The organism is Pseudomonas sp. BAY1663 (genome assembly GCF_000582595.1).
GTDB lineage: Bacteria > Pseudomonadota > Gammaproteobacteria > Pseudomonadales > Pseudomonadaceae > Stutzerimonas > Stutzerimonas stutzeri_AF.
The window spans coordinates 1-109,280 of the sequence record NZ_AZSV01000005.1; the positions used below are offsets into that span (position 1 = coordinate 1).

General features: G+C 64.0%; 82 protein-coding genes, 1 tRNA gene and 14 pseudogenes. 47 read left to right on the forward strand and 50 right to left on the reverse strand.

The window, feature by feature from the left end; all coding sequences use genetic code 11:
• Positions 1–1,195, reverse strand: a 1,195-nt coding sequence (gene tyrS / locus BAY1663_RS02655) for a tyrosine--tRNA ligase (RefSeq protein WP_037037779.1), incomplete at its 3' end; no start/stop codon positions are given.
• Between the two features lie 170 nt (positions 1,196–1,365).
• On the opposite strand from tyrS, the gene BAY1663_RS02660 reads away from it, so the two are divergent.
• Together BAY1663_RS02660 and BAY1663_RS02665 are read left to right on the forward strand one after the other, a co-directional pair.
• Entirely contained in the window at positions 1,366–2,778 is a 1,413-nt protein-coding gene (locus tag BAY1663_RS02660) for a peptidoglycan DD-metalloendopeptidase family protein (protein WP_128576050.1), read from the forward strand.
• A gap of 2 nt (positions 2,779–2,780) precedes the next feature.
• A complete protein-coding gene (locus tag BAY1663_RS02665; RefSeq protein ID WP_037037780.1) occupies positions 2,781–3,872 on the forward strand; it encodes an anhydro-N-acetylmuramic acid kinase in 1,092 nt (363 codons plus the stop codon).
• A gap of 50 nt (positions 3,873–3,922) precedes the next feature.
• On the opposite strand, the gene erpA is transcribed toward BAY1663_RS02665, so the two are convergent.
• Together erpA and argC are read right to left on the reverse strand one after the other, a co-directional pair.
• A complete protein-coding gene (gene erpA, locus BAY1663_RS02670) occupies positions 3,923–4,273 on the reverse strand; it encodes an iron-sulfur cluster insertion protein ErpA (protein WP_037037781.1) in 351 nt (116 codons plus the stop codon).
• Positions 4,274–4,417: 144 nt separating this feature from the next.
• Complete coding sequence (argC, locus tag BAY1663_RS02675) at positions 4,418–5,452, reverse strand: N-acetyl-gamma-glutamyl-phosphate reductase (RefSeq protein ID WP_037037782.1); 1,035 nt, start codon at positions 5,450–5,452, stop codon at positions 4,418–4,420.
• A 129-nt stretch (positions 5,453–5,581) separates the two neighbouring features.
• Here argC and hemJ point away from each other — a divergent pair, with 129 nt between their 5' ends.
• Both hemJ and BAY1663_RS02685 read left to right on the forward strand, forming a co-directional pair.
• Positions 5,582–6,010, forward strand: coding sequence for a protoporphyrinogen oxidase HemJ (hemJ, locus tag BAY1663_RS02680; RefSeq protein WP_037037784.1), 429 nt, complete (start codon positions 5,582–5,584; stop codon positions 6,008–6,010).
• Between the two features lie 139 nt (positions 6,011–6,149).
• The gene (locus BAY1663_RS02685; protein ID WP_037037785.1) at positions 6,150–7,106 is read left to right on the forward strand and encodes a DUF805 domain-containing protein; all 957 of its coding nucleotides are present in this window, start codon (positions 6,150–6,152) and stop codon (positions 7,104–7,106) included.
• Positions 7,107–7,124: 18 nt separating this feature from the next.
• On the opposite strand, the pseudogene BAY1663_RS02690 reads toward BAY1663_RS02685, so the two are convergent.
• Positions 7,125–8,602: pseudogene (locus tag BAY1663_RS02690) on the reverse strand (AAA family ATPase).
• Positions 8,603–8,673: 71 nt separating this feature from the next.
• On the opposite strand from BAY1663_RS02690, the gene BAY1663_RS02695 reads away from it, so the two are divergent.
• Together BAY1663_RS02695 and coq7 are read left to right on the forward strand one after the other, a co-directional pair.
• The gene (locus tag BAY1663_RS02695) at positions 8,674–9,015 is read left to right on the forward strand and encodes a histidine triad nucleotide-binding protein (protein ID WP_037037787.1); all 342 of its coding nucleotides are present in this window, start codon (positions 8,674–8,676) and stop codon (positions 9,013–9,015) included.
• A gap of 51 nt (positions 9,016–9,066) precedes the next feature.
• Complete coding sequence (gene coq7, locus BAY1663_RS02700; RefSeq protein ID WP_037037789.1) at positions 9,067–9,714, forward strand: 2-polyprenyl-3-methyl-6-methoxy-1,4-benzoquinone monooxygenase; 648 nt, start codon at positions 9,067–9,069, stop codon at positions 9,712–9,714.
• A 57-nt stretch (positions 9,715–9,771) separates the two neighbouring features.
• Here the strand turns inward: coq7 and speD are convergent, their stop codons facing one another.
• Entirely contained in the window at positions 9,772–10,572 is an 801-nt protein-coding gene (gene speD / locus BAY1663_RS02705; protein WP_037037890.1) for an adenosylmethionine decarboxylase, read from the reverse strand.
• A 245-nt stretch (positions 10,573–10,817) separates the two neighbouring features.
• Positions 10,818–11,240 carry an OsmC family protein gene (locus BAY1663_RS02710; protein WP_037037791.1) on the reverse strand — a complete coding sequence of 141 codons (423 nt, stop codon included), beginning with the start codon at positions 11,238–11,240 and terminating at the stop codon, positions 10,818–10,820.
• 221 nt (positions 11,241–11,461) lie between these two features.
• Here BAY1663_RS02710 and crp point away from each other — a divergent pair, with 221 nt between their 5' ends.
• Complete coding sequence (gene crp / locus BAY1663_RS02715) at positions 11,462–12,106, forward strand: cAMP-activated global transcriptional regulator CRP (protein ID WP_037037793.1); 645 nt, start codon at positions 11,462–11,464, stop codon at positions 12,104–12,106.
• Between the two features lie 46 nt (positions 12,107–12,152).
• Here the strand turns inward: crp and trpC are convergent, their stop codons facing one another.
• The 6 genes from trpC to rpe all read right to left on the reverse strand — a co-directional run bounded on the left by trpC (position 12,153) and on the right by rpe (position 17,665).
• A complete protein-coding gene (gene trpC / locus BAY1663_RS02720) occupies positions 12,153–12,989 on the reverse strand; it encodes an indole-3-glycerol phosphate synthase TrpC (protein WP_037037795.1) in 837 nt (278 codons plus the stop codon).
• A complete protein-coding gene (gene trpD, locus BAY1663_RS02725; RefSeq protein WP_037037797.1) occupies positions 12,986–14,032 on the reverse strand; it encodes an anthranilate phosphoribosyltransferase in 1,047 nt (348 codons plus the stop codon). Before trpD ends, trpC begins: the two co-directional genes overlap by 4 nt.
• Positions 14,032–14,625: an aminodeoxychorismate/anthranilate synthase component II gene (locus BAY1663_RS02730; RefSeq protein ID WP_037037799.1), complete on the reverse strand. Its 594-nt coding sequence runs from the start codon at positions 14,623–14,625 to the stop codon at positions 14,032–14,034. The genes trpD and BAY1663_RS02730 overlap by 1 nt, the downstream gene beginning before the upstream one ends.
• Positions 14,626–14,627: 2 nt before the next feature.
• Positions 14,628–16,112: an anthranilate synthase component I gene (trpE, locus tag BAY1663_RS02735; protein WP_037037801.1), complete on the reverse strand. Its 1,485-nt coding sequence runs from the start codon at positions 16,110–16,112 to the stop codon at positions 14,628–14,630.
• Between the two features lie 180 nt (positions 16,113–16,292).
• Positions 16,293–16,994 (reverse strand): phosphoglycolate phosphatase, encoded by a 702-nt coding sequence (locus BAY1663_RS02740; RefSeq protein WP_037037803.1) that lies wholly within the window; start codon positions 16,992–16,994, stop codon positions 16,293–16,295.
• Positions 16,991–17,665, reverse strand: coding sequence for a ribulose-phosphate 3-epimerase (gene rpe / locus BAY1663_RS02745; RefSeq protein ID WP_037037805.1), 675 nt, complete (start codon positions 17,663–17,665; stop codon positions 16,991–16,993). Before rpe ends, BAY1663_RS02740 begins: the two co-directional genes overlap by 4 nt.
• Positions 17,666–17,789: 124 nt before the next feature.
• On the opposite strand from rpe, the gene BAY1663_RS02750 reads away from it, so the two are divergent.
• Positions 17,790–18,791 (forward strand): alpha/beta hydrolase family protein, encoded by a 1,002-nt coding sequence (locus BAY1663_RS02750; RefSeq protein ID WP_037037807.1) that lies wholly within the window; start codon positions 17,790–17,792, stop codon positions 18,789–18,791.
• Positions 18,792–18,799: 8 nt separating this feature from the next.
• Here the strand turns inward: BAY1663_RS02750 and BAY1663_RS02755 are convergent, their stop codons facing one another.
• From BAY1663_RS02755 to BAY1663_RS02765, 3 genes and pseudogenes are all read right to left on the reverse strand, one after another.
• Complete coding sequence (locus BAY1663_RS02755) at positions 18,800–19,567, reverse strand: DnaJ domain-containing protein (RefSeq protein WP_037037808.1); 768 nt, start codon at positions 19,565–19,567, stop codon at positions 18,800–18,802.
• A pseudogene (murU, locus tag BAY1663_RS02760) lies at positions 19,568–20,238 on the reverse strand (N-acetylmuramate alpha-1-phosphate uridylyltransferase MurU).
• Positions 20,235–21,253: pseudogene (locus BAY1663_RS02765) on the reverse strand (aminoglycoside phosphotransferase family protein). The pseudogenes murU and BAY1663_RS02765 overlap by 4 nt, the downstream one beginning before the upstream one ends.
• 127 nt (positions 21,254–21,380) lie before the next feature.
• Here BAY1663_RS02765 and BAY1663_RS02770 point away from each other — a divergent pair.
• The 11 genes and pseudogenes from BAY1663_RS02770 to BAY1663_RS02820 all read left to right on the forward strand — a co-directional run bounded on the left by BAY1663_RS02770 (position 21,381) and on the right by BAY1663_RS02820 (position 35,473).
• Positions 21,381–24,157 (forward strand): annotated as a pseudogene (locus BAY1663_RS02770) (LPS-assembly protein LptD).
• The gene (locus BAY1663_RS02775) at positions 24,138–25,445 is read left to right on the forward strand and encodes a peptidylprolyl isomerase (RefSeq protein WP_037037891.1); all 1,308 of its coding nucleotides are present in this window, start codon (positions 24,138–24,140) and stop codon (positions 25,443–25,445) included. Before BAY1663_RS02770 ends, BAY1663_RS02775 begins: the two are co-directional and overlap by 20 nt.
• A 181-nt stretch (positions 25,446–25,626) precedes the next feature.
• On the forward strand, positions 25,627–26,616 hold the full coding sequence (gene pdxA, locus BAY1663_RS02780) for a 4-hydroxythreonine-4-phosphate dehydrogenase PdxA (protein ID WP_037037810.1): 990 nt from the start codon (positions 25,627–25,629) through the stop codon (positions 26,614–26,616).
• 133 nt (positions 26,617–26,749) lie between these two features.
• Positions 26,750–27,544 (forward strand): 16S rRNA (adenine(1518)-N(6)/adenine(1519)-N(6))-dimethyltransferase RsmA, encoded by a 795-nt coding sequence (gene rsmA, locus BAY1663_RS02785; protein WP_037037811.1) that lies wholly within the window; start codon positions 26,750–26,752, stop codon positions 27,542–27,544.
• 37 nt (positions 27,545–27,581) lie between these two features.
• Positions 27,582–27,964: pseudogene (gene apaG, locus BAY1663_RS02790) on the forward strand (Co2+/Mg2+ efflux protein ApaG).
• Positions 27,961–28,788, forward strand: coding sequence for a symmetrical bis(5'-nucleosyl)-tetraphosphatase (locus BAY1663_RS02795; protein ID WP_037037813.1), 828 nt, complete (start codon positions 27,961–27,963; stop codon positions 28,786–28,788). Before apaG ends, BAY1663_RS02795 begins: the two are co-directional and overlap by 4 nt.
• On the forward strand, positions 28,785–29,114 hold the full coding sequence (glpE, locus tag BAY1663_RS02800) for a thiosulfate sulfurtransferase GlpE (protein WP_037037815.1): 330 nt from the start codon (positions 28,785–28,787) through the stop codon (positions 29,112–29,114). Before BAY1663_RS02795 ends, glpE begins: the two co-directional genes overlap by 4 nt.
• A 270-nt stretch (positions 29,115–29,384) precedes the next feature.
• Positions 29,385–31,307, forward strand: coding sequence for a PrkA family serine protein kinase (locus BAY1663_RS02805; RefSeq protein WP_037037817.1), 1,923 nt, complete (start codon positions 29,385–29,387; stop codon positions 31,305–31,307).
• A gap of 82 nt (positions 31,308–31,389) precedes the next feature.
• Complete coding sequence (locus BAY1663_RS02810; protein WP_037037819.1) at positions 31,390–32,661, forward strand: YeaH/YhbH family protein; 1,272 nt, start codon at positions 31,390–31,392, stop codon at positions 32,659–32,661.
• Positions 32,662–32,668: 7 nt separating this feature from the next.
• Positions 32,669–34,216, forward strand: coding sequence for a SpoVR family protein (locus tag BAY1663_RS02815; RefSeq protein ID WP_037037821.1), 1,548 nt, complete (start codon positions 32,669–32,671; stop codon positions 34,214–34,216).
• Between the two features lie 81 nt (positions 34,217–34,297).
• Positions 34,298–35,473 (forward strand): multifunctional CCA addition/repair protein, encoded by a 1,176-nt coding sequence (locus BAY1663_RS02820; protein WP_037037822.1) that lies wholly within the window; start codon positions 34,298–34,300, stop codon positions 35,471–35,473.
• Positions 35,474–35,481: 8 nt separating this feature from the next.
• Here BAY1663_RS02820 and folK read toward each other — a convergent pair whose 3' ends face one another.
• Both folK and folB read right to left on the reverse strand, forming a co-directional pair.
• Positions 35,482–36,024 (reverse strand): 2-amino-4-hydroxy-6-hydroxymethyldihydropteridine diphosphokinase, encoded by a 543-nt coding sequence (gene folK, locus BAY1663_RS02825; protein WP_037037824.1) that lies wholly within the window; start codon positions 36,022–36,024, stop codon positions 35,482–35,484.
• Positions 36,015–36,368: a dihydroneopterin aldolase gene (gene folB / locus BAY1663_RS02830; protein ID WP_037037826.1), complete on the reverse strand. Its 354-nt coding sequence runs from the start codon at positions 36,366–36,368 to the stop codon at positions 36,015–36,017. Before folB ends, folK begins: the two co-directional genes overlap by 10 nt.
• Before the next feature lie 75 nt (positions 36,369–36,443).
• On the opposite strand from folB, the gene plsY reads away from it, so the two are divergent.
• On the forward strand, positions 36,444–37,013 hold the full coding sequence (gene plsY, locus BAY1663_RS02835) for a glycerol-3-phosphate 1-O-acyltransferase PlsY (protein ID WP_037037893.1): 570 nt from the start codon (positions 36,444–36,446) through the stop codon (positions 37,011–37,013).
• A 28-nt stretch (positions 37,014–37,041) separates the two neighbouring features.
• Here plsY and tsaD read toward each other — a convergent pair whose 3' ends face one another.
• Entirely contained in the window at positions 37,042–38,067 is a 1,026-nt protein-coding gene (tsaD, locus tag BAY1663_RS02840; RefSeq protein ID WP_037037828.1) for a tRNA (adenosine(37)-N6)-threonylcarbamoyltransferase complex transferase subunit TsaD, read from the reverse strand.
• Between the two features lie 194 nt (positions 38,068–38,261).
• On the opposite strand from tsaD, the gene rpsU reads away from it, so the two are divergent.
• The 16 genes and pseudogenes from rpsU to BAY1663_RS02915 all read left to right on the forward strand — a co-directional run bounded on the left by rpsU (position 38,262) and on the right by BAY1663_RS02915 (position 56,756).
• Complete coding sequence (gene rpsU, locus BAY1663_RS02845) at positions 38,262–38,477, forward strand: 30S ribosomal protein S21 (protein WP_003290642.1); 216 nt, start codon at positions 38,262–38,264, stop codon at positions 38,475–38,477.
• A 137-nt stretch (positions 38,478–38,614) separates the two neighbouring features.
• On the forward strand, positions 38,615–40,558 hold the full coding sequence (dnaG, locus tag BAY1663_RS02850; protein ID WP_037037830.1) for a DNA primase: 1,944 nt from the start codon (positions 38,615–38,617) through the stop codon (positions 40,556–40,558).
• A gap of 67 nt (positions 40,559–40,625) precedes the next feature.
• A complete protein-coding gene (gene rpoD, locus BAY1663_RS02855; RefSeq protein WP_037037832.1) occupies positions 40,626–42,479 on the forward strand; it encodes an RNA polymerase sigma factor RpoD in 1,854 nt (617 codons plus the stop codon).
• A gap of 234 nt (positions 42,480–42,713) precedes the next feature.
• A complete protein-coding gene (locus tag BAY1663_RS02860) occupies positions 42,714–43,241 on the forward strand; it encodes a Crp/Fnr family transcriptional regulator (RefSeq protein WP_256206514.1) in 528 nt (175 codons plus the stop codon).
• Positions 43,242–43,319: 78 nt separating this feature from the next.
• Positions 43,320–43,616 carry a N(2)-fixation sustaining protein CowN gene (gene cowN, locus BAY1663_RS02865; RefSeq protein ID WP_037037834.1) on the forward strand — a complete coding sequence of 99 codons (297 nt, stop codon included), beginning with the start codon at positions 43,320–43,322 and terminating at the stop codon, positions 43,614–43,616.
• Between the two features lie 57 nt (positions 43,617–43,673).
• Positions 43,674–43,750 (forward strand) — tRNA-Ile (locus BAY1663_RS02870).
• Between the two features lie 303 nt (positions 43,751–44,053).
• Positions 44,054–45,192 (forward strand): annotated as a pseudogene (locus BAY1663_RS02875) (Fic family protein).
• 103 nt (positions 45,193–45,295) lie between these two features.
• Positions 45,296–46,065 (forward strand): annotated as a pseudogene (locus BAY1663_RS02880) (NERD domain-containing protein).
• Positions 46,066–46,166: 101 nt separating this feature from the next.
• Complete coding sequence (locus BAY1663_RS02885) at positions 46,167–46,967, forward strand: hypothetical protein (RefSeq protein ID WP_037037836.1); 801 nt, start codon at positions 46,167–46,169, stop codon at positions 46,965–46,967.
• Positions 46,968–46,999: 32 nt separating this feature from the next.
• Positions 47,000–49,981 (forward strand): hypothetical protein, encoded by a 2,982-nt coding sequence (locus tag BAY1663_RS02890; RefSeq protein ID WP_037037837.1) that lies wholly within the window; start codon positions 47,000–47,002, stop codon positions 49,979–49,981.
• Positions 49,978–51,498 carry a hypothetical protein gene (locus BAY1663_RS02895; protein ID WP_218186646.1) on the forward strand — a complete coding sequence of 507 codons (1,521 nt, stop codon included), beginning with the start codon at positions 49,978–49,980 and terminating at the stop codon, positions 51,496–51,498. The genes BAY1663_RS02890 and BAY1663_RS02895 overlap by 4 nt, the downstream gene beginning before the upstream one ends.
• On the forward strand, positions 51,495–52,142 hold the full coding sequence (locus BAY1663_RS24720; protein WP_218186647.1) for a hypothetical protein: 648 nt from the start codon (positions 51,495–51,497) through the stop codon (positions 52,140–52,142). The genes BAY1663_RS02895 and BAY1663_RS24720 overlap by 4 nt, the downstream gene beginning before the upstream one ends.
• Before the next feature lie 524 nt (positions 52,143–52,666).
• A pseudogene (locus tag BAY1663_RS02900) lies at positions 52,667–54,456 on the forward strand (SLC13 family permease).
• Between the two features lie 91 nt (positions 54,457–54,547).
• Positions 54,548–55,825 carry a bifunctional O-acetylhomoserine aminocarboxypropyltransferase/cysteine synthase gene (locus BAY1663_RS02905; RefSeq protein ID WP_037037895.1) on the forward strand — a complete coding sequence of 426 codons (1,278 nt, stop codon included), beginning with the start codon at positions 54,548–54,550 and terminating at the stop codon, positions 55,823–55,825.
• 133 nt (positions 55,826–55,958) lie between these two features.
• Entirely contained in the window at positions 55,959–56,393 is a 435-nt protein-coding gene (trxC, locus tag BAY1663_RS02910) for a thioredoxin TrxC (RefSeq protein ID WP_037037838.1), read from the forward strand.
• 81 nt (positions 56,394–56,474) lie between these two features.
• Positions 56,475–56,756, forward strand: coding sequence for a hypothetical protein (locus tag BAY1663_RS02915; protein ID WP_037037839.1), 282 nt, complete (start codon positions 56,475–56,477; stop codon positions 56,754–56,756).
• 6 nt (positions 56,757–56,762) lie between these two features.
• On the opposite strand, the gene BAY1663_RS02920 is transcribed toward BAY1663_RS02915, so the two are convergent.
• Both BAY1663_RS02920 and BAY1663_RS02925 read right to left on the reverse strand, forming a co-directional pair.
• Complete coding sequence (locus tag BAY1663_RS02920; RefSeq protein ID WP_037037840.1) at positions 56,763–58,616, reverse strand: DUF4105 domain-containing protein; 1,854 nt, start codon at positions 58,614–58,616, stop codon at positions 56,763–56,765.
• 66 nt (positions 58,617–58,682) lie between these two features.
• Entirely contained in the window at positions 58,683–59,171 is a 489-nt protein-coding gene (locus BAY1663_RS02925; protein WP_037037841.1) for a DUF3015 domain-containing protein, read from the reverse strand.
• 269 nt (positions 59,172–59,440) lie between these two features.
• Between BAY1663_RS02925 and BAY1663_RS02930 the strand changes: the two genes are divergently transcribed.
• The gene (locus tag BAY1663_RS02930; RefSeq protein ID WP_037037842.1) at positions 59,441–59,866 is read left to right on the forward strand and encodes a hypothetical protein; all 426 of its coding nucleotides are present in this window, start codon (positions 59,441–59,443) and stop codon (positions 59,864–59,866) included.
• Between the two features lie 69 nt (positions 59,867–59,935).
• Here the strand turns inward: BAY1663_RS02930 and BAY1663_RS02935 are convergent, their stop codons facing one another.
• Positions 59,936–60,835, reverse strand: a complete 900-nt coding sequence (locus BAY1663_RS02935) for a LysR family transcriptional regulator (protein ID WP_037037843.1) — start codon at positions 60,833–60,835, stop codon at positions 59,936–59,938.
• A 183-nt stretch (positions 60,836–61,018) separates the two neighbouring features.
• Between BAY1663_RS02935 and BAY1663_RS02940 the strand changes: the two are divergent.
• A pseudogene (locus BAY1663_RS02940) lies at positions 61,019–62,280 on the forward strand (MFS transporter).
• A 189-nt stretch (positions 62,281–62,469) separates the two neighbouring features.
• Here the strand turns inward: BAY1663_RS02940 and hemE are convergent.
• The 11 genes and pseudogenes from hemE to BAY1663_RS02995 all read right to left on the reverse strand — a co-directional run bounded on the left by hemE (position 62,470) and on the right by BAY1663_RS02995 (position 77,936).
• Entirely contained in the window at positions 62,470–63,534 is a 1,065-nt protein-coding gene (gene hemE, locus BAY1663_RS02945) for a uroporphyrinogen decarboxylase (RefSeq protein WP_037037844.1), read from the reverse strand.
• Positions 63,535–63,652: 118 nt separating this feature from the next.
• Positions 63,653–65,074 carry an FAD-dependent oxidoreductase gene (locus BAY1663_RS02950; RefSeq protein ID WP_037037845.1) on the reverse strand — a complete coding sequence of 474 codons (1,422 nt, stop codon included), beginning with the start codon at positions 65,072–65,074 and terminating at the stop codon, positions 63,653–63,655.
• Between the two features lie 111 nt (positions 65,075–65,185).
• Positions 65,186–69,630: pseudogene (gltB, locus tag BAY1663_RS02955) on the reverse strand (glutamate synthase large subunit).
• A gap of 175 nt (positions 69,631–69,805) precedes the next feature.
• On the reverse strand, positions 69,806–71,326 hold the full coding sequence (locus BAY1663_RS02960) for an AAA family ATPase (RefSeq protein WP_037037846.1): 1,521 nt from the start codon (positions 71,324–71,326) through the stop codon (positions 69,806–69,808).
• Positions 71,323–72,438, reverse strand: coding sequence for a 3-dehydroquinate synthase (gene aroB / locus BAY1663_RS02965; protein ID WP_037037847.1), 1,116 nt, complete (start codon positions 72,436–72,438; stop codon positions 71,323–71,325). The genes BAY1663_RS02960 and aroB overlap by 4 nt, the downstream gene beginning before the upstream one ends.
• Before the next feature lie 23 nt (positions 72,439–72,461).
• Complete coding sequence (gene aroK, locus BAY1663_RS02970; protein WP_037037848.1) at positions 72,462–73,007, reverse strand: shikimate kinase AroK; 546 nt, start codon at positions 73,005–73,007, stop codon at positions 72,462–72,464.
• A gap of 10 nt (positions 73,008–73,017) precedes the next feature.
• Positions 73,018–75,102: a type IV pilus secretin PilQ gene (pilQ, locus tag BAY1663_RS02975; RefSeq protein WP_037037849.1), complete on the reverse strand. Its 2,085-nt coding sequence runs from the start codon at positions 75,100–75,102 to the stop codon at positions 73,018–73,020.
• Positions 75,103–75,155: 53 nt separating this feature from the next.
• On the reverse strand, positions 75,156–75,683 hold the full coding sequence (pilP, locus tag BAY1663_RS02980; RefSeq protein ID WP_037037850.1) for a type 4a pilus biogenesis lipoprotein PilP: 528 nt from the start codon (positions 75,681–75,683) through the stop codon (positions 75,156–75,158).
• Positions 75,680–76,303: a type 4a pilus biogenesis protein PilO gene (gene pilO, locus BAY1663_RS02985; protein WP_037037851.1), complete on the reverse strand. Its 624-nt coding sequence runs from the start codon at positions 76,301–76,303 to the stop codon at positions 75,680–75,682. Before pilO ends, pilP begins: the two co-directional genes overlap by 4 nt.
• Positions 76,300–76,872 (reverse strand): type 4a pilus biogenesis protein PilN, encoded by a 573-nt coding sequence (gene pilN, locus BAY1663_RS02990; protein ID WP_037037853.1) that lies wholly within the window; start codon positions 76,870–76,872, stop codon positions 76,300–76,302. The genes pilO and pilN overlap by 4 nt, the downstream gene beginning before the upstream one ends.
• Positions 76,872–77,936: a pilus assembly protein PilM gene (locus tag BAY1663_RS02995; RefSeq protein WP_037037855.1), complete on the reverse strand. Its 1,065-nt coding sequence runs from the start codon at positions 77,934–77,936 to the stop codon at positions 76,872–76,874. The genes pilN and BAY1663_RS02995 overlap by 1 nt, the downstream gene beginning before the upstream one ends.
• A gap of 180 nt (positions 77,937–78,116) precedes the next feature.
• Here BAY1663_RS02995 and BAY1663_RS03000 point away from each other — a divergent pair, with 180 nt between their 5' ends.
• Positions 78,117–80,555, forward strand: a complete 2,439-nt coding sequence (locus tag BAY1663_RS03000) for a penicillin-binding protein 1A (protein WP_037037857.1) — start codon at positions 78,117–78,119, stop codon at positions 80,553–80,555.
• A gap of 64 nt (positions 80,556–80,619) precedes the next feature.
• On the opposite strand, the gene BAY1663_RS03005 is transcribed toward BAY1663_RS03000, so the two are convergent.
• The 3 genes from BAY1663_RS03005 to rpmE all read right to left on the reverse strand — a co-directional run bounded on the left by BAY1663_RS03005 (position 80,620) and on the right by rpmE (position 83,081).
• Positions 80,620–81,888 (reverse strand): malic enzyme-like NAD(P)-binding protein, encoded by a 1,269-nt coding sequence (locus BAY1663_RS03005; protein WP_037037858.1) that lies wholly within the window; start codon positions 81,886–81,888, stop codon positions 80,620–80,622.
• Positions 81,889–82,050: 162 nt separating this feature from the next.
• Positions 82,051–82,830, reverse strand: a complete 780-nt coding sequence (locus tag BAY1663_RS03010; RefSeq protein ID WP_256206516.1) for a thermonuclease family protein — start codon at positions 82,828–82,830, stop codon at positions 82,051–82,053.
• A 38-nt stretch (positions 82,831–82,868) separates the two neighbouring features.
• Positions 82,869–83,081 (reverse strand): 50S ribosomal protein L31, encoded by a 213-nt coding sequence (rpmE, locus tag BAY1663_RS03015; RefSeq protein WP_003301052.1) that lies wholly within the window; start codon positions 83,079–83,081, stop codon positions 82,869–82,871.
• A 209-nt stretch (positions 83,082–83,290) separates the two neighbouring features.
• On the opposite strand from rpmE, the gene BAY1663_RS03020 reads away from it, so the two are divergent.
• The 3 genes from BAY1663_RS03020 to BAY1663_RS03030 all read left to right on the forward strand — a co-directional run bounded on the left by BAY1663_RS03020 (position 83,291) and on the right by BAY1663_RS03030 (position 88,029).
• Positions 83,291–85,513 (forward strand): primosomal protein N', encoded by a 2,223-nt coding sequence (locus tag BAY1663_RS03020; RefSeq protein WP_037037862.1) that lies wholly within the window; start codon positions 83,291–83,293, stop codon positions 85,511–85,513.
• A 110-nt stretch (positions 85,514–85,623) separates the two neighbouring features.
• Positions 85,624–87,363, forward strand: a complete 1,740-nt coding sequence (argS, locus tag BAY1663_RS03025; protein ID WP_037037864.1) for an arginine--tRNA ligase — start codon at positions 85,624–85,626, stop codon at positions 87,361–87,363.
• Positions 87,364–88,029, forward strand: coding sequence for an SPOR domain-containing protein (locus BAY1663_RS03030; RefSeq protein WP_037037865.1), 666 nt, complete (start codon positions 87,364–87,366; stop codon positions 88,027–88,029). It abuts the gene before it with no gap.
• 215 nt (positions 88,030–88,244) lie between these two features.
• Here the strand turns inward: BAY1663_RS03030 and BAY1663_RS03035 are convergent, their stop codons facing one another.
• The 4 genes and pseudogenes from BAY1663_RS03035 to trxA form a co-directional block, all read right to left on the reverse strand.
• On the reverse strand, positions 88,245–89,216 hold the full coding sequence (locus BAY1663_RS03035; protein ID WP_037037867.1) for a CDP-6-deoxy-delta-3,4-glucoseen reductase: 972 nt from the start codon (positions 89,214–89,216) through the stop codon (positions 88,245–88,247).
• A gap of 73 nt (positions 89,217–89,289) precedes the next feature.
• A pseudogene (ubiD, locus tag BAY1663_RS03040) lies at positions 89,290–90,755 on the reverse strand (4-hydroxy-3-polyprenylbenzoate decarboxylase).
• 123 nt (positions 90,756–90,878) lie between these two features.
• Positions 90,879–92,138 (reverse strand): transcription termination factor Rho, encoded by a 1,260-nt coding sequence (gene rho / locus BAY1663_RS03045; RefSeq protein ID WP_011911776.1) that lies wholly within the window; start codon positions 92,136–92,138, stop codon positions 90,879–90,881.
• Between the two features lie 239 nt (positions 92,139–92,377).
• The gene (gene trxA, locus BAY1663_RS03050; RefSeq protein WP_003301063.1) at positions 92,378–92,704 is read right to left on the reverse strand and encodes a thioredoxin TrxA; all 327 of its coding nucleotides are present in this window, start codon (positions 92,702–92,704) and stop codon (positions 92,378–92,380) included.
• Between the two features lie 361 nt (positions 92,705–93,065).
• On the opposite strand from trxA, the pseudogene ppx reads away from it, so the two are divergent.
• Positions 93,066–94,567 (forward strand): annotated as a pseudogene (gene ppx, locus BAY1663_RS03055) (exopolyphosphatase).
• A gap of 7 nt (positions 94,568–94,574) precedes the next feature.
• Here ppx and BAY1663_RS22915 read toward each other — a convergent pair.
• The 4 genes and pseudogenes from BAY1663_RS22915 to BAY1663_RS03070 all read right to left on the reverse strand — a co-directional run bounded on the left by BAY1663_RS22915 (position 94,575) and on the right by BAY1663_RS03070 (position 97,988).
• Positions 94,575–94,973: an alpha/beta hydrolase gene (locus BAY1663_RS22915; RefSeq protein WP_051497058.1), complete on the reverse strand. Its 399-nt coding sequence runs from the start codon at positions 94,971–94,973 to the stop codon at positions 94,575–94,577.
• Between the two features lie 56 nt (positions 94,974–95,029).
• A pseudogene (locus BAY1663_RS25780) lies at positions 95,030–95,608 on the reverse strand (alpha/beta hydrolase); the annotation flags it as partial.
• Complete coding sequence (locus BAY1663_RS03065; protein WP_037037869.1) at positions 95,493–95,795, reverse strand: DUF2218 domain-containing protein; 303 nt, start codon at positions 95,793–95,795, stop codon at positions 95,493–95,495. The gene BAY1663_RS03065 and the pseudogene BAY1663_RS25780, both read right to left, overlap by 116 nt.
• A 12-nt stretch (positions 95,796–95,807) precedes the next feature.
• Entirely contained in the window at positions 95,808–97,988 is a 2,181-nt protein-coding gene (locus tag BAY1663_RS03070) for a TonB-dependent siderophore receptor (protein ID WP_037037871.1), read from the reverse strand.
• 158 nt (positions 97,989–98,146) lie between these two features.
• Between BAY1663_RS03070 and BAY1663_RS03075 the strand changes: the two genes are divergently transcribed.
• Positions 98,147–99,115, forward strand: a complete 969-nt coding sequence (locus BAY1663_RS03075) for an AraC family transcriptional regulator (RefSeq protein WP_037037872.1) — start codon at positions 98,147–98,149, stop codon at positions 99,113–99,115.
• Positions 99,116–99,121: 6 nt separating this feature from the next.
• Here BAY1663_RS03075 and ppk1 read toward each other — a convergent pair whose 3' ends face one another.
• Together ppk1 and hemB are read right to left on the reverse strand one after the other, a co-directional pair.
• Positions 99,122–101,335 carry a polyphosphate kinase 1 gene (gene ppk1, locus BAY1663_RS03080; protein ID WP_037037873.1) on the reverse strand — a complete coding sequence of 738 codons (2,214 nt, stop codon included), beginning with the start codon at positions 101,333–101,335 and terminating at the stop codon, positions 99,122–99,124.
• Between the two features lie 19 nt (positions 101,336–101,354).
• Positions 101,355–102,367 (reverse strand): annotated as a pseudogene (gene hemB / locus BAY1663_RS03085) (porphobilinogen synthase).
• A 314-nt stretch (positions 102,368–102,681) separates the two neighbouring features.
• On the opposite strand from hemB, the gene elbB reads away from it, so the two are divergent.
• Together elbB and BAY1663_RS03095 are read left to right on the forward strand one after the other, a co-directional pair.
• Positions 102,682–103,341: an isoprenoid biosynthesis glyoxalase ElbB gene (elbB, locus tag BAY1663_RS03090; RefSeq protein WP_037037875.1), complete on the forward strand. Its 660-nt coding sequence runs from the start codon at positions 102,682–102,684 to the stop codon at positions 103,339–103,341.
• 279 nt (positions 103,342–103,620) lie between these two features.
• Positions 103,621–104,088, forward strand: coding sequence for a thioesterase family protein (locus BAY1663_RS03095; protein ID WP_037037876.1), 468 nt, complete (start codon positions 103,621–103,623; stop codon positions 104,086–104,088).
• Positions 104,089–104,177: 89 nt separating this feature from the next.
• Here the strand turns inward: BAY1663_RS03095 and BAY1663_RS03100 are convergent, their stop codons facing one another.
• Genes BAY1663_RS03100 through BAY1663_RS03120 form a run of 5 tightly spaced genes read right to left on the reverse strand, consistent with a single transcriptional unit; the run spans position 104,178 to position 108,595 of the window.
• Positions 104,178–104,636, reverse strand: coding sequence for a YaiI/YqxD family protein (locus tag BAY1663_RS03100; protein WP_037037877.1), 459 nt, complete (start codon positions 104,634–104,636; stop codon positions 104,178–104,180).
• Positions 104,637–104,650: 14 nt separating this feature from the next.
• Entirely contained in the window at positions 104,651–105,283 is a 633-nt protein-coding gene (locus BAY1663_RS03105) for a LysE family transporter (protein WP_037037879.1), read from the reverse strand.
• A gap of 55 nt (positions 105,284–105,338) precedes the next feature.
• Positions 105,339–106,097 carry a TerC family protein gene (locus BAY1663_RS03110; RefSeq protein WP_037037880.1) on the reverse strand — a complete coding sequence of 253 codons (759 nt, stop codon included), beginning with the start codon at positions 106,095–106,097 and terminating at the stop codon, positions 105,339–105,341.
• Between the two features lie 6 nt (positions 106,098–106,103).
• On the reverse strand, positions 106,104–106,688 hold the full coding sequence (locus BAY1663_RS03115) for a mechanosensitive ion channel family protein (protein WP_037037884.1): 585 nt from the start codon (positions 106,686–106,688) through the stop codon (positions 106,104–106,106).
• Complete coding sequence (locus BAY1663_RS03120; protein ID WP_037037885.1) at positions 106,685–108,595, reverse strand: ATP-binding cassette domain-containing protein; 1,911 nt, start codon at positions 108,593–108,595, stop codon at positions 106,685–106,687. The genes BAY1663_RS03115 and BAY1663_RS03120 overlap by 4 nt, the downstream gene beginning before the upstream one ends.
• A gap of 68 nt (positions 108,596–108,663) precedes the next feature.
• Here BAY1663_RS03120 and BAY1663_RS03125 point away from each other — a divergent pair, with 68 nt between their 5' ends.
• On the forward strand, positions 108,664–109,140 hold the full coding sequence (locus tag BAY1663_RS03125) for a TIGR02444 family protein (protein WP_037037886.1): 477 nt from the start codon (positions 108,664–108,666) through the stop codon (positions 109,138–109,140).
• Positions 109,141–109,280 lie beyond the last annotated feature (140 nt).

Genomic DNA, 109,280 nt, shown 5'->3' on the forward strand with positions numbered 1-109,280 from the left:
CCAACTTCAGGGAAATACGCGCGAATGCCTTCTTGCCCGCTTGACAGACATGACTCACCCCGCAGCGGAATACAAAGCCGCGATCGACGACCTGACCATCCACCCGCACACTCCCAGCCCCCAGCAGGTCGCGTGCCATGGCGGCATTTTTAACGAGCCCCGCCTTATTAAGGACGGATGCGATTGGCATGTCCTGATCGGACACCAGTTCGACTTCCGGCAAATCTTCCGGCAGCTCGCCATCCTTCATTCGATTACCAGCCGAGCGATGCGCAGCTGCCGCCGCCTCCTCGCCATGGAAGCGCGCAACGATTTCTTCAGCCAGCTTGATCTTGATATCACGCGGATTCGCACCATGTGCGACGTCAACACGAAATGCATTGATCTCCTCGACGGAGCGGAAGCTGAGCAGCTCGAAGTAGCGCCACATCAGCGCATCGGGTATCGACACCAGCTTGCTATACATGACACCAGGCGCCTCCTGGATGCCGACGTAGTTGCCGAGGGACTTGGACATCTTCTTGACACCATCAAGGCCTTCAAGAAGCGGCATCGTAATCACGCACTGAGATTCCTGCCCGTACGCTCGCTGCAGCTCACGCCCCATCAGCAGGTTGAACTTCTGATCGGTGCCACCAAGCTCGATATCGGCCTTGAGCGCCACCGAGTCATATCCTTGGACCAGCGGATAAAGGAACTCGTGAATGGCGATCGGCTGGTTACTGGAGTAGCGCTTGCTGAAATCATCGCGCTCGAGCATGCGCGCAACGGTGTATTGCGAGGCGAGCCGGATGAAGTCGGCCGGCGTGAGCTTGTCCATCCAGGTCGAATTGAACGCCACCTCGGTCTTTGCCGGATCGAGAATCTTGAACACCTGGGCCTTGTAGGTCTCGGCATTCTCGAGTACCTGGTCACGCGTCAGGGGAGGCCTGGTAGCACTTTTGCCACTTGGATCACCAATCATCCCCGTGAAATCCCCTATAAGGAAGATCACCTGATGCCCCAGATCCTGAAGCTGGCGCATCTTGTTGATGAGCACGGTATGGCCCAAATGAAGGTCGGGAGCGGTAGGATCGAACCCCGCCTTGACACGCAAAGACTGGCCCCGCTTCAGCTTGGCGATCAATTCGGACTCGACGAGCACTTCATCAGCGCCCCGCTTGATCACCGACAACTGCTCTTCAACCGACTTCATGGCAAGTCCCGTACCGAAAATATTAAGGGCGACAACATTACAAGATCGCCGGCCATTTACAAACCACATGCCTGCAACCGGCCGGCAGATGAGCCATTTCGAGGGTTGCCTCCGCTAGGGTTTGCTTATATTTTAGACAGTTATTTCCGTGCCAAAACGCCAGAAGCCTAATGATGCACTCCAAATCAAAAGCTCCGAACTACCCCAAAAGCCATCTTCTGGCTGCCAGTGGTGTAGCCGCGCTGCTGAGCCTGGCTCTCCTCGTATTTCCCTCACGCGAAGTCGAAGCTAAGAAGACCTTTATCGACCTGAAGCTCGAGTCGGCATCGGAACAGATCTTCAGCGCACCCGATAGCAATTCGAGCGCCTCCGAGGATTCCCCTTTCGCACGCACCGGCGCGACCGGGAGCAACGCCGAGACCAACGATCAACGCACTCCGGAAGAAGCCATTGCCGAGGCGAAGGAAGCCGAGATCGATGCTCTATCGAAGACCGTCGTGGTAGCCAATGGAGATACGCTATCGACGGTATTTGCAAAGGTGGGCCTCCCGTCGTCGGAAGTCCATGCAGTGCTGGCAAGCAGCAAGGATGCCAAGCAATTCTCTCACCTGAAGATCGGCCAGACCCTGGAGTTCCAGCTTACCGACCAAGGAGAACTGGCCAGCCTGCGCAGTAAACTCAACAGCCTGGAAAGCCTGCAGCTCGAGAAGACCACAGACGGCTACGCATTCAAGAAGGAACAGATCAAGCCGGAGACCACCCCTGTCTATGCTCATGGCGAAATCGACAGCAGCCTGTTCCTCGCCGCGAAGCGCGCCGGCCTCAGCCATAACCTGACGATGGACCTGGCCAACGTCTTCGGTTACGACATCGACTTCGCGCTGGACATTCGCAGAGGCGACAGCTTCGAAGTCATTTATGAAGAGAAGACCGTCGAAGGCCGGCGCGTCGGAACCGGCAACATTCTCGCAGCGCGATTCACCAATCGCGGCAAGACGTATTCCGCCGTTCGCTACACCAACAAGGATGGCGCCACCAGCTATTACAATGCCGACGGTACCAGCATGCGCAAGGCGTTCATCCGGACGCCGGTAGACTTCGCCAGGATCAGCTCACGCTTTTCCAACGGACGCAAGCATCCGATCCTGAACAAGATCCGCGCGCACAAAGGCGTCGACTATGCAGCCCCCCGCGGAACGCCGATCAAGAGTGCTGGCGATGGCAAGGTCCTGCTCGCGGGCCGCAAGGGCGGCTACGGCAATACCGTGATCATCCAGCATGGTCAGCGCTACCGCACCCTCTATGCACACATGCAGGGTTTTGCGAAAGGTGTACGCAATGGTTCTGCAGTAAAGCAGGGCCAGATCATCGGTTATATCGGCACTACCGGGCTATCCACCGGGCCACACCTGCACTACGAATTCCAGGTCGACGGTGTGCATGTCGATCCCCTGGGACTCAAGCTCCCTATGGCTGACCCGATTGCCAAGAACGAGAAGCAGCGCTTTCTTCAGCTGAGCCAGCCCTTGATGGCGCGCATGGATGAAGAAAAAGCCACCATGCTTGCACTCAGCCAGCAGTAAACATGGCGCTCTATCTGGGAGTGATGTCGGGCACCAGCCTGGATGGCCTGGACATCGCGCTCATCGAGCAAGGCCCCTGCACCCGATTGCTGGCGACACTGTTCCAGCCGATGCCTGCCCAGCTTCGTCACGAGCTGCTGGCGCTATGCTCCTCGGGAAACGATGAACTCGCTCGTGCAGCCATCACCGAGCAGCGCTGGGCCGAACTGGCCGCCGACAGTATTCAGCGGCTGCTCAGTGAACAGCAGCTATCACCTCAAGCGGTGCGGGCCATTGGCAGTCACGGACAGACCGTGCGACACGAGCCACACCGGGGATTCACCATCCAGATCGGCAATCCGGCGCTATTGGCAGAACTGACCGGCATTACCGTCATCAGCGATTTTCGCCGCCGCGATGTAGCCGCCGGAGGCCAAGGCGCGCCATTGGTGCCCGCCTTTCACGAATCCGCATTTGGCTGCCATCAACAGGTTCGTGCGGTCCTTAATATTGGCGGATTCAGCAACCTCAGCCTTCTATCGCCCAGTACGCCCTCGCGTGGCTTTGACTGCGGCCCCGGTAACGTGCTCATGGACGCCTGGATCCAGCGCGAAAAGAATCTCCCGTTTGACCGGAACGGAGAATGGGCGGCAAGCGGCACGATCGACCAGGACTTACTGGCGGCGCTGCTCGGCGAAGACTTCTTCGCTACACGCGGACCAAAGAGCACGGGGCGCGAGCTATTCAACCTGCCATGGCTCGACGCTCATCTGGCCCGTCACAGCGGGTTGCGCCCGGAGGATGTGCAAGCGACATTGCTGGAGTTGACGGCCAAAACCATCAGCAACGCACTCCTCGAAGCTCAACCGCAGACCCAGGCACTGCTGGTGTGTGGCGGCGGCGCGCATAACAGCGCATTGATGCGACGCCTGCAGGCCTTGCTCCCGTCCTGCGAAGTCAGCAGCACCGACCGCCACGGCGTTCCTCCGGACTGGGTGGAGGCAATGGCTTTCGCCTGGCTCGCCCATTGTTGCCTCGAAGGCATTCCAGCCAATCGCCCTGCCGTTACCGGCGCTCGCGGCAGCCGAATCCTCGGGGCCATCTACCCTGCCTGACCTCTAAAAAAAACGCCGTGCAAGGCACGGCGCATGCGAATTGACGGGCGTTAGATGGAAAACGACTGTCCGCAACCGCAGGTCGTTGTCGCATTCGGATTCTTGATGACGAAACGAGAACCCTCCAGGCCCTCCTGGTAATCAACCTCGGCACCCGCCAGGTACTGGTAGCTCATGGGATCGACGACCAGGCTCACCCCCTCTCGCTCGATGACCGTATCGTCGTCCGCCACATCCTCATCGAAGGTGAAGCCGTACTGGAACCCCGAGCAACCGCCACCCGTGACGAAGACGCGCAGCTTCAAACGCGGGTTGCCTTCCTCATCGACCAGATTCTTCACCTTGCTCGCAGCCCCCTGACTGAACTGGATGGCGGTGGGCGTGAAGGATTCGACACTCATTGGGTTCTCCTGGCGTGAAACGCCCTACTGCTTTGACGATGCATTATCGGCTTTCCTGACAAAACTGGTCAACTATTCACCATAAGGGCTCGACCACTTCAGCAAAGCAGTGGTCGTCCCGGCCTGCAAACACAAGCGCCCCCCTCAGGGCAGCAGCGCCACGTTGCCAAGCCCCAGCCGCTCGTCCAGCCCCAGCAGGATATTCATATTCTGGATGGCCTGGCCGGACGCGCCTTTCACCAGATTGTCGATCACCGAGAGCACGACGACCAGTTCCCCGCCTTGAGGGCGGTGCACCGCAATACGGCAGACGTTGGCCCCCCGCACGCTGCGCGTCTCCGGATGGCTTCCAGCGGGCATCACGTCGACGAAAGGCTCGTTGGCATAGCGCTGCTCGTACAGGCGCTGCAAATCGACGGAAGTATCGGTAACCGTGGCGTACAGGGTGGCATGGATACCACGGATCATCGGCGTCAGGTGCGGGACGAAGGTCAGCCCCACCTCACCCTTGGCGGCACGCCGCAGTCCCTGGCTGATTTCCGGCAGGTGCCGATGCCCCTTCACCGCATAAGCCATCATGCTTTCGCCGGCCTCGGTGAACAGCGAGCCAAGCTTGGCCGCCCGCCCGGCGCCGCTGACACCCGATTTGCAGTCGGCGATCAGCCGCGAAGCATCGGCCAGACCGCTTTCCAGCAATGGCAGAAACCCCAGCTGGGTCGCCGTGGGGTAGCAACCGGGAACGGCGATCAGCCGAGCCTTGCGGATTTGTTCGCGATTGACTTCAGGCAACCCGTAGACCGCCTCCGGAAGCAGTTCGGGAGCACCGTGCGCCTGCCCATACCACTTCGCCCACTCCTCGGCATCCTGCAGGCGAAAATCGGCAGACAGGTCGATCACCCGCGTGCTGGCAGCCAGCAGTTCGCCGGCCAGCGCATGGGCGACGCCATGCGGGGTGGCGAAGAAGACCACGTCGCAGCCGCCCAGCGTGGCCACGTCAGGCACGCTGAAGGCGAGATCGTCATAGTGACCGCGCAGGTTCGGGTACATGTCGGTGACCTTCACCCCGTTCTCGGAACGCGAGGTGATCACCGCCACTTCGGCCTGGGGATGCTGGGCCAGCAGACGCAGCAATTCGACCCCGGTGTAGCCCGTGCCGCCGACGATACCGACCTTGACCATGACCTGCCCTCAACTGAACCCGTAAAGACGCCGATGATAAAGCCGCTTTGATCGTGGGCCAACCGCCAGGATGACCTGCGCCTCGACTGCCACTACTATCGACGCATTTGCCGACCAAGGATTCAATCGATGCTCTACCTCTGGCTCAAAGCGCTGCACATCATTGCCGTCGTCTGCTGGTTCGCCGGCCTGTTCTATCTGCCACGCCTGTTCGTCTATCACGCGATGAGCGAGGACCAGCCCAGCCGGGAGCGCTTCAAGATCATGGAACGCAAGCTTTATCGCGGCATCATGCTGCCGTCGATGATCGCCACGCTGGTGTTCGGCATCTGGATGATCCTGGTCAACCCTGGCCTGTTCAGCACCGGCGGCTGGCTGCATGCCAAGCTGGCCCTCGTCCTCCTGCTGATCGGCTATCACCACATGTGCGGTGCCCAGCTCAAACGCTTCGCCCGCGACGACAATACCCGCAGTCATGTGTTCTACCGCTGGTTCAACGAGATTCCGGTTCTTTTCCTGCTGGCGATCGTGATCCTCGTGGTGGTCAAACCGTTCTGAGAATCGGATCAACGCCGTTTTTTCCCGCGGGTCGACAAGGAAATCGTTACCCGCTTCGAAGGCCCGGCTGGCACTTCTTGTTTCGACCGGCCAGGCCCTCTACTCTTTGCCTTCCGACTCCTTGTGACATGGATGCCGCATGCAAGAAGCTCACTACAAGATCGTCTTCGATGGCGAACTGCTCCCCGGGATGCCGCTGGAAACCGTGAAGGCCAATCTGGCGAACCTGTTCAAGACCGACGCCGGCAAGATCGAGCGCTTATTCGGCGGCCAGGCGGCGGTCCTCAAGAGCAAACTCAACAGCGCTGAAGCCGACCGCTACCTCGGCGCTCTGCAGCGCGCCGGCGCCAAGGCATACAAGGAAGCCGAACACCCCGGCGTACCACTCAGCCTGGTGCAAACCGAAGAAGAGCAGGCTGCACAGCCGGCCGTATCGGCCATGGCACGCATGACATGCCCCAAGTGCGGCCATCTCCAGGACAAGTCCAGCGAGTGCCAGGCCTGCGGCATCATCATCGAGAAATACCTGGCGCGCCAGGCGCTGTCGGCCAACGCCCCGGCGACAAGCAAAGCCTTCAGCACACCGGCCTCACCCTATGCACCGCCGTCGGCATCTATCGGCGAAGCGCTACCCACCTATGGCGAACTCCGGCCTCTTTCCGTCACCGGTCGTATCGGCCGGCTGCGCTATCTGGGCTGGTCATTGGTAGTCATGGCCGCGGCGATGGGCCTGTTCGGCATTGCCGCGATCGTCATGGCGATATCCAGCACTGCCGGCCTGATCTGCATGGGCCTGATCGGCGTCGGCCTGCTGGTGGTCAGCGTGCAGATCGGCGTGCAGCGCCTGCATGACTTCGGCTGGTCCGGCTGGCTGATCCTGCTGAATCTGGTACCAGTCGTAGGCAGCCTCTTTCCGCTCGTCATGCTGCTGATGCCCGGCAATCGGCAAGTCAATCGCTACGGCTCACCGCCGCCACCCAACAGCCGATCGGTGAAGATCCTCGCAGCCCTCTGGCTGGTCGCGGTCCTCGGCGGCCTGGTAGCGGCATTGACCGTACCGGAACTGGTTCACCTACGCCAAGGCGCAGGCTTCTAGCCGTCCGGCCGGGCTATCCTAACCGGCCGGCACCGTGCGCCCATGGGCCCACTGCCGGAGCGCGGCCAGGCCCTCAGCCATCACCACGGAGAGCGGCGAGGTCGCCCGAATGCTCTCGAGCAGCATCGCCTGGTCGACCTGCCGCTGCCGGGCCTGCCCGGCGTAGACGGCACTCACCACCACCTGCTCGATCTCGGCGCCGGAGAAGCCTTCGCTGGCCTCGGCCAGCACCGCCAGCCCGAAATCCTCGGCCCGCAATTCTCGGCGCGCGAGATGGATGCGGAAGATTTCCGCCCGGGTTTCCAGGTCCGGCAGGTCGACGAAGAACAGCTCATCGAAACGCCCCTTGCGCAGCAGCTCCGGCGGCAGACGCTCGATCGCATTGGCGGTGGCGACCAGAAACACCGGCGCGGCACGTTCGGCCATCCAGGTCAGCAGCGTGCCCAGGACTCGCTGACTGACCCCGCCATCCATGTCGCCGGTCGCCAGGCCCTTTTCGATCTCGTCCATCCACAGCACGCACGGCGCCATCTGCTCGGCCAGTTTCAGCGCATCGCGCAGATTGCGCTCGGTCTCGCCGAAGTACTTGTTGTACAGGCAGGCGAAATCCAGCCGTAGCAGCGGCAGCCCCCACAGGCCCGCCACAGCCTTGGCCGCCAGGCTCTTGCCCCCACCCTGCACCCCGACCAGCATCACCCCCCGCGGCAGATCATCACCCTGCCCGCTCAGAAAGGCACCCTGGCGCTCGGCCAGCCAGCGCTTGAATTGCGCCAGCCCACCCACCTCGGCGAAGCGTGCCGTTTCGTACTCGAAACCAAGCACGCCATCGAGATCCAGCAACTGGAACTTGCTGCGGTTGAGCTCGGGAAGGTCTTCCTGGGTAATGGCTCCATCGTCGCAGATCACGTTACGCGCCAAGGCGCGTGCCTCGCATGACTCAGCCCGCGAAGATTCTTCACCACCTGCTGCAGGGTTCGATTGTCGGTACGCACCCGCGCGCCGCGATTGCGCTCGCTCCAGCGGGTCGCCTCGTCACGGACGATGGCGAGCAGTTCCTCCTCGGCTGGCAACGACAGGCTGAATCGCGCCGCATGCCGCTGCACTTCCGCAGGCAGCTTGAGCGCATGGGAGACCAGCACCACGGTCGGCGCCGACGGCGCTCCGCTCATGGCGATCTCCTTGAGCAGCCGGACCAACCGAGGCTCATCGAGAAACGGGTGCAAATCGCAGAAGACATAGAGATTAGCCCCCGGGTCGTGCTTGACCAGCTTGAGCGCGATTTCCGGGGTGCAGCTTTGCTCGCCGCCCTGCAGTTCGCCGCCGAAGGCCAGATGGCGCAGCCCCTCGGTCACGGACCATACGTAGAAGCCGAGCCCCTGCCTGACCGCAAGCCCGGTCAGCGTCTCCAGCACTCGCTGCTCGTCCCACGACTCGACCAGCACCAGCCTCACCCGGGACTCCAAGACCAGGCCCAGATCATGTATATCGTTCTTCACGCCACCTCCCTGTACAGGCTCACCCTGACGCCCTGTTACACTGTCTGACCGATCTCTCCCGGAGAACCGCCATGGACTGTCTGTTTTGCAAGATCGTGGCCGGGGACATTCCCGCGCGCAAGCTTTACGAAGACGACCAGATTATCGCCTTCCACGATATCGCCGCTCAGGCCCCCGTACACTTTCTGGTGATTCCGAAGAAGCACATCGCCACGCTGCACGACCTGAGCGAGGACGACGACAAGATACTGGCCGGGCACCTTCTTTTCACTGCCCAGCGCCTGGCCGAAGAGCAAGGCTGCCAGGACGGCTTCCGGGTGGTGATGAACTGCAACGACCTCGGCGGCCAGACGGTCTACCACATTCACATGCACGTACTCGGTCAACGCCAGATGCATTGGCCGCCAGGCTGATGGCGAGCCCGTTGACGCGACTCGCCAGCTCCCGACCTGCCCGGAGGACATATGCCCAGCCAACGCCATTACTCCCCAGCCGACCGCCTGCTGATGCAGGCCGATGCCGCGCTACGAACCCTGCTTCCGTTCAGCGGGCAGCCGGCCCGGCCGTCACCCGCCGTCCTGAAAAACGAGGCCGAGCTCAACGACAGCGAAACCCGCCATGTCGCCGGCCTGATGCGCATCAACCATACCGGCGAGGTCTGTGCCCAGGCGCTGTACCAGGGCCAGGCCCTCACCGCCCGGCTGCCGCAGGTGCGCCAGGCCATGGAGCAGGCCGCCGACGAGGAGGTCGATCACCTGGCCTGGTGCGAGCAGCGGATCCGCCAACTGGGTAGCCACACCAGCGTGCTCAACCCCCTGTTCTACGGGCTATCGTTCGGCATAGGTGCTTCCGCAGGCCTGATCAGCGACCGCATCAGCCTGGGCTTCGTCGCCGCGACCGAAGATCAGGTCTGCAAGCATCTGGACGACCATCTGGGCCAGCTGCCGGCGAACGACGAGAAATCCCGTGCGATCCTGCAGCAAATGCGCGAGGACGAAGCACAGCATGCCACCAGCGCACTGGAGGCTGGCGGCCTGCGCTTCCCGGCGCCGGTCAAGTTCGGCATGAGCCTGGTTTCCAAGGTGATGACCAAGGCCACCTACCGGATCTGAGGCGAGCAGCACCCAAGGAAAAAGGGCGCCGAAGTGCCCTTTTTCCTTTACGGCGCGTTACGCCTGCCCGGGCATGTTGCGGGCGTAGAAGATTTCCAGCATCTCGTGGCGCAGGCGGTCTTCGACCTGCTTGCGCTGCTCCGCTGAAAGATTGCGGGTCGCGTCGCCGAACAGGTAGTTCTCCAGCGCGAAGTGCTTGAGCAGCATCTTGGTGTGGAACAGATTCTCCTGATACACATTCACGTCGGTCATCTGATAAGCCGAACGGGTGTCTTCGGAAAGGTAGTTCTGGATCGAGTTGATCGCATGATCGATGAAGTGCTTCTTGCCCTCGACATCGCGCGTGAAGCCACGCACGCGGTAATCCACGGTGACGATATCCGAATCGAACTGATGGATCAGATAGTTGAGTGCCTTCAACGGTGAAATCACGCCGCAGGTCGACACATCGATGTCCACGCGAAAGGTGGCGATACCCTCCACCGGGTGGATTTCCGGATAGGTATGGACCGTGATATGGCTCTTGTCGAGGTGCGCCAGGATGGTCTCCGGCAGCGGCCCCGGAGATTCCTCGATCTGGCTGTCGGTCGGCGTCACCGGCTGCTCGGAGATCAGGATCGTCACGCTGGCGCCTTGCGGCTCGTAATCCTGGCGGGCAATGTTCAGAATGTTGGCACCAATGATGTCGACAACATCGGTCAGAATCTGGGTAAGCCGCTCGGCGTCGTACTCTTCATCGATGTACTGCACGTAGGCCTGTTGATCTTCAGGCGTCTCGGCATAGCAGATGTCATAAATGTTGAAGCTCAAGGTCTTGGTCAGGTTGTTGAACCCGTGGAGCTTGAGTTTGCTTTTCACCATTGGGAAGCACTCCCTTGTTGCGGCACTACCGCGTGATGAGCATGCCCGTCAGATGCCGAGGCACCTGCGTAGGACGGAAAACACCTCTTCGCACCGGCGATTTATGGTTTTTGCGGATTGAATGAAACGACCCGAGCAAATCGGGGCGCGCATTATGCAGAACGTGTGGCGTCGATACCCGCGTTCGCCACCTCTTATGGACGTAAACGCGGACACACGAAGCAGAAGAGCGGGAACGCGAGTCAGCCGAGCTCGACGATCTCGTACGCATGCGTGATTTCGACCCCGGCCCGGCCCAGCATGATCGAAGCCGAGCAGTACTTCTCCGCCGACAGTTCTACCGCACGCTTGACCTGGGCCTCCTTCAGGCCGCGGCCTTTTACCACGAAGCGCAGGTGAATCCGGGTGAACACCTTGGGATCTTCGCTGGCGCGCTCCGCCTCAACGAAAGCCTCACAGCTTTCCACCGCCTGGCGGGACTTCTTCAGGATGCTCACCACATCGAAATTGCTGCAGCCGCCGAGCCCCAGGAGCAGCATTTCCATCGGCCGCACGCCGAGGTTGCGCCCACCATTTTCAGGTGGCCCATCCATCACCACCGCATGACCGCTGCCCGACTCGCCGACGAACATGGCGCCGTCGACCCATTGAATGCGCGCTTTCATCGCCAACTCCATAAAAACGGGGCCGATAGCTTAACATGCGCGCCTGGATAGCCGACGACAGCACACGCGACTAAAGGTGCCCTTGACCATCTCGTTTCCATTGTCGCAACGTGTTGCCGGTCTACCTACGTCTGTTAAGCTGACGCCAGCTAAATGACAGCGACATAAGCGACATATAAGAAGAATCAGCCTTAATTGAGTACTTATCCGGGACCCACAGCATGGTAGCTATCACACTTACGCCCAAGATAAAGAACATCGACAAGTTGCTCGCGCATTGCCATAGGCGCCGCTACACCGCCAAAAGCACGATCATCTATGCCGGCGACCGTTGCGAGTCCTTGTTCTTCATCGTCAAAGGCTCGGTCACCATTCTCATCGAGGACGATGACGGGCGCGAAATGATCATCGCCTACCTCAACGCGGGCGACTTCTTCGGGGAGATGGGACTTTTCGAAAAGGAAGGCGCCGAAAAGGAACGCAGCGCCTGGGTGCGCGCCAAGACCGAATGCGAAGTCGCGGAGCTGAGCTACGCGAAGTTCCGCGAACTGACCCAACAGGACCCTGACATCCTCTATGCCCTCGGCAGCCAGATGGCCGAGCGCCTGCGCAACACCACGCGCAAGGTCGGCGACCTGGCCTTCCTCGATGTCACCGGCCGCGTCGCCCGCACGTTGCTGGACCTGTGCAAGCAGCCGGATGCCATGACCCATCCCGATGGCATGCAGATCAAGATCACCCGCCAGGAGATCGGCCGCATCGTCGGCTGCTCCCGCGAGATGGTCGGCCGCGTGCTCAAGAGCCTGGAGTCCCAGGGCCTGGTCTACGTCAAGGGCAAGACCATGGTGGTGTTCGGCACACGCTGAACGCCCCGACTACCGCTGCCTGCAGGCGCAGGCAGCGGCGGCCCCGTCACTCCGGATCGGCCGCCACGGTGCGGCTGCGCGCGCGCTCGGGGAAGAACAGCCGCTGCAACTCCACCCCTGGCTGCTCGGCACGCATGAAGGCTTCACCGACCAGGAATGCGTAGACCTGGTTGATCTCCATCAGCTCGACATCGGCACGATTGAGGATGCCGCTCTCGGTTATCACCAGGCGGTCCTGCGGAATTCGCGGCAGCAGGTCCAGAGTGGTTTCCAGGCTGACCTCGAAGGTATGCAGGTTGCGATTGTTGATGCCCACCAGCGGCGTATCCAGGCTCAGCGCCCGCTCCAGCTCGTCACCGTCGTGAACCTCGACCAGCACGTCCAGCCCCTGCTCCTTGGCCACAGCGGCGAGTTCGTGCATACGCGCATCGTCCAGCGCGGCGACGATCAGCAGGATGCAGTCGGCGCCCAACGCCCGCGCCTCGACCACCTGGTAGGGGTCGATCATGAAATCCTTGCGGATCACCGGCAACGAGCAGGCCGCCCGGGCCTGCTGCAGGTAGGCGTCGGCGCCCTGGAAGAAGTCGATATCGGTCAGCACCGACAGGCAGGTGGCGCCGCCGGCCTCGTAGCTGGCAGCGATCTCGGCCGGATGGAAGGGATCGCGGATCACACCCTTGCTCGGCGAAGCCTTCTTCACCTCGGCGATCACCGCCGCCTCCTTGCTGCGCACGCGCTGCTCGAGCGCTTTGGCAAAGCCGCGCAGCGGGTCGGCGACGGCCGCGCGCTGCTCCAGCTCCGCCAGGCCGACATGGCTGCGGCGCTCGGCTACTTCCTCGCGCTTGCGCGCGATGATCTTCTCCAACACGGTCGGCACGCTCATTGCTGGCTCTCCTGCTTGAACACGGCGGTGAATGACACCAGCTCTTCCAGCTTGTCCCGGGCGAGGCCGGTACACAGGGCGTCATGCGCCATTTCGACCCCTTGCTTGAGGCTCACCGCCACGTCGGCGGCATACAGTGCGGCGCCGGCATTGAGCACGATCATCTCGGCGGCCTTCTGGCCATTCTCGGTCTGCCGCCGCCCCAGCGCATCGCGGATCAGCGCCAGCGAGCCCTGCGCATCCTCCACGTTGAGCCCGATCAGGCTCTGGCTCTTGATGCCGAAGTCCTCCGGCTGAATGCTGTATTCGCGGATTTCGCCGTCTTTCAATTCCGCCACGAACGTCGGCGCCGCCAGGCTGATCTCGTCCAGCCCATCCTGCGCGTGCACCACCAGCACATGCTTGCTGCCCAGCCGCGCCAGCACTTCGGCCATCGGCCGGCACAGCGCCTTGCTGAACACGCCGAGCACCTGATGCTTGACCCCGGCCGGGTTGGCCATCGGCCCGAGAATGTTGAACAGGGTACGCAGGCCCAGCTCGCGCCGTGGCCCGGCGGCGAACTTCATTGCGCCATGATGAGCCGGCGCGAACATGAAGCCGACCCCGACGGTATCGACGCTGCGCGCCACCTGCGGCGGCGTCAGCGCCAGATAGACTCCGGCCGCCTCGAGCAGGTCGGCGCTACCGCTCTTGCCGGAAACCGCCCGGTTGCCGTGCTTGGCCACCTTGCCGCCGGCCGCCGCCACCACGAACGACGCGGCGGTGGAAACATTGAAGATGTTCATCCCGTCGCCGCCGGTCCCGCAGGTGTCGACCAGCTTGTCGGTGTCGAACGGCACCGGCTCGGCCAGCTCGCGCATCACCTGCACGGCACCGACAATCTCGTCGATGGTCTCGCTCTTCATGCGCATGCCCATGAGGAAGGCGCCGACCTGGGCGTCGGTGCACTGCCCGGTCATGATCTGGCGCATGACCGCCTGCATCTCTTCGGTCGTCAGGTCCAGCTGGGCGACGATGCGGTTGAGGGCCTCCTTGATATCCATCAGCGCACACCTCCGGTCTGCTTCAGAAAATTGGCGAACAGCTCGTGGCCCTGCTCGGTGAGGATCGATTCGGGGTGGAACTGCACGCCCTCGACATTCAGCGTCTTGTGCCGCAGGCCCATGATCTCGTCGACCGAGCCATCTTCCAGACGGGTCCAGGCGGTGATCTCCAGGCAGTCGGGCAGGGTTTCGCGCTTGACCACCAGCGAGTGGTAGCGGGTGACGGTGAGTGGATTGTTCAGCCCGGCGAACACACCCTGATCGTGGTGGAACACGGGACTGGTCTTGCCGTGCATCACCTGGCGCGCGCGCACCACATCGCCGCCGAAGGCCTGGCCGATGCTCTGGTGGCCCAGGCAGACGCCGAGGATCGGCAGCTTGCCGGCGAAATGGCGGATCAGCTCCAGCGACACGCCCGCCTCGTTCGGCGTGCAGGGGCCCGGCGACACCACGATGCGCTCCGGCTGCAGCGCCTCGATCTCGGCCACGCTGAGCTCGTCGTTACGCACCACCTTGACGTCCGCGCCCAACTCGCCGAGGTACTGCACCACGTTGTAGGTGAAGGAATCGTAGTTATCCAGCATCAGCAGCATGATCAGTTCTCCTGCTCGTCGCGCTCGGCGAGGGCCACCGCGCGAAACATGGCGCGGCGTTTGTTCAGCGTTTCTTCCCATTCGAGCGCCGGCTGCGAGTCGGCGACGATGCCGGCGCCGGCCTGCACGTGCAGCTCGCCGTCCTTGATCACCGCGGTGCGGATGGCAATGGCGGTGTCCATGTTGCCGTTCCAGGCCAGGTAACCCACGGCGCCGCCGTAGACGCCGCGCTTGACCGGCTCCAGCTCGTCGATGATCTCCATGGCGCGGATCTTCGGTGCGCCGGACAGGGTGCCCGCCGGCAGGATCGCACGCAGCGCATCCATGGCCGACAGCGGCGCCTTCAACTGGCCGGTGACGTTGGAGACGATATGCATGACGTTCGAATAGCGCTCGATGACCATCTTCTCGGTGACCTTGACCGAGCCGGTCTCGGCCACGCGGCCGACGTCGTTGCGCCCCAGGTCGATCAGCATCAGGTGTTCGGCCAGTTCCTTGGTGTCCGACAGCAGGTCCTGCTCCAGCGCCAGGTCGGCCTCTTCGCTGGCGCCACGCGGGCGAGTGCCGGCGATCGGCCGTACGGTGACCAGGCCGTCCTCGACCCGCACCAGCACCTCCGGCGACGAGCCCACTACGTGGAAATCGCCGAAATTGAAGAAGTACATGTAGGGCGTCGGGTTGAAGCAGCGCAGCGCCCGGTAGAGGTCGATGGGTGCCGCGCGGAACGGGATGGACATGCGCTGCGAGATAACCACCTGCATGCAGTCGCCGGCGAGGATGTAGTCCTTGATACGGCGCACCGCCTGCTCGAAATCCGCATGGCTGAAACTGGAACGGAAGGCCGGCTCGGCCCCCGGCCCGGCCTCGAAATCCAGCCCCAGGCGCGGCGTGATGGATTGCCGCAGGCGCTGGCGCAGCTGACGCAGGTAGGCCTGGCCTTCTTCGTAGGCATTCTCCGCCGCGGGATCGACCAGCACGATGCAATGCAGCTTGCCGGCCAGGTTGTCGAACACCACCAGCGCATCGGAGACCATCAGCAGGATGTCCGGCGTGCCCAGCGGATCGGGATTGGGGCAGTGGGCCAGCTTGCGCTCGACGTAGCGCACGCTGTCGTAGCCGAAATAGCCCACCAACCCGCCGTTGAAGCGCGGCAGCCCGGCCACCGGGGCGACGCGGTAGCGCTGCTTGAAGGCCTCGACGAAAGCCAGCGGATCGTCGGCTTCGCAGCGTTCCGTCTCGACGCCATCCACCGTGACGCGCACCTGGTGGTCATGCACCCGCAGCACGGTGCGGCACGGCAGGCCGATGATCGAGTAGCGCCCCCACTTCTCGCCGCCCTGCACGGACTCCAGCAGATAGGTGTTGGGCGCATCGGCCAGCTTCAGGTAGAGCGACAGCGGCGTATCGAAATCGGCCAGCGTTTCGAACGACAGCGGGATGCGGTTATGGCCTTCAGCGGCCAGGCGCAGGAATTCTTCGCGGGTCATGTCAGCCTCGTGGTCTGAGGAGGGGACGAACAAAAAAGGGCAAACGTACCGGCGGCGCCGGCAGGAAAAAGTCAGGCGCGCCAGCGCCAGCGGGCCAGGGCCTTGATGACTTTCATCCATTGTTTGCGGGTAATCACCACGAGCTGATCTCTTCGGCGGGGCAAAAAGAGTCCGGTCACACTAGCGCAGCCCCGAATCCGAAGCAACCAGCAGACGCAGGTCATCCAGCACCAGTTCCGGCGCCTCCTCGGCGATCGGCCGGCCGTGGTTGTAGCCATAGCTGACCGCGACACAACGCACCCCGGCCGCGTGCGCGGCCTGCACGTCGTTGCGCGAGTCGCCGATGAACAACGACGCGGCCGCGCTGGCCCCGGCCTTGTCCATCACCCAGAACAGCGCCGCCGGATCGGGCTTCTGCTGGGGCAGCGTATCGCCCCCGACCAGCCAGCCAAAATAGCCACCCAGGTCCTTTTCCACGAGCAGCGGGGCGACGAACTGCGCCGGCTTGTTGGTAATCACCGCCAGGCCCACCTGCCGCGCAGCGAGCCAGTCCAGGCATTCGCGCACGCCCGGATAGACGCGGGTGAGGGCATGGCCGCCGGCGTAGGCCTGCATGAACAGCGCCAACGCCAACTCGGTCTCGCCCTCGTCGACGCCGGCGTGCTCGTACTGCCCGGCCAAGGCGCGGCGTACCAGGACCCGCGAGCCGTTGCCGACCCAGTCGCGCACGCGCTCGATCCCGGCCGGCGCGCGCCCCAGTTGCAGCAGCATGCTGTCCACGGCGGCGGCCAGGTCCGGCACGGAATCCATCAGCGTGCCGTCCAGGTCGAACATCACCAGGCGCGGCAGAGCGCCCTCGAACAGCCGCTCCAGCGCCGTCATGGACGTACCCGGGCCAGCTCGCTGCGCATGCTGTCGATCACCGTCTTGTAGTCGGGCTGGCCGAAGATCGCCGAGCCAGCGACGAAGGTATCGGCGCCAGCCGCGGCGATCTCGCCGATGTTCCCGGCGTTCACCCCACCGTCGATCTCCAGGCGGATGTCGCGACCGCTGGCGTCGATCAGCGCGCGCGCCTCGCGCAGCTTGGCGAGGGTGCCGGGAATGAATTTCTGCCCGCCGAAGCCCGGGTTGACGCTCATCAGCAGCACCATGTCGACCTTGTCCATGACGTACTTCAGAACGTCCAGCGGCGTCGCCGGGTTGAACACCAGGCCGGCCTTGGCGCCGCCGTCGCGGATCAGCTGCAGCGAGCGATCGATGTGCTCGGAGGCCTCGGGATGGAAGGTGATGTAGCTGGCGCCGGCCTCGAGAAAGTCGCCGATGATGCGGTCCACCGGCTTGACCATCAGGTGCACGTCGATCGGCGCGCCGATGCCGTACTTGCGCAGTGCCGCGCAGACCATCGGGCCGATGGTCAGGTTGGGCACGTAGTGGTTGTCCATCACGTCGAAGTGGACGATATCCGCGCCGGCGGCGAGGACCTTGTCGACCTCTTCGCCCAGGCGGGCGAAGTCGGCGGAGAGGATGGACGGGGCGATGGCGAACGGCTGCATGACGCACCTCTGGCGGCGTAAAACACGAGCCGGCTAGTGTAACCGAGCCCGGCCCGGGGCGGGGCGACGTCTGGCCAGATACGCCGGCGGCGGCTAGGCTGGCGATCTGCCAAGGAGTCCATCGATGACGTTGAAGATGCTGGTTGGCGCGCTGGCGCTGCTCGTGCCACTCGGCACCTGGGCCGAAGAGAACGCAACGCCGACCGAGCCCGAGACACCACCCGCCGCGCCCGTTGCCCTGCGTCCGGCACTGGCCGAGCGCAGCACCCTGGAAGCCGAAGAGCTGGCGCGCCTGCTGCCACAACAGGCGGTGCGGCTGCAGGCCGGCGACGAACGTTTCGTCGCGCTCCACCTGCCCGCCAACGACGGCCAGCCCAAGGGCCTGGTGATCCTGCTGCCTGACACCGGCGAGAATGCCGACTGGCCGAGCGCCATCGGCCCGCTGCGCCGGCGCCTGCCGGATGCCGGCTGGCACACCCTCAGCCTGAGCCTGCCGGATGCCGACGAGCCGCTGTTCAGTCGCACGAGCGCAGCCGAAGCGGCGCCCGAATCCGCGCCACCAGCGGATAGCGAAGCAGACGACGCAACGAAAAATCGCCCGGACGACCCGCCGAGCGAAGCCGGCTATCTGCCGGCCGAAACAGCGCCCCCGCTCGACGAAGAAAGCGAGCCGGCTGCCGAGCCCGAACCGGCAACAGCCGCACCCAGCCAGGCCGAGCGGATCCGTGCACGTATCGACAGCGCGCTGGCCTTCGCCCGCCAGCAGAACGCCGCGACCATCGTCCTGCTGGGGCACGGCAGCGGCGCCTACTGGGCGGCCCGCTATCTTCAGCAGCAGGCGCCGGCGGATGTCCGGCACCTGCTGCTGGTGCAGGTTCGCACGCCGGCGGATCAGGAGCCCTCGCTGGAGCGCTTGCTCGGCGAACTCCGACTGGCCACCGGCGACTTCTATTTCGAGGATCGCGACGCCACTCGCGCAGCCGCCCGAGAACGGCTCAACACGAGCCGCCGGCTACGTCATCCGGACTACAGCCAGGTCGCCCTGCAAGTGTTGCCGGCTGACCGCGCCAGCGAACAGGAACAGCTCTACCGGCGCATCCGCGGCTGGCTGACGAGACATCCCTGAGCAATCGCTCAGCGAAAGCCTCTGCGCTCGCGAATCAACGCATAGGCGCTGTGCAGTTCGCGGGTGCGCTCGGTGGCCTCGCGGACCTGGGCCGCGCTCGCTCCCGCGCCCGCCTGCTTATCCGGATGGTGCTTGCTCAGCAGGCGCCGGTAGGCGCGCTTGATCAGTTGCGGGTCGGTGTCCCGGCGAACGCCCAGCAGTTGCAGCGCCTGCTCGTAGGCGCCGCCCCGGCCGGCTGGCGCCTCCTGCCGGCGAGTCGCGCCCAGGTCGAGCGCGGCTACCTCTGCCGCTTCCCAGCCCATCCACTTGCCCCAGAGCAGCACCAGCTCATGCTCGCGCGAGCCCATGCGTCCTTCGGCACGTGCCATGCTCCAGCAGGCCTGGAGGATGCGCCGACTTTCCTCCCGGCGCCCGCGCAGCCGCTGCAGCGGTGCACGCAGCCCGTCGCCACTGGCCTTGCCGCGGTTGAACGCCTCGATGGCCGCGCGTTGCGCCGGCCCGTCGAAGCCCTGCCGCTGCATCTCGGCCCGCGCCGCCTGGATGTGCACCGGGCTGACCCGGCCACCGCTCTTGGCCAGTCGCCCCAGCAGGAAGAACAACAACTCGCTGCCCTGCAGCGCAGGCTTGCCCGCCAGGCGTTCGCGCAGGCTGGCCCAGGAATCGAGTCCCAACCGGCGATCCAGCACCTGCCCCAGCAATCCGCCGAGCAAGGCGCCGGGAATGCTCGCCAGGAGCCAGCCGATCAGGACACCCAACAGCGTGATGGGCCAGAACATTCAGCGTCGCGCCTCCAGAATCCGCTCGACCTCGGCCAGGCGCTCGTGGGTACCGACATCCACCCAGGTTCCCGCGTAGTGCTCGCCACTCACCCGCCCCGCCACCATCGCGCTACGCAACAGCGGCGCCAGCTTGAACGCGCCGGCCGGGCAACCGAGGAAAAGCTCGGGATGCAGCACCGCCATGCCGCTATAGGTCAGGCCCTCCCCGCCCCCGTCGATCTGCGTGACGGCGCCGCCGACGAGATGGAAATCCCCCTCCGGGTTGTGCTGGGGGTTGTCGACCAGCACCAGGTGCGCCAACCCCGCCAGCGGGCGGCATAGCCGCGCGAAGTCGTAGTCGGTCCAGATGTCGCCGTTCACCACCAGGAAAGGCTCGCCGCCGAGCAGCCCCAGCGCCTGCTGGATACCGCCGCCGGTTTCCAGCGGCTCGCCCTCGGCCGAATAGCGAATGCGTACGCCGAAGCGCCCGCCGTCGCCGAGGTAGTCCTCGATCTGCTGCCCGAGCCAGGCATGATTGATCACCAGCTCCTCGAACCCCGCCGCGGCCAGGCTCGGACGTGATACTCGATCAGCGGCACGCCGCCGGCGCGCACCAGCGGCTTGGGCGTATGCAGGGTCAACGGCCGCAACCGCTCGCCCCGGCCCGCGGCGAGGATCATGGCCTTCATGGGCGCGGCTCCCGCGGCAGTTCATCCAGCAGATGCTGCAGCTCGACCAGCTCCGGACGCCGCGCCAGCACCGCGCGGATATAGGCGAAGAAGCGCGGCACATCGGCCAGATAGCGCGGCTTGCCGTCGCGATGGCAGATCCGCGCGAAGATGCCGATCACCTTCAGGTGCCGCTGCAGGCCCATCAGGTCGCTGGCCCGCAGGAACTCCTCGAGCGATTCCGGCAACGGTACGCCAGCGGCTCGCGCCTTGTGCCAGTAGCCCTCCAGCCAGCCCCGCACCTGCTCTTCCGGCCAGGAGAGGAAGGCATCCTTGAACAGCGAGGTGATGTCGTAGCTGACCGGCCCGAGCACCGCATCCTGGAAATCCAGCACGCCGGGATTGGGCTCGCTGAGCATCAGGTTGCGCGGCATGTAGTCGCGATGCACCAGCACCTGCGGCTGCGCCAGCGCCGAATCGATCAGCAACCGGCAGACACGCTCCCAGGCCGCCTGCTGCGCCTCGCTGAACTCGCAGCCGAGATGGCGCTGCACGTACCACTCGGGAAACAGCTGCAGCTCGCGGCGCAGCAGCGCCTCGTCATAGACGGGCATGGCCTGGGTAAGCGGCTGCGTCTGGAACTTCAGCAGCGCCTCGATGGCATCGCCGAACAGCCGCTCGGCATTGTCCCGGTCGATCACCTCGAGGTAGGTCTGCCGGCCCAGATCGGTCAGCAGCAGGAAGCCGCGCTCCAGATCGGCGGCCAGCACCTGCGGCACATGCACCCCGGCGGCAGCAGCATCTGCGCGACCTTGACGAAGGGCCGGCAGTCTTCCTGCGGCAGCGGCGCATCCATGACGATCAGGCTGCGTGCACCGCCTTGCCAGCGGAAGTAACGACGAAAACTGGCATCGCTGCTGGCAGCGGTCAGTTGCGCAGCCGGCACTTCACCCCAGCCGCAACGGGCGAAAATCTCGGGCAGTAGTTGTTCCAGCCAGGCGCTGACGTCCAGCAGGCGTTGATCTTGATGCGGCATCCAGGGTCTCCACGGCGCTAGCCGATAGGCGGGTCATGCTTTATTATCCTGCATCTTTCTCAGCCCATCGAGAGGCGTGCGGCCCAGCCGGACGATGGCTCGCCGCAAGCACGGACCAAAGAACAAGATGGCAGTCAAATACCCCGCGTTTCGTAGAAAATTCCCCCTACTGGTTACTGGCGGTCTGCTTGCATTGCAACCGGTAGCCGTGCCTTTTGTCGTTGCGGCCGAACAGTTCGCCTGCCAGCCCGACGCGTCGGGCAGCTGGAACTGCGCATCCAATGCCGCCAGGCCCGACCTGCCGCCGCGCCCGGTACACAGCGGCAGCGCCGTCAGCACGCCAAGCGCAGCCACGCCCGCGACCGCCAAGGCCGATGCGCCGACCGCCACCACCCGCCTGGTTACCGAGAGCAAGGGCCGCGCCCTGGCCTCGCGCAGCGCCGATTACAGCCATCTCGATTGGGTCCCGCGCGACCAGCTGACGCCCGCCCAGCTCGCCGAAACCGGCCCCTACTGCGCCGGCACCTACGTCGAGCCGGATCGTCCCGGCAAATTCGACGATACCCCGATGAGCGAAGCGCCGACCTATGTCTCGGCCAAGGCCACGCGCTACGAGCAGGAACAGGAAATCGCCACCCTGCTGGCGACGTGGTCCTGCGCCAGGGCAGCATCCAGGCCGAGGCCGACGAAGGCAATCTGTACCAGCTGGAGAATCGCGGCGAGCTGAGCGGCAACGTGCGCTTTCGCGATCGCAACGCACTGATGGTCGGCGACCGCGCGGAAATCTTCCTCGACAGTGGCGAGGCCAAGGTCGAGAACGTCGAGTACGTGGTGCACTCCGGCAAGGTTCGCGGCAGCGCGCAATATGCCAAGCGCGAAGAGACCGCGATCATCCGCCTCAAGGACGGTACCTACACCAGCTGCGAGCCGGGCGAGAACAGCTGGCACCTGAAGGGCAACAACGTCACGCTGAACCCCGCCACCGGCTTCGGTTCGGCCACCAACGTCACGCTGCGGGTCAAGGATATTCCGGTGTTCTACACGCCCTATATCCACTTCCCCATCGACGACCGGCGCCAGTCGGGCTTTCTCGCGCCGAGCATCGGCTCGTCGAGCGACAACGGCGTCTCGCTGCAGACGCCCTACTACTTCAACCTGGCACCGAACTTCGACGCCATCCTGTACCCGCACCTGATGACCGACCGCGGGCTGCTGATGGAAGGCCAGTTCCGCTACCTCACGCGCAGCAGCGAAGGCCAGTTCGGCGCGGCCTACCTGGACGACAGCAACGACGACCGCAAACTGCAGTCCGAGTACGAGGACCAGCGCTGGATGTACAGCTGGCAGAACCGTACCGGTCTGGATTCGCGCTGGCTCGCCGAGGTGGACTACACCGATATCAGCGATCCCTACTACTTCCAGGATCTGGATACCAACCTCAACATCAACCAGCCCGATCATCTCGATCAGCGCGGCACGCTCACGTACCGCGGCAACACCTACACCGCGCGCCTGAACATGCATGCCTACGAGCGCGCCACAGTGGCCGACATCACGCCTTACGAGCGCCTGCCCCAGCTGACCCTGGACGGGCGCCTGCCTTTCCAGCCGGGCGGCCTGAACTTCGCTTACAAGACCGAGTTCGTCAGCTTCCAGCGCAGCCTGCGCAGCGGCAACTTCATCAATGAGGATGGGGGCGAAGAAACTTGGTACGACGAGAACCTAAGAGGTCTTAACCGCGCGGAAGGCGAACGCCTTCACTTAGAGCCCGGAGTTAGCTTACCCCTGAACTGGTCGTGGGGCTTCATCAAGCCTTCGCTGAAATACGCATATACCAAGTACGACGTGACGCTCGACAACAAGGGTAAGTTTGGTGTTGGCGGCGTTGGAGCGAACTTTAACGACACACCCGACCGCAGCGTGCCGATCCTGAGTGTCGACAGCGGCCTGTACTTCGACCGCGACACCCAATGGTTCGGCAAGGACTATCGCCAGACCCTCGAGCCGCGCCTGTTCTATCTCTATGTGCCGGAGGAGGACCAGGACGACATCCCGGTCTTCGACACCGGCGAAAGCAGCTTCAGCTACTCCTCGCTGTGGCGCGAAAACCGCTTCTCCGGCAAGGACCGCATCGGCGACGCCAACCAGATCTCCCTCGGCGTGACCAACCGCTGGGTCGAGGCCAACGGTTTCGAGCGCCAGCGCTTCAGCATCGGCCAGGCGTTTTACTTCGAAGATCGGAAGGTGCAGCTGCGCGGCATCGACTACCGCACCCGCTCCAGCGCAACCTCGTCGGTTTCGCCCTATGCGCTGGAGTACATGTACCGCTACAACCGCGACTGGCGCTTCACCTCGACCTTCAACTGGGACCCGGACAGCCACAGCACCCGCTCCGGCAGCGCCATGTGGCACTACCAGCCGGCCGACAACCCGGGCAAGATCGTCAACGTCGGCTATCGCTACCGCAACGACACCATGCGGTTCGACCAGGCGACCGGCGAGTGGACCTACGGCGGGGACTACGGCAACTGCGAAACCGACCCGGCCAACTGCATCAAGGACTACTACAAGATCAACCAGCACGACTTCTCCGTCATCTGGCCGATCGTCCCGCAATGGAGCGTCATCGCCCGCTGGCAGCATGACTACAGCCGCAGCCGTACCCTGGAAGCCTTCGGCGGTTTCGAGTACGACAGCTGCTGCTGGAAACTGCGCCTGATCAACCGCTACTGGATCGACTACGACGAGACCAGTCTCAACCCCGACCGCAATGATGAGCCGGATCGCGGCATCTTCCTGCAGATCGTCCTCAAGGGACTCGGCGGCGTAGTCGGCAATGCGACCGAAACTTTCCTCGACGAAGGCATCCAAGGTTACCGTGAACGTGAAGATCAAGCTTTCTGAAGTACTCCGCCCGCTCGCGCTCGGCGCCCTGCTGCTGGGCGGTGCGGCCCTCGCGCCCGCGGCCCTTGCCCAGGTCCAGCCGCTGGACCGCGTGGTGGCCATCGTCGACAACGACGTCATCATGCAGAGCCAGCTGGAACAGCGGATACGCGAAGTGCAGCAGACCATCGACAAGCGCGGCGCCGACGCACCGCCGATGGACGTGCTGCAGCAGCAGGTGCTGGAGCGCCTGATCACCGAGAACCTGCAGTTGCAGATCGGTGAGCGCTCCGGCATTCGCATTTCCGACGAAGAGCTCAACCAGGCCATGGGCACCATCGCCCAGCGCAACAACATGACCCCGGAGCAGTTTCGCGACGCCCTGACCCGCGACGGCCTGAGCCTGGAAACCGCCCGCGAGCAGATCCGCCGCGAGATGATCATCAGCCGCGTGCGCCAGCGCCGGATCGCCGAACGCGTCCAGGTCTCCAACCAGGAGGTGCAGAACTTCCTCGCCTCCGACCTCGGCAAGCTGCAGCTGTCCGAGGAATACCACCTGGCCAACATCCTCATCGCCGTGCCGGAAGCCGCCGACTCGGCGACCATCCAGGCCGCCGAACGCACCGCCATGGACACCTACCAGCAACTGCAGCAGGGCGCCGACTTCGCCCGCCTCGCGGTCTCCCGTTCGGCCAGCGAGAATGCCCTGGAGGGCGGCGACATGGGCTGGCGCAAGGCTGCCCAGCTGCCACCGCCTTTCGACAGCCAGGTCCGCGAACTGACTGTCGGCGAAGTGACCCAGCCGGTACGCACGCCACCGGGCTTCATCCTGCTCAAGCTGCTGGACAAGCGCGGCGGCGAAACCCAGGTGCGCGACGAAGTGCATGTCCGCCATATCCTGATCAAGCCGAGCGCCATTCGCAGCGACGACGAAGCCCGCCTGCTGGTGCAGCGCCTGCACGACCGCATCGGCGCCGGCGAAGACTTCGCCCAGCTGGCGAAAAGCTTTTCCGAGGACCCGGGCTCGGCCCTCAATGGCGGCGACCTGAACTGGATCGATCCCGCCTCGCTGGTGCCCGAATTCCGCGAGGTCATGGCCAATACCGCCAGCGGCGAGCTGTCCCAGGCATTCAAGTCGCCCTACGGCTGGCATATCCTCGAAGTCCTCGGTCGCCGCGCCACCGATGCCAGCGAGGAGTTCCGCGAGCAACAGGCCCTGACCCTGCTGCGCAACCGCAAGTACGACGAAGAACTGCAGGCCTGGCTGCGTCAGATCCGCGACGAAGCCTATGTGGAAATAAAGCTTTAAGCTGGAGAAAAGCGTAGGGTGGATGTCGCTTTTTACATCCACCGCAACTCCGCTCGGTGGATCGATGAAGCGCGATCCACCCTACGAAGCTGCACGCCAGGATGCGGGGTGATGGCCGAAGGGTCGCCACCCCGTTTTCATTTCCGGCGGGCAACCACCGCCCCATGTCGAGAGCACGCCGATGACTCTTTCCCGCCCCTTCGTTCTCACCCCTGGCGAACCGGCCGGCATCGGCCCGGATCTCTGTCTGCTGCTGGCGCGCCAGGCACAACCGCAAGCCCTGGTGGCCATTGCCAGTCGTGCCCTGCTGGCGCAGCGTGCCGAGCAACTGGGGCTGACCATCGAACTGCGCGATGCCGGGCCGCAGAACTGGCCAAGCGAACCGGCGCCGGCCAACTGCCTGTACGTCTGGGACACCCCGCTCGCCGCGCCGGTGACGGCAGGCCAGCTCGACCCGCGCAACGCCCGCTATGTGCTGGAGACGTTGACCCGCGCCGGGCGCGGCTGCCTGGACGGCAGCTTCGCCGGCATGATCACCGCCCCGGTGCACAAGGGCGTGATCAACGAAGCCGGCATTCCCTTCTCCGGGCACACCGAATTCCTCGCCGAGCTGACCCACACCGAGCAGGTGGTGATGATGCTGGCCACGCATGGCCTGCGCGTGGCGCTGGTCACCACCCACCTGCCGCTCAAGGACGTCGCTGCCGCGATCACCGCCGAGCGCCTGCAGCGGGTCACGCGTATCCTGCACGCCGATCTCGTCGGCAAGTTCGGCATCGCGCAGCCGCGCATCCTGGTCTGCGGCCTGAATCCCCACGCGGGCGAAGGCGGCCACCTGGGGCGCGAAGAAATCGAGATCATCGAGCCGGCACTCGAGCAACTGCGTGGCGAAGGGATGAATCTGATCGGCCCGCTGCCGGCCGACACGCTGTTCACGCCGAAGCATCTCGAACGCTGCGACGCCGTTCTGGCGATGTACCACGACCAGGGCCTGCCGGTGCTCAAGTACAAGGGCTTCGGCGCCGCGGTCAATGTCACCCTCGGCCTGCCGATCGTACGCACCTCGGTGGACCACGGCACCGCGCTGGACCTGGCCGGGACCGGCCGCGTCGACATCGGCAGCCTGCAGGTCGCCCTGGAAACGGCCTATCAGATGTCAGGCGCCGCTTAGGAAGCCGGTCCGCCCCGGCATCCGTTTCGCAATGGGTGCCGGCCCGGCGACTCAGCTGGTAAGCTTCGCACCTTTCATTTTTCGCTTTACGCTCTTGCTTGACGCTTGCGGCTTGAAGCTTGGAGCTGCCTTCATGTCCGACTATCAACACCGTGCGCGCAAGCGCTTCGGCCAGAACTTCCTGCACGACGCCGGGGTGATCCACCGCATCCTGCGGGCGATTCATGCCAAGGAAGGTGAGCGTCTGGTCGAGATCGGCCCTGGCCAGGGCGCACTCACCGAGGGGCTGCTCGACAGCGGCGCGCACCTGGACGTGGTCGAACTCGATCTGGATCTGATCCCGATCCTGCAAAGCAAATTCGCCGAGCGGGCCAATTTCGCCCTGCACCAGGGCGATGCGCTGAAGTTCGACTTCGCTCGCCTCAGCGACCAGCCGGCCAGCCTGCGCATCGTCGGCAACCTGCCCTACAACATCTCCACGCCGCTGATCTTCCACCTGCTCGACCATGCGCGGCTGATCCGCGACATGCACTTCATGCTGCAGAAGGAAGTGGTCGAACGCCTGGCCGCTCAGCCAGGCGGCGGCGACTGGGGCCGGCTGTCTATCATGGTGCAGTACCACTGCCGCGTGGAGCATCTGTTCAACGTCGGTCCGGGCGCCTTCAACCCGGCGCCCAAGGTCGATTCGGCCATCGTCCGGCTGGTGCCCCACGAGACACTGCCGCATCCGGCGCGTGATCACCGCCAGCTGGAACGCGTCGTGCGCGAGGCCTTCAACCAGCGTCGCAAGACCTTGCGCAATACCCTCAAGGGGTTGCTCGACGCGCAGGCCATCGAGGCCGCCGAGGTGGATGGCAGCCTGCGCCCCGAGCAGCTGGACCTGGCGGCCTTCGTCCGCCTTTCCGATCAACTGACCGAGCGCAGCTAGGGCCACGGTCCCGGGCTGCACTCCAGCGAGCCGGCTAATGTCCGAAGATCAACGCTATCGCATCGATGTCAGCGTCACGCCCCGCTACCTGGCCGCACAGTCGGAGCCGGAACAAAACCGCTACGCCTTTGCCTACACGGTAACCATCGAAAACACTGGCGAGATTGCGGCGCAGCTGCTTTCGCGGCACTGGATCATCACCGATGGCGATGGCCAGGTGCAGGAAGTGCGCGGCGCCGGGGTCATCGGCGAACAGCCGCTGATCGCCCCGGGCGAACACCATGTCTATACCAGCGGCACCCTGTTGCGACCTGCGTCGGCAGCATGCAGGGCAGCTATCAGATGCTGGCGGAGGATGGGCACCGCTTCGACGCCGTCATCGCGCCGTTCCGCCTGGCCGTACCCGGAGCACTGCATTGACCACTTATGCCGTCGGCGACCTGCAGGGTTGCCTGGAACCCCTGAAATGCCTGTTGCAGCGGGTCGATTTCAGCCCGTCGCGCGACTGCCTGTGGCTGGCCGGCGATCTGGTCAACCGTGGCCCGCAATCGCTGGAGGCCCTGCGCTTCGTCCGCGACCTCGAAGGGGCCGCCATCACCGTGCTCGGCAACCACGACCTGCATCTACTGGCCGTGGCGCATGACATCGAGCGCCTGCGCAAATCCGATACCCTCAAGCCGATTCTCGCCGCGCCCGACCGCAACGACCTGATCGACTGGCTGCGCCGCCAGAAGCTCATCCACTACGACGCCGAGCGGCATACCGTGCTGGTGCATGCGGGCATCCCGCCGCAATGGACGCTGGAGAAGGCGCTCCGGCGCGCGGCCGAAGTCGAACAGGCCTTGCAGGACGACGCCCTGCTGCTGCCGTTCCTCGACGGCATGTACGGCAACCAGCCGGCCAAGTGGAGCAAGGAGCTGCACGGCGTGCCGCGCCTGCGCCTGATCACCAACTATTTCACCCGCATGCGCTTCTGCAAGGCCGACGGCACCCTCGACCTGGAAGCCAAGGAAGGCGTCGACAGCGCACCGTCCGGCTACGCGCCCTGGTTCAGCCATCCGGGCCGCAAGACCCGCAACGTCAAGCTGATCTTCGGCCACTGGGCCGCCCTCGAAGGCCGCTGCGACGAGCCGAACGTCTTCGCCCTGGATACCGGCTGCGTCTGGGGCAATGCCATGACGCTGATGAACCTCGACAGCGGCGAGCTGCATCGCTGCAACTGCGACCACGGGAAACCGCTATGACCGACTTCAAACGCATCGCCCCCGAACAGGCCCTGGCCATGCGCGAAGCCGGCGCGGTGGTCGTCGACATCCGCGACCCGCACAGCTATGCCAACGGGCATATTGCCGGTTCCGTGCACCTGGACAACCATTCGCTGCCGGACTTCATCGCCGCCGCCGACCTCGACCAGCCGCTGATCGTGACCTGCTACCACGGCCATTCCAGCCAGAGCGCCGCAGCCTACCTGGCCAACCAGGGTTTTTCCGAGGTCTACAGCCTCGACGGCGGTTTCGAGCTCTGGCGCCACGCCTACCCCGCGCATGTCGAGCGCGACGAGCAAGCGTAAAAAAATATTTCCCGCCGGTGCCGCGCCAGCCGCGGCCTGAGCCCTGCCGCCAGCCGAACGGCAGGGCCTAAATGCATTCGCTCTTCTTGACCACGCCGAATCCGAACTATCCTTGAGTTCAGGCCATCCAATGAATGAAAGCCGGGAAACGGCTACCGGAATTCAGGGTTTCGACCATTAGGTGTTCGGGGGAACTCCACTGGCCGCCACTTCGGCCGGGCTCCAGGATGCCTGATGACACGCCATTCGTGCATCGACCGAGGTGAAGTCATGAGCATTTTCAGCCACTTCCAGCAACGATTCGAAGCGACCCGCCAGGAAGAGTATTCGCTCCAGGAATACCTCGATCTGTGCAAGCAGGACCCGGGAACCTATGCCAGCGCCGCCGAGCGGCTGCTGACGGCCATCGGCGAGCCCGAACTGGTGGACACCTCCACCGACCCGCGGCTGTCGCGCATCTTCTCCAACAAGGTGATCCGCCGTTACCCGGCCTTCGCCGACTTCCATGGCATGGAGGAATGCATCGACCAGATCGTGTCCTACTTCCGCCATGCCGCCCAGGGCCTGGAGGAGAAGAAACAGATCCTCTACCTGCTCGGCCCGGTCGGTGGCGGCAAGTCCTCGCTGGCGGAAAAGCTCAAGCAATTGATGGAGCACGTGCCGTTCTACGCCATCAAGGGCTCGCCGGTCTTCGAGTCGCCGCTCGGCCTGTTCAACCCCGCCGAGGACGCGCAGATCCTCGAAGAGGACTACGGCATCCCGCGGCGCTACCTCAACAGCATCATGTCGCCCTGGGCGACCAAGCGCCTGCAGGAATTCGGCGGCGACATCAGCCAGTTCCGCGTGGTCAAGCTCTACCCCTCGATCCTCAACCAGATCGCCGTGGCCAAGACCGAGCCGGGCGACGAGAACAACCAGGACATCTCCTCGCTGGTGGGCAAGGTGGATATCCGCAAGCTGGAGGAATTCCCGCAGAACGATCCCGACGCCTACAGCTACTCCGGCGCCCTGTGCCGGGCCAACCAGGGCCTGATGGAATTCGTCGAGATGTTCAAGGCGCCGATCAAGGTGCTGCACCCGCTGCTGACCGCCACCCAGGAGGGCAACTACAACAGCACCGAGGGCCTCGGCGCGATCCCCTACAGCGGCATCCTGCTGGCCCACTCCAACGAATCGGAATGGCACAGCTTCCGCAACAACAAGAACAACGAGGCCTTCATCGACCGCATCTACATCGTCAAGGTGCCCTACTGCCTGCGGGTCAGCGACGAAATCAAGATCTACGACAAGCTGTTGACCAACAGCTCGTTGTCCCAGGCGCATTGCGCACCGGATACGCTGAAGATGCTGGCCCAGTTCTCGGTACTGTCGCGGCTCAAGGAGCCGGAGAACTCCAACATCTACTCGAAGATGCGTGTCTATGACGGCGAGAACCTGAAGGACACCGACCCCAAGGCCAAGTCGATCCAGGAATACCGCGACGCGGCCGGGGTCGACGAGGGCATGAACGGGCTTTCCACCCGCTTCGCCTTCAAGATCCTCTCCAAGGTCTTCAACTTCGACCCCCACGAGATCGCCGCCAACCCGGTGCACCTGCTCTACGTGCTGGAGCAGCAGATCGAGCAGGAACAGTTCCCCGCCGAGGTGCGCGAGCGCTACCTGCGCTTCATCAAGGAATACCTGGCGCCGCGCTACGTCGAGTTCATCGGCAAGGAAATCCAGACCGCCTACCTCGAGTCCTACAGCGAGTACGGGCAGAACATCTTCGACCGCTACGTGCTGTACGCCGACTTCTGGATCCAGGACCAGGAATACCGCGACCCGGAAACCGGCGAGATCCTCAACCGCGTGGCGCTCAACGAGGAGCTGGAGAAGATCGAGAAGCCGGCCGGCATCAGCAACCCGAAGGATTTCCGCAACGAGATCGTCAACTTCGTGCTGCGCGCCCGCGCCAACAACAACGGCAAGAACCCGTCGTGGCTGTCCTACGAGAAGCTGCGCGTGGTCATCGAGAAGAAGATGTTCTCCAACACCGAGGACCTGCTGCCGGTCATCAGCTTCAACGCCAAGGCCAGCAAGGAAGACCAGAAGAAGCACAACGATTTTGTCGTGCGCATGGTAGAGCGCGGCTATACCGAGAAGCAGGTTCGCCTGCTCTCCGAGTGGTATCTGCGGGTGCGTAAATCGCAGTAAGCGGCTGGAAGCCTGAAGCCGGGAACGGAACGCTCCGCTTCCGGCTTCGGGTCTATGCTTTTCAGCCTAGCCCGGAGGGCCTATGAGCTACGTGATCGACCGTCGCCTGAATGGCAAGAACAAAAGCACGGTGAACCGCCAGCGCTTCCTGCAGCGCTACCGTGGGCACATCAAGAAAGCGGTGGAGGAAGCCGTTGGCCGTCGTTCCATCACCGATATGGAACATGGCGAACAGATCAGCATCCCCGGCCGCGACATCGACGAGCCGGTGCTGCACCACGGCCGCGGCGGACGCCAGACCATCGTCCACCCCGGCAACAAGGAATTCATCGCCGGCGAGCGCATCCCGCGGCCGCAGGGTGGCGGCGGCGGCCAGGGCGCCGGCCAGGCCAGCAACAGCGGCGAAGGCATGGACGACTTCGTGTTCCAGATCACCCAGGAGGAATTTCTCGACTTCATGTTCGAGGACCTGGAACTGCCCAACCTGGTCAAGCGCCACCTCACCGGCGCCGATACCTTCAAGACGGTGCGCGCCGGCATCGCCAACGAAGGCAACCCGTCGCGGATCAACATCGTGCGCACCCTGCGCTCGGCGCATGCCCGACGCATCGCGCTGTCCGGCAGCAGCCGTTCGCGGCTGCGCGAATTGAAGCTAGAACTGGAACGGTTGCGCCTGGAGGAGCCGCACAACTTCGGCGACATCAAGGCGGCGGAGGAGGAAATCGAACGGCTCAAGGCGCGCATCAACCGCGTGCCGTTCCTCGACACCTTCGACCTCAAGTACAACCTGCTGGTCAAGCAGCCCAACCCCAGCTCCAAGGCGGTGATGTTCTGCCTGATGGACGTCTCCGGCTCGATGACCCAGGCGACCAAGGACATCGCCAAGCGCTTCTTCATCCTGCTCTATCTGTTCCTCAAGCGGAACTACGACAAGATCGACGTGGTGTTCATCCGCCACCACACCAGCGCCAAGGAAGTCGACGAGGAGGAATTCTTCTACTCGCGGGAAACCGGCGGCACCATCGTCTCCAGCGCGCTGAAGATGATGCAGGAGATCATGGCCGAGCGTTATCCGGCCAACGAGTGGAACATCTACGCCGCGCAGGCCTCCGACGGCGACAACTGGAACGACGATTCGCCGCTGTGCCGCGACATCCTGATCAACCAGATCATGCCCTTCGTGCAGTATTTCACCTACGTCGAAATCACCCCACGCGAGCACCAGGCGCTCTGGTACGAGTACAACCAGGTGGCCGAAACCTTCGCCGAGGCGTTCGCCCAACAGCAACTGGTGAGCGCGGCGGACATCTACCCGGTGTTCCGCGAACTCTTCCAGCGGCGGATGACCAGTTGAGGTGCGCATGAAACGACAGCCCATTTCCACCGGCTCGGAATGGACCTTCGACCTGATCCGCGCCTACGACCGCGAAATCGGCCGGATCGCCGAACGCTACGCGCTGGACACCTACCCCAACCAGATCGAGGTGATCACCGCCGAACAGATGATGGATGCCTACGCCTCGGTGGGCATGCCGCTGGGCTACCACCACTGGTCCTATGGCAAGCAGTTCCTGCACACCGAGAAGCACTACAAGCGCGGCCAGATGGGCCTGGCCTACGAGATCGTGATCAATTCCGACCCGTGCATCGCCTACCTCATGGAAGAGAACACCATGACCATGCAGGCGCTGGTGATCGCCCACGCCAGCTACGGCCACAACAGCTTCTTCAAGGGCAACTACCTGTTCCGCACCTGGACCGACGCCAGCTCGATCATCGACTACCTGGTGTTCGCCAAGCAGTACATCACCCAGTGCGAGGAGCGCCACGGCATCGAAGCGGTGGAAGACCTGCTCGATTCCTGCCATGCGCTGATGAACTATGGCGTCGACCGCTACAAGCGGCCCTACCCCATTTCCGCGGAAGAAGAACGGCGGCGGCAGAAGGATCGCGAGGAGCACCTGCAAAAGCAGATCAACGATCTCTGGCGGACCATTCCCAAGGCCGGCGACAAGGGCGACGAGCGCGAACGCGACCAGCGCTTCCCGGCCGAGCCGCAGGAGAACATCCTCTACTTCATCGAGAAGCACGCACCGCTGTTGGAACCCTGGCAGCGCGAAGTGGTGCGCATCGTGCGCAAGATCGCGCAGTACTTCTACCCGCAGCGCCAGACCCAGGTCATGAACGAAGGCTGGGCGACCTTCTGGCACTACACATTGCTCAACGACCTCTACGACGAAGGGTTGGTGACCGACGGCTTCATGATGGAATTCCTCCAGTCGCACACCAGCGTGATCTACCAGCCGGGCTTCGACAGCCCCTACTACAGCGGCATCAACCCCTACACCCTAGGCTTCGCCATGTACCAGGACATCCGCCGCATCTGCGAACACCCCACCGAGGAGGACAAGCGCTGGTTCCCGGACATCGCCGGCAGCGACTGGCTGACCACGGTCAAGTTCGCCATGGCCAACTTCAAGGACGAGAGCTTCATCCTGCAATTCCTCTCGCCCAAGGTGATCCGCGACCTCAAGCTGTTCAGCATCCTCGACGACGACCGCAAGGACGAACTGCTGGTGCCGGCGATCCACGACGAAGGCGGCTACCACACCATCCGCGAGTTGCTGGCCGCGCAATACAACCTCGGCAACCGCGAACCCAACGTGCAGGTGTGGAACGTCGATCGCCGCGGCGACCGCTCGCTGACCCTGCGTCACCAGCAACACGACCGCAAACCGCTGGGCAGCTCCACCGACGAAGTGCTCAAGCACCTGCACCGGCTGTGGGGCTTCGATGTGCATTTGCAGTCGATGCAGGACGACAAACTGGTCGACAGCCACCACATGCCGCCGCGCAGCAACGGCGAGGCGGAAACCGAAAGCCGCTTCCCGGGCATGAACTTCGCCTGAGGAGCGCGCCCGGCGCCACTCGCGGCAAGGGATGGCCCGGGCGCGCTTATCCTTTATCCTCCGCGCCAACGGAGGTGAACAATGCAGATCTACAAAGTCGGCGGCGCAGTGCGCGATCGCCTGTTGGGCCGCGCGGTGAGCGAGGTGGACTGGGTGGTGGTCGGCGCCAGCGCCGAGGAGATGCAGGCCAGGGGCTTCCGCCCGGTCGGTGCCGATTTCCCGGTATTCCTGCATCCGCAGACCGGCGAGGAATACGCGCTGGCACGCACCGAACGCAAGAGCGGCCGCGGCTACGGCGGCTTCACCTTCTACGCCAGCCCCGACGTCACCCTCGAGGACGACCTGATCCGTCGCGATCTCACCATCAACGCCATGGCCGAGGACGAAGCCGGGCACCTTGTCGACCCTTACGGCGGCCAGCGCGACCTCCAGGCGCGCCTGCTGCGGCATGTCTCCCCCGCCTTCGCCGAGGACCCGTTGCGCGTGCTGCGCGTCGCCCGCTTCGCCGCGCGCTATGCCGGGCTCGGCTTCAGCGTCGCCGAGGAAACCCGCGCGCTGATGCGCCAGCTGGCCCGCTCCGGCGAGCTGTCGGCGTTGACGCCGGAGCGCAGCTGGAAGGAAATCTCCCGTGCACTGATGGAGCCGCGCCCGGACGTGTTCGTCCAGGTGCTGCACGATTGCGGCGCCCTGGCCGAGCTGTGGCCGGAAGTGGAGGCCGTGATCGAACACGACCGCGGCGCACACCTGTTCGGCGTGCTGCGCCAGTGCGCGACACACGGGCAACCGCTGCCCGTACGCTGGGCCTGCCTGCTGCAGGGCTGCGCCGCGACGCCCCAGGAGCCCAGCCATGAGGCGAACGACGTGCGCCTGATCGATGCCGTGAACCGGCGCTGCAAGACGCCGCGTGACTGCCAGGAGCTGGCCCTGCTGGTCGGGCAATACCAGGATCATGCCGCCCATGCCGGCGACCTGCCGGCCGAAGCGCTCTTCGACCTGCTGCAGCATTTCGACATCTACCGCCGCCCCGAGCGCTTCGAGCAGTTTCTCGCCGCCTGCGAGATGGACGCCCGCGCGCACCCGGATTTCGAGCGGCGCGGCTTTCCCCAGGCCGACTACCTGCGCGGCGCGGCCACAACGGCCCGTTCGGTGGCGGTCAAGCCGTTGCTGGAACAGGGCTACCAGGGCGCCGAGTTGGGCGAGGCGCTCAAGCGCGAGCGTCTCGAACGGCTTGAGGACTACCGGCAGCAGAGCGCCTGAGCAGGCGCTCAGCCCTGCAGCGGCGGATGCTCGCGCAGCAGCTCCGGCGGGGTCAGCTCGATGCCACGCCACTGGAACGGCACCGGCCAGAGCTGCTGATCGATGGACGAGCGTGCCCACAGCTCGGCGAAGCGCTCATCGAGCGCGGGATGGCGGGTGCTGGGCGCCAGCAGGGCAAGCGGCCAGAGCACGAAGGCGTTCTTCAGGATTTCCGCGCGCGGCAACAGCAAGCCATGGAAGTTGCCGACCAGGTCATCGTAGAGCAGCACGTCGATGTCCAGCGGCAGCCCCTTGCGCTCCGGCGCATAGCGACCATTGTCCGCCTCGATGAATTTCAGCCGGCGGTCCAGCTCGGTCAGCGGCAACTCGGTGTTGCCGGCCACCACCAGGTTGTAGAAATTGTCGCCCTTGTAGCCCACCGCCAGGCTTTCGAAGACCGGCGAGCAACGCATGTCCTGCAGCAGCTCGGCCAAGGCGTCGAGGCCGGCATGCAGGTGGCTTTCGCGCTGGGCATTGCTGCCCAGGCCGAGCAGCACGGGGGTCAGCGACATCCGCGTTCGATCTCCACGCCCAGCGCGCGTGCGCGCGGATTGACCCCGGGCTTGGTCACCCGCAGGCGCAACCAGACGATGCCGAACTCGCTCATCAGCGTTGCCGCCAGGCGTTCGGCGAAGGTCTCCACCAGCTCGAAGCGGGCCTCGCCGGCGAAGCGCTCGATCGCCGCGGCGACCTCGGCATAATCCAGCGCCTTGCCCAGCTCGTCATGCTCGGCGGCCGGGCGAATATCCCAGCCCAGCGCCAGGTCCAGCTGCAGGCACTGACGAATGCCCCGCTCCCAGTCATAGGCGCCGATCACCGTATCCACTTCCAGACCTTCGATGAAGACTGTATCCACGCAACTTTCTCCTACGGCACGACAAGCTCGAGGCGCGCCGTTAGACTCAGGAGCTCCCTGCCCCGGATGGATTCCATGTTCTGGCTGCTGACACTGCTCGCCTACCTTATCGGTTCGCTGTCATTCGCCATTCTGCTCAGCCGCCGGGCCGGAATGCCGGACCCGCGCGTTGGCGGTTCCGGCAACCCCGGCGCCACCAACATGCTGCGCCTGGCCGGCAAGCGCCTGGCGATCTGGACACTGTTCGGCGACCTGTGCAAGGGCCTGCTGCCCGTGCTGCTGGCCGCCTGGCTGGGCCTGACCGTCCAGCAACAGGCCTGGATCGGCCTGGCGGCGGTGTGCGGCCATCTCTACCCCCTGTACTTCCGTTTTCGTGGCGGCAAGGGTGTCGCCACTGCCGCCGGCGCCCTGCTCGCCCTCTACCCTCCGGCCGCACTGCTGGCCATCGTCGCCTGGCTGCTGGTGTTTCGCTTGAGCCGCACCAGTTCGCTCGCCGCGCTCATCGCCCTGCCCCTCTGCCTGCCGCTGCTGGCCTGGCAACAACCGGCGGCCCTGCTGCCGATGAGCGTGCTGGCCGTGCTGATCGTCTGGCGCCACCGCAGCAATCTGCGCGACCTGTTCGCAGGGCGGGAAAGGCACTTCTGAGCGGCAAGCCGCAGGCCGGGGCAAGGGGTCATACTGCCGCAAGCGTCTCCATCGACCAGCGTGGTTGCACCGAAATCGACGGGCCGTCCTGTTGACCGGCGAGCAGGCGCTGGCAGCCAGCGTAGGCGATCATCGCACCGTTGTCGGTACAGAAGCGCGGCCGCGCATAGAACACCCGCCCCTTCAGCTCGCCGAGCATCTTCTCCAGCGACTGGCGCAGCGCCTGGTTGGCACTGACCCCGCCGGCGATGACCAGCGATTTCAGCCCGGTCTGCTTCAAGGCACGGCGGCACTTGATGGTCAGCGTCTCGACCACCGCCTGCTGGAAGGCCAGGGCGATGTCGCAACGGGTCTGTTCGGATTCGTCGCCCGCGGCGCGGCATTGCTGCCAGGTATTGAGGGTGAAGGTCTTGAGCCCGCTGAAGCTGAAATCCAGCCCGGGGCGATCGGTCATCGGCCGCGGGAAGACGAAGCGCCCAGGCGTGCCCTGATCGGCCAGGCGGGCGATCTCCGGCCCGCCGGGGTAACGCAATCCCATCAGCTTGGCGGTCTTGTCGAACGCCTCGCCAGCGGCGTCGTCCACCGACTCGCCAAGCAGTTCGTAGCGACCGATGCCGTCGACCCGCACCAGTTGCGTATGCCCGCCGGACACCAGCAGCGCGACGAAGGGAAACGCCGGCGGCTGTTCCTCAAGCATCGGCGCCAGCAGATGGCCTTCCATATGATGCACGCCCACCGCCGGCACGCCCCAGGCCAGCGCCAGCGCCTGAGCACAGGACGCGCCGACCAGCAGCGCGCCGACCAGCCCGGGGCCGGCGGTGTAGGCCACGGCGTCGATCTGCGCGGCCTCGCGCCCAGCCTCGCCGAGCACCTGGCGAATCAACGGCAGCATGCGCTTGACATGATCCCGGGAAGCCAGCTCGGGCACCACGCCGCCGTAGACGCGATGCAGATCGATCTGGCTGAACAGCGCATCGGCCAACAGCCCCTGCTCGCTGTCATAAAGCGCGACGCCGGTCTCGTCGCAGGATGTTTCCAGCCCCAGCACCAGCATGGGTTCCAAACCTTCAGGCGAAAGAAGCCGTGCATATTAATCGGCGGGCCATCCGACCGACCAGCGCTTTTCGATAAGGGGCTTTGCATTCCATGGTTGGAGCGGGTAACATCCGCAACCCTTAAAACCAGCGTGCTTGCGAGTCATTTGCCGAAGCGCGTTGCCACCGGTAATCAAGTGAAGGTAAGTCCTGGATGCCCGCTGTCAAAGTTAAAGAGAATGAACCCTTCGACGTAGCACTGCGTCGCTTCAAGCGCTCCTGCGAAAAAGCCGGCGTTCTGGCCGAAGTCCGTTCGCGCGAGTTCTACGAGAAGCCGACCGCCGAGCGCAAGCGCAAAGCCGCTGCCGCCGTCAAGCGTCACGCCAAGAAAGTGCAGCGCGAGCAGCGCCGCAGCGTCCGCCTGTACTGATCCGGTACGGCTGACACCGCATCAAGCCCGGCTCAGGCCGGGCTTTGCATTGCACCAGACTCCGCTTCGCCAACCGGCGAATGGCCGGAGTTTTTTCGTTTCCGGCCTGATCACTGCGAGCGTATCCTGATACCCCTATGGCCGGACTGATCCCGCAATCGTTCATCGATGACCTGCTCAACCGCTCCGACATCGTCGAAGTGGTCGGCTCGCGCATCCAGCTGAAGAAGACCGGCAAGAACTACAGCGCGCTCTGCCCCTTCCACAAGGAGAAGACCCCCTCCTTCAGCGTCAGCCCGGACAAGCAGTTCTACTACTGCTTCGGCTGTGGCGCCGGCGGCAATGCGCTCGGCTTCGTCATGGACCACGACAACCTGGACTTCCCCCAGGCGGTCGAGGAACTGGCCAAGCGCGCCGGCATGGAGGTGCCGCACGAGGACAGCGGGCGCCGGCACAAGCCGCGCCAGCCGGTCGACTCGCCCCTCTACCCGCTACTGGCCGCTGCCGCCGACTACTACCGCCAGGCGCTGAAGAGCCACCCGACCCGCAAGGCAGCGGTGGAATACCTCAAGGGCCGCGGCCTGTCCGGGGTGATCGCCCGCGACTTCGGCCTGGGCTTCGCCCCGCCCGGCTGGGACAACCTGATGAAGCACCTGGGCGGCGACCCGCTGCAGCACAAGGCGCTGATCGACGCCGGCCTGCTGATCGAGAACGCCGAGACCGGCAAGCGCTACGACCGCTTCCGCGACCGCGTGATGTTCCCGATCCGCGACAGCCGTGGCCGCGTGATCGCCTTCGGCGGCCGGGTGCTGGGCGACGACAAGCCCAAGTACCTGAACTCGCCGGAAACCCCGGTATTCCACAAGGGCCAGGAGCTCTACGGGCTCTACGAAGCGCGCCAGGCCAACCGCGATCTGGACGAGATCATGGTGGTCGAGGGCTACATGGACGTCATCGCCCTGGCCCAGCAGGGCCTGCGCAATGCCGTCGCCACGCTCGGTACCGCCACCAGCGAGGAGCACCTCAAGCGCCTGTTCCGCATCGTGCCCAGCGTGCTGTTCTGCTTCGACGGCGATGCCGCCGGGCGCAAGGCCGCCTGGCGCGCCCTGGAAGCCACCCTGCCCAACCTGCAGGACGGCCGCCGCGCACGCTTCCTGTTCCTGCCCGACGGCGAAGACCCGGACACCCTGGTCCGCGCCGAGGGCACCGATGCATTCCGCGCGCGCATCCAGCAGCAGTCGCAACCGCTGGCCGACTATTTCTTCCAGCAACTGAGCGAAGAGGCCGATCCGCGCTCGCTGGAAGGCAAGGCCCACCTGGCTACGCTGGCGGCACCGCTCATCGAGAAGATCCCCGGCACCAACCTGCGCGCACTGATGCGCCAGCGCCTGACCGAGCTGACCGGGCTCAATGGCGAGGCACTGCAACAGATGACGGCCGCACCGGCTCCGCCATCCGCCGGCAGCGCCCCCCACTACGACGACAGCATCTACTACGATGCCAGCCCGGCGTACGACGAAGCCGCCTATTTCGAGCCGCAGGAGCCGCTCCAGCAGCCGCGCGGCGGCAAGAAGGAATGGAAGAAGGACTGGAAAAAATCCGGACAGCGTCCAGACTTCAAGCCAAGGGCGCCACGCACGCCCGCCACGGTCGAGCCACCGGCACTGTCCACCCTGCGCACGCTCCTGCACCACCCCGAACTGGCGCAGAAGGTCGAGGATGTGAGTCATTTCGCCGCAGAGGACGACACCTACGCCCAACTGCTGGTCGCCCTGCTCGGCGCCCTGCAGAAAAACCCCAAGCTGCGCAGCCTGCAACTGATCGCTCGCTGGCACGGCACCGACCAGGGGCGCCTGCTATGCGCCCTGGCCGAGAAGGAATGGCTGATTTCGGCCGACAACCTTGAACAACAGTTTTTCGACACCATTAACACTCTTGCCGCCCGACAACGCGAACGCAGCCTCGAAGGCCTGCTGCGCAAGGCGCGCCAGGGTGAGCTCAGCGCAGAGGAAAAAGACCAGCTGCGCAACCTACTGAGTCGCAACGCGACACCCGCTGCATCGACCTCAACTGGCGCGTGAGGTCCTAGCTCGGCTATAATGCTCAGCTTGTTTTCAGCCCGCCAGAACCTTCAGTGGATAGGGTTATATGTCCGGAAAAGCGCAACAGCAGTCCCGCCTCAAAGAGTTGATCCAGCGTGGCCGTGAGCAGGGTTACCTGACTTACGCAGAGGTCAACGACCACCTGCCGGAGGATATTTCCGATCCGGAACAGGTGGAAGACATCATTCGCATGATCAACGACATGGGCATCAACGTATTCGAGACCGCTCCGGATGCCGATGCCCTGTTGTTGGCCGAAGCCGATACCGACGAAGCCGCCGCCGAAGAGGCCGCAGCGGCCCTCGCCGCGGTCGAGACCGACATCGGCCGCACCACCGACCCCGTGCGCATGTACATGCGCGAAATGGGTACCGTCGAACTGCTGACCCGCGAAGGCGAGATCGAGATCGCCAAGCGCATCGAGGAAGGCATTCGCGAAGTGATGAGCGCCATCGCCCACTTCCCCGGTACCGTCGACAGCATCCTCGCCGACTACGAGCGCGTCACCAGCGAAGGCGGCCGTCTGTCCGATATCCTCAGCGGCTACATCGATCCCGACGACGACGGCGCCGCCGCGCCTCAGGAAGTCGAGCCGCAGACGCCGCAGACCACCAGCAAGCCGGTGGACGACGACAAGGACGACGAGGACGAAGACGACTCCGACAGCGAAGAGGAAGAAGGCGATGGCGGCCCGGACCCGGAAGTCGCCCGCGTGCGCTTCGGTGCCGTCGCCGAGCAACTGGAGAAGGCCAACAAGGCGCTGAAGAAGCACGGCCGCGCCAGCCAGCAGGCCACCGAGGAGCTCGAAGCCCTGGCCACGCTGTTCATGCCGATCAAGCTCGTACCCAAGCAGTACGACGCCCTGGTCGAGCGCGTGCGCAGCGCCCTGAACCAGATTCGCGCCCAGGAACGCGCCATCATGCAATTGTGCGTGCGCGATGCGCGCATGCCGCGTGCCGACTTCCTGCGCCAGTTCCCCAACAACGAAACCAACCTCGGCTGGGCCGATGAGCTGGCCAACGGCAAGAGCAAGTACGCCGAAGCCATCGGCAATCGCAAGGAAGACATCCAGCGCTGCCAGCAGAAGCTGGTCGAGCTGGAGCAGGAATGCGCGCTGGCGATCGCCGACATCAAGGACATCAACCGCCGCATGTCCATCGGCGAGGCCAAGGCCCGCCGGGCGAAGAAGGAGATGGTCGAGGCCAACCTGCGCCTGGTGATCTCCATCGCCAAGAAGTACACCAACCGCGGCCTGCAGTTCCTCGACCTGATCCAGGAAGGCAACATCGGCCTGATGAAGGCGGTGGACAAGTTCGAATACCGCCGCGGCTACAAGTTCTCGACCTATGCCACCTGGTGGATTCGCCAGGCGATCACCCGCTCGATCGCCGACCAGGCACGCACCATCCGCATCCCGGTGCACATGATCGAGACGATCAACAAGCTCAACCGCATCTCCCGCCAGATGTTGCAAGAGATGGGCCGCGAGCCCACGCCGGAAGAGCTGGGCGAGCGCATGGAGATGCCCGAGGACAAGATCCGCAAGGTATTGAAGATCGCCAAGGAACCGATCTCCATGGAAACCCCGATCGGCGACGACGAGGACTCGCACCTGGGCGACTTCATCGAGGACTCCGCCATGCAATCGCCGATCGACGTGGCGACCGTGGAAAGCCTCAAGGAAGCCACCCGCGAAGTGCTCTCCGGCCTCACCGCCCGGGAAGCCAAGGTCCTGCGCATGCGCTTCGGCATCGACATGAACACCGACCATACCCTCGAGGAAGTCGGCAAGCAGTTCGACGTCACCCGCGAGCGCATCCGCCAGATCGAAGCCAAGGCACTGCGCAAGCTGCGCCACCCGACGCGAAGCGAGCACCTGCGCTCCTTCCTCGACGAGTGAAAACAAAGCCCCGGTCCCGCCGGGGCTTTTGCTATCTGCCGGCTGCCACCAACCTGCGCCATCCCGCCAACCGCGCTATCCTCCGCTCTCGCCCACGACGGACCGAACGGCCATGCACGGATCCGACAGCTCACACCGCCAGGCTCTGGAACAAGCCGCCCTGCGCCAGGCTTCCGCCAGCGCAACCTGGTCGAAGGCGAGCTGCTCGGCAGTCCAGGCGCCCCACGCGACAGCGTGTTCATCGTGCGCAACGGACGCATTCGCGTGTACCTCGCCTCCGAAGACAAGGAATACACTCTCACCTTTCTCGAGGCCGGCGACATCTACAGCACCCACAGCGGTGCCTATCTCCAGGCACTCAAACCGAGCGAGGTACTGATTGGCGAAACGGCCCAGTTGAGCCGCATGCTGGCACTTCCCGGCGCCGCAGCGACCATCATCCGCGTACTGGGCCAGACCCTGGCCAACTCCATGCAACTGATCGAAGACCTCGCCTTCCGCGACGTCGAAGGCCGCCTGGCGCGCTTCCTCGACGGCATGCTCGCACGCAGGGGGCGCTCGCACGAAAGCGGCGTACAGCGCCTGGAACTGAACCTGAGCACCGAAGACATTGCCCACCTGCTCGGCACAACCCGGCAAACCGTCTCCTCGCTGATCAGCCGCCTGGCCCGCCAGGGCATTCTCACTCGCGTCGCCCCTGGCATTCTCGACATTCACCGCCCCGACCTGCTGAAACAGCGCAGCCAGGTGTCGCCTGGCTGACAGACGCATGCGCAGGCATCTTCTAGGATCAGCGCCTCCCCAAACCGAAGTCGTCCCAACCAGACACGGAGGCGCACCATGCCCAGCGTCGTAACCTACCGCAGCGTCGCCGGCGACCAGCCACTGCCCTACATCGAATGCGACCGCAGCATCCGCACCCTCTACTCGCGCATTCAGTACTACATCGGCCAGGATGGCGGCAATTGCCACCTGTGCGGTTATTTGCGCGACAAGATCGGCAACCGCAATGGCTTCGAGCCCGATGCCCGGCTCATCCTCCACGCACAGATCAACGTCATTCACGAACTCTTCGAGCGCAACGGCGACCGTGAGATCGTTACCCTGTTGCAGCAGGTGGAAGACGACTGCTGCTGAGCCCAGCAATCAGTTGGCTCCCCCGGACCCGGCCGGTATAATCCGCCGGCCTTCTGGGGGCCTATAGCTCAGTTGGTTAGAGCAGAGGACTCATAATCCTTTGGTCCACGGTTCGAGTCCGTGTGGGCCCACCATCTTCAAAGCCGCGCATTGCGCGGCTTTGCGCTTTCTACGGCAATGACATCCACCCAGCCCTTTGGGGCCGCAGGTACAGTGCTGTTACACCAGCCTCCTTGGGTTTTCTCGGATGATCGCAATCGTCAACCTAAAAAGCCGTAGTGCGCCGGCAGCGTTATTGCCACAAGATCAAAGGACAACTGACGGCGCTCTTCCCAGAAAAACACTTCAGGATTAGACAGTGAGCCGAATAGGCGCCACTATCAGCTCAAACAATGAGCCGAATAGACTCGCTAATCGGCTCACAGATGAGCAAGCCCATGAATATCCCTTTCTGGATCTGGCAACAGCCCAATTGGCCGCACTTCAACTGGCAAACCGAACCACTTGCCACGCTGCTGCGCGCTTGCAACCAGACTCAGGGACGCTTGCTCGGCATGCTCGGCGCCGTCGGTCGCGACAGAGAAGTGCAGAGCAGCCTGGATGCCATGCTGCAGAACATCGTCACCTCATCAGCCATCGAGGGCGAGCAGCTGAATGTCAGCTCGGTGCGCTCATCCTGGCGCGGCGCTTGGGGGTAAGCGAGGAAGGCAGTACTACGGCACGCTCCGAAGGCCTAGCGGAATTGCTGCTAGACACCACCCACGAACATCAGCAGCCGCTAGACCTGCAGAGACTGTACAAGTGGCATGGCTGGTTGTTCCCCGGCGACGACAGCCTGCTGTCCCGCCCGCTACGCATCGGCACGCTGCGCGGCGAAGAGCCCATGCAGGTAGTTTCCGGCCGGCTCGACCGCCCTACCGTGCATTTCGAAGTCCCTCCCCGCGCCGGGCTGGAGGCGCAACTGGACGACTTCCTCGCCTGGTTCGAGAGCAGCCGCAGCGATGCCAGCCTCGACCCGTTTCTACGGGCCGGCATTGCGCACTTCTGGTTCGTCACCCTGCACCCCTTCGATGACGGCAACGGTCGCCTTACCCGCGCCATCACCGACCTGGCACTGGCTCAGGGCGAACAGCAGGCCATCCGCTTTTACGCCATGTCAGCCAGCATCCTCGACGACCGCGCCGGTTACTACCGCATCCTGGAGGCCAGCCAGAGGGGTACGCTGGATATCACCGCCTGGCTGCAATGGTTCCTCGCAACGCTGCTCAAGAGCCTGGAGCAAGCCCTTGCTCGTATCGACCGCGTGCTGGTCAAGGCGTGCTTCTGGCAGGCGCACCGCAGCCAAGCCTTATCTGCCGAGCAGATCAAAGTGCTTAACCGCCTGCTCGATGGCGGCGAGAAAGGTTTCGAGAACGGCATCAGCGCCGCCCAATACCAGGCCGTGGCCAAGGTCTCGAAAGCCACCGCCACGCGCCATCTGAGCGACCTTGTTGAGAAGCGCTGTCTTGCCCGGCTACCCGGCGGCGGGCGCAGCACGCGTTACCAAATACAGCACTCGGCAAACGCACAAGGCTGAGCCCGCAGCGACAGAGCAGCGCACCGGACTCGTCGCAATGCTGTAGTGCCATTACGCCAGGTTTCGGTACTATCCGGTTAATTCTGGATTACTAGGACAGGAAATGGACTTCACCCCCATCATCGCGCAGGTCTGGGGCACGCTGGCTGGTTTATCCCACTGATGCTGCTGATCGGCCTGCTCAAATCGCCTTGGGCCAAGGGTCATATCGGCGAACTCCTGGTGCAGTTGTTTGCCCATTGGCAGCTGGACAAGCAGACCTACCGCCGCCTGCACAACGTCACGCTGGACACCCCAGACGGCACCACGCAGATCGACCACGTATTCCTCTCGCCCTACGGTATCTTCGTACTGGAAACGAAGAACATGAGCGGCTGGATCTTCGGCAGCGAGAAGCAGGCGCAGTGGACGCAGAAGTTTCCCAAACGAACCTTCAAATTCCAGAACCCGCTGCGGCAGAACTACAAGCACCTAAAAGCCCTGGAAGCCACCCTTGGCGTGAACCCCGAGCACCTGCACTCGGTCATCACCTTTGTCGGCGGCAGCACCTTCAAAACCGAGGTGCCGGCCAACGTCACCCAGGGCATTGGTTTTATCCGCTATATCAAGTCATTCCAGCAGCCGGTATTCAGCGAAGCTGAAGTCGACACCATGCTGCACGCCCTGCAAACCGGTCGCCGCGCGCCGACCCTCGCCACTCACCGCGAGCATGTGCAAAACCTTAAGCGACGTAGTGATCCGACAGCCGAGCGGCAATGCCCGAAATGCGGAAGCGCGCTGATGATCCGTACTGTGAAAACAGGGGCTAAGGCTGGGCAGCAATTTTGGGGATGCTCGGCTTTCCCCAAGTGCCGAATCATGCAGAGCCTTTAACAACCACCCATTGATACGCAGGACGCTCATCTTCGTCACACTCTCAGCTTTGCTAGCTGAGCAAGGCCACTAAGCTCGATTCAACGTAGGGATGGAGTTGTATGAAGGGCTCGAAACACGGCGCCTCACGCGCGGGGTCGCATGCCGGGCGTGGCTTTCGGTACCAGGATGCCGCCGGCGTCTGGCTGGCAACTCAGTGCTGGAGTGAGGAGCTGCCTTACGGCGAGGTAGTCCCGGAAGGGCTGGACGACTACGAGCTTCGCGGAGCGACGCGCTCTGCCCTTGTTCAGGTGAAATCACGCCGCGACCACCTCGGACCGTTCTCAGCCAGCGAGGCAGCAAACTTCGTGCGTGAGCTTTGGTATCGAAGCGAGGGCGCATCCTCGCCCCTTACCAGTGATTTGATCTTGCTTGTAGAACAGCCGATCGCAGGTGGCCCCACCACCGATCACAGGTTGGCCGATAACCCGAGCCTGGCCAAGGCCATGGCTAGCGATCCACGCTGGAGCTCACTCGCACCTCGTACTCTTGTGTGGATTACCCCAGCGCCCTTTGAAGTCGCACTGAAGTCCATCAGTCGAATTACGTCCTGCACTCCCTTGGCTGCACAGGTCCATTACGCTGAGCTACTCAGCCGCATCGGTAACTTGGCCGATGCCAATGGTTTAATCACAGATAACCGCTATGCAGGCCTGGCCGTATCTGACGTGGAGGCTTGCGTGCGCAGGATCGAGCCGATCCTTGACCTAAGCGGCATGGAGGCAGCATTACGCGACGGACTCTGCGAGGCTCTCGATTTCCTGACACCCACAGATGACCCCAGCTTTTATCAAGCGTCAATACACGCCCGGGGCATCTTGCAGCCGGCCTGGTCGCCGAACGACCCGAGACGCGCAGCATAGTCCTCGACGCTCTGGAAGCCAGTGGCGCCACGTTGATCGTGGGCCAATCGGGTAGCGGCAAATCGGCGCTGATGTGGGAAGTGGCTCGTGCGATTCGGCATACCGTGCGCTGGTTCGAAATCAAGCGCGGCGATGCGGCCGACGCACACCTGTTCATGCGTCTCGCTCAGGCATTAAGAGCATCCCCTACCGCACCGCTCGGTTTCATCCTGGACGATGTTGGGCGCGGAGGCAGCAGTCTGTGGGATAGTTTGAGCAAGGAGGTCGGCGGCGGTAGCGGAATTCTATTGCTCGGCTCGATTAGAGAAGAAGATGTGTTCATGTTGACCGCGCGGGCGCGCGCCAAAGAGGTTCGTCCTCCCGTTGAAGAGGCGGTCGCGGAACGGATTTGGCACCGGCTGCTTGAGCAGGGCCGGACCTCTTGGGTGGGTTGGCGCGAACCCTGGGAGCGAAGCGGCGGGCTCCTGCTCGAATTCACACATATCTTGACGCGTGGCGAACGGATCGAGACGGTTCTCAGTGAGCAAGTGGATCGACGGCTGCGCGAATCTCGCGATGCCGAGCTGGCCATACTTCGCGTCACTTCGCTCGCCAGCATGGCGGGAGCCACAATTGATGCTGAACGGCTGTCCACGGCGCTGGATATCGCACCTGGTGATCTGAGTCGAGGTCTACGCCGCCTGATTGATGAGCATCTCGTTTCGGCGAAAGAAGATGGGCGCATCGAAGGCCTGCATCAGCTGCGTTCGGCAATGCTCTTCGACCTTTGTCATGCTTACCCACCATCGGCGCCATCACGAACTGTGATCGAGGCGGTTCATTCCGTGCATAGCGATAGCTTGGAAGCCTTGGGCGCCCACGTACTGGTGAATCACCCCGGCGCGACAAGCGCTTTCGTCGCGGCCCTCGCCTCACGACTGGAGCGCGAGCATGATCCCGTCGCGCTGGTCACAGCCCTTTCCGGTATGGGCCAGGCTCACATCGAGGCAACACTACGGGCTTGGGTAGCAGAAGTTCTGTCGGCCGGGCTGGAACCGTCTCAAATCACCCTAGCCGCTAGGTTCGCAGTCGCGAACATAGATGTTTCCTCGATGCCACTACCGGATCGTCTGAGGAACGCCATAGGGGTATTACGCCCCCGCTCAGCTGCGGACCCACGAACGGATCTACTGTCCGCCCTTTCTCGAACTTCCTTGCATCAGATGGTGACCACCACCGATATACACCGCCTTCGAGCACTCATAGGAGCACTGGTCGGCATGGAGCTGCCGGAGTCCTTGCGATCGGCACTGCTGGCGGTGAAGCCCGATTTCGAAGCAGTCGATCTTAGCGACGTTGCTGATCTGCTGGGCGCGATCCATCTGATAGATCCACGCATCGCATCAAGCTGGGTGGAGGCACCGGTGCGCAATCGTTTACTGGAGCGCGTCCCATGCGAGATTCCCTGGGCAGGGCCGGTTACAGTCGAAGCAGCACCCGAAGGGCGTCTTCTACGCAGCGTCATTTACTACGTTGCCCCCTCCGTTCAGGCTCGACTCAACGATGAAGTGGCACCACTCTGCGCCACGCTGCTTGGGCTTGACCCCAGTGCAATGGTAGCGGCCGTCGACGCACTGGCGGCCGACGGCCGTCCATCCGGATTACCGGATGCCAGCAAACGTATCCCTCGGGAGAATATCGCGCCCACCGCATTGCCCGCGTGGAACCAACGCTGGATCGCCGCGGCAGCAAGATTGGTTGGCAATGAGAGCTACACCGACTATCTGCATCGCTCGTATGGAATGCTGGAACGCTTGCTACCCGTACTAGAGCGCATAGTGGATACCACTCTGCGCGGTAAGCCGCCTCAAGCGAAGATACTTGAGCGCTTCGGCAATATTCACGACGCCTCTCGCCAACTGACTCCGCCACGAGACGCCGCTCCCAATGGCAGTGCCCCGGCAGAGCACAGTACACCGCTGCAAAATCTACTTTTCCATTGCTCTGCCGATTTGATTCGACGCTTCATTAAGTTGCCGGATAACTACGGTGCATTCGTCCTATGGACCGGCGATTTGCTCAAAAACGTGCAAGAGGCGCGCGAGGAGCCTTGGGAACTTTTAGGTAGATCGCCTGCAAAGTCGTTGGATCGTTTGGAGAGCCTGATCGCTTCGTTGCGGCTGCTGGCCATTGAAACCGGTACGCAGGGCGCCAAGCTGACGCAATGGATTTCCATCGCCCGTAGCGCCTTACCGGACGACGCTTTGCGTAGTGTCAAGATGGCCGTTGAGCGCAAGCTGCAGGCAAGCTCAATGAGCTACCTGCAGGGTGTTGAAGCAGAGCTTAGACGACAAGCTATCGAGCTTGAATTGCATACTCGTCCAGATTGGGAAACTCCCTTGCCCTGGCCGAATAGAGACTTCCTGGCAATCGCGGATATTTCATCACCCTGCGATTGGCCGGCATGGGTTGAAGCACATGCCGCCCAGGTTCAGTCGACCATTGGCGAAGGCCGCCAGGTCTGGTTTGTCCCACGTATCGATCACCTCGCACTATCGTGTCTGACGATAAAAGGACGGTACTCACTATTTGCATCGCCGTACTCTGGGGACGACTGGCTAGATACTCTCCAGCAGCCGCGATTGAACGATATTCTGACCCGAGAGGCGCAACGAAGCATTGAGCTGATTACAGAGCTTGACGGCATGCGCCGCTTCAGACTGGGAGAAAAGGATAGATCCCCTGCTGAGCAAGCGGTACGGCAAGACCATGAACGACAGCTCGCAGTGGCTCTCAAGGCATTCGAGGCGCAGGCCGAGGGAACGTCAGTGCAGATGCAGTTGCGGAAATTCAGCGAGGACGTGGCAGCCGGCAATGTCGCCCTGGCGGAGGGCCTAGCAGCACTGCTGCGTAACAGACTGACTTCCGATTGGGCGGCACTGCTCACACTTCAGAACGCTTTGTTGGAACAGGATCTTGCTGCTGTTGGATGTGGGCAAGGTGCAAACAATCCGCACGGAGGGAATCGAACATGAAAACAGTGAGCATCGACCTGGAAAACTGCTACGGCATCAAGAAGCTGCAAGCTGAATTCGATTTTTCTAAAGCAAAGGCCTGTGCCGTCTATGCGCCGAACGGATCTATGAAGTCCTCACTCGCGCAGACCTTCCAAGATGTCGCAGACGGTGTTGCCTCCAAGGATCGCATCTTCCCGGCGCGCGCGTGCAGGCGCGAAATCAAGGACGAGGCCGGTGCGGATCTACCCAAGGAAGGTGTACTCGTCGTTCGTCCATATGACGAGGTTCTGGGGCACTCACCGAAGACTTCAACGCTGCTGGTCAACCCTGCGCTACGCCAAGAATACGAAGCCCTCCATGCCGATATCGACGCGGCAAAGGAGACCTTGCTGAAAGCTCTCAAAGAGCAGTCTGGCTCCAAGAGGGACATCGAAAAGGAGTTTTCGTCCACCTTCACAGCACGTGACGACCAGTTCTATGTTGCGCTGAATCGTATCAAGGACGAGATTGCTGCGCTGCCCGACGCCCCGCTCGCGACAGTCGCCTACGATGTCGTGTTCGACGATAAGGTGCTTGCTCTACTCGCCACGGATGAAGCGAAAGCTGCCATTCAGGACTACATCAAGAAGTACAACGAACTGTTGGCCGCATCGACCTACTTCAAGAAAGGCACATTCAACTACTACAACGCAGCGACGGTCGCAAAGCAGTTGGCCGACAACGGCTTCTTTGAGGCGAAGCACTCCGTCACCCTGAATGCCGACGCCAAGCTAGAGATTACCAGCCAGAAGGAACTCGAAGAACTGATCGCCAAAGAGAAGGATGCGATCTCTAATGACGAGGAGCTGAAAAGGAAGTTCGCGAAACTCGACAAGCTCATCCAGAAGAACGTCACGGTCCGCGACTTCGAAGCCTACCTGCTGAATCATGAAGAGTTGCTGGTACGGCTAGGCAACGTACCAGCTTTCAAGGAGGACGTTTGGAAATCCTACCTAAAGGTGCGCTTCGAGCCATTTCAGGATCTGCTGAACAAATACCAAGCAGCCCAGACCAGACGCAAAGAGATCGAAGAGCAGGCAGCGAAAGAGCGCACGCAGTGGGAAGAAGTTGTCGATATCTTCAACGACCGCTTCTTCGTTCCCTTCAAGCTGGAAGCAGTTAACCGGCTGTCCGTAATCCTCGGTCAGGAGCCGATGCTAAGCCTCGGCTTTACGTTTGAAGATGGGACAGATAAGGCCGCTGTTGACCGCAGCTCACTTATGCAGGCCCTCAGCACGGGGGAAAAAAAGGCCTTCTACGTGCTGAACATCCTCTTTGAAATCGAAGTGCGGAAGAAGGCAAAACAGGAAACGCTCATCATCGTCGATGACATTGCGGACTCGTTCGACTACAAAAACAAGTACGCCATTATTCAGTACCTGATGGACATTGCCGAAGACCCCCACTTCAAGCAGATCATCCTCACCCACAACTTCGACTTCTACCGGACTATTCAGAGCCGGTTTGTCCGGTACTCGGACTGCTTCATGCGTTGAAAACTGCCGCAGGCTTGGTGCTTGAGCAAGCCGCTGGAATTCAGAACGTATTTGTCAAAGACTGGAAGCCAAATTTCGCTGCCGAGCCGAAGAAAAAGATTGCCTGTATCCCCTTCATGCGCAATCTCATCGAATACACCAAGGATGCGGCCGACCCCGATTTCGTCAAACTGACGTCGCTGCTGCACTGGAAGGCCGACTCCGATCAGATAACGATTTCTGACCTGGATGGGATCTTCAACAGACTGTTCGGACAAAATGTTGCTTCGGCCGACGGTGCCAAAACTGTGATGGCGCTCATCGAGCATGAGGCCAGTGGGTGCCTAAAGGCTGACGATGGTATCAATTTCGAGAACAAGATCGTGCTTGCCATGTCGATCCGGCTCACCGCCGAGCGCTTCATGGTCAAGCGCATCAACGACCCGGCCTTCGTCGCGGGAATTGACTCGAACCAAACGCCAAAACTACTGAAAAAATTCCGGGAACTGTTCAGTACAGAGCTGAAGACACTCAAAATCCTTCAACGTGTGGCACTAATGACCCCCGAGAATATTCACCTGAACTCCTTCATGTATGAGCCCATCCTAGACATGTCCGATGGACATCTGCGGAAACTGTATGGCGAGGTGATCATGCTCGCCTGATGTCGCACCAATAGCTGGTCTTTCAGCCTGGGGCGATACCGAGCGTTTAGAACCTGACCGTTTCACGGTACAAAAAAACAGTACACTGGCGGTACAGTGCCCAGCTTTTACAGATTTCGCTCAATTACGCTTAACCCGCTCTACGACGCTACTTTCAGCTAACTGTACCTATGCTAAGCTGCCCACGATTTAACTAGGCTTACAGCGTTTCTAGGCAACTCATAATCCTTTGGTCCACGGTTCGAGTCCGTGTGGGCCCACCACCTTCAAAGCCGCGCATTGCGCGGCTTTTCCGTATCATCTCCAAGCCCCGCGCCACGCTCTGCGATCGAGCCAACGGCGAAGCTCGTAGCTCATGGATGACGGCTATCGGCCGCAGCATCATCCGAAAAAAGACCAAATAACTAAATCGAATATAAAAAGCAGTATTGGTTTCTGGACTCTCTAAGTCCGGCCCACTATCGTGCGCGCGAGGTCGCCGTGCGGCCTGATGTTTATTGGCCATCGTCACGTTAAGGACCTCCATGCTCCCGGATTCGCTGCCGCTGCTGTTCGTCTGCGCCTTGCTGATCTGGGTGCTGGTGTCTTTCGTGCGCGAGAGCTGGAGCCCGGACATCGTGGTCGCGATCGCCGTGGCGGTACTGCTGGCCACCCAGTTGCTGACGCCGGGCGAAGTGCTGGGAGTGCTGTCCAACTCCGCTCCCGTGACCATCGCCTGCATGTTCATTATCTCCGCCGCCCTGGAGCGCACCGGCTGTATCGATGCGCTGGGCAACTGGCTGGGCGACCTGGTGGGGACCAGTCCGACCCGCGTACTGGGCGGCCTGACGATCACCGCCCTGGTGATTTCCGCCTGCCTGAACAACACCCCGGTGGTGGCGATCCTCACGCCGGTGGCGATATCGCTGGCCAAGCGCGCCGGCACCACGCCGTCGAAGCTGTTGATCCCGCTGTCCTACGCCACCATCCTTGGCGGCACGCTGACGATGATCGGCACGTCGACCAACATCCTGGTCGATGGCGTCGCGCGCAAGGCCGGGCTCGCGCCATTCGGCATGTTCGAGATCACCGCGGCGGCATCGATTCTCGCCGCGGCCGGCATGCTCTATCTGCTGACGATCGGCAAGCACCTGCTTCCCGAGCGCGACACGCTGTCCAAGCTGCTCGGCCCGCGCCTGGACCGTACCTTCATGAGCGAGTTGCGGGTCGCGCCCAACTCGCCGGTACTCGGCAAGACCATCGGCGAGGCCAACCTCAACGGCGGCAGTGGCCTTCAGGTGCTGCAGGTCAGCCGTGAGAATCAGTATTTCAGCCGCCCCGAACACGACTTCATCCTCAATGCCGGCGACCTGCTGCTGATCCATGGCCAAGTCAAGGATGTGGTGGAGTTGCGCGAAAGCGGCCACCTGACGTTCAACCGCAGCGATGCCTTCGAGACCATCAGCAGCGAGGACGTGAGCCTCGCCGAGGCCATCGTCGGCCGCGGCTCGCGCTACAGCCACCGGCCGATGCGCGATCTCGACCTGACCGCCCGTTACGGCATCAACGTACTCGCCGTGCACCGCCAGGATGAAAACATCCAGGGCAATTTCGACGACTTCCAGTTGCAGTTCGGCGACGTGATGCTGGTCGAAGGCACCCCGGCACAGATCAAGCGCTTCGCCGACAACGGCGAGCTGATCAGCCTCAACGCGGTGCAGGAGCGCGCCTTCCGCCGGGACAAGGCGCCCATCGCGATCCTCGCCACCCTGGCCGTCATGCTGCTGGCCGCCTTCGGCGTGATGCCGATCGAGGGCCTAGCGATCATCGGTGCCGCCGCGGTGCTGGCGACCCGTTGCCTGGATGTCGAGGACGCCTACAAGGCGGTGGACTGGAAGATCCTCAGCCTGATCTTCGGCATGCTGGCGATCAGCATCGCCATGGACAAGGTCGGCCTGGTCCAGCTGATCGTGCAGAACGTGACCACGCTGACGCCTGGGCCGGGCCGCTGTTCATGCTCTCGTTCATCTATCTGCTCACCTCGCTGCTCACCGAGATGCTGTCGAACAACGCGGTGGCAGTGCTCATCACCCCGATCGCCATCGGCCTGGCGCAGCACCTGGGTGTCGACCCGCGCCCCTTCGTCGTCGCCGTCATGTTCGCCGCCAGCGCCAGCTTCGCCACACCGATCGGCTACCAGACCAACACCTTCGTCTACAACGCCGGCGGCTATCGCTTCACCGATTTCCTCAGGGTCGGAATACCGCTGAACCTGTTGCTGTGGCTGGTCGCCACGCTGGTCATCCCGCGGTTCTGGCCGCTCACCCCGCTATGAGCACAGGGCTTGCGCTGGGTCATTGAAGATTTGCGCGTTCCCTTTCATGCTCCGCAGCTTTCGGCCCATCGAACAAGAACAGGAACATGCCATGAAACTGGAAACCCTCGCCATCCACGCCGGCTACAGCCCGGACCCGACCACCAAGGCCGTGGCGGTGCCGATCTACCAGACCACCTCCTATGCCTTCGACGACACCCAGCACGGTGCCGACCTGTTCGACCTGAAGGTGCCGGGCAACATCTATACGCGCATCATGAACCCCACCACCGACGTGCTCGAACAGCGCGTCGCGGCGCTGGAAGGCGGCGTGGCGGCCCTGGCGGTGGCCTCCGGCATGGCGGCGATCACCTATGCCATCCAGACCATCGCCGAGGTCGGCGACAACATCGTCTCGGTGGCCAAGCTCTATGGCGGTACCTACAACCTGTTCGCCCATACCCTGCCGCGCCAGGGCATCGAAGTGCGCTTCGCCGCCCATGACGACATCGCCGCACTGGAAGCGCTGATCGACGACAGGACCAAAGCGGTGTTCTGCGAATCCATCGGCAACCCGGCCGGCAACGTCATCGACCTGCAGGCTCTGGCCGACGCCGCTCACCGCAATGGCGTGCCGCTGATCGTCGACAACACCGTCGCCACCCCGGTGCTGTGCCGCCCGTTCGAGCATGGCGCCGACATCGTCGTGCATTCGCTGACCAAATACATGGGCGGCCACGGCACCAGCATCGGCGGCATCGTGGTCGACTCCGGCCAATTCCCCTGGGCGCAGCACAAGGAGCGCTTCGCCCTGCTCAACACGCCGGACGTGTCCTACCACGGCGTCACCTACACCGAAGCCTTCGGCCCGGCCGCCTTCATCGGCCGCTGCCGCGTGGTGCCGCTGCGCAACATGGGCGCGGCGCTCTCGCCGTTCAACGCCTTCCTGATCCTGCAGGGCCTGGAAACCCTGGCGCTGCGCATGGAGCGCCACTGCGAGAACGCGCTGAAAGTCGCCGACTACCTGCAAAGTCACCCACAGGTGGCCTGGGTCAAGTACGCCGGCCTGCCGGAGCACCCCGAGCACGCCCTGGCGCAGCGCTACATGGGCGGCAAGCCGGCGGCGATCCTCTGCTTCGGCATCGAAGGCGGCATGGAAGCCGGCGCCCGCTTCATCGATGCGCTCAAGCTGATCGTGCGCCTGGTCAACATCGGCGACGCCAAGTCGCTGGCCTGCCATCCGGCGAGCACCACCCACCGCCAGCTGAATGCCGAGGAACTGGCCAAGGCCGGCGTGTCCCAGGACCTGATCCGCCTGTCCATCGGCATCGAGCATATCGACGACATCCTCGCCGACCTCGCCCAGGCGCTGGACGCGGCCAAGCGCTGATCGGCCCCGGGGCCTGTCCGCGCTTCGGCGCGGGCAGACCTGCGAACGCGCGCGCATCACGAGGCGCCGCATAGCCTTGATATCTCGATCGGCGGCCCCATACCGGAGGAAATATCCTCTCGGAAAGCCTCACATGAGCGACTCGCTGATCATTCCTTGCGCGCATTGCGCCGGGCTCAATCGCATCCCCGCCGACCGGCTGCATGACACTCCGCGCTGCGGCCGCTGCCAGGCCGAAGTGCTGCCGCACCAGCCGTTCGAGCTGCGGCAGGGCCAGTTCGCCAACCAGATCAAGGGCGACCTGCCGCTGCTGGTGGACGTCTGGGCCAGCTGGTGCGGCCCCTGCCGCAGCTTCGCACCGACCTTCGCCCAGGCAGCCACGCAGCTGCAGGGCCGCTGCCGCCTGGCCAAGCTGGACAGCGAAGCCAACCCGCAGCTCGCGACCCAGCTCGGCATCCGCTCGATTCCCAGCCTGATCCTGTTCCGCGACGGCCGCGAAATCGCCCGCCAGAGCGGCGCCATGCCGTTGCCGCAGCTGCTGGCCTGGCTCGGCCAGCAAGGCATCTGACCGCGGGTCCGGGCGATCGGAACGATCGATGCCCTGGCCAAGTCCACAGAACATGACCGCAACCTGCCAGGAGCCCGCCTCATGTTCGGCAAGACGACTCACAAGTTCGAGGTGAACTACATCTACCAGAACGATCCACGTGCCGAGATCATCGAGTCGCAAGACGATTCCCTCTCGACCGCAGCCGCCGCCGCGCAGCTGATCCGGCTGCACCATGCCGACATGGAAAACAACCTGCTGATGCCCGAAGCGGATGCCCGTGAGGAAGAGTTGCTCCAGCAGGCGGCTATCCTCGGCATCAGCGATATTCGCGTGACGCGGTTGATACACGAACATGAGCCGGCCCATCGACCAGCCGGCTAGCGCGCCTCAGTAGTAATACCAGCGCAGTTGCAACTGGAACTCCGTTTCCGGCTCGGCCCGATGGCTGAAGCTGCGTCCCAGGCTCAGACGCAGGCCGGTGTCGCCACGCAGTTCGAATTGCTGGGCCAGGTCGAGGCGACGACGTACTTCGCCGTTATGGAAATAGTCCCCCCGCGCCTCCAGCAGCAGGTTGCCCGCCGCATTCCGCCACAGCAGGCCGCCATCGAAACCCGCCGCCGGACTGACGGCCGCGCTGAAGCCGGGGTTCACTTCCAGGCGCGCAGTTGCCAGGGCGAAGCCGAGCAGATCCTCGCCGAGCTGCCAGGTGAACCCGCCGCCACCATCGAAATGGCCGACCAGGCGGTCGTCCCCATCCCCCCACGGCACGCGCTCCAGCCCCGCCGCGATCTGCCAGGACCAGGGCCGCAACAGCGGCGTGACCGGCGTCAGCGAACGGATTCCAGCCAGATCCAGCCGCTGCAGTTTCCAGCGATTGCCTTCGTACTGGCGCAGCCGCAGCTGGGCGATTTCGATCTGCGCCCCCAGCGGAAAGCCCTCGAGATTGTCGAGCAAGTCGTGATAGGCCATGCGCAGCCCGTACTCGGCGAAGGCATGTTCGCCACGGCCACCAAGCCCGAACTGCAAGGTGCGCGACTCATGGCCGTGCTCCGGCAGGATCGGCCGCGCAACGTCCAGGCGCGGGGGTGGGTTGCGATTGATCGCCTGCAGCAAACGATAACTGTGCGCCGCATTGGCAGGGTCACGCTCCTCGCCGGTGACCCGGTAGCGGACCAGACGGTAGGCGCCGTCCTGGATCAGCGCACGGCGTTCGTCCGGCAATGCCAGGTAATCATGCTGCCCGAGCACCTGTGGATCACCGGCCAGTTGGCTAACCCAGTCCAGCTCCTCGCTGTCGAGCGGCGCGGTACGGGTCAGCAGTTCGCGCTCGCGCGATGGCCGATAGTCGATGCCTTCGACGAGCCCGGCATCGATCACAACCCGCACGGTATCGGCCGGAATCGCGGTCAATGGAAATTGCTCGGTCAGTTCGAGCCCGGGCCGAGCGACCTCCAGCAGTTCGAGCAGGCGGTAGGAGCAATTCTCGTCGAAGAAGAAATAGTCGAAGCGGATCTGCTTGAGCTCCCAGACATGCTCGAGCATGCGCCCCGTTTCCTCCGCGGTCAGGTTCAGCCGGTATTCCCAGAGATCGCGATTCTCCAGGCGGCTGTATTCGCCGATCTTCTCGCGGTACGGCAGCAGCGAGAAAAGCCCCGGATAGCCTCCCATCAGGCCTTTCCAGGCATAGAGAATGCTGTTGTCCGCCCCCTCGATGAAGGCACCGAAGTTGAGGGCTGAGCTCAGCAGTGGGCTGCCCTGGGAACCGATATCAGCCTGGTCGATGCGCAGCAGCGTGTGGCCGAACATCGACGACGGGCTGTTGAGGTAGGCCGCGGGAAAGACCATTACGGTACCGTGCGGGGCGACCTCGGCGTACCAGGCTCTGAACTCGGGACATTCGACCGCTGGCAGATCGGTCAGCTCCAGCTGTTCGCGCAGCCAGCGCGTGCGCGCCGGATAGACGCATTGGGCGTGGCGATCGCCCTGGCTCGCCGGGGCGTAGAGCGCAGCGAGGGTGGCCGCAAGCTCGGCGGCCGGGTCATGTTCCCCGCCGTCGGCGAGGAAGAAGTCATCGTCATCGACATAGCTGCGCCAGCCGCCCAGCTTGCCGCGCTCGTAGTGGCCGAGCGAATGCCAGTAGGCGTCGTCGGCCAACCGCCGCGGGGCGGAAACAGGGGAAGGGGCAGCCAGCACCATGGCGCTCGCGCTGCACAGCGCCAGCAGTAGCAGGGGTCGAAGCATATTCGGCCAATGGCAAGCAGATACGAAAGTGCCCGCCGGAGCGGGCACGATGGAAGGGGCGGAAACTCAGGCCTGCTCGGCGTACTGGGCCAGACGGGCGTCCTGCTTGAGCACTGCCAGGGTGGCGGCATGAACCTGCTCGGCAGTCACGTCGGCGGAACTGAAGATCTCGCTGAAGTGCGCCTGGGTGACGCTTGCGAAATGCGCACGATCCTCGGGCTTGATACCCAGCACGACGGCATAGGTGGTCAGCGCCTCGCCCTCGCCCATGGCCATGTCCTCGGACAGTTCGGTCATGATGCTGCCGAGCACCAGCATCGACTTGCCGTTGTACTGCAGCGCCCCGTCGGTCGAACAACCGTTGGTTCCGGAAGTCATGCCGAAGGTGGCGTTACCCGACGTGCCATTGGTGAGCGAAGCCACCAGATGGGATGGCAGGCCGCGCTGGCCTTCGAACAACATGTTGCCCCAACCGCAACCCGGGCCACCCGGCGCGGTGGCGAAGGCGCTGGCGGAAGCGGTGAAGAGCAGGGACGCTAGCAGAATCCGTTTCATAATCGTTCTCTTGTGCAGGGGGAAATAGCCGGCGTCCTCGCCGGCTGCGCTGTAGCTTTGGCAGAGCGCCAAGCGGTGTCAAGGTGAAAAGCCCGGCACTGCTGAATGGTTCAAGCTAAAGCGGCTGGACCAGTTTGTCGGCAACTCATCCGGTGGGCAAGACACGATCAGTAAACCTGCGCATGGTCATGTCATATTGACATTACTCATGGTAGTTTCCGCGCCAGCGCGCCATGGAGCGCGCACGTTGCCAATAACAAGGAGCTGTCGTGAAACTTACCCCCATCATTCTTACCGGTGCGATTCTCGCTTCCACCGGCTGCGCGAGCGGTCTGAACTCCTATCAGAAATCCGAACTGCGCCACTATGAAGCCGCCGGCCTGGTGGTCGAGGAAAAGAACCCTGCCCTGGGTACCGCACTTGGCCTGTTGCCAGGCGGTGGCTCGTTCTACGGCCGCGAATATGGTTTCGGGGTAGTCAACCTGCTGTTCTGGCCGCTGTCCATTCTCTGGGACCCGGTCAGCGGGCACAGCGCAGCGGAAACCATCAACTATCACGCCACCAAGCACCACGTCAGCACGCTGGAAAACCGCGAGATGGAAAAGTTGGAAGATCAACTGGCCCAGAACCAGATCGATCTGACCGAGTTCACCCTGCAGAAACGCAAGATCGAAGCGAAGTACCGCTTCAACTGAGCTCCACCTCCGTGCCGGGCAGTCTCGGCACGGCGCCTGCGGTTCAACATCGAGCCGCTCTTCGGGGCATCAGCTGCCGGAAAGCGCCGCCCGGGTAACCAGGTCGATGAATGCCTGGGCCAGCGGTGACTGCTCCTGGCGTCGCTTGACCAGCCACACGGCGGTAGTGGCGTCCTTGTCCAGCAGGGTACGAAACGCCACGCCGTCGATGCGGATGCGCCGAAACGACGCCGGCAACACCGAAACCCCCAGCCCCGCGGCAACCAATCCGATGATGGTCAGCGCCTCGTTCGCCTCCTGGGCGATCCGTGGGCTGAAGCCCGCCTGTCGCGCCAGATCGAGCAGTTGATCGTAGAGCCCGGTGCCGTAGCTGCGCGGAAAGAACACGAACGGCTCGGCAGCCAGCTCCGCCAGTGCCAGCCCCTCCTCGCCAGTCTGAGCCAGCGGATGCGCGGCGTGCATCAGCGCCACCAGCGGCTCGCTGAACAATTCCACCGTCTGCAACCCGGATGGCAGGGCGAACGGGCGGATCATGCCGACCTGCAGCGTCTCGTCCTGCACCGCCTCGACCACCTCTTTGCTGGTCATTTCCTGCAGGGCGAGATGCACCGCCGGGAAGGCCTGGCGGAACGCCAGGATCGCCCGCGGCAGGATCGAGGTGAAAGGCGCCGATGAGGTGAAACCGACCTGCAGCTCGCCGATCTCGCCCTGCTCGGCGCGGCGCACCACGTCCACCGATTTGTCCACCTGCGCCAGCGTCCGCCGGGTTTCCTCGAGGAAGATCCGCCCGGCATCGGTCAGCGAGACCCGACGGTTGGTCCGGTCGAACAGGCGCACGCCAAGTTCCTGTTCCAGCGCCTGGATCTGCTGGCTCAGTGGCGGCTGGGAAATACGCAGCAGCTCCGCCGCTCGACCGAAGTGCAGCTCTTCGGCCACGGCCACGAAATAACGCAGGTGTCGCAGCTCCATGAGCGCCTCATTGATTCGTAATACCTATTGATTCTGTCGAATAATATATTGGATACATTAAATCAAGCTTCCTATCATTTCTCTCCATAAGCCAGATCAGCTCCCTCGCGCCAACGCTCGAAACAGCGAATGCCCGTGACGGGTAACTTTTGGCCGGAAAAACGAACAGAGAGATCCAGCCTGATGAACAGCCTCCAGCGCGCAGCCGGCGAGCCGGCGCAAGCCGAAGAGGAACCTGCCCCTGTCCATACGGAAAAGGGCACGCCCCGCTTCACCCGTACCGCCCTGGCCCTGTTCGCCGGCGGCTTCGCCACCTTCGCCCTGCTCTATTGCGTGCAACCGATGATGCCGATGCTGTCGCAGGCCTTCGCTATCAATGCGGCGCAGAGCAGCCTGGTCCTGTCGTTATCGACCATCACCCTGGCGGTCGGCCTGCTGGTCACCGGGCCGATCTCCGACGCCATCGGCCGCAAGCCGGTGATGCTCGCCTCGTTGCTGGCCGCCGCGCTGTTCACCCTGGGCAGCGCCCTGATGCCCAGCTGGCACGGCGTGCTGCTGATGCGCGCACTGGTTGGCCTGGCCCTGAGCGGTTTGGCCGCGGTCGCCATGACCTACCTCAGCGAGGAGATCCATCCGCAGCACCTCGGGCTGGCGATGGGGCTGTACATCGGCGGCAATGCCATCGGCGGAATGAGCGGGCGGCTGCTCAGCGGGGTGCTGGTCGACTATCTGTCCTGGCACAGCGTGCTCGCCGTGATGGGCGGGCTGGCGCTGCTGGCCGCGCTGCTGTTCTGGCGCCTACTGCCGGAATCGCGACATTTCCGACCGCGCCCGTTGCGTCCTCGGGGGCTGCTACAGGGCTATACCCTGCACTTTCGCGATGCCGGCCTGCCCTGGCTGTTTCTCCAGGGCTTCCTGCTGATGGGCAGCTTCGTCACCCTGTACAACTACATCGGCTATCGGCTGATCGCCGCCCCCTTCCAGCTCAGCCAGACCCTGGTCGGGCTGCTGGCGGTGGTCTACCTGTCGGGAATCTACAGCTCGGCGCAGGTCGGCGCCCTGGCCGACCGGTTCGGCCGGCGCAGGGTGTTCTGGATGGTGATCGCGCTGATGCTCGCGGGAATCAGCCTGACCCTGTTCGAGCGGCTGCCGATGGTGTTGCTGGGCATGCTGCTGTTCACCTTCGGCTTCTTCGGCGCTCACTCGGTCGCCAGCAGCTGGATCGGCCGCCGCGCCACCCAGGCCCGTGGCCAGGCATCGTCACTCTACCTGTTCGGCTATTACCTGGCTCCAGCATCGCCGGTACCCTGGGCGGGGTGTTCTGGCACGCCGCCGGCTGGGACGGCGTCGGGTTGTTCATCGCTTCGCTGCTGCTGGCATCGCTCGCCGTGGCCCTGCATCTGGCGCGGCTACCGGCCTTGCCCGAAGCGCGCGCCGCGCACTGACCCGGAAACGAAACGCTCCGCAAAAGCGGGTAATGCCGTTCAGATAAGCACAGAGATTTCTTCGTAGGAGCGCGCCATGCGCGCGAATCGCGGGCATGGCCCGCTCCTACGAGATCCTGCACCCAGCTTGTCGCTTAAGTGAACAGCATTACGCAAAAGCGGGGCGTTTTTCGTGCAGGCGGGAGCGAATCAGGCGTGGTACTGCGCCGACAGCTCGTGCACCGCCTCGATGAAGGCGCCGGCATGCGCCGGGTCGACTTCCGGGGTGATGCCGTGGCCCAGGTTGAACACGTGACCGTTGCCATGGCCATAGCTGGCGAGAATCCGCGCCACCTCGGCACGAATGGCCTCGGGCTTGGCATAGAGCACGCTCGGGTCCATGTTGCCCTGCAGCGCGACCTTGTCGCCGACGCGCCGGCGCGCTTCGCCGATGTCGCAGGTCCAATCCAGCCCCAGCGCTTCGGCGCCGGACGCGGCCATGGACTCCAGCCACAGCCCGCCGCCCTTGGTGAACAGGATGACCGGCACGCGACGGCCGTCATGCTCGCGAATCAGGCCGTCGACGATCTTCTGCATGTAGGCCAGGGAAAACTCCTGGTACGCCGCGGCGGACAGGCTGCCGCCCCAGGAATCGAAGATCTGCACGGCCTGGGCGCCGGCGCGGATCTGGCCGTTGAGGTAGCTGGTGACCGACCGGGCCAGCTTGTCCAGCAGCGCATGCATGGCCTGCGGGTTCTCGTAGAGCATGGCCTTGGACTTGCGGAAATCCTTGGAAGAGCCGCCCTCGACCATGTAGGTCGCCAGGGTCCAGGGGCTGCCGGAGAAGCCGATCAGCGGCACGCGGCCATTGAGTTCGCGGCGGATGGTACGCACGGCGTCCATCACGTAGCCCAGGTCCTTTTCCGGGTCCGGGATCGGCAGGGCCTCGATGTCGGCGGCGCTGGCGACGACCTTCTTGAAACGCGGGCCTTCGCCGGTCTCGAAGTACAGCCCCAGGCCCATGGCATCCGGCACGGTGAGGATGTCGGAGAACAGGATCGCCGCGTCCAGCGGGTAGCGATCCAGCGGCTGCAGGGTCACCTCGCAGGCCAGCTCCGGATTCATGCACAGGCTCATGAAGTCACCGGCCTTGGCGCGGCTGGCGCGGTATTCCGGCAGGTAGCGGCCGGCCTGGCGCATCATCCACACCGGGGTGACGTCGACGGGTTGCTTGAGCAGGGCACGAAGGAAGCGGTCGTTCTTCAAGGCGGTCATGGCAGGGTTCCAGCAAAAAAGTGCCGTGCATTGTCGCAAAGCGGAAAACAAAAGGCACGGCGGGTACCGTGCCTTTTATCCAGGGTTTGATTCAGGTCAGGCAGCCCGGAAACCGCGATCAGACGCCGAGGAAGTCCATGATCCCTTCGGCCGCCTGGCGCCCTTCGTAGATCGCCGTCACCACCAGATCGGAACCGCGCACCATGTCGCCGCCGGCGAAGATCTTCGGGTTGCTGGTCTGGTGCTTGAACGAGTGCCCCACCCCGGGCGCGACCACGCGGCCCTGGTTGTCGACCTGGATGCCCTGGGCCTCGAACCACGGCGCCGGGCTCGGGCGGAAACCGAAGGCGATGACCACCGCATCGGCCGGCAGCACCTGCTCGGAGCCCGGGATCGGCTCGGGGCTGCGGCGGCCGCGAGCGTCCGGCGCGCCGAGACGGGTCTCGACCACCTTGACGCCTTCCACCTTGCCTTCGCCGACGATGGCGATGGGCTGGCGGTTGAAGAGGAACTTCACGCCCTCTTCCTTGGCGTTCTTCACCTCGCGGCGCGAACCCGGCATGTTCGCCGCGTCGCGGCGATAGGCGCAGGTCACGCTCTTGGCGCCCTGGCGGATGGAGGTACGGTTGCAGTCCATCGCGGTGTCGCCGCCGCCGAGCACCACCACCTTCTTGCCCTTCATGTCGATGAAGTCCTCGGCGGACTTCTCGAAGCCGAGGTTGCGGTTGACGTTGGCGATGAGGAAATCCAGCGCGTCGTGCACGCCGGGGAGGTCCTCGCCGGGAAAGCCGCCCTTCATGTAGGTGTAGGTGCCCATGCCCATGAACACCGCATCGTAATCGGCCAGCAACTGCTCGATGGTGACGTCCTTGCCCACCTCGGTATTGAGGCGAAACTCGATGCCCATGCCGCTGAAGATCTCGCGACGACGGCTGAGTACGGTCTTCTCCAGCTTGAACTCGGGGATACCGAAGGTCAGCAGACCGCCGATTTCCGGGTTACGGTCGAACACCACCGGGGTCACGCCGTTGCGTACCAGCACGTCGGCGCAACCCAGGCCCGCCGGGCCGGCACCGATGATGGCGACCTTCTTGCCGGTCGACTTGACCTTGGACATGTCCGGGCGCCAGCCCATGGCGAAGGCGGTATCGGCGATGTACTTCTCCACCGAGCCGATGGTCACCGCGCCGAAGCCGTCGTTGAGGGTACAGGCGCCTTCACACAGGCGATCCTGTGGGCAGACGCGGCCACAGACTTCCGGCAGAGTGTTGGTCTGGTGCGCCAGCTCGGCCGCAGCGAGGATGTTGCCCTCGGAGACCAGCTTGAGCCAGTTGGGGATGTAGTTGTGGACCGGGCACTTCCACTCGCAATAGGGGTTGCCGCAACCCAGGCAGCGATGCGCCTGCTCGCAGGCCTGCTGCGGCTTGAAGGGTTCGTAGATCTCGACGAACTCCTTCTTGCGCTGGCGCAGCAGCTTCTTCTTCGGATCCTTGCGCCCGACCTCGATGAACTGGAAGTCGTTATTCAGACGTTCAGTCATTTCAAAACCTCTTGACGGCAGCAGCAGGCCATAGGCCGCAACTGCAAGACTCTTCACGGCTGCCGCAGGCCTCTCGCTCGTCGCGCGAGGCTTGCGGCTTGCGGCTGCTTGTTATTGGGGGTTCGCGCGCGTGCTCGACAGCAGCGACGCCAGGTTGGCCGCCTTGGGCTTGACCAGCCAGAAACGACGCAGGTAGTCGTCGAGATTCTCCAGCAGCTCGATGCCCCAGGCGCTTGCGGTCTCGGCGACGTACTCGCGCAATACCTCCTGCAGATGGCTGCGATGGGCCTCCATCGTTTCACCCGTGATGCGGTGCAAATTGACCAGCTCGTTGTTCACCCGATCGATGAAGCTGTTGTCCATGTCCAGCACGTAGGCGAAACCGCCAGTCATGCCGGAGCCGAAGTTGTGCCCGGTCTTGCCCAGCACGCAGACGAAGCCACCGGTCATGTATTCGCAGCAATGGTCGCCCGTGCCTTCCACGACCGCATGGGCACCGGAGTTGCGCACCGCGAAGCGCTCGCCCGCGGTACCGGCGGCGAACAGCTTGCCGCCGGTGGCACCATACAGGCAGGTGTTGCCGATGATAGCCGAGTCCTGCGAACGGTAGGCGCTGCCCTGCGGAGGAGTGATCACCAGCTTGCCGCCGGTCATGCCCTTGCCGACGTAGTCGTTGGCATCGCCTTCGAGGTAGAGGTTGAGGCCGCCGGCGTTCCAGACGCCGAAGCTCTGGCCGGCGGTGCCCTTGAAGCGGAAGGTAATCGGCGCAGCGACCATGCCCTGGTTGCCGTGCTGGCGGGCGATCTCACCGGACACACGAGCACCGATGGAGCGGTCGCAGTTGCAGATTTCCAGCGCGAACTCGCCACCGCTCTTGGTCCCGATGGCGCCCTTGGCCAGCTTGACCATTTCCTCGGCCAGCAGACCCTGGTCGAACGGCGGGTTCTTCTCGACCTCGCAGAACTGCGGCTTGTCGGCCGGGATGTCGTTGCCGCCGAGCAGCGGGCTCAGGTCCAGGTTGCCCTGCTTGGCGGTCTCGCCCGGCAGGATCTCGAGCAGGTCGGTGCGCCCGATCAGTTCGCCCAGGCTGCGCACGCCCAGCCTGGCCAGCCACTCGCGGGTTTCCTCGGCGACGAACTGGAAGAAGTTCACCACCATGTCGACGGTGCCGATGAAGTGGTCCTTGCGCAGTTGCTCGTTCTGGGTCGCGACACCGGTGGCGCAGTTGTTCAGGTGGCAGATACGCAGGTATTTGCAGCCCAGCGCGATCATCGGCGCGGTACCGAAGCCGAAGCTCTCGGCACCGAGGATCGCCGCCTTGATCACGTCCAGGCCGGTCTTCAGGCCGCCGTCGGTCTGCACCCGGACCTTGCCGCGCAGGTCGTTGCCGCGCAGGGTCTGGTGGGTTTCGGCCAGGCCGAGTTCCCAGGGCGAGCCGGCGTAGCGGATCGAGGTCAGCGGCGAAGCGCCGGTGCCGCCATCGTAGCCGGAAATGGTGATCAGGTCGGCATAGGCCTTGGCGACGCCGGCGGCGATGGTGCCAACGCCCGGCTCGGCTACCAGCTTGACCGACACCAGCGCCTGCGGGTTGACCTGCTTGAGGTCGAAGATCAGCTGCGCCAGGTCCTCGATGGAATAGATGTCGTGGTGCGGCGGCGGCGAAATCAGCGTGACGCCCGGCACCGCGTAGCGCAGCCGCGCGATCAGGCCGTTGACCTTGCCGCCGGGCAGCTGGCCACCCTCGCCGGGCTTGGCGCCTTGCGCCACCTTGATCTGCAGCACTTCGGCGTTGACCAGGTATTCCGGGGTGACACCGAAGCGACCGGTGGCGACCTGCTTGATCTTCGAGCTGCGCTCGGTGCCGTAACGGGCCGGATCTTCGCCGCCCTCACCGGAGTTCGAGCGGGCGCCGATGCGGTTCATCGCCGCGGCGATGGCCTCGTGGGCCTCGGGCGACAGCGCACCGAGCGAAATGCCGGCCGAGTCGAAGCGCTTGAGGATCGCTTCCAGCGGCTCGACCTCTTCCAGCGCCAGTGGCTGCTCGGCCACCTTCACCTTGAGCAGGTCGCGCAGCATCGCCACCGGGCGCTGGTCGACCAGCGCGGTGTATTCCTTGAAGCGGCCGTAGTCGCCGCTCTGCACCGCCATCTGCAGCGCACTGACCACGTCGGGGTTGTAGGCGTGGTATTCGCCGCCGTAGACGAACTTCAACAGGCCGCCCTGCTGGATCGGCTTGCGATTGCTCCAGGCCTCGGCGGCGAGCGCCTTCTGCTCGGCCTCGAGATCGCTGAAACGGGCGCCTGGATGCGGCTGGCGACGCCGCGGAAGCTCAGCTCGACCACGTCCGCGGACAGGCCGATGGCCTCGAACAGCTGGGCACCACGGTAGGAAGCGATGGTGGAGATGCCCATTTTGGAGATGATCTTCATCAGCCCCTTGGAGATGCCCTTGCGGTAGTGCTTGAACACCTCGTAGAGATCGCCCAACACTTCGCCGGTGCGGATCAGGTCGCCCAGCACCTCGTAGGCGAGGAACGGGTAGACCGCAGTCGCGCCGAAGCCGATCAGCACCGCGAAGTGGTGCGGGTCGCGGGCGGTGGCGGTTTCCACCAGGATGTTGCAGCTGCAGCGCAGGCCGGTCTCGACCAGGCGGTGGTGCACGGCACCGACCGCCAGCGAGGCATGCACCGGCAGCTTGCCCGGCGCGATGTGGCGGTCGCTGAGCACCAGCAGCACCTTGCCGCCACGCACGGCTTCCTCGGCCTGGTCGGCGATGTTGCGGATCGCCGCCTCGAGGCCGAGGCTCTCGTCGTAGTTGAGGTCGATGACCAGCCGTTCGAAGCCCGGGCGGTCCAGTTCCATGATGCTGCGCCACTTCGCCGGGGAGATCACCGGCGTGGTCAGGATCGCGCGGTTGGCATGCTCGGGCGTTTCCTCGAAGACGTTACGCTCGGCTCCCAGGCAGGTTTCCAGCGACATCACGATGGCTTCGCGCAGCGGGTCGATCGGCGGGTTGGTGACCTGCGCGAACTGCTGGCGGAAGTAGTCGTAAGGCGAACGCACGCGCCGCGACAGCACGGCCATCGGCGTGTCGTCGCCCATCGAACCGACCGCTTCCTGGCCTTGCTCGGCCAGCGGACGCAGGACCTGGTCACGCTCCTCGAAGGTGACCTGGAACATCTTCATGTACTGCTTGAGCTGGTCGGCGTCATAGAAGGCCGAACCATGATCGTTGTCGTCCAGGGTCGACTGGATGCGCAGGGCATTCTGGCGCAGCCACTTCTTGTAGGGCTGCTGCGACTTCAGGTGATTGTCGATGTCATCGGTGTGCAGCACCTTGCCGGTGTGGGTATCCACGGCGAGGATCTGCCCCGGACCGACGCGGCCCTTGGCCAGGACGTCCTCGGCTGGTAGTCCCAGACGCCGACTTCGGAGGCAGGGTGATGTAGCCGTTCTTGGTGGTCACCCAGCGCGCCGGACGCAGGCCGTTACGGTCGAGCAGGCAGACGGCGTGGCGACCGTCGGTCAGCACCACGCCGGCCGGGCCATCCCAGGGCTCCATGTGCATGGAGTTGAATTCGTAGAACGCGCGCAGGTCCGGGTCCATGGTCTCGACGTTCTGCCAGGCCGGCGGAATGATCATGCGCAGACCACGGAACAGATCCATGCCGCCGGTGACCAACAGTTCGAGCATGTTGTCCATGCTCGAGGAGTCCGAACCGGTACGGTTGATCAGCGGCGACAGGCTCTCGAGATCCGGCAGCAGTTCGTTGGCGAACTTCAGGCGGCGCGCCTGGGCCCAGTTGCGGTTGCCGGTAATGGTATTGATTTCGCCGTTGTGCGCGAGAAAGCGGAACGGCTGAGCCAGCCGCCACTGCGGCATGGTGTTGGTGGAGAAGCGCTGGTGGAATACGCAGATCGCCGTGGCGAGGCGCTCGTCGCCGAGGTCCGGGTAGAACTGCGCCAGGTCGGCGGGCATCATCAGGCCTTTGTAGATGATGTCCTTGTCCGACAGGCTGCAGACATAGAAGCCCTTGTCGTCGGCCAGGGCGACTTCCGCCCGGCGCCGGGCGAAGAACAGCTTGATGCCGAAGTCGCGCTCGCTGATCCCGTCAGCGCAGACATAGACCTGCTCGATGCGCGGCAGGCGCTCCAGGGCCAGTTGCCCGAGCACGCTGGTATCGACGGGAACTTCGCGCCAGCCCACCAGCGTCAGCCCCTGAGCGGCGATTTCCTCGTTCAGGCGGGCCCGCGCGGTCTCGGCCATGGCGGCGTCCTGGCTGAGGAAGATCATGCCGACCGCATAGAGCGCCGGCAGCTCGGCATTGAAATGCTCGAGAGCTTGGCACGCAGGAAGGCATCGGGTTTCTGCATCAGCAGGCCGCAGCCATCACCGGTCTTACCGTCCGCATTGATGCCGCCGCGGTGGGTCATGCAGGTCAGGGACTGAATGGCAGTCTTTAGCAGGTGATGGCTAGCTTCGCCCTGCATGTGGGCAATCAGACCGAAGCCGCAGTTATCCTTGAACTCTTCAGGACGAAACAGACCTGCTCTCATAGGCACTCCACCAGCTAAAATGCGTTGTAAATCAACCCCTTATTGACGGCGCACAGAATCGCCCCGTCATTCACGTGGGCAAAAGGGGGAGCAGTTTACAAAGCCAGATGGAACGGCACAATTTATTTTTGCAAGCCCCAAAACGGTGCATTACGCACTTTTTTGGGGCGTTTTTCTAGCGCGACTGACCAGCTTCCTGTTGCACGCTGGCGAAACTCCGCACCCAGGGCTTGCCCGCCTGCAGCGCGGCGGGCAGTGTCTTGACTGCCGCCACAGCCGCCGCACGGTTGGCGAAATTCCCGTAAGTCACGACATACAGCGGCTTACCCTGGTGCTGCTTGACGAAATAATGATAGTTGCCGCCATGCTGCTGGATGAATGCCTGGGCATTCTTCTCGGCTCGTGTACCGAGAATCTGTACCAGGTAATGGGTTCCAGGCTGACTGGCATACCAGTTGTCCGCCCCCCTCGGAGCCTCCGCCACAGGAGCAGGCGCAGGCTTAGCGGCAATTTGCCGCACCGGTTCAGCGGGCGCAGGAGCAGGCGTCGGCTTGGGTGCCGGCTCGATTCGCTCTGTCGGCACGGGGAGCGGAACTGCCTCTTCGCCCCGCTCCTCCGCCCCGGACGGCGCCGACTCGCTCTGCTCCTCGCCTCCCGCAGCGGCTGCAAGCGGTTCGCGGATGACCGGCTGGGCATCCCCGGCCAACGGCAGAGAGAGAGGGCGCTCCCGCCCATCGAACTCGATCGCCGCCTCGCGCTCCTCGACCGCACCTTCCGAGGCAACCGGCTCCCCCCCCTTCAACGGCAGGCGCGTCACCTCCGCTGGAGCGGTGCGCTCATCCTCCCCGCCGCGCAGCAAGAGAAACGCCAGACCGACGATGCAGACCACACCCAGCACCGCCAATAGATGCTTCTTGGGCAACGGCAGTGCCATGCCCTTCGCCTTTCCTCGTCCTCTGGCACTCTGCATCGCAGCCAGCAGTTCTTCCCGGGCCGCCTGGTTGATCGCTCCCGGCCAGCCCCCCGATTGCTCATGGATGCGCACGATCTGCTCTTCGCTCAAGCACTCGATACCGCCCCCGGCCCCTTCGAGCCGCAGCGCCAGGTACTCGCGGGTTTCATCTTCGTCATAAGGTTGCAGCGCGATCGCATGGTAGCGCTCATCCCCCTCGCTCAGTGCCTCCAGGCGCCCGACCAGGGCCGGTTCGCCGAACAGGAACACATGGGGTCGCGCCTCGGGGCTTCCGGCGGCCAGGCGCAGCAAGGTTTCCACCGCAGCACCGGTCAGACGCTCGGCATCGTCCACCAGCAGGTAGACCTCCTGCCCGGTCAAGGCCAGCTGGATCACCTGCGCCATCACTGCATCGAAATCGGCACTCTGGCTGTTCAATGCCTGAGCGATCTGCGCAAGCAACACGCTGGCATCGGTCGTCGCCTGCGGCGTAATGACCACGCTTTGAACGGACTGCTTGTTGCTACTGGCCACCAGCGCTTGGCGCAGGAGCGTCTTGCCACTGCCTTCGGGCCCCGTCACGGCCAGCAGCAACTGGCTGTAGCGCGCCAGGTGATGCAGCTGCCCGAGCACCGGTTTGCGCTGCGCAGGAAAGAACTTGAAGCCCGGAACACGAGCAGCGAAGGGATCATGGCTGAAGCCGTAGTGGTTCAGAAACGCATCGTCCGCGGACAAACTGGTCATGGAATCTTCTTACGCCCCAAGTGTTCCGTCAGCGCGCCGTAATCGACGCTCAATGTGGCCTCCAGCACGTCACGGGGGAAATCACCGGTAACCACCGCTTCCCCCATCTGCTTGAGCAGGACCAGGCGCAGCTGGCCATCCATCACCTTCTTGTCGACGGCCATGTGCTCGAGGAAATCCTGCGGCCGCATCTCGACTGGTGGCACCACCGGCAGCCCGGCTCTGCGCAACAAGCGTATCGCCCGATCCCGGTCGTCCGGCCGAATCCAGCCCAGTTGACATGACATCTGCAAGGCCATCACGGTTCCCGCCGCCACGGCCTCGCCGTGCAGCCAGACGCCATATCCCATATGGGTTTCTATCGCATGGCCAAAGGTATGGCCGAGATTGAGAATGGCGCGTACGCCCCCTTCCCGTTCGTCGGCATTGACCACCGCAGCCTTGGCCGCGCAGGAACGATGAATGGCTTCGGTCAAGGTATCCGAATCGAGGGCACGCAACCGGTCGATATTCGTCTCGAGCCAGCCAAGGAAGGGCTCATCGCAAATCAGCCCATACTTGATCACTTCGGCAAGACCGGCCGACAACTCACGAGACGGCAATGTCGCCAGGGTCGTGGTGTCGATCACCACCGCCCGGGGCTGATAGAAGGCACCGATCATGTTCTTGCCCAGCGGGTGATTGATGCCGGTCTTGCCACCCACCGACGAGTCGACCTGGGATAGCAGCGTGGTCGGCACCTGAATGAAGTCCACCCCTCGCTGGTAGCTGGCCGCCGCATAACCCGCCATGTCACCGATCACGCCGCCGCCGAGCGCAATTATCGTCGTGCGGCGGTCATGCCGAGCGCCCAGTAGCGCGTCGAAAATGAGCTGCAGGGTCTGCCAGTTCTTGTGAGCCTCGCCATCGGGAAGGATCACTGGCGTGACGGCATAGCCGGAGAGGGCCCGCGTCAAACGGTCGAGATAAAGCGGCGCTACCGTCTCGTTGGTGACGATGGCGACCTGCCGGCCACGGATCTGCGCGGCGAATAGCTCGCTGCGGTCGATCAACCGCTCGCCGATATGAATGGGATAGCTACGCTCGTCGAGATCGACCTGAAGAGTCTGCATGAGGCCCCCATGAACAAAGGGAGCTAGGATAGCGCAGATTCATCCAGGCTTTCACGAGGTGGCAACGACGCGAGGCGATCGAGAATCTCCATGACCACCAGCCGCGGCGGGCGTTCGTCGGTTTCGATGATGATGTCCGCGATCGAGCGGTACAGCGGATCACGAATGGCCATGAGCCCCGCCAGGACCTGCCCTGGATCAGCCGCCTGCAACAGCGGCCGATTGCGATCCCGGGAGGTACGCTCGAGCTGCTGCTCGACCGATGTGCACAAGTAGACGATACGGCCACCGGCACGCAGCGCCTGGCGATTGTCCTCACGCAACACCGCACCGCCACCGGTTGCCAGCACCACACCATCGAGCCGGCAGAGATCGGCGATTACGGTATGTTCACGCTCGCGGAAGCCTGCCTCGCCCTCGACATCGAAGATCAGCGGAATGCTGGCGCCGGTGCGCTGCTCGATCTCCTTATCGGAATCCTTGAACGGCAACCGTAGCTCTTTGGCGAGCAAACGCCCGATGGTGCTTTTTCCAGCTCCCATCGGGCCCACGAGGATGAAATTGTGCATCAAGAACGAATCAGCGACTGGCCTGTATTGTCTGATTATTCATGATCCGCGGAGTGATGAACACCAGCAGTTCGGATTTCCGATCCTGCACCAAGTCACGGCGGAACAGCCGCCCCAGGAAAGGAAGATCGCCAAGGAACGGAACCTTGTCTACCGACTTGCTTTGCGTATTGGAGAAGACACCGCCGATAACGATCGTTTCGCCATCGGTGACCAACACCTTAGCATTGACCTCGTTCTTGCGAATAGCCGGCACCCCTGTGGTCGCAGCCTGAGAAAAATCAGGCTCATCCTTGGTCACCTTGACTTCCATGATGATACGGTTATCTGGAGTGATCTGCGGAGTGACTTCCAGCGAGAGTGCAGCTTCCTTGAACGAAGTGCTGGTAGCGCCGCTGGAGCTGGCCTCTTGATAAGGAACCTCAGCACCCTTCAGGATCTTCGCGGTCTCCTTATCCGAAGTAACCACCTTGGGCTGCGATACCACCTCCCCATTACCGGTTTTTTCCATTGCCGATAGTTGAAGATCAAGAATCGCATTATCGGTCACGAACCCCAAACCTATACCTGATGTGGAGCCAACCGCGCCCATATCGACGAAGGGTGTATTCATGGGCCAAGTAATCTGCTGCCCACCACCTTCGGCATCTTCGACATCAAGGTTGCCGTTCTTGCCCCAAGCACTCCATTTATCACCAGCGCCAAAGTTGCCACCCCAGCGGACACCCAGGCTCTTATCATAGTCGACGTTAGCCTCGACGATCCGCGCCTCGATCATTACCTGGCGGACCGGGATATCCAATTGCGCCACGATCCGACGCAACTCATCAAGCCGCTCCTGTGTCTGGTAGGCAATGATATTGTTGGTACGATCATCGACAGCTATCGAACCACGCTCTTCCGCAACCCCCCCTTTGTCTGTTACCGACTGAAATAGGCGAGCAATATCGGCGGCTTTCGCATAATTGACCTGAACAACTTCACGACGCAGCGGCGCGAGTTCGGCGATCTGACGCTGCGACTCTAGTTCCTGACGCTCCCGGGCAGCAATTTCATCCGCTGGCGCAACCAGCAATACATTACCAACCTGACGCTTGTCCAACCCCTTGGTCTTGAGCACCAGATCCAGCGCCTGGTCCCATGGCACGTTCTGCAGGCGCAGAGTGATATTGCCGCTCACCGTATCACTGGCCACCAGGTTCAGATCGGTGAAGTCGGCTATCAGTTGGAGAACGGAGCGAACGTCGATGTCCTGGAAGTTCAGCGACAGCTTTTCGCCGGAATAGGCAAAACGATCCGCTTTCTGCTTCTCGGCTTCAGCCTCGGTGAGCGGCTTGATACTGATGGTCAGTTTGTTATCGGCCTGGTAGGCCAGATAGTCATAGCGGCCGGTAGGCTCGATGGCGATGCTCGCCCCGCCAGACTGGGCGGTCGAATCGACGAATTTCACCGGCGTAGCGAAATCCTGGACATCGAGGCGCACGCGCAGCGATTCCGGCAACTGCGTCTTGGCGAAAGCGACGAGGATTTTTCCACCCTGCTCTTCGATGGTGGAACTCACCGACGGGTCGGAAAGCGTGATGATCACATTGCCCGCCCCATCGTCACCACGGCGAAAATCGATATTGTCGATTGCCTTGCCGGTTATCGCCTTGACTGGTGACGGGGTGGTGACGGGTACACTGGATGCCATAGGCGCCGCTGCATTGCTGCCAGCGCTTTCACCCAGCACCACGAACAAATTATTGCCCTCAGCACGCGTCGAGTAGGGAACGAGCGAAGAGAGATTGACGATCATTCGAGTACGCCCCTGCGCCTCGACCAACGTCACGCTACGTGCATTACCCACACCCAACTCGCGGTTCTTGGCGCCCAGCTTGTTGGATACCCCGGGCAAGTCCAAAGCAATACGCGCCGGCTGATCCAGCGTATAACCCCGCGGCGTGGCCACCGGTTCGTCGAATGCCAGCTTAAGCTCGACACGATCACCTGGCAGCGAGGCCACATTCAGTGCATTCAGGTTGGCGGCCAGCAGTGCAGGCGATACGAATGCCGCCAGCAAGGACAAGCCGAAGCGAGAGAGGGTGCTGTTCATAAATTGCTTCCGTTGTGCAGACCGGTATAGGTTTTCCATGCTTTAGCCCCGCGCTAGGTGCGCTCTTTCAAGGTCAGACTGCGCGGGCGCTCGAGCCACCCACCCTCTCCATCAGGCACGATCTCCAGGACGTCTATGCCAGCATCGCTGATCCCCACGATGCGCCCATGATTACGTCCTAGATAATCGCCAATCTTGACACGGTGAACCCCCTCACCGCCCTTAATCAAAGCGTATCGTCCTGCCTCGTTGGCCAACGTACCGACCATGACGAAGTTCTCGATATTGAAACCTTCAAGGAACTGCTTGACTCGCGTTTCATCAGGGTGAATGTCTTTGGACCCTTTCTGTCGCTGCGCCAGATCAAGCTTCACCGGCGGCTGAAACGGATGACGCAAAGCGGCCGCACTATAGGTAAACGCTTCGTAAGGAATGAATGCGGGTAACGGCTCAATGGTACCTTTTGGCTTGGCTCTAACTTCATCCAAATATTGTTGTAGATCGCTGAAGTCAGAGCCACTACCGCAGCCTTCTAGCAGCATCAAGCTCAAACCTAACGCAATAAGTTGGCCGCATTTCATTTTTGTAGCCCCTTGTCGTTATAACGATAAGTCTTGGCCACGATGCCCATTTTCAACTTGGATGAGGCATCATCCTTACTCGTTTTAATCTCGAAATCATGCAACGTAACTATTCGAGGAAGACTGGCCACTCCGCTTACGAAAGTGGCCAAATCGTGATACGCACCAACAACTTTTATCTGAATGGGTAGTTCGATGTAGAACTGCTGTACCACCTCGGGCTGCAGCTTGATTTCTTCGAACTCGAGCCCGCTTCCCAGCCCGGTCCGGGTTATATCTTCCAGCAACCCCGGAACCTCGGTATCGCTGGGCAGTTGCCGCAGCAGCGCGCCGAAGGAAGATTCCATTTCAACCATTTGTTCCTTGTACGCTTCCAGATTTGCAGCCTGGAATGCCTTGGTCGAGAACTGCTGCTTCAGCGTGACTTCCTGCGCACGCTGCTGCTCGAGCTGCACCTGCATATCCTGCAGATGGAGGTAGTACCCAAGCGCCAGCACGGCTACCAGCAACAGCACGCCGGCGATGAACTTGACCGGCGCAGGCCAGGACCCCAGGTTGTTCAGGTCCAGGTCCGCAAAATCGATCTTGCGAAGACTTTCCAAAGAGTCAGCCAGGCTCATGGCTTGCTTCCTTCCGTTGGGACGGTCGGCTGCGTCTGCTGCACCGTCAGCTGGAACACGTTTTCCTGATCGACCGCACCTGCTGTAACCGCCTTGACCTCATTCAGGTTGGGGGCTTCCAGCCAGTCCGACCCATCGAGATTGCGCATCAGGTTGGAGACGCGGTTGTTCGACTCGGCCGCCCCCACGATCGCGATATTCTTTCCGGTCATTTTCAGCGAAGTGAAATAAACACCGTCCGGAAGGGTTCGCACCAACTGGTCGAAAACGCGCGCGATGATTGGCCGATTGCCCTGCAGGTCCTGGATGATCTTCATTCGCTCCAGCAGTTGCTGCCTACGCTCTTTCAGCTCCTTGATCTCTTTGATACGAGCATCCAGCACCGCTATTTCCTTGCGGACGAAGTCATTACGCGCCTTCTGCTGCTCTATCGCACTTTCGAAATACCGGTCGCCAAGGAACACGAGGCCGGCAGCGACGACGAGCACGCCAACCAGGGAAGCAAGAAAACGCTGCTTGCGCTCTTCGCGCAGTTGCTCGCGCCAGGGGAGAAGATTGATCTGCGCCATCAGTCGAAACTCCTCAGCGCCAAGCCACAGGCAATCATCAGCGCCGGGGCGTCACTGGCCAGCGCGCCGGCGTTGACCTTGTTGCTCAAGGCCATATCGGCAAATGGATTGGCGACTAGAGTCTGGGTCCCGATCTTCTGCTGAATGAGGCGATCGAGATCGGGAATGGATGCGGTGCCACCTGCAAGAAGAATGCAGTCGACATCATGGAACTGGCCTGCCGCGAAGAAGAACTGCAGCGAGCGCGAGACCTGCTGAACCACCGCCTCCTTGAACGGAAGCAACACCTCGCTGTCATAGTCGTCCGGGAGCCCGCCCTGCTTCTTGGCGAGCCCGGCCTCCTCCACGGACAACCCGTAGCGGCGCTGGATTTCCTCGGTCAGCTGGCGGCCACCGAAAAGCTGCTCGCGGGTATAGATGGTACGACCGTTATGCAGAACACTCAGCGTCGTCATGGTGGCACCGATATCCACCACCGCGACGGTCAACTCGTCGTGCCCGACACCCAGTTGCGGTGCCAGCAGCCCATAGGAGCGCTCGAGCGCGTAGGCCTCGACATCGACCACCTTGGCGGTCAGCCCCGCCAAGGCCAGTGCAGCCTCGCGAATCTCGACGTTCTCCTTGCGGCAGGCGGCGAGCAGCACCTCGACCCGTCCGGGCGCACGCGCCGCGGGGCCTTGCACTTCGAAATCGATCGCCACTTCCTCGAGGGGATAAGGGATGTACTGATCGGCTTCGATCTTCAGCTGATTCTCGAGCTCGTCGTCGGACAGCCCGGCGTCCATTTCGACGCTCTTGGTGATGACCGCAGAACCGGATACCGCCACGGCCGCCGCCTTGCTACCCGTCTTGGCTTTCGCCACCACGCGTTGCAGCGCCTGACCGACGCCCTCAAGTTCAGCGATGTTCTTCTCGACGACGGCGTTCGGCGGGAGCGGCTCGACGGCATACGCCTCGACGCGGTATCGATTTCCCGACCGACTTAATTCGAGAAGCTTGACTGAGGTCGAACTGATATCGATCCCGAGCAGCGTGTTCGCTTTCTTAGTGAAGAGCCCTAGCACGACCGATTTCCTTCTTTATCCGCAACTTACGGATTAATTATGTTTATCCACATTAGATAACAGCCTTGACAGAAGCGCAAATGGCTACCCGGCAAAAAAAGCGCTTATAATGTGAACGGTTTTCCCTTTCAGCATCGTCTGCCATTTCCCCCTCCCAAATCCTGGATTCCAAGAACCCCGATGCGTTTTTTGAAATTTTTCCTTTGGTCGTGCCTAGCGATTTTCTGCGCACTATTACTCAGCGTTACCGGCGCCTTTCTCTATCTGAGCCCGAACCTCCCTTCGGTCGACTCGCTGCGCAGCATACAGCTGCAGATTCCACTGCGCGTTTACAGCGCCGACGACAAGCTGATCGCGGAGTTCGGCGAGATGCGCCGCTCACCGATCCGCTTCGAAGAGATCCCCGAGGACTTCATCCACGCCCTGCTGGCTGCCGAGGACGACAATTTCGCCAATCATTATGGCGTCGACATAACCGGCCTGATGCGCGCTGCCACGCAATTATTGAAAACCGGACAGATTCAGACCGGCGGTAGCACCATCACCATGCAGGTGGCGAAGAATTATTTCCTGACCAGCGAACGGAGCTTCTCGCGCAAGATCAACGAGATTCTCCTGGCGCTGCAGATAGAGCGCGAACTGAGCAAGAACGAAATTCTCGAGCTGTACGTCAACAAGATCTACCTGGGCCACCGCGCCTACGGCATCGAAGCGGCTTCTCAGGTGTATTACGGCAAGCCGATCACGGAATTGAGCCTCGCCCAGCTGGCGATGATCGCCGGACTGCCGAAGGCTCCCTCGGCGTTCAATCCGCTGGTCAATCCGGCCCGCAGCAAGGAGCGGCGCGACTGGATTATCGGCCGCATGTACCGGCTGGGCTCAATCGACGAGGCACGCTATCAGCAGGCGCTGGCCGAGCCGGAGAGTGCGCGCTATCACGGCGCCGCTCCGGAACTGGACGCGTCCTATATCGCGGAGATGGCTCGGGCGGAGATGGTCGGGCGCTACGGCAGCGCGGCCTACACCGACGGCTTCAGGGTATACACCACCGTTACCAGCGAAAGGCAGGAGGCGGCCAACGCTGCGCTCAACAGCGGCCTGATCGAATACGACCAGCGCCACGGCTACCGTGGCCCGGAAGCGCGCCTCGCCGACCAGCCGCGCGATAACTGGCTGCAGGAGCTGGGCAAGCGCAGAAGCTTTTCCGGACTGCATCCGGCCATCGTCTCGCAGGTCGAAAACAGCGGCATTCTGGTTCTCACCCGTGATGGCAGCGAGCATGCGGTAGCGTGGGAAAGCATGAAGTGGGCCCGCCCCTTTCTGGCCACCAACAGCCTTGGGCCTAGGCCGCAGCGCCCTGCCGACGTGGTGAAGGTGGGCGACCTGGTGCGTATCCGCTGGCAAGGCGAGACGCCACTGTTCAGCCAGGTTCCACAGGCGCAGGCCGCACTGGTTTCGCTCGATCCGCAAGACGGCTCCATCGAGGCGCTGGCCGGCGGTTTCTCCTTCGGCCAGAGCAACTACAACCGCGCCATCCAGGCCAAACGCCAACCCGGATCGAGCTTCAAGCCGTTCATCTACAGTGCGGCACTGGATGCCGGCTACACCGCGGCAAGCCTGGTGAACGACTCCCCGATCGTCTTCGTCGAGCGGGGCATGGACCGCATCTGGCGACCGAAGAACGACAACAATACGTTCCTCGGCCCGATCCGCTTGCGCGAGGCGCTCTACAAATCACGCAACCTGGTATCGATCCGGCTGCTGCAAACCATCGGTATCGATCACACCATCGACTACATCAGTCGCTTCGGTTTCAACCCGCAGGACCTGCCGCGCAATCTTTCCCTCGCGCTGGGCACGGCAACGCTGACCCCGATGGAGATCGCCACCGGCTGGACGAGCTTCGCCAATGGTGGCTACAAGATCGAGCCTTATCTGATCCAGCGAATCGAAGACCGCGAAGGTACCCTGCTGTTCGAGGCCAACCCCGTGCGCGTTCCCCACGGGGAAGAGGTGGCAGCCGTCGCTTCCGACGTCGAAGTCATCGCCGCACCGACGCCAGCCTTCAACCCCGGACAGGGCAGCGAAAAGCCCGAGCAGGAACCGCGTTTCGCCGAGCAGATCCTCGATGAACGCACCGCCTACATCATGACCAGCATGCTGCAGGACGTGATCAAGCGCGGCACCGGCCGCCGGGCACTGGCCATGGGGCGCGAGGACATCGCCGGCAAGACCGGGACCACCAACGATTCGATCGACAGCTGGTTCTCCGGCTACAACGCCGATATCGTCACCACCGTCTGGGCCGGCTTCGACCAGCCACAGAGCCTCGGCCGCCATGAGTATGGCGGCACTGTGGCCCTGCCCATCTGGATGAACTACATGAGCGCCGTACTCAAGGACATGCCCGAGCACCCACCCGCGGAACCGGACGGGCTGCTAAAACTGCGCGTCGATCCGGTCAGCGGCCGGGCCGCTGCGCCCGGCACCCCCAACGCCTATTTCGAGGTATTCAAGAGCGAGGATTCGCCACCCCCCATGGGCGAATTCGAACCCGGCTACCAGGCCCCCGGCAGCCCGCTTCCGGCCAACGAGGCCGCGCCGCTCGATCTATTCTGAGCCCCGGAAACAACGAACCCCGCCGCGGCGGGGTTCGTTGTTTCCGGCTTGTACCTTTCCGGTCTTATTCGCCGAATACGTCGTTCACCGACTTCAGCGGATAGTGCGCCGGATAGGGCAGCGTCGCCACGCCACTCTCGATCGCAGCCTTGGCGACGGCATCGGAGACCAGGGTGATCAGGCGCGGATCCATCGGCTTCGGAATGATGTACTCGCGGCCGAATTGCAGGTCGGCCACGCCATAGGCGGCGGCGACTTCCGCCGGCACCGGCAGTTTGGCGAGGTCGCGCAAGGCCAGGGCGGCAGCGATCTTCATCTCCTCGTTGATGCGCTTGGCGCGAACGTCCAGCGCGCCGCGGAAGATGAAGGGGAAGCCGAGCACGTTGTTGACCTGGTTCGGGTAGTCGGAACGCCCAGTGGCCATGATCACGTCGGAACGCGTGGCATGCGCCAGCTCGGGACTGATCTCCGGGTCCGGATTGGAGCAGGCGAAGACCACCGGATTCGGCGCCATGCGCTTGAGGCCCTCGCCGCTCAGCAGGTTGGCGCCGGACAGGCCGACGAAGACATCGGCGCCTTCGAGCGCGTCATCCAGGGTGCGCTTGTCCGTCTCATGAGCGAACACTGCCTTGTACTGGTTCAGGTCGTCGCGCCCGGCATGGATGACGCCCTTGCGGTCGATCATGAAGATGTTCTCGATCTTCGCGCCCATGCTCACCAGCAGCTTCATGCAGGACGTAGCAGCAGCACCCGCGCCGAGGCAGACGATCTTGGCTTGCTCGAGGGTCTTGCCGGCGATCTCCAGGGCATTGAGCATACCGGCCGCGGTGACGATCGCGGTGCCATGCTGGTCGTCGTGGAACACCGGAATGTCGCACTGCTCGATGAGTGCACGCTCGATCTCGAAGCACTCGGGCGCCTTGATGTCTTCCAGATTGATGCCACCGAAGGTGATCGAGATGCGCTTGACGGTATCGATGAAGGCTTGCGGGCTTTCGGCATCGACTTCGATGTCGAACACGTCGACACCGGCGAAACGCTTGAACAGTACACCCTTGCCTTCCATGACCGGCTTGGAGGCCAGCGGGCCCAGGTTACCCAGGCCGAGGATAGCGGTGCCATCGGAGATTACCGCCACCAGGTTGCCCTTGCCGGTATAGCGGTAAGCCAGCTCCGGATCACGGGCGATCTCGCGGACAGGCTCGGCGACGCCCGGGCTGTAGGCCAGGGAAAGGTCACGAGCGGTGGCAGTGGGCTTGGTCAGTTCGACGCTCAGCTTTCCCGGACGAGGCTGGGCATGATAGTCAAGAGCGGCAGTTTTCAGGTCAGTCATGTGGCATTTCCGCTTATTTTACTGGGACAGACAGGCGGTCGAGCATACGCCAAGAATGCGCGCGCTCACAAGCCAGTGGATGACGGGACTGTCAAGCCCCCGGGGATTACGACTTTTCGGTAGAGCTGCGGCCCCGAGTGCTGGACCGGGCCGCCTCACACGTCAGCGCGTCATGCTCAGCATAGCCGGGTGAGTCAGGCGCAACATCCAGCGCGCCTGCTCCTTGCGGCCGGTGCGGCCGCGCCGGTCGACCACCCAGCCACGCGCCTCGATGGTCTTGCCGGCCAGTGCGGACAGGCGCTGCGCATCGAACGCTTCGACAGCCTGCAGCGGCACGTGCACGACCAGAGGCCCGTCCAGCTCCAGCCAGAAGCCGGCACGGTTGCGCTCGACCCGCTCGACCTTGCCGCCGACCAGAGCGAAACCGGCCTGGCGCAGCGAATGCGCCGTCTGCAGCGCCGGCTTGCGCCATACGCCTTTCCCAACCCGGCGGGCATGCTCCTCGGCAGCCCAATGGCAGCCGGCCAGCTCGGTATTGGGGGCCACCGCCACCGCGTACCCCAGCCCCTCGGCCAGCAACGCGGCCTCGAGATTGCGACCCTGCGCATCGTAGACATGCGCGAGCACGCGCCCGTGACGATCCTGCGGCTCGCGCCCCACACTCAACCCGACCCGATCGCCATTGCCCTTCACCAGGGCGTCGAGATGGCGCCAGGCCGCTTCGGCGAAGGCCTCGGCCTTGCGCCCATGGCGACTGCGCTCGGGGGTATTGATACCGATCAGCCGCACGCTGCGCCCATCCACGAGGCGCAGGGTATCGCCATCGACGACGCGCGCGACCTCCACCAGCGGCAGACGCTCCGCTGCCGGACAGAAAGCCAGCGCCTGAAGAGTCCAGAAGACGGAAACGAAAAAGGCGCCCACCAGGGACGCCTTTTTCATGTGCTCGGAAAATCCCACCGGATTCCCGTTGCGCCAGCTTACTTGGCGCCGAACACACCGAAACGCTGCTTGAAGCGATCGATGCGGCCGCCGGTATCCAGCACCTTCTGCTTGCCGGTGTAGAACGGGTGGCACTCGGAGCACACGTCGATGTTCAGGTTCTTGCCCAGCGTGGAGCGGGTCTTGATGACGTTGCCACAGCTGCAAGTGGCTTCGATTTCGACGTAGTTGGGATGGATATCGGCTTTCATGATGAATCCTCTGAATTGCGTGCCGCCACCCGACCCTATGTCGAGTACCGCACGAAGTAGGGCGCGAATCATACCAGAGCGCTAGGGTGATGCAAGCACAGGCGCCCGGCGGTGCCGGCCTAAGGTTCCCGAGCCGAACGAAGCGGCGCCCCGGCGCTTTTGCGCGGCATGATCGTTTACCATCGGCGCTCGCCAACAAGGATCTCCGCGTGCCCTCGACCATCCTCCGCCTCGCGCTGCCCTCGCCGCTGCGCCGCCTGTTCGACTATCGCCCGCCGGCCGGCATCGCCCGCAGCGTCCTGCAGCCGGGCATGCGCCTGCGCGTGCCGTTCGGCCGGCGCGAGGTGGTCGGCATTCTGGTCGAGCTGGCGGAGCGCAGCGAGGTTCCCGAGGACAAGCTCAAGCCCGCGCTGGAGCTGCTCGACCGTCAGCCGCCCCTGCCGCCGTCGCTGTTCAGGCTCTGCCTGTGGACCGCACAGTATTACCAGCACAGCCTCGGCGACACCCTGAACTGGGCGTTGCCGGTCCTGCTGCGCCAGGGCGAACCGGCCGAGGCACGCCTGGAGCGCTATTGGCGGATCGTCGACGGTGCACGCCTCGACGACCCGCGCCTGGCGCGCGCGCCACGCCAGCGCGAGGCGCTGAAGGTCATCGCCCAGCATGCCCACGGCCTGCCGCATGCGTTGCTGGGCAAGCTGCAACTGAACAAGGACAGCCTCGACCTGCTGCTGGAAAAAGGCCTGGTACGCATCGAAGCGCGCCGCAGCAGCCCGCCCCGCGCCCACAGCGGCAGCTGGCTGCTGCAGCCGGAGCTGACCCTGAATCCGCAGCAGCGCGCCGCCTTCGAAGCGGTGCGCGCGGGCTTCGGCGGCTTTCGCGCCTTCCTGCTGGCCGGCGTCACCGGCAGCGGCAAGACCGAAGTCTACCTGCAGCTCATCCACCAGGTACTGGAGGCCGGCAAGCAGGCACTGGTGCTGATCCCGGAAATCAACCTCGGGCCCCAGACCCTCGCGCGCTTCGAGAAGCGCTTCAACGCGCGAATCGCCCTGCTGCACTCCAACATCAACGATCGCGAACGCCTCGACGCCTGGCTCGCCGCCCGCGACGGCGAGGCGGATATCGTCATCGGCACCCGCTCGGCGTTGTTCACGCCGCTGAAGAACCCCGGGCTAATCATCATCGACGAGGAGCACGACGCCTCCTATAAGCAGCAGGAAGGCCTGCGTTACCACGCCCGCGACCTGGCGCTGCTGCGCGCCCGCCAGGAAAACCTGCCGATCCTGCTCGGCTCCGCCACACCCTCGCTGGAAAGCCTGCACAACGCCCACGCGGGCCGCTACGCACTGCTCAAGCTGACCCAGCGCGCCGGCGCCGCCAAGCCGCCGCGCTTCCTGCGCCTGGACGTCAAGAGCCGTCCGCTCGATGCCGGCATCTCCGGGCCGCTGCAACAGGCCATTGGCCAGACCCTGGCCGCCGGCCAGCAGGTGCTGATCTACCTCAACCGTCGCGGCTTCGCCCCCACCCTGCTCTGCCATGACTGCGGCTGGCTCAGCCAGTGCCCGCGTTGCGATGCGCGCATGACCCTGCACCAGCGCCACAACGAACTGCGCTGCCACCATTGCGGGTACGTCGAGCGACCGCCGCGCAACTGCCCGGAGTGCGGCAGGGTCGACCTGCGGCCGGTGGGCGCCGGCACCGAGCGCGCCGAAGAACGCCTCGGCATCCTCTTCCCCGACTATCCGGTGCTGCGCATCGACCGCGACAGCACCGCGCGCAAGGGCGCGATGGAACGGATGTTCGGCACCATCAACCGCGGCGAACCCTGCCTGCTGGTCGGCACCCAGATGCTCGCCAAGGGCCACCATTTCCCCCGCGTGACGCTGGTGGCGATCCTCGATGCCGATGGCGGGCTGTTCTCCGCCGACTTCCGCGCCAGCGAGCGCATGGCGCAACTGATCGTCCAGGTCGCCGGCCGCGCGGGGCGTGCCGAGGAGCCGGGCAAGGTGATCATCCAGACGCACCTGGCCGACCACCCGCTGCTGGTGCAGCTGACCGAGCAGGGCTATTTCGCCTTCGCCGAGCAGGCCCTGTCCGAACGTCGCGCCGCCGGCCTGCCGCCGTTCAGCCACCTCGCCCTGCTGCGTGCCGAAGCGCACAAGCCCGGACAGGCCGAGGCGCTCCTCGACGACGCCTGCAGCCAGGCCGAGCGCCTGCTCGACGAACTGCAGCTCGGCGGCATCGAACTGCTCGGCCCCATCCCCGCGCCCATGGAACGCCGCGCCGGCCGCTACCGCGCGCAACTGCTCCTGCAGGGTAGTGCCCGCGCGCCGCTGCACCGCCTGATGAGCGCCTGGCTGCCGTATGTCGAGCAACTGCCCGGCAGCCGCGCGGTGCGCTGGAGCCTGGACGTGGATCCGATCGACCTGTTCTGAATGCCCCCGAACCCGCCTTTTCCACCCTCGGTCGCCGCGCAACTTGAAGCAACCCCCATCGCGCCCCGATAATGCCGGGTTTTCGCGCACTCTTGCGGACCGAGCCGACCATGAAAGACAGCATTCGCCACCTGATCCAGCAAGCCCTCGCCCGCCTGACCGACGACGGCGTGCTGCCCGAAGGCCTGACGCCGGCGATCCAGGTGGAAAACACCAAGGACAAGAGCCACGGCGACTTCGCCAGCAACATCGCCATGATGCTGGCCAAGCCGGCCGGGCTGAAGCCGCGCGAGCTGGCTGAAAAGCTGATCGCCGCGCTGCCGCAGGACGCGCAGATCAGCAAGGTGGAGATCGCCGGGCCCGGCTTCCTGAATTTCTTCCAGAACAGCGACGCCCTGGCCGGACGCCTCGAAGCCGCGCTGGCCGACCCGCAATTGGCGGTGCGCAAGGCGGCCGCCGCGCAGCGCGTGGTGATCGACCTCTCATCGCCGAACCTAGCCAAGGAAATGCACGTCGGCCACCTGCGCTCGACCATCATCGGCGATGCGGTGGGCCGGGTGCTGGAGTTTCTCGGCGACGAGGTGATCCGCCAGAACCACGTCGGCGACTGGGGCACCCAGTTCGGCATGCTGCTGGCCTATCTCGAGGAAAAGCCGGCGGCGGCGGAAAGCGAACTGGCCGACCTGGAACAGTTCTACCGTGCCGCCAAGCAGCGCTTCGACGAGTCCGCTGCGTTCGCCGACCGCGCCCGCGAGCTGGTAGTCAAGCTGCAGGCGGGCGATGCCGACTGCCTGCGCCTGTGGACACGCTTCAACGACATCTCGCTGTCGCACTGCCAGAAGATCTACGACCGCCTCAACGTCAAGCTCAGCCCCGCCGACGTCAAGGGCGAGAGCGCCTACAACGCCGAGCTACCGGGTATCGTCGAGGCTCTGCGCGAGAAGGGCCTGCTCACCGAGGACAATGGCGCCCAGTGTGTCTTCCTCGACGAGTTCAAGAATGCCGAGGGCAACCCGCTGCCGGTGATCGTGCAGAAGGCTGGCGGCGGCTATCTCTATGCCACCACCGACCTGGCCGCCATGCGCTACCGCAGCCAGGTGCTGCATGCCGACCGCGTGCTGTATTTCGTCGACCAGCGCCAGGCCCTGCACTTCCAGATGGCTTTCGAAGTGGCGCGCCGCGCCGGCTTCGTCCACGCCGGCATGCAGCTCGAGCACATGGGCTTCGGCACCATGAACGGCGCCGATGGCCGACCGTTCAAGACCCGCGATGGCGGCACGGTGAAGCTGATCGACCTGCTCGACGAAGCCGAGCAGCGCGCCTATGCCCTGGTCAAGGACAAGAACCCGCAGCTCGACGAGGCCGAGCTGCGCCAGATCGCCCGTGCCGTGGGCATCAGCGCGGTGAAGTACGCCGACCTGTCCAAGCACCGCACCAGCGACTACCGCTTCAATTTCGAGCTGATGCTGAGCTTCGAAGGCAACACCGCACCCTACCTGCTCTATGCCTACACCCGCGTGGCCAGCGTGTTCCGCAAGCTGGGCAAGGGCATCGACGAGATCGACGGTCGCATCCGTCTCGACGCCGAGCAGGAACTGGCCCTGGCGGCGAAGCTGGCGCAGTTCGGTGAACTGCTCAACAATGTCGGCGAGAAGGGCGAGCCACACCTGCTGTGCAGCTACCTCTACGACCTGGCCGGGCTGTTCTCCAGCTTCTACGAACACTGCCCGATCCTCGCTGCCGATAACGAAGAACAGAAGCAGAGCCGCCTGCGCCTGGCGGCCCTGACCGGCAAGACGCTCAAGCAGGGCCTGGAACTGCTCGGCCTGGAACCTCTGGAGCGGATGTAAGTGGCCGCACGCAAGAAAGCCGCGCCCAAACGGGGCGCCAGTCGCTACCAAGCCCCCGCGAAGAAAGCCGTACCCGGCTGGATCTGGCTGGTCTGCGGGCTGGTGATCGGTGGCTTCATCATGTTCCTGATGAACCTGGAGCCCGGCGGCGACGAGATCAAGCGCGCCAAGGAAGCCCCCAAGGCCACGGCCAAGGAGCCACCCAAGCGCAGCCCGGCCGGCGAGCAGCCGCCGAAGCCGAAGTACGACTTCTATACGCTGCTGCCGGAGTCGGAAGTCATTCTGCCGCCGGAAACCAAGCAGCCAGAACCGCCAAGCAAGCCGGTGACGCCGGAGGAAGCGGCCCGGATCGACGAGGCGCGGGCCCAGGCCGCACTCAACGGCCAGGTCCCGCCTCCGCCGCCGACCGTGGCCAAGGCGCCGGTGACGCAGTTCTTCCTGCAGGCCGGCTCGTTCCGCCAGCAGGCCGAAGCCGACCGCGTGCGCGCACAGATCATCCTGCTCGGCCAGGATGTGCGCGTGGAGAACGTCAAGGTGCGCGACGAACCCTGGTATCGCGTGCTGGTCGGCCCGTTCAGCAGCCGCGAGCAACTGAACGCGGCGCAGAAGACACTGGCCGCCAGCGGCTACAAGAATCTGCTGTTGCAGCAACGCCAGACGCACTGAACGAACACGCCGGGCATGACCCGGCGTTTTTTATGGCTCTGTCCCAATTGCGTGTTGCTCGAAGTGTCGAGGTATTCTGAACGTCCGTAGGAGCGGGCCATGCCCGCGAATATTCCAGCGCGCAAAGCTTCGCGGGCATGGCCCGCTCCTACAGGGGTACGTCCATCCGCAACAGCCAACTCAGCCCTTGTTATTGGGAACAGAGGAAACTCCGCTCAGCTTTCTCGCGGTGCGTAGGCGAACACGTCGGCGCGCATCTGGTGCGGGTCCATCCCAGCCGCCACCAGCGCATCCAGGGTGCCGTAGACCATCGCCGGCGAGCCGCTGGCATACACGTGCAGCGGCTTGAGATCGCTGAAGTCCTCGCGAATTGCCTCGTGCAGCAGCCCGCAGCGGCCTTCCCAGCCACAGACATCGCTGACTACCCGGTGCAGATGCAGGTTGCCCATGCCCTGCCATTCCTCCCAGTGCGGCAGCCGGTAGAAATCTTCCGGCCGGCGCACGCCCCAATACAGATGTACCGGATGGCTGAAACCGGCGGCACGGCAGTACTCGATCAGGCTGTGCATCTGCGCCATGCCGGTACCGGCCGCGACCAGCACCAGCGGGCCGTCCGGCAGCTCGGCCAGGTGGGTATCGCCGAACGGCAACTGCACGCGGGCGAAGCCCTGCCGGCGCAGGAAGGCCAGCAGCTCGATGGCCGACTCCTCGCGCGCCAGCACGTGCAGCTCCAGCTCGCGCCCGCTGTCCGGGGCGGAAGCCAGGGAGAACGCCGACCACTCGCCATCCTCGCGCTGCAGCAACAGGTACTGCCCGGCGTAGTAGCGTGGCTGCCGCCCGGCCGGCAGGCGCAAGCGCAGACGCACCACGTCGCCGCCGACCTCCTCGTAAGCGCTCAACTGGCAGCTCAGCTCGCGCACCGGCAGCTCGCCGGGCGCCAGCACGCCGTCCCAGTGCAGTACACAGTCTTCCAGCGGCTCGGCCAGGCAAGCCAGCAGCTCGCCATGATCGCGCACCTCACCGCCTTGGCGCACACGGCCTTCGACCAACAGCGAGGCGCAGATATGGCAATTGCCGTTGCGGCAGCTCTGCGGACATTCGTAGCCCAGGCGCTTGGCGGCGTCGAGGATGCGTTCGCCGGGCCGGACTTCGAGTACGGCGCCGGATGGCTGCAAGGTCACTTTCATCTGCACGTCTTTTCTGTGAACGGGATAACCCGCCAAGGCTTCGGGTGGGCTCGAGCCCGCCTCTTCGGTTATGTCAGTCGATACCCAGCTGCGACCAGAGTTCATCGACCCGCTGCTTGATCGCCGGGTCCTGGACGATGGCCCGCCCCCACTCGCGGCTGGTCTCGCCCGGCCACTTGTGCGTCGCGTCCAGGCCCATCTTCGAGCCCAGGCCGGAAACCGGCGAGGCGAAATCCAGGTAGTCGATCGGCGTGTTGTCGATCATCACCGTGTCGCGCTTGGGTCCATGCGTGTGGTGATGGCCCAGATCACGTCGTTCCAGTCGCGGGCATCGATGTCGTCATCGGTGACGATGACGAACTTGGTGTACATGAACTGCCGCAGGAAGCTCCACACGCCGAGCATCACCCGCTTGGCGTGGCCGGGGTACTGCTTCTTCATCGTCACCACCGCCATGCGGTAGGAGCAGCCTTCCGGCGGCAGATAGAAGTCGACGATCTCCGGAAACTGCTTCTGCAGGATCGGCACGAACACCTCGTTCAGCGCCACACCGAGAATCGCCGGCTCATCCGGCGGACGCCCGGTATAGGTGCTGTGGTAGATCGGATTCCTGCGGTGGGTGATGCGCTCGACGGTGAACACCGGGAAGCGATCCACCTCGTTGTAGTAGCCGGTATGGTCGCCGTAAGGCCCCTCATCGGCCATCTCGCCGGGATGGATATGCCCTTCGAGGACGATCTCGGCATAGGCCGGCACCTGCAGTTCGGAGCCGATGGCCTTGACCAGCTCGCTGCGCGAGCCGCGCAGCAGGCCGGCGAAGGCGTACTCGGAGAGCGTATCGGGCACCGGCGTGACCGCACCGAGAATGGTCGCCGGATCGGCACCCAGCGCCACCGCTACCGGATAGGGTCGATCAGGGTACTTTTCGCACCATTCGCGGAAATCCAGCGCGCCGCCGCGGTGACTCAGCCAGCGCATGATCACCTTGTTACGGCCGATCACCTGCTGGCGGTAGATGCCGAGGTTCTGCCGTTCCTTGTTCGGCCCCTTGGTGATGGTCAGGCCCCAGGTGATCAGCGGCGCCACGTCGCCCGGCCAGCAGTGCTGCACCGGAATCTTCGCCAGATCGACGTCGTCGCCCTCGACGACCACCTCCTGGCAAGGCGCGTCCTTGAGCACCTTGGGTGCCATGCTGATGACCTTCTTGAAGATCGGCAGCTTGCTCCAGGCATCCTTCAGCCCCTTCGGCGGCTCCGGCTCCTTGAGATAGGCCAAGAGCTTGCCGATCTCGCGCAGCTCGCCGACGTCCTCGGCGCCCATGCCCAACGCGACCCGTCCCGGCGTGCCGAACAGGTTGCCGAGCACCGGCATGTCGAAGCCGGTCGGGTTCTCGAACAGCAGCGCCGGGCCCTGCTTGCGCAAGGTGCGGTCACAGATTTCGGTCATTTCCAGGACGGGAGAGACAGCAGCCGTGACGCGCTTGAGCTCACCGCGTTGTTCCAGGCCGCTGATAAAGTCGCGCAGATCGCGATACTGCATGCTTGAGCCTCGCATGGGCCGGCAGGGTCGGGGCGCAAAGTTTAGCCCCTGCGTCAGGTTTTCCAAAACCTGCAGACAGACGAAGGCCGGGTTTCCCCGGCCTTGCTGGCAACGACGAGTCGCTTACTTGCGCTTCATGGACATGAAGAATTCGTCGTTGGTCTTGGTGTCCTTGAGCTTGTCGAGCAGGAACTCGATGGCGGCGATCTCGTCCATCGGGTGCAGCAGCTTGCGCAGGATCCAGATGCGCTGCAGCTCGTCCTCGGCGGTCAGCAACTCCTCGCGACGGGTGCCGGAGCGGTTGATGTTGATGGCCGGGAACACGCGCTTCTCGGCGATGCGGCGGTCCAGCTGCAGCTCCAGGTTACCGGTGCCCTTGAATTCCTCGTAGATCACCTCGTCCATCTTCGAGCCGGTTTCCACCAGCGCGGTGGCGAGGATGGTCAGCGAACCGCCTTCCTCGATGTTGCGCGCGGCACCGAAGAAACGCTTGGGCTTCTCCAGCGCGTGGGCGTCGACACCACCGGTGAGCACCTTGCCGGAGCTCGGGATCACGGTGTTGTAGGCACGCGCCAGGCGAGTGATGGAGTCGAGCAGGATGACCACGTCCTTCTTGTGCTCGACCAGGCGCTTGGCCTTCTCGATCACCATCTCGGCGACCTGCACGTGGCGGGTCGGCGGCTCGTCGAAGGTGGAGGCGACCACTTCGCCGCGCACGGTGCGCTGCATCTCGGTCACTTCCTCCGGGCGCTCGTCGATCAACAGGACGATCAGGTGGCACTCGGGATTGTTGCGGGTGATGTTGCTGGCGATGTTCTGCAGCATGATGGTCTTGCCCGCCTTCGGCGGGGCGACGATCAGGCCGCGCTGGCCCTTGCCGATCGGCGCGCAGAGGTCGATCACGCGGCCGGTGAGGTCTTCGGTGGAGCCGTTGCCGGCTTCCATCTTCAGGCGCTCGTTGGGGAACAGCGGGGTGAGGTTCTCGAAGAGGATCTTGTTCTTCGCGTTCTCCGGCCGATCGTAGTTGATCGAGTCGACCTTGAGCAGGGCGAAGTAACGCTCGCCTTCCTTCGGCGGGCGGATCTTGCCGACGATGGTGTCGCCGGTGCGCAGGTTGAAGCGACGGATCTGGCTGGGCGACACGTAGATGTCGTCCGGACCGGCCAGATAGGAAGAATCCGCGGAGCGCAGGAAACCGAAGCCGTCCTGGAGAATCTCCAGCACGCCATCACCGGAGATTTCCTCGCCGCTCTTCGCGTGCTTCTTCAGCAGGGAGAAAATCACGTCCTGCTTGCGCGAACGGGCCATGTTGTCGATGCCCATCTGTTCGGCCATTTCCAGCAGTTCGGTGATGGGCTTTTGCTTGAGTTCGGTCAGATTCATAGAAAGAGATCAGGAAGGATGTAGAAAGCGATTAGCTTGAGAAGCCGCGCAGCAGGAGACGAACGAGGTTCGTTGTGCTTTATGAGGCTGAAGTGCGTCGGCGACGGCATGCAGAGGGCGACGGAAGAAATGGTCGCGAGGCCGAATTTAGCATCGTGCAGACGCAGCGTCCACCCTGCCGATGAAAAAAGCCCCCGCGTCTGCGGGGGCTTTTCGAGTGGGCCCGGAAGGCCCGGAACTCAGATGTTGCTGTCGAGGAAGGCCGCCAGCTGCGACTTGGACAGCGCACCGACCTTGGTCGCCTCGACGTTGCCGTTCTTGAACAGCATCAGCGTCGGGATGCCGCGCACGCCGTACTTCGGCGGGGTTTCCTGGTTCTCGTCGATGTTCAGCTTGCAGACCTTGAGCTTGCCTTCGTAATCCTTGGCGATCTCGTCGAGTACCGGAGCGATCATCTTGCAGGGACCGCACCACTCGGCCCAGTAATCGACCAGCACCGGGCCATCCGCCTGGAGGACGTCCTGCTCGAAGCTGGCATCGCTGACTTTGGTGATGAATTCGCTCATGGGAAGTCTCCGTGATTCGGAAGCAAAAAAGTGGCGACATCATAGCCCGGCTTCAGCCGCACCGGAAGGCGCGGAGCGATTGAGCCGCCCAATGAAGCCGATACTTTACTCTTCAATCGCCAGGCCTGGCGAACCCACCGCCTGGCGCCGCACCGCCTTCGCACACCCGTTCAACGTCTCGCGACGACTCGCGGCGGCGCTGTGACAACGCCTGCGACGAGCGGACGCTGCGACACTGCCTTCCGGCTCTGTTCCAGGCGCAGCCGATGATCCAGACGGACGTCACGCGGCGCCCATTTGCGTTGGCTCATCCGCCCACACGTGGCACGATGGCGCCGTAATCGAACGAGACGCCGTTATCATGCCCCACTCCCCCGCCGAAAGTTTCCCCATGATCGCCGCCCTCGATCTGGGCTCGAACAGTTTTCACATGGTGCTGGCACGCACCAGCAATGGTGAGATGCGCATCCTCGAACGGCTTGGCGAAAAGGTACAGCTGGCGGCTGGCATCGACGAGAACCGCCTGCTCGACGAGGCGGCGATGCAACGCGGGCTCGACTGCCTGCGGCGCTTCGCCCAACTGGTCAACCACCTGCCCCAGGGCGCGGTGCGCATCGTCGGCACCAACGCCCTGCGCGAGGCGCGCAACCGCGCCACCTTCATCCGCCTCGCCGAGGAAATCCTCAACCACCAGGTCGAGGTCATCTCCGGTCGGGAAGAGGCCCGCCTGATCTACCTCGGCGTGTCGCACACCTTCCCCGGTGCCCCAGGCAAGCGCCTGGTGGCCGACATCGGCGGCGGCAGCACCGAGTTCATCATCGGCGAAGGCTTCGAGTCGCAACTGCGCGAAAGCCTGCAGATGGGTTGCGTCAGCTACACTCAGCGGTTCTTCCGCGACGGCAAGATCACCCCGGCGCGCTATGCCCAGGCCTACACCGCGGCGCGCGTCGAGCTGATGGGTATCGAGCACGGCCTGCGCCGGCTCGGCTGGCAGGAGTCGATCGGCGCCTCCGGCACCATCCGCGCGGTGGGGCTGGCGATCAAGGCCGGCGGCTACGGCAACGGCGAGGTCAATGGCGAAGGCCTCGGCTGGCTCAAGCGCAAGCTGTTCAAGCTGGGCGACGTGGAGAAGATCGACATCGACGGCGTCAAGCCGGACCGGCGCGGCGTATTCCCCGCCGGCCTGGCGATCCTCGAGGCCATCTTCGACGCCCTCGAGCTGCAGAGCATGACCCATTCCGAGGGTGCCTTGCGCGAAGGGGTGCTGTACGACCTGCTGGGCCGCCACCACGACGAGGACGTGCGCGACCGCTCGCTGAGTTTTCTCATGGAGCGCTACCACGTCGACACGGAGCAGGCCGCGCGGGTCGAGGCCAAGGCGCTGGAGGCCTTCGACCAGGTCGCCGAGGCCTGGAACCTCGACCAGGACTGGCACCGCGAGTTGCTGGCATGGGCCGCGCGGGTGCACGAGGTGGGGCTGGACATTGCCACTACCACTACCACAAGCACGGCGCCTACCTGATCGAGCATTCCGACCTGCCCGGCTTCTCCCGCCAGGACCAGCTGATGCTGGCGCTGCTGGTACGCGGCCACCGGCGCAACATCCCGCAGGACAAGTTCGGCGAGATCGGCGCCGACGCCGATGCCCTGGTGCGCCTGTGCATCCTCCTGCGCTTCGCCATCCTGTTCCACCATATCCGCGGCGCCAATGCCGTTTCCGAGGTACAGCTGAAGGCCAGCGAGCGCGCCCTGGAACTGGTCTTCCCGGCCGGCTGGCTGAGCGCCAACCCGCTGACCCGCGCCGACTTCGAGACCGAAGCCGCCTGGCTCGCGCGGGTCGGCTACCAACTGCGGATGAAGTGAGGCCGGCTCAGGGCTCGATGGGCCCCTTGCCCAGGGCGAACGGCAGGGCCCGAGTGGATACCACGATCGCGCTGCTGCCGTGATTTTCACCGTCCAGCACATGCAGCTCGCTGGCCAGCCCCCGCTCGCGCAACGGCGCCAGCCGCTCGGCCAGTTGCCGCAGGTTGTCCAGCATGCGCCGCTCGGCAAGATGACGCTGGCGCGGCGTGGTCGGCTCGACATCGCCTCGCGGCTGCTCGGCCCCGCCGACAGCCAGGTAGAGTCGCGCATCCAGCGCCTGCCGGGATTCCGAGAAACGCTGCAGATCGTCGAAGATGGCGCCCTTTCCCCACCACAGCGAAGGGCTGGCGGCGATGTAGGCCTGGAAGCTGGCCGGCCGATTGAACAGCGTATAGAGCGTGAACAAGCCCCATAGGAGTGGCCGAACAGGGTCTGGCGTGAGCGATCGACCGGGTAGCGTGCCTGTACCAGTGGCTTGACCTCGCGCTCGATGAAATCCAGGAAGCGCTCGGCACCGCCACGCGCGGTGCTCAGGCGGTCGCCGCTGTCGCCGAGACCCGCCGTCGGCGGCGTGTAGTCTTTGGCACGCGCGGCGACGTCGTACAGCGCATCGCCCGGATAACCGATCCCCACCACCAGCACCGGCTCGGCGCCATTGACCGCGACGCGCATCTCCAGCGCCCGCGCCTGCATGGCCAGCAGGGGGAACAGCGCATTGCCGTCGAGCACATAGAGCACGGGATAACCGCCCGCCGGCGGTGGCAGCTGCGGGCGCGACAGGTAGATGCGGTAGTGGCGACCTTGGCGAGAGGTGACGTCGCGCTGCTCACCGTAGGCAGGGTCGCCTCGGCCCAGCCCGGCTTCGCCCCGGGCGCCGCACCGGCGAGGGCCGGCAGCAGCGCCAGCAGCCCACAGGCCCAGCGCCTCACGCGTCATCCTCCAGCGGCGCTGCCTGCCATTCGAGCTGGAGCGTCTCGTGGCGGGCGAAACGCAGCAGATGGTCCTCCAGCACGAACCGCATGCGTTGCCCGGCCGGCTCATCCGCTACCTGGCAATCGAGCAGCAGATGCTCGGCAACGGCGCGCATCCGGCATTGACCGAAATCGAAGCGGACCTGCGCGCCATCTTCCATCGTTTCGATGCTGCCCTTGTGGTGGAAGTGCCGGCACAGCCTGCCGATCAGCAGACCGGCATTGTGCGTGGCCGCCTGCCCGTGGAAACGAATCATGCGGGTCTCCGTCTAGAACGTGGTGCTGATGCTGGTGAAGAAGGTCCGACCGGGCTCGTTGTAGGTATAGGCACCGGCCACCACGGCATTCCCCTCGCGGTACAGGCGCTTGTCGAAAAGGTTGTCTATCCCGGCGCTCAGGCTCAGGTTCCGGCTCAGTTCATAGGTGCCGCTGAGACCGACCAGCGCATAGGGCGGAATCTCGCGCCGCGCATCGCCGCTGAGCGCCACGCCCTGGTAGCCGTACTTGCCGGGTGTCTGCCGGCCGTACCAGGTCACGCGCGCCTGCAGCGACAAGGGGGCGCTCGCCTGCCAATCCAGCGTCGAGTTGAGCGTGAATTCCGGGATGATCGACAGCGGCTCGCCGGTTTCCTTGTTTTCCGAATCGAGCATCCAGGTGAGATTGGTGGTCCAGCGCAGGTCGTCGGCCAGCGGCACGCCCAGGCTGCCTTCGATCCCTTCCACCACCGCCCGCGGCACGTTCTCCCAGAGATACACGTCCTGCTCGGCGCCGCGGGTGAAATAGGTGCCGACCGGTCTGCGTCCGGCCTCGATCTTGTTGCGGTAGTCGTTGCGGAACCAGGTTGCGCTGGCGCTCCAGCCGCCCTGGCGGTACTCGATGCCCAACTCCTTGTTCACGCTGGTTTCCGCTTCGAGGTTCTCGTTGCCCAGCAGGAAGCAGCCGGTACCGCTGTAGGCCCAGCAGCCGTTGCCGGCGCTGTACAGCGCATAGCCGGGGTTGAGCTGGTAGAGGTTGGGCGCCTTGTAGGCCCGTGCGATACCGGCCTTGAGGGTGAGGGTGTCGCTGAGCATCTGCGACAAGTTCAGCGCCGGGCTCCAGTTGTCGCCCGTCTGGTCGTTGTGATCGAAGCGCAGCCCGGGGGTGAGGATGGTACCGGGGCGCAGTTCGATGTTGTCTTCGATAAAGAACGACAGGATGCGCATCGCCATCTTGCTATCCAGCCCGCCGGCCGGGTTGGCGATGTTGCTGGCCGCGGTGAGGTCCGATACGCCGTCCTCGAGCTTCTGCTCGCTGAACTCGGCGCCGAAGGTGAGCATCTGCTCGACACCGAAGCTCAGGGGCAGGCTCGCCTCGCTGTGGGCGGTCAGCGTATCGAGGTGGATGGTGCCGAACTGGTCGCTGTTGATGTTGCCTTCTGGGCCGCCGGCCAGCCCCTCGCGCAGGCGGGCATTGCGCGTCTGTTCGTATTGCAGGTAGTTCAGCGTGCTGCCGAAATCCCATTCGCCCCGATGGGTCATCGCGTAGTTCTGGCGGTACAGCGTATTGGTCTCGCGGCCGATCCAGGGCGCGCGGTAGGCTTCCAGCGATGCCGAGGCGACATTGTTCATGCTGTCACCGGCATAGATGTTGCCCTGGCGACCGAAGCCGGCCTCCAGCTCGAGAACCTGTTCCGGCGCCATGCGCCAGGCGAGCACGCCGTTGACGTCGCGATTGCGCACGCCCTCGCGGCCGGCCGTGGTGTAGTTGCCGATCTCGTGCCCCCGGTTGATGTCCTCGTCGTCGGCGTCGGTGCGGGCGACGTTGCCGTATATGCGGTACGACAGGCTCTCGCCGAGCGGCCCGTTGAGCCCGAAGGTCGCCCGCCGCGTGGCGCCCTCTTCGGCATGGCTCGGGAAGTTCTGGTACAGGGTCAGGCTGCCGTGCTGCTCGACGCCGGCCTGGCGGGTCACGATGTTGATCACGCCACCGGCCGCGCCGCTGCCGTAGCGGGCCGCCGCCGGCCCGCGGAGCACCTCGATGCGCTCGACCTGGTCGGCCGGGACCCAGTTGGTGTCGCCGCGGGTATCACGGTCGCCGCGCCAACCGTAGCGCACCGCATTGCGCGAGGCGATGGGCTTGCCATCGATCAGGATCAGGGTGTTCTCCGGGCCCATGCCGCGAATGTCGATCTGCCGGTTGTTGCCGCGCGCACCGGAGCTGCTGTTGCCGGTCAGGTTGACCCCCGGCTGGCGACGGATGATCTCGGCCAGATCGTTCGCCGGCGGACTTTTGCGCAAGTCCTCGGCCGTGATGATCGACACGCCGGGCGCCTGCTTCAGCTCCTCCCGGGCGGTGGCCAGGACATAGTCGTCGTCCAGCGCCAGGGGCTCCTCGGCCCAGGCATGGAGCGGCATGGCCAGCGCGACGGCAAGCGCCAGGCGGGTAATGGTGAACGATTGATGCGATGACATGCTGCCCTCCCCCGAGCCCACACACCGAACGGCGGAGACTCTTCTTAATGCGAATTATTTGCAACAACATTTGAGCGGCAGTAGTCTTGCACGGTCGGTGCGGCAGTAGGTTTGTTGAAACGGATTGTTTCTTTGCGCAAACCGCAACGGGGGGATGAATGAACGAACGAGGCGTCGTCAGGGCCAGCGAGCTGGGCGCCCGGGTGGGAATGCCACTGCGCCTGACGGAAAGAGAGCCCTGCCAGGACCGGTTGTTCGAGGGACGCCTGAGCTGGCTGAAGCTACGCAGCGGGCTGTCGCTACACTGCTCCGACTGCGTGGAGCTGCATCACTTCACCACCCAGGTACAGACGGCGCCGCACATCAATTTCATCCTGTTTCTCGAAGGCGGCAACGATGTCGGTTTCGACGAGCACAGGTTCCACCTCGGCACGGGCCCGGACGCCGCCGCCCAGGGCGTGACCATCGCCCTGGGGCGGCCTACCCAGTTCAGCCGCCAGGCACGCCGCGGCCAACGGATACGCAAGGTCTCGGTGAGCCTGACGCCGGACTGGTTCGAAGCCGGCGGTTTCGACAGCCATGAAGCCCTGCACGAGCTCATCGATCTGGAGCGCGACACCTTCATGCTCCGGCAGTGGCAACCGTCCCCGCGCCTGCTGGCGCTGGCCGAGCAGGTCCTCGCCCCGCAACAGGCCCCCGGTCTGTTGCAGCGCCTGTACCTGGAAAGCCGCGCACTGGAGATCGCCAACGAGGCGCTGAGCCTGCTGGCCCGGCAATCGCCCCGGGCGGGCCGGGGCCTGCGTCCACAGGAAATGGCGCGGATCAGGCGAACGCTGGAACTGCTGCACAGCGACAGCGCCGATGGCTGGTCGCTGGAGCGGATCGCCCGTGAAGTGGGAACCAACGCCAGTACCCTGCAGCGGCATTTCCAGGCCGCCCAGGGCGTATCGCTGTTCGAGTATCAACGCCGGCGCAAGCTGCAGCAGGCACGCGAAGCGCTGGAGCGCCAGGGCGTCAGTGTCGGCCAGGCCGCCTGGCTGGCCGGCTACAGCAGCGCCGCGAACTTCTCCACGGCCTTCAAGCGCGCCTTCGGCCTGACGCCCAAGCAGGTCAGGCCCAGGCTCTGATGTCGCTCAGCGGGTGCTGCCCTGCGGGCCGGTCAAGCGCTCCAGCAGCATGTTCTGCACGTTGCGCGGGTTCTGGTTACCGCTGGGGCTGTTGCGCAGGTAGCTGCCGTCCGGCTGCAGCAGCCAGCTCTGGGTGTTGTCGCTGAGGAAGCCCTCCAGCTCCTTCTTCACCCGCGTCACCAGCTTCTTGCCCTCCACCGGGAAGCAGGTTTCCACCCGCCGGTCGAGGTTGCGCTCCATCCAGTCGGCGCTGGAGAGGTAGAGCTTCTCGTCGCCGTCGTTGTGGAAATAGAAGACCCGGCTGTGCTCGAGGAAGCGGCCGATGATCGAGCGCACCTGGATGTTGTGCGACACCCCGGCGATGCCCGGGCGCAGGCAGCACATGCCGCGCACGATGAGGTCGACACGCACGCCGGTCTGGCTGGCCTTGTACAGCGCCTTGATCATCTTCGGATCGGTCAGCGCATTGATCTTCAGGATGATGTGCGCCGGCTTGCCTTCGGCGGCGTGCTGGGTTTCCTGGGTGATCAGGTCGAGCAGGGTCTTCTTCAGGGTGAAGGGCGCATGCAGCAACTTCTTCATGCGCATGGTCTTGCCCATGCCGATCAGCTGGCTGAACAGCTTGGAAACGTCCTCGCACAGCGCATCGTCCGAGGTCAGCAGGCTGTAGTCGGTGTACAGCCGTGCGTTGGCCGCGTGGTAGTTGCCGGTGCCCAGGTGCGCATAGCGGCACAGTTCGCCGTTCTCGCGGCGCAGGATCAGCATCATCTTGGCGTGGGTCTTGTAGCCGACCACACCATAGATCACCACCGCGCCGGCCTGCTGCAGGCGGCTGGCCAATTGCAGGTTGGATTCCTCGTCGAAGCGCGCGCGCAGCTCGATCACCGCGGTGACTTCCTTGCCGCTGCGCGCCGCATCGACCAGCGCGTCGACGATCTCCGAATTGGCCCCGGAGCGGTACAGGGTCTGCTTGATCGCCAGCACGCAGGGGTCCTTGGCCGCCTCGCGCAGCAGGTCGACCACCGGCGTGAACGACTCGAAGGGGTGCAGCAGCAGGATGTCCTGTTTGCTGATCACGCTGAAGATCTTGTCGCTGTTCTGCAGCAGTCTGGGGATCGACGGCGTGAACGGGCTGTATTGCAGCTCGGGGTGGCTGTCCAGGCCGGTGATGCTGAACAGCCGGGTCAGGTTGACCGGGCCGTTGACGCGGTACATCTCGCTCTCGCCGAGGCTGAACTGCTTGAGCAGGAAGTCGGCCAGGTGCTGCGGGCAGGTGTCGGCCACCTCCAGGCGCACCGCGTCGCCGTAGCGCCGCGAGATCAGCTCGCCACGCAGCGCCCGCGCCAGGTCCTCGACGTCCTCGGTGTCCACCGACAGGTCGGCGTTGCGCGTCAGGCGGAACTGGTAGCAGCCCTTGACCCGCATACCGTGGAACAGGTCGTCGGCGTGGGCGTGGATCATCGAGGAGAGGAAGACGAAGTTGTCCCCCGCCCCACCGACCGACTCCGGCACGCGGATCACCCGCGGCAGCAGGCGCGGCGCCGGGATGATCGCCAGCCCGGAGTCGCGGCCGAAGGCGTCGATGCCTTCCAGCTCGACGATGAAGTTCAGGCTCTTGTTCACCAGCAACGGGAACGGGTGCGTCGGGTCCAGGCCGATCGGCGTGACGATCGGCGCGATCTCGTCGCGGAAGTAGCGGCGCACCCAGGCCTTGAGCTTGGCGGTCCAATGCCGGCGGCGAATGAAGCGGATGTGGTTTTCCGCCAATGCCGGCAGCAGCACATCGTTGAGGATCGCGTACTGGCGGTCGACCTGCCCATGCACCAGCTCGCCGATGCGCGCCAGCGCCTGGTGCGGCTGCAGGCCGTCGGCACCGGCCTGCTCGCGGGCGAAGGTGACCCGCTTCTTCAGCCCGGCCACGCGGATTTCGAAGAACTCGTCGAGATTGCTGGAGAAGATCAGCAGGAACTTCAGGCGTTCCAGCAGCGGATAGGACTCGTCCAGCGCCTGCTCCAGCACGCGGATGTTGAACTGCAACTGCGACAGCTCGCGATGGATGTAGAGGCTGCTGTCGTCCAGGTTCGGCACCGGCGGCGCCGCGGCCGGCACCTCCTCCTCCACCTCGGGCAACGGCGGTGCCAGCACCTCGGACAGCGCCTGATCCAGCTGTTCACCGACAGCGTCCTGCACTTCCTTCTCGCTGAGTCCCTGGTTGATCATCGTTATGCCTCGAGCGGGCTCATCGGCCCCGTTTCAACTGTTGTGCCGCCTGCTTGGCGAAGTAGGTGAGGATGCCATCGGCCCCGGCACGCTTGAAGCCGACCAAAGACTCAAGGATCACCGCCTCGCTCAGCCAGCCGTTCTGGATCGCCGCCATGTGCATGGCGTACTCGCCGCTGACCTGGTAGACGAAGGTCGGCGCCTTGAAGGCGTCCTTGACCCGCCAGACGATGTCCAGGTACGGCAGGCCCGGCTTGACCATGACCATGTCCGCACCTTCGGCCAGGTCGGCGGCGACTTCGTGCAGCGCCTCGTCGCCGTTGGCCGGGTCCATCTGATAGGTGTTCTTGTTGCTCTTGCCGAGGTTGGCCGCCGAGCCCACCGCGTCGCGGAACGGGCCGTAGTAGGCGCTGGCGTACTTCGCCGAATAGGCCATGATGCGCACGTTGTGGTGGCCTGCCACCTCCAGCGCCTCGCGGATCGCCTGGATGCGGCCATCCATCATGTCCGACGGCGCGACCACCTGGCGCCAGCCTCGGCATGGGACAGCGCCTGCCGGACCAGCGCATCGACGGTGACGTCGTTCTGCACGTAGCCATGCTCGTCGAGGATGCCGTCCTGACCATGGGTGGTGAACGGATCGAGCGCCACGTCGGTGATGATGCCCAGTTCGGGGAAGCGCTCACGCAGCGCGCGGGTGGCGCGCTGGGCGATGCCGTCGGGGCTCCAGGCTTCGGCGGCGTCGAGGGACTTCTTCTCCAGCGGCGTGACCGGGAACAGCGCCAGCGCCGGAATACCCAGCGCCACCAGTTCCTCGGCCTCCTCCAGCAGCAGGTCGATGGACAGCCGTTCCACGCCCGGCATCGACGGCACCTGCTCGCGGCGGTTCTCGCCGTCCAGCACGAACACCGGCAGGATCAGGTCATCGACCGTCAACACGTTCTCGCGCACCAGGCGGCGGGAAAAATCATCGCGACGGTTGCGACGCAGACGAGTAGCGGGAAACAGCCGGCTGGCAGGAACGAGACTCACGACGAACTCCTGGCCCGCAGAGCGGGCGAATATGACGTTTATAGGCCGACAGCATGACGAAAAGATGACAATGCCGCGCAGACCTCCGAACGGCCCATTGTCGCCAGCCTCGGCGGTGACTGCCAGTGCTTTGATCAACCGGCGCGCGGCGCAACGGTGCGGCCCCAGGGCCCGTGGCAATGAACACCGGCGCCTGCCGCGACTCCAAAACTGCAGAGCGGGACTTACCCGGAGCCGTCCCAGGCATTAGCATCGACGCATGACCCGAGCGTCCGGAAGGGCCGTTCGGGCTTGACCAGACCAGGAGTATCGCTATGAACAAAAAGGTCGCCGTGATCCTTTCCGGCTGTGGCGTCTACGACGGCTCGGAGATCTACGAAAGCGTGATTACCCTGCTGCGCCTGGACCAGCGTGGAGCCAAGGTGCAGTGCTTCGCCCCCAACATTCCACAGATGCACGTGATCAACCACCTCACCGGCGAGGAAATGCCGGAGTCGCGCAACGTGCTGACCGAGTCGGCGCGTCTGGCCCGCGGCGAGATCAAGGACCTGCGCGAGGCACGCGTCGAGGATTTCGATGCCCTGATCCTGCCCGGCGGCTTCGGCGCGGCGAAGAACCTGTCGAACTTCGCCAGCGAAGGCGCCAGCAGCAAGGCGCTGCCCGAGGTGATCGCGCTGGCCCAGGCCTTCGCTCAGGCCGGCAAGCCGATCGGCATGATGTGCATCGCCCCGACCATGGCGGCACAGATCTTCGGCCCCGGCGTCCTCTGCACCCTGGGCAGCGACGAGGCCGATGCGGCCAAGGCGGTCGTCGCGATGGGTGCCGTGCACCAGCCATGCGAAGTCAGCGAGATCGTCGAGGACAAGCGGCACAAGCTGGTCACCACCCCGGCCTACATGCTCGCGCAGTCCATCAGCGAAGCCGCGTCGGGCATCTACAAGCTGGTCGACCGGGTGCTGGAACTGACCGTCTGAGGAACCGTCGATCATGAAATCCCGGCGCCGCGGCCGTAATGCTGTTCAGATAAGCACGGAGAGTACGTTGTAGGAGCGCGCCATGCGCGCGAATCGCGGGCGTGGCCCGCTCCTACAGAGCCAACATCCAGCTTGAGTCGTTAAGTGAACAGCATTAGGCGCCGCGGCCGGGATTTTTTTGCGCGAAAGTCGCCAAACCAGCCGGCGCTCCCGCCGACGCTCTGGTCAGCCCGCCGCCGCTCGGGCAGCGTGATCGCTCTCCCGGCAGGAACGCAGATCATGAACGACGATGACACACTGCTCGCCGAGCAGGCCCAAGCCGTACGCCAGATGTTCGAACGCATTCCCTTCAACCTGGCACTGGGCATCGAGCTCGACGAGATCTCGACCTCGCGCGTGGTGATGCACCTGCCGATGAAACCCGAACTGGTGGGCAATTTCGTCCACGGCATCCTGCATGGCGGTGTCATCGCCTCGCTGCTGGACGTGGCCGGCGGCGCCATGGCGATGCTCGGCGCCTTCGACAAGCATCGCCACCTGACGCCAGCGGAACGCGCTGCGCGACTTTCCCGGCTCGGCACCATCGACCTGCGCATCGACTACCTGCGCCCGGGGCGCGGCACGCGCTTCAGCGCCAGCGCCGTGCTGCTGCGCTCGGGCAACAAGGTGGCGGTGGTGCGCTCGGAGCTGCACAACGAGGACGGTGTGCTGGTGGCGGTGGGCACCGGCACCTATCTATGCGGCTGAACTATGCGGCTGAAGCAGCTGCAGCCGTAGGGCGGGTGAAACCCGCCAAGCGTGCGCGAAGCCTACTCCGTTCGGCGGGTTGCACCGTCCTACGCCCGGCGCCTCATCAGTTGCGTCAGCATGCGGTCCAGCGCATTGGCGAAGGCCTGGCGATCACGCTCGCCATAGGCGGCCTGGCCGCCGCCGACCTGGCCCTGGTCGCGCAGGTCGGTGAACAGGTTGCGCACCGCCAGTCGCTCGCCCATGTTGCGCTCGTCGAACTCGCGCCCGCGCGGGTCCAGCGCGGCGACGCCCTTCTTCACCAGGCGGTCGGCCAGCGGCACGTCGCTGCAGATCACCAGATCGCCGGGCTCGGCATGCTCGACCAGATAATCGTCGGCGGCATCCGGCCCGCTCGGCACCACGATCAGCCTGACGCAGGCGAACGCCGGCTTGACCTGGCTCTGCCCGGCGACCAGCAGCACCTCGAACTTGCGCTTCAGCGCGAACCTGATCACCTGGTCCTTGGCCGCCCGCGGGCAGGCATCGGCGTCGATCCACACACGCATCGGGGCCGACTCGTTCATGCCGCGGCGCGCCGAACCGTCGCCAGCAGGGCCGCGGCAGCGGCGAACATGGTGGCGAAGCTGCGGTTGACCAGCCGCTGCTGACGCGGCGTACGCAGCAGGCGCAGCACCCTGGCGGCGAGCCCGGTGTAGCCGGCCATGACCAGCAGATCCACCACCACCATGGTCGCCGCCATCTCGCTGTACTGCAGCAGCAGCGGCCGCTGCGGATCGAGGAACTGCGGCAGCACCGCGAGGATGAAGACGATCGCCTTGGGGTTGCTGGCATTGACCAGGAAGCCGCGCAGCACCAGGCTCAACGGCCGGCCGATGGGCCGTGGCGCAGCGGAATCGTCCAGCGCTTCGGGCTGCGCCTGCCATTGCTTGAAAGCCAGCCACAGCAGGTAGCCGACGCCGAACCACTTGATCAGGCCGAACGCCAGTTCCGAGGTCGCCAGCACCGCGCCGACGCCTGCGGCGACCACGGCGATCTGCAGTACCAGCGCCAGTTGCAGGCCGATGGCGTTCCAATAGCCGCGCCAGAAGCCGTACTGCAGGCCGCAGGACATCGAGGCGATGGCCCCGGCGCCCGGCGACAGGCTGATCACCCAACAGGCGACGAAGAAAGCGAGCCAGGTTTCCAGCGACATGGTGATTGCCTCCCCTTCAAAGCGGTTGCGTCGGCCGGGTGGTCGACGCTGCGGTTCAGTCCGGCGAGCCCTTGCCCAGCTTCACCGGCTCCTTGAGCTTACGCTTCATCGCCTTGCGCATGCGGATGTTCAGCGCCTCGACGCCCAGCGAGAAGGCCATGGCGAAATAGACGTAGCCCTTGGGTACGTGCACGTCGAAGGCTTCGGCGACCAGCAGGGTGCCGACGACGATGAGGAACGACAGCGCCAGGATCTTCAGCGTCGGGTGCCTGTCGATGAAATCGCTGATGGTGCCGGCGGCCAGCATCATCACCAGCACGGCGATGACGATCGCCGCGATCATCACCGGCACGTTCTGCACCAGGCCCACCGCAGTGATCACCGAGTCAAGCGAGAAGATGATGTCGATCACCGCGATCTGCAGGATCACCCCCAGGAAGCCGGCCTTCGCCGCGCCGCCGCCCTCGTGGCTTTCCTCCTCGCCCTCGACGCTGTGCCAGATCTCCAGGGTGCTCTTGAACAGCAGGAACAGGCCGCCGAAGAACAGGATCAGGTCGCGCCCGGAGACGCCCTCGCCGAGGAGGCTGAACAGGTCGTTGGTCAGGCGCATGACCCAGGCGATCGACAGCAGCAGCAGGATGCGCGTGCCCATGGCCAACGCCAGGCCGAAGAAGCGCGCCTTCGGCTGCTGCGCCTTGGGCAGCCGGCCGACCAGAATCGAGATGAAGATGATGTTGTCGATGCCGAGGACGATTTCCAGGGCGGTCAGGGTCAGAAACGCGACCCAGATTTCCGGGTTGCCAAGCCATTCCATAGGGGGTTACTTCTCGTTGGAGCCACGCTGATAGAACTGCACTTCACTGCCGCGCCAACGGCGGACGGCCTTCTGGAAGAACAGGCTGTTGGGCACCTGCACGATGGCCCCGGTGTCCGCTTCGGCCACCTCTTCCAAGGTGGTGTAGAGCAGATTGATATCGATCACCCGGCCCTTGACGATCGGCTTGTCGAACGCTTCGACGATCTCCACCACATCGCCCAGGCGGAACGGCCCGACGGTGAGGATCAGCACCGCGCAGAGCAGGTTGGACAGCACGCTCCAGATGGCGAAGAAGGCGATCGCCGCCACCGCGACGAAACCGGAGATGGCCGTCCACAGCACGGTGGCGGAAACACCGAAGCGCTCCAGCACCATGATCAGCGCGCCACCCATGATGAACCAGCGGATGCCGCCGCGTACCGGCAGCAGCAGTTCCGGTGGCAACGGATAGCGCGACGACAGCCGCATCAGCCCTCGGGCGACCAGGCGCTGCAGGACATAGCCCACCAGCAGGATCAGCAGCACCTGCAGGCCCAGCAGCAGCTGGTCACGCCACTCCTGCGACAGCTGCAGCAATTGCTCGTTCATGCACTGCCCTCCAACTGGGCCTGGAGGCTTTCCAGGGTTTCGAGTGCCTCGAGCCAGGCCTCTTCCAGCTCGCCTTCGCGCACCTTCAGCTCGGCCTGCCTGGCCAGCAGCTCGCGCAACTCGTCCTTGCGCGCCGCCTCATAGACCGCGCTGTCGCCCAGGCGGGCCTCCAGCGCCGCGAGCTGTTCATGCACCGTGGCGAGCTCCTTCTCGAGCCGGTCCGCCTGGCGCTTGTGCGGGGCCAGTTGCTGGCGCAGCGCGGCCGCGGCCTGGCGCTGGGTGCGGCGGTCGGTCTTGTCGGCCACCCCCTCGCCGGCAGCCGACGGTTGCTGGCGGGCCCGATAGTCCACCAGCCAGCGCGCGTAGTCCTCCAGGTCGCCATCGAAAGCCTGCACCCGGCCGTCGGCCACCAGCAGGAATTCATCGGTGGTGCTCTTGAGCAGGTGCCGGTCGTGGGACACCACCAGCACCGCGCCTTCGAAGTCCTGCAGCGCCAGGGTCAGCGCCAGGCGCATTTCCAGGTCGAGGTGGTTGGTCGGCTCGTCGAGCAGCAGCAGGTTGGGCTTGCCCCAGGCGATCAGCGCCAGCGCCAGGCGCGCCTTCTCGCCGCCGGAGAAATTCAGCACCGGTTCGTCGCAGCGCTCGCCACGGAAATCGAAACCGCCGAGGAAATCGCGCAGGGTCTGCTCGCGCTCATTGGCGGCGATGCGCTGCAGGTGCAGCAGCGGGCTGGCCTTGGGATCGAGCGAATCGAGCTGGTGCTGGGCGAAGTAGCCGACTACCAGGTTCTCGCCGCGCTGCAGCCGGCCGCCGATCGGCACGAGCTCGGCGGCGAGGGTCTTGATCAGGGTCGACTTGCCGGCGCCGTTGGGGCCCAGCAGGCCGATGCGCGCACCGGGCACCAGTTGCAGCTTGACCTGCTCGAGCACCACCTTCTCGCCGTAGCCGAGCCGTCCTTCGGCCAGGTCGAGCAACGGGCTGGAGACCTTGTCGGCCTCGCGGAAGCGGAAATCGAACGGCGAATCCACATGCGCCGGCGCCAGCTCCTCCAGCCGTTCCAGCGCCTTGATCCGGCTCTGCGCCTGGCGCGCCTTGGTCGCCTTGGCCTTGAAGCGGCGGATGAAGCTTTCCATGTGCGCGCGCTGCGCCTGCTGCTTCTCGTAGGCCTGCTGCTGCTGCGCCAGGCGCTCGGCACGGGTGCGCTCGAACGCCGAGTAGCCGCCGCGGTAGAGGGGCAGCTTGCGCTGCTCGAGATGGATGACGTGATCGACCACCGCGTCGAGGAAATCGCGGTCGTGGGAAATCAGCAGCAGCGTGCCGGGATACCCCTTGAGCCAGTCCTCCAGCCAGAGGATCGCATCCAGGTCCAGGTGGTTGGTCGGCTCGTCGAGCAGCAGCAGGTCCGACGGGCACATCAGCGCCTGGGCGAGGTTCAGGCGCATGCGCCAGCCGCCGGAGAAACTGCCGACCGGCAACGCCATCTGCTCGTTGGAAAAGCCCAGCCCGGCCAGCAGCTTGCGCGCGCGGGCATCGGCGCTGTAGCCGTCGGCAGTGTCCAGCTCGGTATGCAGCCGGGCCAGGGCGTTGCCGTCGTGCGCCTGCTCGGCGGCGGCGAGCGCGGCCTGGATGCGGCGCAGCTCGATGTCGCCATCGAGTACGTAGTCCACCGCCAGGCGCTCGAGGGTGTCGATCTCCTGGCGCATGTGCGCGATGCGCCAGTCCGGCGGCAGCTGGCAATCGCCGCCATCGGGCACCAGCTCGCCACGCAGCAAGGCGAACAGGGTGGATTTGCCGGCGCCGTTGGCTCCGACCAGGCCGGCCTTCTGGCCGGGATGCAGGGTCAGCTCGGCGCCTTCCAGCAGACGCTGGGGGCCGCGCTGTAGAGTGAGGTTCTGAAGTCGGATCATAATGGCCGCGGAGTTTATCAGCTCGCCCGGAAAGCCAACCGGGCGCCGACGAAAAAAAGGCGCACGCCATGCCCAATACCGATCTCTGGTCCTTCGCCCTCGCCTGCTACGCCCGCCCCGGCGTCGAGGACGCCTGCCTGGAACTGCAAGCCGGCGGGGCAGACGTCTGCCTGCTGCTCTGCGCGGCCTGGCTGCAGGCGCGCGGCATCGGGTGCAATGCGCCACGGCGGCAACGGCTCACGCGCCTGGCCATGCCCTGGCAGCGCCAGGTGGTGCAGCCGCTACGCCAGCTGCGTCAGGCCTGGCGCCCGTGCGCCGACGAAGACGCGACGCTGCAACCGCTGCGCGAAAAGCTGAAGGCGCTGGAACTCGAGGCGGAACGGGCGCTGCTGGTGAAACTCCAGGAAGCGAGCCAGGCCTGGCCGCCGGGTCCGGAGTCCGCGCAATGGCTGGCGCAGTTGCGCCCCGCGGGCGACTGCCGCGCGGCGCTGGAGATCCTGCGCCACGCGGCTCAGCAGACTCAGCTGGCGCTGCTTGGCGACTGAGGAGGCGTGGCAGCGGGCTTGGCTGCCGGCTTGCGTGCGGCGGGCTTTTTCGTTGCCGCCGGCTTGGCGGCGGGCTTGCTGGCCACCGGCTTGGCGCCGCCGGTGGCTTGGCGGGCCGCAGCGGCCTGGTTCGGCTGCCG

Coding starts and splice junctions, on each gene's coding strand:
- rpe (WP_037037805.1), bottom strand. CDS start 17,665: ATGCAGCCGTTCGCCATCGCCCCGTCCATCCTCTCCGCCGACTTCGCC.
- BAY1663_RS02960 (WP_037037846.1), bottom strand. CDS start 71,326: ATGACCAGTTTGTCCGCGGACGATGCGTTTCTGAACCACTACGGCTTC.
- BAY1663_RS03100 (WP_037037877.1), bottom strand. CDS start 104,636: ATGCGTGTGTGGATCGACGCCGATGCCTGCCCGCGGGCGGCCAAGGAC.
- BAY1663_RS02750 (WP_037037807.1), top strand. CDS start 17,790: ATGACGTTGAAGATGCTGGTTGGCGCGCTGGCGCTGCTCGTGCCACTC.
- pilO (WP_037037851.1), bottom strand. CDS start 76,303: ATGAGCCTGGCTGACTCTTTGGAAAGTCTTCGCAAGATCGATTTTGCG.
- rpsU (WP_003290642.1), top strand. CDS start 38,262: ATGCCCGCTGTCAAAGTTAAAGAGAATGAACCCTTCGACGTAGCACTG.
- BAY1663_RS03070 (WP_037037871.1), bottom strand. CDS start 97,988: ATGTCATCGCATCAATCGTTCACCATTACCCGCCTGGCGCTTGCCGTC.
- BAY1663_RS02665 (WP_037037780.1), top strand. CDS start 2,781: ATGGCGCTCTATCTGGGAGTGATGTCGGGCACCAGCCTGGATGGCCTG.
- crp (WP_037037793.1), top strand. CDS start 11,462: ATGGTAGCTATCACACTTACGCCCAAGATAAAGAACATCGACAAGTTG.
- argS (WP_037037864.1), top strand. CDS start 85,624: ATGAAAGACAGCATTCGCCACCTGATCCAGCAAGCCCTCGCCCGCCTG.
- BAY1663_RS03035 (WP_037037867.1), bottom strand. CDS start 89,216: ATGAAAGTGACCTTGCAGCCATCCGGCGCCGTACTCGAAGTCCGGCCC.
- BAY1663_RS02730 (WP_037037799.1), bottom strand. CDS start 14,625: ATGCTGCTGATGCTGGATAACTACGATTCCTTCACCTACAACGTGGTG.
- elbB (WP_037037875.1), top strand. CDS start 102,682: ATGAACAAAAAGGTCGCCGTGATCCTTTCCGGCTGTGGCGTCTACGAC.
- BAY1663_RS03120 (WP_037037885.1), bottom strand. CDS start 108,595: ATGATCCGACTTCAGAACCTCACTCTACAGCGCGGCCCCCAGCGTCTG.
- hemE (WP_037037844.1), bottom strand. CDS start 63,534: ATGACCGCCTTGAAGAACGACCGCTTCCTTCGTGCCCTGCTCAAGCAA.
- BAY1663_RS02740 (WP_037037803.1), bottom strand. CDS start 16,994: ATGACGGCGCTGGAGCGGCTGTTCGAGGGCGCTCTGCCGCGCCTGGTG.
- hemJ (WP_037037784.1), top strand. CDS start 5,582: ATGCTCTACCTCTGGCTCAAAGCGCTGCACATCATTGCCGTCGTCTGC.
- BAY1663_RS02920 (WP_037037840.1), bottom strand. CDS start 58,616: ATGCTTCGACCCCTGCTACTGCTGGCGCTGTGCAGCGCGAGCGCCATG.
- trxC (WP_037037838.1), top strand. CDS start 55,959: ATGAGCGACTCGCTGATCATTCCTTGCGCGCATTGCGCCGGGCTCAAT.
- plsY (WP_037037893.1), top strand. CDS start 36,444: ATGTTCTGGCTGCTGACACTGCTCGCCTACCTTATCGGTTCGCTGTCA.
- aroK (WP_037037848.1), bottom strand. CDS start 73,007: ATGCACAATTTCATCCTCGTGGGCCCGATGGGAGCTGGAAAAAGCACC.
- BAY1663_RS03125 (WP_037037886.1), top strand. CDS start 108,664: ATGCCCAATACCGATCTCTGGTCCTTCGCCCTCGCCTGCTACGCCCGC.
- BAY1663_RS03005 (WP_037037858.1), bottom strand. CDS start 81,888: ATGACTGACCTGAAAACTGCCGCTCTTGACTATCATGCCCAGCCTCGT.
- rsmA (WP_037037811.1), top strand. CDS start 26,750: ATGTCCGACTATCAACACCGTGCGCGCAAGCGCTTCGGCCAGAACTTC.
- BAY1663_RS02815 (WP_037037821.1), top strand. CDS start 32,669: ATGAAACGACAGCCCATTTCCACCGGCTCGGAATGGACCTTCGACCTG.
- BAY1663_RS02905 (WP_037037895.1), top strand. CDS start 54,548: ATGAAACTGGAAACCCTCGCCATCCACGCCGGCTACAGCCCGGACCCG.
- BAY1663_RS02695 (WP_037037787.1), top strand. CDS start 8,674: ATGGACTGTCTGTTTTGCAAGATCGTGGCCGGGGACATTCCCGCGCGC.
- BAY1663_RS03095 (WP_037037876.1), top strand. CDS start 103,621: ATGAACGACGATGACACACTGCTCGCCGAGCAGGCCCAAGCCGTACGC.
- rho (WP_011911776.1), bottom strand. CDS start 92,138: ATGAATCTGACCGAACTCAAGCAAAAGCCCATCACCGAACTGCTGGAA.
- pilQ (WP_037037849.1), bottom strand. CDS start 75,102: ATGAACAGCACCCTCTCTCGCTTCGGCTTGTCCTTGCTGGCGGCATTC.
- dnaG (WP_037037830.1), top strand. CDS start 38,615: ATGGCCGGACTGATCCCGCAATCGTTCATCGATGACCTGCTCAACCGC.
- BAY1663_RS02710 (WP_037037791.1), bottom strand. CDS start 11,240: ATGAAAGCGCGCATTCAATGGGTCGACGGCGCCATGTTCGTCGGCGAG.
- ppk1 (WP_037037873.1), bottom strand. CDS start 101,335: ATGATCAACCAGGGACTCAGCGAGAAGGAAGTGCAGGACGCTGTCGGT.
- BAY1663_RS02660 (WP_128576050.1), top strand. CDS start 1,366: ATGATGCACTCCAAATCAAAAGCTCCGAACTACCCCAAAAGCCATCTT.
- BAY1663_RS02885 (WP_037037836.1), top strand. CDS start 46,167: ATGAAGGGCTCGAAACACGGCGCCTCACGCGCGGGGTCGCATGCCGGG.
- BAY1663_RS03075 (WP_037037872.1), top strand. CDS start 98,147: ATGAACGAACGAGGCGTCGTCAGGGCCAGCGAGCTGGGCGCCCGGGTG.
- rpoD (WP_037037832.1), top strand. CDS start 40,626: ATGTCCGGAAAAGCGCAACAGCAGTCCCGCCTCAAAGAGTTGATCCAG.
- BAY1663_RS03115 (WP_037037884.1), bottom strand. CDS start 106,688: ATGAACGAGCAATTGCTGCAGCTGTCGCAGGAGTGGCGTGACCAGCTG.
- pilP (WP_037037850.1), bottom strand. CDS start 75,683: ATGAAATGCGGCCAACTTATTGCGTTAGGTTTGAGCTTGATGCTGCTA.
- trxA (WP_003301063.1), bottom strand. CDS start 92,704: ATGAGCGAATTCATCACCAAAGTCAGCGATGCCAGCTTCGAGCAGGAC.
- cowN (WP_037037834.1), top strand. CDS start 43,320: ATGCCCAGCGTCGTAACCTACCGCAGCGTCGCCGGCGACCAGCCACTG.
- BAY1663_RS03105 (WP_037037879.1), bottom strand. CDS start 105,283: ATGTCGCTGGAAACCTGGCTCGCTTTCTTCGTCGCCTGTTGGGTGATC.
- BAY1663_RS02935 (WP_037037843.1), bottom strand. CDS start 60,835: ATGGAGCTGCGACACCTGCGTTATTTCGTGGCCGTGGCCGAAGAGCTG.
- tsaD (WP_037037828.1), bottom strand. CDS start 38,067: ATGCTGGTGCTGGGGCTGGAAACATCCTGCGACGAGACCGGCGTCGCG.
- BAY1663_RS02810 (WP_037037819.1), top strand. CDS start 31,390: ATGAGCTACGTGATCGACCGTCGCCTGAATGGCAAGAACAAAAGCACG.
- trpC (WP_037037795.1), bottom strand. CDS start 12,989: ATGAGCGTGCCGACCGTGTTGGAGAAGATCATCGCGCGCAAGCGCGAG.
- pdxA (WP_037037810.1), top strand. CDS start 25,627: ATGACTCTTTCCCGCCCCTTCGTTCTCACCCCTGGCGAACCGGCCGGC.
- argC (WP_037037782.1), bottom strand. CDS start 5,452: ATGGTCAAGGTCGGTATCGTCGGCGGCACGGGCTACACCGGGGTCGAA.
- pilN (WP_037037853.1), bottom strand. CDS start 76,872: ATGGCGCAGATCAATCTTCTCCCCTGGCGCGAGCAACTGCGCGAAGAG.
- BAY1663_RS02755 (WP_037037808.1), bottom strand. CDS start 19,567: ATGTTCTGGCCCATCACGCTGTTGGGTGTCCTGATCGGCTGGCTCCTG.
- BAY1663_RS03010 (WP_256206516.1), bottom strand. CDS start 82,830: ATGAAAAAGGCGTCCCTGGTGGGCGCCTTTTTCGTTTCCGTCTTCTGG.
- BAY1663_RS03065 (WP_037037869.1), bottom strand. CDS start 95,795: ATGATTCGTTTCCACGGGCAGGCGGCCACGCACAATGCCGGTCTGCTG.
- BAY1663_RS03110 (WP_037037880.1), bottom strand. CDS start 106,097: ATGGAATGGCTTGGCAACCCGGAAATCTGGGTCGCGTTTCTGACCCTG.
- BAY1663_RS02950 (WP_037037845.1), bottom strand. CDS start 65,074: ATGACTGAACGTCTGAATAACGACTTCCAGTTCATCGAGGTCGGGCGC.
- BAY1663_RS02820 (WP_037037822.1), top strand. CDS start 34,298: ATGCAGATCTACAAAGTCGGCGGCGCAGTGCGCGATCGCCTGTTGGGC.
- BAY1663_RS02895 (WP_218186646.1), top strand. CDS start 49,978: ATGAAAACAGTGAGCATCGACCTGGAAAACTGCTACGGCATCAAGAAG.
- rpmE (WP_003301052.1), bottom strand. CDS start 83,081: ATGAAAGCCGATATCCATCCCAACTACGTCGAAATCGAAGCCACTTGC.
- trpE (WP_037037801.1), bottom strand. CDS start 16,112: ATGACCCGCGAAGAATTCCTGCGCCTGGCCGCTGAAGGCCATAACCGC.
- BAY1663_RS02805 (WP_037037817.1), top strand. CDS start 29,385: ATGAGCATTTTCAGCCACTTCCAGCAACGATTCGAAGCGACCCGCCAG.
- BAY1663_RS03000 (WP_037037857.1), top strand. CDS start 78,117: ATGCGTTTTTTGAAATTTTTCCTTTGGTCGTGCCTAGCGATTTTCTGC.
- trpD (WP_037037797.1), bottom strand. CDS start 14,032: ATGGATATCAAGGAGGCCCTCAACCGCATCGTCGCCCAGCTGGACCTG.
- erpA (WP_037037781.1), bottom strand. CDS start 4,273: ATGAGTGTCGAATCCTTCACGCCCACCGCCATCCAGTTCAGTCAGGGG.
- BAY1663_RS02915 (WP_037037839.1), top strand. CDS start 56,475: ATGTTCGGCAAGACGACTCACAAGTTCGAGGTGAACTACATCTACCAG.
- coq7 (WP_037037789.1), top strand. CDS start 9,067: ATGCCCAGCCAACGCCATTACTCCCCAGCCGACCGCCTGCTGATGCAG.
- glpE (WP_037037815.1), top strand. CDS start 28,785: ATGACCGACTTCAAACGCATCGCCCCCGAACAGGCCCTGGCCATGCGC.
- BAY1663_RS02685 (WP_037037785.1), top strand. CDS start 6,150: ATGCAAGAAGCTCACTACAAGATCGTCTTCGATGGCGAACTGCTCCCC.
- folK (WP_037037824.1), bottom strand. CDS start 36,024: ATGTCGCTGACCCCCGTGCTGCTCGGCCTGGGCAGCAATGCCCAGCGC.
- BAY1663_RS02925 (WP_037037841.1), bottom strand. CDS start 59,171: ATGAAACGGATTCTGCTAGCGTCCCTGCTCTTCACCGCTTCCGCCAGC.
- aroB (WP_037037847.1), bottom strand. CDS start 72,438: ATGCAGACTCTTCAGGTCGATCTCGACGAGCGTAGCTATCCCATTCAT.